This window comes from Hominibacterium faecale (assembly GCF_020734085.1).
Lineage (GTDB): Bacteria > Bacillota > Clostridia > Peptostreptococcales > Anaerovoracaceae > Hominibacterium > Hominibacterium faecale.
Genome location: NZ_JAJAGH010000006.1, coordinates 1 through 115,343 on the forward strand (window position 1 = coordinate 1; position 115,343 = coordinate 115,343).

General features: G+C 45.3%; 118 protein-coding genes and 1 pseudogene (1 of these 119 running past the window's edge). 88 read left to right on the plus strand and 31 right to left on the minus strand.

Features of this window, described 5'->3' with window-relative positions; all coding sequences use genetic code 11:
• The first annotated feature begins 83 nt into the window (after positions 1-83).
• From LG211_RS07810 to cas5, 9 genes are all read left to right on the plus strand, one after another.
• Entirely contained in the window at positions 84-458 is a 375-nt protein-coding gene (locus tag LG211_RS07810) for a hypothetical protein (protein WP_269477298.1), read from the plus strand.
• Between the two features lie 22 nt (positions 459-480).
• Complete coding sequence (locus LG211_RS07815) at positions 481-867, plus strand: hypothetical protein (protein ID WP_269477299.1); 387 nt, start codon at positions 481-483, stop codon at positions 865-867.
• A 58-nt stretch (positions 868-925) separates the two neighbouring features.
• Positions 926-1,093, plus strand: coding sequence for a hypothetical protein (locus LG211_RS07820; protein WP_241360376.1), 168 nt, complete (start codon positions 926-928; stop codon positions 1,091-1,093).
• Positions 1,093-1,872 (plus strand): peptidoglycan recognition protein family protein, encoded by a 780-nt coding sequence (locus LG211_RS07825; protein ID WP_269477300.1) that lies wholly within the window; start codon positions 1,093-1,095, stop codon positions 1,870-1,872. Before LG211_RS07820 ends, LG211_RS07825 begins: the two co-directional genes overlap by 1 nt.
• 12 nt (positions 1,873-1,884) lie before the next feature.
• Positions 1,885-2,130 (plus strand): hypothetical protein, encoded by a 246-nt coding sequence (locus LG211_RS07830; protein WP_269477301.1) that lies wholly within the window; start codon positions 1,885-1,887, stop codon positions 2,128-2,130.
• Position 2,131: 1 nt separating this feature from the next.
• Positions 2,132-2,398 (plus strand): holin, encoded by a 267-nt coding sequence (locus LG211_RS07835; protein WP_336246046.1) that lies wholly within the window; start codon positions 2,132-2,134, stop codon positions 2,396-2,398.
• A 147-nt stretch (positions 2,399-2,545) separates the two neighbouring features.
• A complete protein-coding gene (locus LG211_RS07840; protein WP_269477302.1) occupies positions 2,546-2,734 on the plus strand; it encodes a hypothetical protein in 189 nt (62 codons plus the stop codon).
• A gap of 9 nt (positions 2,735-2,743) precedes the next feature.
• On the plus strand, positions 2,744-3,241 hold the full coding sequence (locus LG211_RS07845) for a helix-turn-helix domain-containing protein (RefSeq protein ID WP_269477303.1): 498 nt from the start codon (positions 2,744-2,746) through the stop codon (positions 3,239-3,241).
• Between the two features lie 4 nt (positions 3,242-3,245).
• A complete protein-coding gene (gene cas5, locus LG211_RS07850) occupies positions 3,246-4,247 on the plus strand; it encodes a CRISPR-associated protein Cas5 (RefSeq protein ID WP_269477304.1) in 1,002 nt (333 codons plus the stop codon).
• Positions 4,248-4,424: 177 nt separating this feature from the next.
• On the opposite strand, the gene LG211_RS07855 is transcribed toward cas5, so the two are convergent.
• The 6 genes from LG211_RS07855 to LG211_RS07880 all read right to left on the minus strand — a co-directional run bounded on the left by LG211_RS07855 (position 4,425) and on the right by LG211_RS07880 (position 7,016).
• The gene (locus LG211_RS07855; protein ID WP_269477305.1) at positions 4,425-5,048 is read right to left on the minus strand and encodes an AP2 domain-containing protein; all 624 of its coding nucleotides are present in this window, start codon (positions 5,046-5,048) and stop codon (positions 4,425-4,427) included.
• Complete coding sequence (locus LG211_RS07860; protein WP_269477306.1) at positions 5,035-5,460, minus strand: ribbon-helix-helix protein, CopG family; 426 nt, start codon at positions 5,458-5,460, stop codon at positions 5,035-5,037. The genes LG211_RS07855 and LG211_RS07860 overlap by 14 nt, the downstream gene beginning before the upstream one ends.
• 13 nt (positions 5,461-5,473) lie before the next feature.
• Entirely contained in the window at positions 5,474-5,641 is a 168-nt protein-coding gene (locus LG211_RS07865) for a hypothetical protein (RefSeq protein WP_269477307.1), read from the minus strand.
• Positions 5,642-6,050: 409 nt separating this feature from the next.
• Positions 6,051-6,422: a hypothetical protein gene (locus LG211_RS07870; RefSeq protein WP_269477308.1), complete on the minus strand. Its 372-nt coding sequence runs from the start codon at positions 6,420-6,422 to the stop codon at positions 6,051-6,053.
• Positions 6,423-6,466: 44 nt separating this feature from the next.
• Entirely contained in the window at positions 6,467-6,649 is a 183-nt protein-coding gene (locus tag LG211_RS07875; protein ID WP_241359007.1) for a hypothetical protein, read from the minus strand.
• Between the two features lie 22 nt (positions 6,650-6,671).
• Positions 6,672-7,016, minus strand: a complete 345-nt coding sequence (locus LG211_RS07880; protein ID WP_269477309.1) for a hypothetical protein — start codon at positions 7,014-7,016, stop codon at positions 6,672-6,674.
• 159 nt (positions 7,017-7,175) lie between these two features.
• Here LG211_RS07880 and LG211_RS07885 point away from each other — a divergent pair, with 159 nt between their 5' ends.
• Positions 7,176-7,391: a helix-turn-helix domain-containing protein gene (locus LG211_RS07885; protein WP_269477310.1), complete on the plus strand. Its 216-nt coding sequence runs from the start codon at positions 7,176-7,178 to the stop codon at positions 7,389-7,391.
• A 7-nt stretch (positions 7,392-7,398) separates the two neighbouring features.
• Here LG211_RS07885 and LG211_RS07890 read toward each other — a convergent pair whose 3' ends face one another.
• Entirely contained in the window at positions 7,399-7,653 is a 255-nt protein-coding gene (locus LG211_RS07890) for a hypothetical protein (RefSeq protein WP_269477311.1), read from the minus strand.
• 119 nt (positions 7,654-7,772) lie between these two features.
• On the opposite strand from LG211_RS07890, the gene LG211_RS07895 reads away from it, so the two are divergent.
• From LG211_RS07895 to LG211_RS07995, 21 genes are all read left to right on the plus strand, one after another.
• On the plus strand, positions 7,773-8,036 hold the full coding sequence (locus LG211_RS07895; protein WP_269477312.1) for a hypothetical protein: 264 nt from the start codon (positions 7,773-7,775) through the stop codon (positions 8,034-8,036).
• A complete protein-coding gene (locus tag LG211_RS07900) occupies positions 8,026-8,772 on the plus strand; it encodes a type II secretion system F family protein (RefSeq protein WP_253019764.1) in 747 nt (248 codons plus the stop codon). Before LG211_RS07895 ends, LG211_RS07900 begins: the two co-directional genes overlap by 11 nt.
• Before the next feature lies 1 nt (position 8,773).
• Positions 8,774-9,832: a type II secretion system F family protein gene (locus LG211_RS07905; RefSeq protein ID WP_148398894.1), complete on the plus strand. Its 1,059-nt coding sequence runs from the start codon at positions 8,774-8,776 to the stop codon at positions 9,830-9,832.
• 56 nt (positions 9,833-9,888) lie between these two features.
• Complete coding sequence (locus LG211_RS20110) at positions 9,889-10,002, plus strand: hypothetical protein (protein WP_253021271.1); 114 nt, start codon at positions 9,889-9,891, stop codon at positions 10,000-10,002.
• A 32-nt stretch (positions 10,003-10,034) separates the two neighbouring features.
• Entirely contained in the window at positions 10,035-10,391 is a 357-nt protein-coding gene (locus tag LG211_RS07915) for a hypothetical protein (protein WP_148398893.1), read from the plus strand.
• A complete protein-coding gene (locus tag LG211_RS07920) occupies positions 10,381-11,589 on the plus strand; it encodes a DUF5702 domain-containing protein (protein ID WP_269477313.1) in 1,209 nt (402 codons plus the stop codon). The genes LG211_RS07915 and LG211_RS07920 overlap by 11 nt, the downstream gene beginning before the upstream one ends.
• The gene (locus LG211_RS07925) at positions 11,573-12,331 is read left to right on the plus strand and encodes a hypothetical protein (RefSeq protein WP_148398889.1); all 759 of its coding nucleotides are present in this window, start codon (positions 11,573-11,575) and stop codon (positions 12,329-12,331) included. The genes LG211_RS07920 and LG211_RS07925 overlap by 17 nt, the downstream gene beginning before the upstream one ends.
• A 1-nt stretch (position 12,332) precedes the next feature.
• The gene (locus LG211_RS07930) at positions 12,333-12,857 is read left to right on the plus strand and encodes a DUF6382 domain-containing protein (protein ID WP_148398887.1); all 525 of its coding nucleotides are present in this window, start codon (positions 12,333-12,335) and stop codon (positions 12,855-12,857) included.
• A gap of 169 nt (positions 12,858-13,026) precedes the next feature.
• Positions 13,027-14,310: a M28 family metallopeptidase gene (locus LG211_RS07935; protein ID WP_269477314.1), complete on the plus strand. Its 1,284-nt coding sequence runs from the start codon at positions 13,027-13,029 to the stop codon at positions 14,308-14,310.
• 262 nt (positions 14,311-14,572) lie between these two features.
• Complete coding sequence (locus LG211_RS07940) at positions 14,573-15,316, plus strand: helix-turn-helix transcriptional regulator (protein ID WP_269477315.1); 744 nt, start codon at positions 14,573-14,575, stop codon at positions 15,314-15,316.
• A 251-nt stretch (positions 15,317-15,567) separates the two neighbouring features.
• A complete protein-coding gene (locus LG211_RS07945) occupies positions 15,568-16,554 on the plus strand; it encodes a thiamine pyrophosphate-dependent dehydrogenase E1 component subunit alpha (RefSeq protein ID WP_465250789.1) in 987 nt (328 codons plus the stop codon).
• Positions 16,551-17,552 carry an alpha-ketoacid dehydrogenase subunit beta gene (locus LG211_RS07950; protein ID WP_148398881.1) on the plus strand — a complete coding sequence of 334 codons (1,002 nt, stop codon included), beginning with the start codon at positions 16,551-16,553 and terminating at the stop codon, positions 17,550-17,552. Before LG211_RS07945 ends, LG211_RS07950 begins: the two co-directional genes overlap by 4 nt.
• A complete protein-coding gene (locus tag LG211_RS07955) occupies positions 17,540-17,821 on the plus strand; it encodes a lipoyl domain-containing protein (protein WP_269477316.1) in 282 nt (93 codons plus the stop codon). The genes LG211_RS07950 and LG211_RS07955 overlap by 13 nt, the downstream gene beginning before the upstream one ends.
• 1 nt (position 17,822) lies before the next feature.
• Positions 17,823-18,509 (plus strand): 2-oxo acid dehydrogenase subunit E2, encoded by a 687-nt coding sequence (locus tag LG211_RS07960; protein ID WP_253019759.1) that lies wholly within the window; start codon positions 17,823-17,825, stop codon positions 18,507-18,509.
• Positions 18,510-18,519: 10 nt separating this feature from the next.
• Positions 18,520-19,908 (plus strand): dihydrolipoyl dehydrogenase, encoded by a 1,389-nt coding sequence (gene lpdA / locus LG211_RS07965; RefSeq protein ID WP_148398875.1) that lies wholly within the window; start codon positions 18,520-18,522, stop codon positions 19,906-19,908.
• Between the two features lie 27 nt (positions 19,909-19,935).
• Positions 19,936-20,754, plus strand: a complete 819-nt coding sequence (locus LG211_RS07970; RefSeq protein ID WP_148398873.1) for an SDR family NAD(P)-dependent oxidoreductase — start codon at positions 19,936-19,938, stop codon at positions 20,752-20,754.
• Positions 20,755-20,764: 10 nt separating this feature from the next.
• Positions 20,765-21,208 (plus strand): VOC family protein, encoded by a 444-nt coding sequence (locus LG211_RS07975; protein WP_269477317.1) that lies wholly within the window; start codon positions 20,765-20,767, stop codon positions 21,206-21,208.
• A 37-nt stretch (positions 21,209-21,245) separates the two neighbouring features.
• Positions 21,246-21,458, plus strand: a complete 213-nt coding sequence (locus LG211_RS07980; protein ID WP_148398869.1) for a hypothetical protein — start codon at positions 21,246-21,248, stop codon at positions 21,456-21,458.
• Between the two features lie 12 nt (positions 21,459-21,470).
• On the plus strand, positions 21,471-22,907 hold the full coding sequence (locus tag LG211_RS07985; RefSeq protein ID WP_148398867.1) for a purine-cytosine permease family protein: 1,437 nt from the start codon (positions 21,471-21,473) through the stop codon (positions 22,905-22,907).
• A complete protein-coding gene (locus LG211_RS07990; protein ID WP_269477318.1) occupies positions 22,888-23,868 on the plus strand; it encodes a lipoate--protein ligase in 981 nt (326 codons plus the stop codon). Before LG211_RS07985 ends, LG211_RS07990 begins: the two co-directional genes overlap by 20 nt.
• A gap of 76 nt (positions 23,869-23,944) precedes the next feature.
• Positions 23,945-24,985: a zinc-dependent alcohol dehydrogenase gene (locus LG211_RS07995; RefSeq protein WP_269477319.1), complete on the plus strand. Its 1,041-nt coding sequence runs from the start codon at positions 23,945-23,947 to the stop codon at positions 24,983-24,985.
• Between the two features lie 4 nt (positions 24,986-24,989).
• Here the strand turns inward: LG211_RS07995 and LG211_RS08000 are convergent, their stop codons facing one another.
• From LG211_RS08000 to LG211_RS08010, 3 genes are all read right to left on the minus strand, one after another.
• Positions 24,990-26,081 (minus strand): response regulator transcription factor, encoded by a 1,092-nt coding sequence (locus LG211_RS08000; protein WP_148398861.1) that lies wholly within the window; start codon positions 26,079-26,081, stop codon positions 24,990-24,992.
• 328 nt (positions 26,082-26,409) lie between these two features.
• Entirely contained in the window at positions 26,410-26,634 is a 225-nt protein-coding gene (locus LG211_RS08005; protein WP_269477320.1) for a nitrilase-related carbon-nitrogen hydrolase, read from the minus strand.
• Positions 26,635-26,810: 176 nt separating this feature from the next.
• Positions 26,811-27,890, minus strand: a complete 1,080-nt coding sequence (locus LG211_RS08010; RefSeq protein WP_269477321.1) for a sigma-54 interaction domain-containing protein — start codon at positions 27,888-27,890, stop codon at positions 26,811-26,813.
• Positions 27,891-28,482: 592 nt separating this feature from the next.
• Here LG211_RS08010 and LG211_RS08015 point away from each other — a divergent pair.
• From LG211_RS08015 to LG211_RS08055, 9 genes are all read left to right on the plus strand, one after another.
• The gene (locus LG211_RS08015) at positions 28,483-29,793 is read left to right on the plus strand and encodes a saccharopine dehydrogenase family protein (RefSeq protein ID WP_253019750.1); all 1,311 of its coding nucleotides are present in this window, start codon (positions 28,483-28,485) and stop codon (positions 29,791-29,793) included.
• 63 nt (positions 29,794-29,856) lie between these two features.
• Positions 29,857-31,542 carry an APC family permease gene (locus LG211_RS08020; protein WP_269477322.1) on the plus strand — a complete coding sequence of 562 codons (1,686 nt, stop codon included), beginning with the start codon at positions 29,857-29,859 and terminating at the stop codon, positions 31,540-31,542.
• 1,061 nt (positions 31,543-32,603) lie between these two features.
• Complete coding sequence (locus tag LG211_RS08025) at positions 32,604-33,137, plus strand: DUF308 domain-containing protein (protein ID WP_269477323.1); 534 nt, start codon at positions 32,604-32,606, stop codon at positions 33,135-33,137.
• A 150-nt stretch (positions 33,138-33,287) separates the two neighbouring features.
• A complete protein-coding gene (locus tag LG211_RS08030; RefSeq protein WP_253019747.1) occupies positions 33,288-33,833 on the plus strand; it encodes an SPOR domain-containing protein in 546 nt (181 codons plus the stop codon).
• A 29-nt stretch (positions 33,834-33,862) separates the two neighbouring features.
• Entirely contained in the window at positions 33,863-35,155 is a 1,293-nt protein-coding gene (locus LG211_RS08035) for a replication-associated recombination protein A (protein ID WP_253019746.1), read from the plus strand.
• Positions 35,133-37,145 (plus strand): bifunctional 4-hydroxy-3-methylbut-2-enyl diphosphate reductase/30S ribosomal protein S1, encoded by a 2,013-nt coding sequence (locus tag LG211_RS08040; protein ID WP_269477324.1) that lies wholly within the window; start codon positions 35,133-35,135, stop codon positions 37,143-37,145. The genes LG211_RS08035 and LG211_RS08040 overlap by 23 nt, the downstream gene beginning before the upstream one ends.
• Positions 37,146-37,248: 103 nt before the next feature.
• The gene (locus tag LG211_RS08045) at positions 37,249-37,932 is read left to right on the plus strand and encodes a 5'-methylthioadenosine/adenosylhomocysteine nucleosidase (protein ID WP_148398841.1); all 684 of its coding nucleotides are present in this window, start codon (positions 37,249-37,251) and stop codon (positions 37,930-37,932) included.
• Between the two features lie 13 nt (positions 37,933-37,945).
• Positions 37,946-38,437, plus strand: coding sequence for a shikimate kinase (locus LG211_RS08050; protein WP_269477325.1), 492 nt, complete (start codon positions 37,946-37,948; stop codon positions 38,435-38,437).
• Between the two features lie 55 nt (positions 38,438-38,492).
• A complete protein-coding gene (locus LG211_RS08055; RefSeq protein WP_269477326.1) occupies positions 38,493-39,122 on the plus strand; it encodes a hypothetical protein in 630 nt (209 codons plus the stop codon).
• A gap of 62 nt (positions 39,123-39,184) precedes the next feature.
• On the opposite strand, the gene recN is transcribed toward LG211_RS08055, so the two are convergent.
• Both recN and LG211_RS08065 read right to left on the minus strand, forming a co-directional pair.
• Positions 39,185-40,804: a DNA repair protein RecN gene (recN, locus tag LG211_RS08060; RefSeq protein WP_269477327.1), complete on the minus strand. Its 1,620-nt coding sequence runs from the start codon at positions 40,802-40,804 to the stop codon at positions 39,185-39,187.
• Positions 40,805-40,814: 10 nt separating this feature from the next.
• A complete protein-coding gene (locus LG211_RS08065) occupies positions 40,815-41,264 on the minus strand; it encodes an arginine repressor (protein ID WP_148395332.1) in 450 nt (149 codons plus the stop codon).
• Positions 41,265-41,437: 173 nt separating this feature from the next.
• Here LG211_RS08065 and ruvC point away from each other — a divergent pair, with 173 nt between their 5' ends.
• The 10 genes from ruvC (at position 41,438) to LG211_RS08110 (ending at position 51,734) form a co-directional block, all read left to right on the plus strand.
• Entirely contained in the window at positions 41,438-41,950 is a 513-nt protein-coding gene (ruvC, locus tag LG211_RS08070) for a crossover junction endodeoxyribonuclease RuvC (protein WP_148395331.1), read from the plus strand.
• Positions 41,951-41,953: 3 nt separating this feature from the next.
• Positions 41,954-42,559 (plus strand): Holliday junction branch migration protein RuvA, encoded by a 606-nt coding sequence (ruvA, locus tag LG211_RS08075; RefSeq protein ID WP_148395330.1) that lies wholly within the window; start codon positions 41,954-41,956, stop codon positions 42,557-42,559.
• Between the two features lie 16 nt (positions 42,560-42,575).
• On the plus strand, positions 42,576-43,607 hold the full coding sequence (gene ruvB, locus LG211_RS08080; RefSeq protein ID WP_148395329.1) for a Holliday junction branch migration DNA helicase RuvB: 1,032 nt from the start codon (positions 42,576-42,578) through the stop codon (positions 43,605-43,607).
• A gap of 4 nt (positions 43,608-43,611) precedes the next feature.
• Positions 43,612-44,649 carry a tRNA preQ1(34) S-adenosylmethionine ribosyltransferase-isomerase QueA gene (gene queA, locus LG211_RS08085; protein WP_148395328.1) on the plus strand — a complete coding sequence of 346 codons (1,038 nt, stop codon included), beginning with the start codon at positions 43,612-43,614 and terminating at the stop codon, positions 44,647-44,649.
• Between the two features lie 139 nt (positions 44,650-44,788).
• Positions 44,789-45,097 carry a helix-turn-helix domain-containing protein gene (locus tag LG211_RS08090; protein WP_148395327.1) on the plus strand — a complete coding sequence of 103 codons (309 nt, stop codon included), beginning with the start codon at positions 44,789-44,791 and terminating at the stop codon, positions 45,095-45,097.
• 225 nt (positions 45,098-45,322) lie between these two features.
• On the plus strand, positions 45,323-45,676 hold the full coding sequence (locus tag LG211_RS08095; protein ID WP_148395326.1) for a hypothetical protein: 354 nt from the start codon (positions 45,323-45,325) through the stop codon (positions 45,674-45,676).
• Positions 45,676-46,035, plus strand: coding sequence for a PD-(D/E)XK nuclease domain-containing protein (locus LG211_RS20115; protein ID WP_417448596.1), 360 nt, complete (start codon positions 45,676-45,678; stop codon positions 46,033-46,035). The genes LG211_RS08095 and LG211_RS20115 overlap by 1 nt, the downstream gene beginning before the upstream one ends.
• A 17-nt stretch (positions 46,036-46,052) precedes the next feature.
• A complete protein-coding gene (locus LG211_RS08100; protein ID WP_269477328.1) occupies positions 46,053-47,315 on the plus strand; it encodes an ABC transporter substrate-binding protein in 1,263 nt (420 codons plus the stop codon).
• Positions 47,312-50,623, plus strand: a complete 3,312-nt coding sequence (locus tag LG211_RS08105) for a response regulator (RefSeq protein ID WP_269477329.1) — start codon at positions 47,312-47,314, stop codon at positions 50,621-50,623. The genes LG211_RS08100 and LG211_RS08105 overlap by 4 nt, the downstream gene beginning before the upstream one ends.
• Positions 50,624-50,762: 139 nt before the next feature.
• Positions 50,763-51,734: a YARHG domain-containing protein gene (locus LG211_RS08110; protein ID WP_227755097.1), complete on the plus strand. Its 972-nt coding sequence runs from the start codon at positions 50,763-50,765 to the stop codon at positions 51,732-51,734.
• 113 nt (positions 51,735-51,847) lie between these two features.
• Here the strand turns inward: LG211_RS08110 and LG211_RS08115 are convergent, their stop codons facing one another.
• Positions 51,848-52,675 carry an alpha/beta fold hydrolase gene (locus tag LG211_RS08115; RefSeq protein ID WP_253019731.1) on the minus strand — a complete coding sequence of 276 codons (828 nt, stop codon included), beginning with the start codon at positions 52,673-52,675 and terminating at the stop codon, positions 51,848-51,850.
• A gap of 141 nt (positions 52,676-52,816) precedes the next feature.
• Here LG211_RS08115 and tgt point away from each other — a divergent pair, with 141 nt between their 5' ends.
• Positions 52,817-53,935, plus strand: a complete 1,119-nt coding sequence (gene tgt / locus LG211_RS08120) for a tRNA guanosine(34) transglycosylase Tgt (protein ID WP_148395320.1) — start codon at positions 52,817-52,819, stop codon at positions 53,933-53,935.
• Positions 53,936-54,158: 223 nt separating this feature from the next.
• Here tgt and LG211_RS08125 read toward each other — a convergent pair whose 3' ends face one another.
• Together LG211_RS08125 and LG211_RS08130 are read right to left on the minus strand one after the other, a co-directional pair.
• A complete protein-coding gene (locus LG211_RS08125; RefSeq protein ID WP_148395319.1) occupies positions 54,159-55,508 on the minus strand; it encodes an MATE family efflux transporter in 1,350 nt (449 codons plus the stop codon).
• Positions 55,508-57,133, minus strand: coding sequence for an amidohydrolase (locus tag LG211_RS08130; RefSeq protein WP_227755100.1), 1,626 nt, complete (start codon positions 57,131-57,133; stop codon positions 55,508-55,510). Before LG211_RS08130 ends, LG211_RS08125 begins: the two co-directional genes overlap by 1 nt.
• 414 nt (positions 57,134-57,547) lie before the next feature.
• Between LG211_RS08130 and LG211_RS08135 the strand changes: the two genes are divergently transcribed.
• The 4 genes and pseudogenes from LG211_RS08135 to LG211_RS08150 all read left to right on the plus strand — a co-directional run bounded on the left by LG211_RS08135 (position 57,548) and on the right by LG211_RS08150 (position 61,446).
• Entirely contained in the window at positions 57,548-58,318 is a 771-nt protein-coding gene (locus tag LG211_RS08135; RefSeq protein ID WP_148395317.1) for a helix-turn-helix transcriptional regulator, read from the plus strand.
• A gap of 298 nt (positions 58,319-58,616) precedes the next feature.
• Positions 58,617-59,163, plus strand: a pseudogene (locus tag LG211_RS08140) (tRNA guanosine(34) transglycosylase Tgt); the annotation flags it as partial.
• A 93-nt stretch (positions 59,164-59,256) separates the two neighbouring features.
• Positions 59,257-60,414, plus strand: a complete 1,158-nt coding sequence (rlmD, locus tag LG211_RS08145) for a 23S rRNA (uracil(1939)-C(5))-methyltransferase RlmD (RefSeq protein ID WP_269477330.1) — start codon at positions 59,257-59,259, stop codon at positions 60,412-60,414.
• A 186-nt stretch (positions 60,415-60,600) separates the two neighbouring features.
• Positions 60,601-61,446, plus strand: a complete 846-nt coding sequence (locus LG211_RS08150; RefSeq protein WP_269477331.1) for a hypothetical protein — start codon at positions 60,601-60,603, stop codon at positions 61,444-61,446.
• A 255-nt stretch (positions 61,447-61,701) separates the two neighbouring features.
• On the opposite strand, the gene LG211_RS08155 is transcribed toward LG211_RS08150, so the two are convergent.
• Together LG211_RS08155 and LG211_RS08160 are read right to left on the minus strand one after the other, a co-directional pair.
• Positions 61,702-63,753 (minus strand): oxidoreductase, encoded by a 2,052-nt coding sequence (locus LG211_RS08155; protein ID WP_269477332.1) that lies wholly within the window; start codon positions 63,751-63,753, stop codon positions 61,702-61,704.
• A gap of 231 nt (positions 63,754-63,984) precedes the next feature.
• Positions 63,985-65,643, minus strand: a complete 1,659-nt coding sequence (locus LG211_RS08160; protein WP_148395313.1) for an APC family permease — start codon at positions 65,641-65,643, stop codon at positions 63,985-63,987.
• A gap of 337 nt (positions 65,644-65,980) precedes the next feature.
• Between LG211_RS08160 and LG211_RS20215 the strand changes: the two genes are divergently transcribed.
• The 6 genes from LG211_RS20215 (at position 65,981) to LG211_RS08185 (ending at position 68,943) form a co-directional block, all read left to right on the plus strand.
• The gene (locus tag LG211_RS20215; RefSeq protein WP_465250790.1) at positions 65,981-66,106 is read left to right on the plus strand and encodes a hypothetical protein; all 126 of its coding nucleotides are present in this window, start codon (positions 65,981-65,983) and stop codon (positions 66,104-66,106) included.
• Between the two features lie 17 nt (positions 66,107-66,123).
• Positions 66,124-66,402, plus strand: coding sequence for a RhuM family protein (gene rhuM / locus LG211_RS20220; RefSeq protein WP_465250791.1), 279 nt, complete (start codon positions 66,124-66,126; stop codon positions 66,400-66,402).
• Complete coding sequence (locus tag LG211_RS08170) at positions 66,402-66,893, plus strand: GNAT family N-acetyltransferase (RefSeq protein WP_269477392.1); 492 nt, start codon at positions 66,402-66,404, stop codon at positions 66,891-66,893. Before rhuM ends, LG211_RS08170 begins: the two co-directional genes overlap by 1 nt.
• A 5-nt stretch (positions 66,894-66,898) precedes the next feature.
• Positions 66,899-67,372 (plus strand): GNAT family N-acetyltransferase, encoded by a 474-nt coding sequence (locus tag LG211_RS08175; RefSeq protein ID WP_227755105.1) that lies wholly within the window; start codon positions 66,899-66,901, stop codon positions 67,370-67,372.
• A 272-nt stretch (positions 67,373-67,644) separates the two neighbouring features.
• Positions 67,645-68,307, plus strand: coding sequence for an SIMPL domain-containing protein (locus LG211_RS08180; RefSeq protein WP_148395311.1), 663 nt, complete (start codon positions 67,645-67,647; stop codon positions 68,305-68,307).
• 63 nt (positions 68,308-68,370) lie between these two features.
• On the plus strand, positions 68,371-68,943 hold the full coding sequence (locus tag LG211_RS08185) for a YdeI/OmpD-associated family protein (protein ID WP_148395310.1): 573 nt from the start codon (positions 68,371-68,373) through the stop codon (positions 68,941-68,943).
• A 444-nt stretch (positions 68,944-69,387) separates the two neighbouring features.
• Here LG211_RS08185 and LG211_RS08190 read toward each other — a convergent pair whose 3' ends face one another.
• The gene (locus LG211_RS08190) at positions 69,388-70,734 is read right to left on the minus strand and encodes an MATE family efflux transporter (RefSeq protein WP_269477333.1); all 1,347 of its coding nucleotides are present in this window, start codon (positions 70,732-70,734) and stop codon (positions 69,388-69,390) included.
• 123 nt (positions 70,735-70,857) lie between these two features.
• Between LG211_RS08190 and LG211_RS08195 the strand changes: the two genes are divergently transcribed.
• The 13 genes from LG211_RS08195 to LG211_RS08250 all read left to right on the plus strand — a co-directional run bounded on the left by LG211_RS08195 (position 70,858) and on the right by LG211_RS08250 (position 87,779).
• Positions 70,858-71,439: a PadR family transcriptional regulator gene (locus tag LG211_RS08195; RefSeq protein ID WP_269477334.1), complete on the plus strand. Its 582-nt coding sequence runs from the start codon at positions 70,858-70,860 to the stop codon at positions 71,437-71,439.
• Positions 71,432-71,608, plus strand: coding sequence for a hypothetical protein (locus LG211_RS08200; RefSeq protein ID WP_227755107.1), 177 nt, complete (start codon positions 71,432-71,434; stop codon positions 71,606-71,608). Before LG211_RS08195 ends, LG211_RS08200 begins: the two co-directional genes overlap by 8 nt.
• Positions 71,609-71,804: 196 nt before the next feature.
• Positions 71,805-74,345, plus strand: coding sequence for a hybrid sensor histidine kinase/response regulator (locus LG211_RS08205; RefSeq protein ID WP_269477335.1), 2,541 nt, complete (start codon positions 71,805-71,807; stop codon positions 74,343-74,345).
• On the plus strand, positions 74,332-76,209 hold the full coding sequence (locus tag LG211_RS08210; protein WP_269477336.1) for an extracellular solute-binding protein: 1,878 nt from the start codon (positions 74,332-74,334) through the stop codon (positions 76,207-76,209). The genes LG211_RS08205 and LG211_RS08210 overlap by 14 nt, the downstream gene beginning before the upstream one ends.
• A gap of 132 nt (positions 76,210-76,341) precedes the next feature.
• Positions 76,342-78,288, plus strand: coding sequence for a sensor domain-containing diguanylate cyclase (locus LG211_RS08215; RefSeq protein ID WP_269477337.1), 1,947 nt, complete (start codon positions 76,342-76,344; stop codon positions 78,286-78,288).
• Positions 78,275-78,607 carry a GNAT family N-acetyltransferase gene (locus LG211_RS08220; protein WP_227755109.1) on the plus strand — a complete coding sequence of 111 codons (333 nt, stop codon included), beginning with the start codon at positions 78,275-78,277 and terminating at the stop codon, positions 78,605-78,607. Before LG211_RS08215 ends, LG211_RS08220 begins: the two co-directional genes overlap by 14 nt.
• Positions 78,608-78,656: 49 nt before the next feature.
• Complete coding sequence (locus LG211_RS08225; protein ID WP_227755110.1) at positions 78,657-79,205, plus strand: GNAT family N-acetyltransferase; 549 nt, start codon at positions 78,657-78,659, stop codon at positions 79,203-79,205.
• A gap of 162 nt (positions 79,206-79,367) precedes the next feature.
• Positions 79,368-79,586 carry a histidine phosphatase family protein gene (locus tag LG211_RS20120; RefSeq protein ID WP_417448594.1) on the plus strand — a complete coding sequence of 73 codons (219 nt, stop codon included), beginning with the start codon at positions 79,368-79,370 and terminating at the stop codon, positions 79,584-79,586.
• A gap of 87 nt (positions 79,587-79,673) precedes the next feature.
• Positions 79,674-80,234: a YdeI/OmpD-associated family protein gene (locus tag LG211_RS08230; RefSeq protein WP_269477338.1), complete on the plus strand. Its 561-nt coding sequence runs from the start codon at positions 79,674-79,676 to the stop codon at positions 80,232-80,234.
• Between the two features lie 87 nt (positions 80,235-80,321).
• Positions 80,322-86,099: a DUF3320 domain-containing protein gene (locus LG211_RS08235; protein WP_269477339.1), complete on the plus strand. Its 5,778-nt coding sequence runs from the start codon at positions 80,322-80,324 to the stop codon at positions 86,097-86,099.
• 107 nt (positions 86,100-86,206) lie between these two features.
• Entirely contained in the window at positions 86,207-86,698 is a 492-nt protein-coding gene (locus tag LG211_RS08240; protein ID WP_269477340.1) for a hypothetical protein, read from the plus strand.
• Positions 86,699-86,737: 39 nt separating this feature from the next.
• Positions 86,738-87,379 carry a CatA-like O-acetyltransferase gene (locus LG211_RS08245; RefSeq protein ID WP_227755112.1) on the plus strand — a complete coding sequence of 214 codons (642 nt, stop codon included), beginning with the start codon at positions 86,738-86,740 and terminating at the stop codon, positions 87,377-87,379.
• Between the two features lie 139 nt (positions 87,380-87,518).
• On the plus strand, positions 87,519-87,779 hold the full coding sequence (locus LG211_RS08250; RefSeq protein ID WP_148395300.1) for a DUF3795 domain-containing protein: 261 nt from the start codon (positions 87,519-87,521) through the stop codon (positions 87,777-87,779).
• A gap of 129 nt (positions 87,780-87,908) precedes the next feature.
• On the opposite strand, the gene LG211_RS08255 is transcribed toward LG211_RS08250, so the two are convergent.
• Positions 87,909-88,349, minus strand: a complete 441-nt coding sequence (locus LG211_RS08255) for a MerR family transcriptional regulator (RefSeq protein ID WP_148395299.1) — start codon at positions 88,347-88,349, stop codon at positions 87,909-87,911.
• Between the two features lie 124 nt (positions 88,350-88,473).
• Here LG211_RS08255 and LG211_RS08260 point away from each other — a divergent pair, with 124 nt between their 5' ends.
• The 9 genes from LG211_RS08260 to LG211_RS08300 all read left to right on the plus strand — a co-directional run bounded on the left by LG211_RS08260 (position 88,474) and on the right by LG211_RS08300 (position 96,383).
• Positions 88,474-89,016, plus strand: coding sequence for a flavodoxin family protein (locus tag LG211_RS08260; RefSeq protein ID WP_227755113.1), 543 nt, complete (start codon positions 88,474-88,476; stop codon positions 89,014-89,016).
• 15 nt (positions 89,017-89,031) lie between these two features.
• The gene (locus LG211_RS08265) at positions 89,032-90,006 is read left to right on the plus strand and encodes an alpha/beta hydrolase (RefSeq protein ID WP_269477341.1); all 975 of its coding nucleotides are present in this window, start codon (positions 89,032-89,034) and stop codon (positions 90,004-90,006) included.
• A gap of 14 nt (positions 90,007-90,020) precedes the next feature.
• Positions 90,021-90,506 carry a cupin domain-containing protein gene (locus tag LG211_RS08270; protein WP_253019717.1) on the plus strand — a complete coding sequence of 162 codons (486 nt, stop codon included), beginning with the start codon at positions 90,021-90,023 and terminating at the stop codon, positions 90,504-90,506.
• Positions 90,507-90,510: 4 nt separating this feature from the next.
• Positions 90,511-90,993 (plus strand): flavodoxin, encoded by a 483-nt coding sequence (locus tag LG211_RS08275; protein ID WP_148395295.1) that lies wholly within the window; start codon positions 90,511-90,513, stop codon positions 90,991-90,993.
• A gap of 106 nt (positions 90,994-91,099) precedes the next feature.
• Entirely contained in the window at positions 91,100-91,888 is a 789-nt protein-coding gene (locus LG211_RS08280; RefSeq protein ID WP_227755115.1) for a helix-turn-helix transcriptional regulator, read from the plus strand.
• A gap of 247 nt (positions 91,889-92,135) precedes the next feature.
• Positions 92,136-92,546, plus strand: a complete 411-nt coding sequence (locus LG211_RS08285; RefSeq protein WP_148395293.1) for a nuclear transport factor 2 family protein — start codon at positions 92,136-92,138, stop codon at positions 92,544-92,546.
• A 46-nt stretch (positions 92,547-92,592) separates the two neighbouring features.
• Positions 92,593-93,720 (plus strand): alpha/beta hydrolase family protein, encoded by a 1,128-nt coding sequence (locus LG211_RS08290; RefSeq protein ID WP_148395292.1) that lies wholly within the window; start codon positions 92,593-92,595, stop codon positions 93,718-93,720.
• 24 nt (positions 93,721-93,744) lie between these two features.
• The gene (locus tag LG211_RS08295) at positions 93,745-94,989 is read left to right on the plus strand and encodes an MFS transporter (protein WP_148395291.1); all 1,245 of its coding nucleotides are present in this window, start codon (positions 93,745-93,747) and stop codon (positions 94,987-94,989) included.
• 518 nt (positions 94,990-95,507) lie between these two features.
• The gene (locus LG211_RS08300) at positions 95,508-96,383 is read left to right on the plus strand and encodes a helix-turn-helix domain-containing protein (protein ID WP_269477342.1); all 876 of its coding nucleotides are present in this window, start codon (positions 95,508-95,510) and stop codon (positions 96,381-96,383) included.
• Between the two features lie 355 nt (positions 96,384-96,738).
• On the opposite strand, the gene LG211_RS08305 is transcribed toward LG211_RS08300, so the two are convergent.
• From LG211_RS08305 to LG211_RS08335, 7 genes are all read right to left on the minus strand, one after another.
• Positions 96,739-97,044: a hypothetical protein gene (locus LG211_RS08305; RefSeq protein ID WP_002304425.1), complete on the minus strand. Its 306-nt coding sequence runs from the start codon at positions 97,042-97,044 to the stop codon at positions 96,739-96,741.
• 85 nt (positions 97,045-97,129) lie between these two features.
• Positions 97,130-98,503, minus strand: coding sequence for a site-specific integrase (locus LG211_RS08310; RefSeq protein WP_002304423.1), 1,374 nt, complete (start codon positions 98,501-98,503; stop codon positions 97,130-97,132).
• 4 nt (positions 98,504-98,507) lie between these two features.
• The gene (locus LG211_RS08315; RefSeq protein ID WP_002304420.1) at positions 98,508-99,131 is read right to left on the minus strand and encodes a helix-turn-helix domain-containing protein; all 624 of its coding nucleotides are present in this window, start codon (positions 99,129-99,131) and stop codon (positions 98,508-98,510) included.
• Positions 99,132-99,248: 117 nt separating this feature from the next.
• Positions 99,249-99,485 (minus strand): helix-turn-helix domain-containing protein, encoded by a 237-nt coding sequence (locus LG211_RS08320; protein ID WP_002304418.1) that lies wholly within the window; start codon positions 99,483-99,485, stop codon positions 99,249-99,251.
• 6 nt (positions 99,486-99,491) lie between these two features.
• Positions 99,492-99,899 (minus strand): type II toxin-antitoxin system PemK/MazF family toxin, encoded by a 408-nt coding sequence (locus LG211_RS08325; RefSeq protein WP_002578938.1) that lies wholly within the window; start codon positions 99,897-99,899, stop codon positions 99,492-99,494.
• A 514-nt stretch (positions 99,900-100,413) separates the two neighbouring features.
• A complete protein-coding gene (locus LG211_RS08330; protein ID WP_002304413.1) occupies positions 100,414-100,719 on the minus strand; it encodes a helix-turn-helix transcriptional regulator in 306 nt (101 codons plus the stop codon).
• Between the two features lie 262 nt (positions 100,720-100,981).
• On the minus strand, positions 100,982-101,545 hold the full coding sequence (locus tag LG211_RS08335; protein ID WP_002304412.1) for a hypothetical protein: 564 nt from the start codon (positions 101,543-101,545) through the stop codon (positions 100,982-100,984).
• Between the two features lie 286 nt (positions 101,546-101,831).
• On the opposite strand from LG211_RS08335, the gene LG211_RS08340 reads away from it, so the two are divergent.
• Together LG211_RS08340 and LG211_RS08345 are read left to right on the plus strand one after the other, a co-directional pair.
• Positions 101,832-102,281: a helix-turn-helix domain-containing protein gene (locus LG211_RS08340; protein WP_002304411.1), complete on the plus strand. Its 450-nt coding sequence runs from the start codon at positions 101,832-101,834 to the stop codon at positions 102,279-102,281.
• A gap of 51 nt (positions 102,282-102,332) precedes the next feature.
• Entirely contained in the window at positions 102,333-102,887 is a 555-nt protein-coding gene (locus tag LG211_RS08345; RefSeq protein ID WP_002304410.1) for an ImmA/IrrE family metallo-endopeptidase, read from the plus strand.
• A gap of 162 nt (positions 102,888-103,049) precedes the next feature.
• Here the strand turns inward: LG211_RS08345 and LG211_RS08350 are convergent, their stop codons facing one another.
• Complete coding sequence (locus LG211_RS08350; protein ID WP_002578940.1) at positions 103,050-103,427, minus strand: helix-turn-helix domain-containing protein; 378 nt, start codon at positions 103,425-103,427, stop codon at positions 103,050-103,052.
• Between the two features lie 382 nt (positions 103,428-103,809).
• Here LG211_RS08350 and LG211_RS08355 point away from each other — a divergent pair, with 382 nt between their 5' ends.
• From LG211_RS08355 to LG211_RS08365, 3 genes are all read left to right on the plus strand, one after another.
• Entirely contained in the window at positions 103,810-104,442 is a 633-nt protein-coding gene (locus tag LG211_RS08355) for an N-terminal phage integrase SAM-like domain-containing protein (RefSeq protein ID WP_235844072.1), read from the plus strand.
• Between the two features lie 18 nt (positions 104,443-104,460).
• Entirely contained in the window at positions 104,461-105,198 is a 738-nt protein-coding gene (gene erm(B) / locus LG211_RS08360; RefSeq protein ID WP_118219131.1) for a 23S rRNA (adenine(2058)-N(6))-methyltransferase Erm(B), read from the plus strand.
• Between the two features lie 145 nt (positions 105,199-105,343).
• Positions 105,344-105,607 carry a topoisomerase DNA-binding C4 zinc finger domain-containing protein gene (locus LG211_RS08365; RefSeq protein ID WP_118219135.1) on the plus strand — a complete coding sequence of 88 codons (264 nt, stop codon included), beginning with the start codon at positions 105,344-105,346 and terminating at the stop codon, positions 105,605-105,607.
• Between the two features lie 301 nt (positions 105,608-105,908).
• Here LG211_RS08365 and LG211_RS08370 read toward each other — a convergent pair whose 3' ends face one another.
• The 4 genes from LG211_RS08370 to LG211_RS08385 form a co-directional block, all read right to left on the minus strand.
• A complete protein-coding gene (locus tag LG211_RS08370; RefSeq protein ID WP_002578945.1) occupies positions 105,909-107,321 on the minus strand; it encodes a relaxase/mobilization nuclease domain-containing protein in 1,413 nt (470 codons plus the stop codon).
• Positions 107,322-107,383: 62 nt separating this feature from the next.
• Positions 107,384-107,668, minus strand: coding sequence for a hypothetical protein (locus tag LG211_RS08375; RefSeq protein WP_002578946.1), 285 nt, complete (start codon positions 107,666-107,668; stop codon positions 107,384-107,386).
• Positions 107,669-107,784: 116 nt separating this feature from the next.
• Positions 107,785-108,117, minus strand: coding sequence for a plasmid mobilization protein (locus tag LG211_RS08380; RefSeq protein WP_002578947.1), 333 nt, complete (start codon positions 108,115-108,117; stop codon positions 107,785-107,787).
• On the minus strand, positions 108,117-115,343 hold the 3' portion of the coding sequence (locus LG211_RS08385) for an LPD11 domain-containing protein (protein WP_002304391.1). The gene runs 1,104 nt beyond the window's last position; only the last 7,227 of its 8,331 coding nucleotides appear in the window; the start codon falls outside the window, past its right edge; its stop codon occupies positions 108,117-108,119. The genes LG211_RS08380 and LG211_RS08385 overlap by 1 nt, the downstream gene beginning before the upstream one ends.

Consider the following 115,343-nt stretch of genomic DNA (forward strand, 5'->3'; position numbering starts at 1 on the left):
AACCAATCCCGGCCAAAATTTTGTCGGGGGGCGCTTAAAAGCAGTATTTTTAGGCGCTTTGTCCAGGTTAGGGGGTGCGTGGCATGAATGGAATCGATTATGCGAACAACGCACTACAAGCCTTATTTGCTGGCTTAGAGGTAAAAACAGAAGGTATCTGGAATTATGTCAAACTACCGAATGGGCTGGCGATTGCCTGGGGCGGCGAACAGAAAATAACAATGGCTTTAGGCGGAACGTCAGGCGCATGCTGGTATGCAGTAGATCGGGCTGTGAATATTCCGGCGGGACTGTTTATAGACGATATAAAAGTGATCGGATCAGCAACGGCCAATCATTATGCTGCGGCCCTGTTTGCGATAAGTGGCGGGAAAGTCTATGTGCAAATGAGCTCATCTTACAGCTTTTCGGACTTGTTAGTAACTTGGGACGCTGTTTTAATCGGCAAGTGGAAATAACCCTCGAAAGGGGGTGTGCGGCGTGAGTTATACACAAGATCAAATGATCGCAATGTTTAATCAGTTGCAGCAATCCCTGATTGACCGAGTTGCGGATACCGGATGGCTAACGTTTCCACTTGAGCCAGGCTGTACAATATATACGACACCAAAGTGTCGCATCATAGGAAAAAACGGGTCAATGTTTGGCTCGATCACGCTGAACAAAGACTTGCCAGCGACATATGTCAAAATTGGAAAACTACCCTGTACATTATTGGAAAATCAGTATATGACACCAACTTGCAACGCCGGAGTGATGATTGTTGGGTATATAAATAAATCGGGGGAAATCTTTATAGCGACGAATGGAAATACGCTACCGCCAGGCGTTTTGATACCGTTCGCCGGATCATTTATAGTAGATTAACCAAGACCTCAAGGGGTCTATTTTTATACCTCTGAAATGGAGGAGAAAGGAAAGAATTATGTGTGAACAATTATTAGACATCCAAGTAGAAGCCTTTGATGAAGAGGCTGCTGCAGCGGAGCTGATCGGCACGGAAGATCAGTTTGCGGACAAAATGACCGATGGAATCGGAGAGGATATCGGAGAAGTAACCCCGGATCCCTATGAAGAAGAGGAGGAACTGTAATGGCTTTGAAAGTAAAAAAGAAATTATGCCCGCAGAAGAAATATAGCCGTAAGTGTCCATACAAGATGACGCCAAGCTACATAACGATCCACAACACCTCAAATGACGCATCTGCGGCCAATGAGGTTGCTTATATGCTGAGCAACAACAACCAGACCTCTTACCACTACGCTGTAGACGATAAAGAGGCCGTTCAGGCGATCCCTCTCAACCGCAACGCATGGCACGCCGGTGATGGCGGTAGCGGGACGGGAAATCGAAAATCGATTGGAATTGAAATCTGCTATAGCAAGTCCGGAGGAAGCCGCTTTGATAAGGCTGAAAAAAATGCCGCATATCTGACCGCCGTACTCCTTAAAAAACGTGGCTGGGGGATTAGCCGAGTGAAGAGACACAAGGACTGGTCCGGAAAGAACTGCCCGCACAGAACGATCTCGAAAGGCTGGAACAGGTTTTTAAAGATGGTACAAGCAGAGCTGGACAAGCTGAATAAAAAGAAAAAATTAGGCAAGCCATCCGTGCCATCTAAGACACTTGTGAAAGGGAACACCGACGCCGCAGTAGAGACACTGCAAGAATTAATGAACTGGTTTATCAGCAAAGGGCTGATCAAGGCTGTAAAGCTAGCATTAGATCGATCTTTCGGTCCCGCAACGAAGAAAGTCGTAAAGATTTGGCAGAAGGCGGCGAAGAAGAAAGGCTATTATACCGGAAGGGTAGATGGAGACTTTGGCCCGAAATCACGTAAAGCAGCGAAGGCATGGATCGCTGATCTATAAGGAGGACAATCCATGATGCAATATATCATTCCTGCTGCCGCACTGATCATCGTACAAATTATTATCAGCTATAAGCAGCAGAGGGTCCAGGACGTTAAAAATGAGTATCTGATCAAAGAGGTGCAGGAGGATATAAAACGTCTGGAGACAAAGCAGGATAAACACAACTCCTTAATTGAGCGGATGGCCGTCGTGGAGAGAGATCAAAAGACGGCCTTCCGGCTGATAGACGAACTAAAAGAAAGAGAGGGAAAATAACATGAAAGCATGGATTAAAAAAGCAGGAGTAAGAGCAATCAAAACCGTTGCCCAGGCAGCTGTTGCCATGATCGGCACGGCGGCGGTGATGCAGGAGGTTGATTGGTGCATGGTAGTCAGTGCGTCGGCGCTGGCCGGGGTGCTGTCGCTACTGACCAGCGTGGCCGGACTGCCGGAGCTGACAGAGGCAAAGCTGAATGACACATACAAGGGCAATCGCATGGATCCGGAAGATAGCGAGACGGAAGTCAGAGACACAGTAGAATAGCCCATATCTATGCCCCGGGGGAGTGATCCTGACCGGGGCTTTTTTAGTGCAAAAAACCACGCAATGCGTGAAAAAGTTCTTGACAATCCACGCAATGCGTGGTATTATATATACAAGATAAGAAATACAAAAACGGAGGGTAAGAAAATGAGAATCGAAACTACAAAAGATTGGAAAGACGTTATTGGAAATGCAGAAGTAAAGGTATTCTTTGACGATGGAACTGGAATGCTGGAACTAGAAGATAAAGACGGAGAACTCATAGAAGCTATCTATGATGATGGCAACTATAGAAAATTACAAGATAAAGTAAAGGCAGCCATCGAAGTGCTGTAGGAGGTCAAAATGGGTAAGGACAATAAGATATTCCAGGCTCGCCGGGCGGCGGGCCTGAGCCGAGCGGATATGGCAAGAGAATTGAAAATACCGGCTCGCACGATTGAGGACTGGGAGTCGGGGAAACGGACCCCGCCTGAATATGTGGAAACGTTAGTAATAGAAAAATTACGGCGCATGGAAATAAAAAACGATTTAAAAAATGGGGCTAGAAATGAAGCCCATAGGATGTATCTAGAAAAAATGGATTATCTTGACGGTGTTGCTTATTTGCTGTCATGCGGATATAAGCGCATGGACAGCGTGACCGAAAAGGTCGGGAAAACTCTCTTTATAAGCGAATGTTACAAAATCACTTTCCAACCTGGAGATTTTGAATATAAGGAGGGCAAAGACAATTCACACGTGGTTACCTGGGAATACAAGGTACCGGACGATGTGGAAGAAACGACGGCCCTTAAATGGGATAATGGCTACTGGCATGTAGCCAGAGCGATGGGAGAATAACAACATGAAAACGTTAAGACTAATTTTAACGCAGTCACAGGCTCATTATAGGCGGCCTGAGACGGTAGACAATTGCATGACCTATCCATTACCACCCTTCTCTACGGTTATTGGCGCTATCCATAAAGCCTGCGGATACAGGGAATACCATCCTATGGACCTCAGCGTCCAAGGCGATTATGGCGCAATGAAGCAAGAAATGTTTCGATCTATGACCGTCCTAAATCGAGTTGAAATGGACCGCGGAACATTAGTTTGGATGCCAGAAAGCGCAATATCAAATGCGCATATTAAGATTGGAAAAACAGTCGCTAGGGGTGCGGACTTTAGGACCCGAAAAAACGTAAAAATCTATAACGAAGAAGAATACCGCAAATGGCTTGCCCTCCGTGAAAACATAGGTCAAACCACTGCGGATCGTAAGGTTGTAGAAGAAACCTTGAAATCATTCAGAAAAGAACAAGAAGCCGCCGGGAAAAAGCGGAAAGACTATAAAGACTCTGATCGATATTTAGAATTGGAAAGGGTTATTAAGGAGGCAAAGCAAAAAAAGGCCGCACTGCAAGCGCAAATGGAGCAGTATCATACGATCGAGTATATTCCGACCTATCAGGAGATTTTATTCGACGTAACATTAATTATTCATATCCGGGCAGATGACGCAGTTTTACAAGACCTATACGAACATCGCTATGACATTAAGGCGATTGGCCGAAGTGAAGATTTTATTAGTCTTGAAAGCGCGGACTTGATAGAACTTGACCAGCTGGATAAAAGCACGGTCGGTCAGCATCATGCGTATATAAAAGACATTGACGATTTTAAGTTTGAGGATGGACGGCCGCTGATGGGTACAAGATATTTGTTGCCTAAAAACTATACAATAATTGACGGAAAACGCAACTTCAAAGATGTTGGGGCAATGTGGGTATCCAATTATAAAATTAAAAAATTTTCAGACTCGATCTGGCACGACCCGGATGGATATATTGTAAATTTTGTATAGTTGATTTTTTAGAGGAAAAAGAATATAATTATAAAAAGCCATAGTGGAATGTAAAAGTATTACAAAGAATATGTATTTACAAATTACACCCAAATTGGAATCTAAATGAATCTCAGATTATGTATTTATGAATCTCTCCATATTGGAAAAAGGCCGCAGGAATAAACCTGCGGCTGTTTATTTAGGAAATACCGGTTCTCCAGTAATTCCGTTCTCAATATGAGCCTTCACGATCTCTTCGGCTTTTGCCCGAACTTTAGTTGCATCTTCCAAGCGATCATATCGGCCTAAGTTATATTTTTTGCCTTTATATCGGATTGACGCTTGCCACTTTTGCCTTGATTTATCCCAATTTACGCCGACGATCCCGCTTTTGTTGGATGCGGTCATAGCGCCAATTTTGATCGGCTGAGAGCCATCAACAAACGTTTCCAGCATTTTTTGCGGAATGTCACGGTCTTTGTTGACACATCCGCAAGATGTTGTCTGGCCGGATATGACGGAATCCTTACGGACTTCGATCACGCTACCACATTCGCATTTACAGACCAGGAAAGTTCTTTTCACTCCTGCGATAGTTTTTGTTTTTTCTGACAGAACGGTTAATTTACCAAACCGCCTATCAATGATGTTTGTATGCTTTAGACATCCGCATGATTTTGTATGGCCGCTCCTTAAATTTCCTGCAAATACCTCACAGGTGTTGCCGCATTCGCACTGACATAGATATTTGTTTCCGCCGATGTATTTTTCGACATACAACAAATCAAAAGTTCGGCCAGTTAAATCATTTCTTTTCATTTAACAATTCCTCGACGATTTCTCCGATTGATTTCCCTGTCTCTTTACGCAAAGAATCAAGTCTTTCTTTTGCAGATACGGAGATATCAGCAGTAATTTTGACTTTATCCTCTTCAAGCCGTCCGAAAATTTGTTCAACCTCATCACCGGACAGATTGCTTTCGGACCACTCTATCGCCGCTTCTGGCTCCATCGGCATGATCTTTTCACCGGCTCCACCGCTGTTTCCATGCCATTCGCCATATCGGGAATTTCCGCCGCCCCAGCCATACAGAAAGAAATTGCCGCTCTTTGTCCGATATAAGACTTCTTCCCAATACTCAAAATCTGAAGGGGAGTGCCCGCTATCAATGCGGGCAAGCTCCTTTGCGGTTTCCGTATTGTACAATTTTCCTTTGATTCTTTTATTCATATCCTTCCTCCGATTATCCCTTAATTTGCACCCATTCGCCGATAGCGTCATCTTCCGCAATCCATCTGCCATCTTCGGCAATATAGACTTCACAGCCGGTTGCCTCGTCAATAAATGTTTCCTGCCCCATATCAACCATAACTTCCTCATCGATTCCGTATACATAAATTTTTTCTAACATTTCTTCGTTCCTCCTTTATCTGATGATACTAGTATACAGGAAAATATTACTTTTGTCAACTGTTTCACAGTAAAATATTACAAAAGTACAAAACTTTTGGGTCTTGACGGATAAAGAGGTTATGATATAATAAGCATAGAAAAACGTTGATTAAGTAATTATATGACCGTGTAGGCATACAGCCATAGTTTGTATGTTGATTGTCGCCCAACCATCAGGGCGTGGATTGAGGTATATAATTATCTAGCGTTTGAGCAACAACTTAATTAGTCGCTTCCCACCCGGGGAGCGTGGATTGCAGTAAATTTATAAGTTATTGCTTAACACAAAAAAGACAAGGCCGCTTTCGAGTTGGTCTTGTCTTTTTTAAATATTGTATTTATTGATACTTACTCTCTGTTGTGTTTCTTTAGGAGTCATGCATCATCATAATTTTTCCAAGTTCGTCTGAATATGATCTAATTTCTAAGGCTTCATCTTTAGCTAGTAACAAGAGTTGTCTGTGAGTTATTTCGCTGAGGTGGGCGTTTTCCTTGACTGCTTTATTTCGTTTTCTTAAGCTATCAAATATTATGATTTGCCTAATGCCAGGAGCGCCGAAATAGGCATAATGATTTATTTTCATGTAGTGTTTTAAGGTGTAAGGTAAATATCTTATTTCGAAAAACAATCGAATTAAACGATTATCTGAATATTTTAACCCATGTAAGAATTGACCTGTATTATATCTCGTTTTGAGATACAACCTGTTTAAATCATATTTTATATATTTTATTTTCATTTTTAAAATCCTTTCTGCCCTCGTAACCTCCGGGGCGGGTCACTTTAAACTAAATCGCATAAATCCTTGTAATCCAGCACTCCTCCGATTGAATCAATAAACACTCCTGTATCCGCAAACCCTTCCAGCCAGTCATAAAATTTTTTAGGACCTGAAAAACTCCACATTTTTGCATGTAAAAATCGTTGTAATGCCGATGTGTTGGCAAAATGAAATTCTATATTCATTGTTTCTCTCCCTTCCGGGGGCCTATGCCCCAAAGTCCATATTCAGAATCATTTCAGCGATTTGTTCCTGATATACAAGCGTGCCATTCAGGTGAGCTCTGCCCGTATTCAGCTCGACGTATCCGTCACCCTTCCTGGAGCCGCCGTTAATGTAAACTCGATCTCTGTCGTATTTGGTCCATCTATTCAGGATGCGTGTAAATCCGTTTGGGCTTGTTATTTCCATGCCATCTACAAATTTTATGGATTTCATTGCTTTAATCTTTGCTTCTGCCCACGCCTCTTTGAGCGCTCTTGACATTGAGCATTTAATTTTTCTTACCATTTCCCATGCGCTTTTCATGATTTCTGATTTATTGTACTTCATTTTTTTGTTCCTCCTAATCTCTTGTTGTTGATACTATTGTACACTTTAAAATGTCACTTGTCAATACAAAATGTACATTATTTTTAAACTTTTGCAAAATATTATTACCGTTTGACACTTTTGCGTTTATAATGTAAAATGTATGCGGAGGTAAAAACGATGTTAACAACGAGTGAAAAAATCATAGTCCTGCTGGAGCGCAGGAAAATGAATAAATCCGATCTGGCTGCGGCAATCGGAACCACACGGCAAAACCTTGGCAATAAGCTGAGTCGCAACAATTTTAGTGAAAACGATCTGCGCAAAATTGCCAGCGCCTTGGGTACAGATTTGCGGGTTGATTTTATTGACCGTGAGACAGGAGAGTCAATATAGTGTACATTTAGCAATTAAGCCGCTCAGACCCCATGATGCGTATTATCGTGTTCTCAGGGTCTTTTTCGTTTTCTGAGATAATTTTAAATTTCAAGACATCGATAGTGAGTCCCATGTCAAAGGTATATCCAATATATTTTTTCTCGATTACACGACTCAGATCGCTGACATATTGCAGCTCACTTTCATAGCCTTGCCTTACCATCAAATCATCCAATTCCTTAAAGGTTAATTCCGCTCCGACTAAATTTTGCTTCTTCATTTTCGTAACTCCTTTCATTTCAACATATTTGAGACTATAGTAAGTAAATAGATCATGACGGCAGTTTGTCCACCGGACACGGCAACTCCATTTCCGGGATGCTCAGGAGGCTGGAGTCCATGTTCCTGCAGGCGGCCGACTTCCCTGTTGACGCCATTCGATCTCAGATCGCGGAGGGCATAGACATTATCATTCATCTTGGCCGCTTGTCCGATGGCAGCCGAAAGGTTTTAGAGATCGCAGAAGTAAAAGGAATATCGAAAGGCGAGATCGAAACCAGTCTGCTTTTTAAATACAAGCCGTCGATCGGTCTGGTGAAAAGCGGCAATGGACTCATCCACGGAGAAAAGCTTGAGTTGAGGGGGATAACACTTGAAAGTTGATTATTCACAGTACGAATTATCCGTAAAGGAAAAGGCCAAATTTCTAGCGGCAGGGTATGTCGTATCCTTTGCAGTGCTCTTTCTGTTTTATCATAGTATCCCTTTTTCCCTGGCAGGAGGATTTCTTCCCTATTTTTTAATAGATCGCTATGAGAACTATCTGGCGGGAAAAAGAAGGGCTTTGCTTACAACACAATTTAAGGACCTGCTGTATTCCTTGTCGGCATCTGCGGCGGTAAATCAGCAAATTGGAGAGGCGCTGAAAAGCAGCCTGGATAATTTAAGCCTGATCTATAGCCCCAAGACGCCTTTGATCGAGGAATTAAAGCACATGGTCAAAGCCATATCAGAGAATAGAGAAAGTGACATTCGACTTCTTATGGATTTTGCGGAAAGAAGCCATTGCGAAGATATCGATAATTTCGTTCAGGTTTATATGACCTGCAGAACGATGGGCGGGGATTTAGAAAAAATGCTGAAAAGTACGACGGAGATTCTAGTGGATAAAATCAATATTGAACGGGAGATCAAAACCATGACTGCTCAGAAAAAGTTTGAAGGAAAGATTATCAGCGTCATGCCTTTAATCGTGATCCTTTTTCTCAATGTTTTTTCTCCGGATTATCTGGAGCCGTTATATACCACTTTGGCGGGACGAATGATTATGACCATCGCTATCGCAGGTCTGGGCGCAGCCTTTTATTTGACAGAAAGACTGACGGATATTGAGGTGTAACTTGAAAGTCTATCAGGAATTTGAAAAGAGACTGGAGGAACGATACCGCAAGCTCTACGGGGGAAAAGCGTGCGCTGCGAAAATCGAAAAAGCCCGCAGGAACCTGCTGATCAAATGCGCGGCTTTCGTAATGTTGATCTGCGCGGCCGCAGCCTACGATCTGTTATTGGGAGCTGAACCCGCAGGGAACCTGAAATTGGGAAGCGGTGGTCAGATTTTGGAGATACAGCGGCCTGATCCAAAAACGGGATCCGTTTCTTTCAGCACGGAGGTGGTGATCCAAGGACCCGATGGAAAGGAAACAAAAGAATACTATATTACCATCGATCCCATTGGAAAAAAGGAGGAACAGCAGCCTGCGGACTCTCTGGAAAAAACAGAAGCAGAAAAAAATGAACAGCAGATGCGGCAAGTCATTGCGCAGCTCAATGCGGATACCGCATCGGAGCGGGTGCGCCTTCCGGATCATCTGGAAACAGGGGAACGCCTTATCTGGAAACAAGTCCAGGATACCAACCTGCCGTTATATTTCATAATGGCACTGGCAGCAGCGGCGCTCATTTACAAAATGCGGTTTTATGAAATTGAAAAAGAAGAAAAGCAAGCGGCCGAATCCATTGTCCGGGAACTTCCGGAATTTATCAATAAACTGGTCCTTCTGCTGAATGCCGGAGTTGTTTTGAATACGGCATTTCTGAAAGCAGTCGACGATCGGATGAAACGAGGGCGTGCGCCGGACTATTTTTATACCCAATTGGAGCGGGTTTGCCGTTCGGTTCAGGAGGTCAACGGATCGCTTCATCAGGAGCTGCGCCGTTTCGCCAAGAGAAGCGGTGTCAAAGAGCTGATGCGGATTTCAAACATCATCAGCGATAATGTGAGCAAGGGCGCGGATTTGGCTGAAAAATTAAAAAAAGAAAACGATTTGCTGTGGTTTTCAAGAAAGCAGCAGTCTGAGGAAAAGGGAAGGCTGGCGGAAACCAAACTGACCCTTCCCTTAGTCATTCTGCTGTCCGTTTTGATTCTGATCACCATAGCGCCGGCATTAATGGGAATGTAAGGGGGATAAAAATGAAGAAATGGAGATTTATAAGCAACAACAAAAAGGGGATGGAAATGGTGCAAGTAGCAATTCTGGTGGCGATTGCCATTGTTCTGGGGCTGATTTTCAAAAGCGAAATAACCAGTTTTGTCAACAAAACCTTCGAAAGCCTCAACAGCGGCTTTTAAACACTGCTTGGAAAGAGAAAAAGGGGACGACCATGGTGGAAGCCGCGTTGGTCTTTCCGTTGATTATTCTTACGGTCGTAGCTTTAATTCATATGCTGGTGTTTCTTTATCAGCAGACGGAATTGCGGGCCCGGATGCATATCGCATTGAGGGCGGAAAGCGGACAAGTCACTCAGACCGTTGAATATATAACAAAAGCGAACGCCAGTTACCCGATTGACCACCGGGGCGGGCAGGTATTTTATGCCTCCAGCGTGGAGTTCTCAAAAAAGGGAATTTTAAATCGGAGGACAAAGGAGCTTTCAGCACACAAATACGCCGATGATGAAGCAATGTTTGTACGTATGGTGGATTTGGCTCAAATCAAGGAGCAAGCAGATGAGAAATAAGAAAGGCAGCGCTTCCGTGTTCTTAGTATTTATTCTGACTGCAATGGTCGCGTTGACTGCGGTTTTCATCTATGCCGCAAAACGAGCGGCGGTCATAAGCTATGGGGACGGTATTTTAAACCTTGCGTGCAGGAGCGCTTTATCGGAATTCAATTTGGAGTTGAAAGACCGCTATGGTCTGTTTGCTTTTGAAAAAACAGGAGAGGAGGTGGAAGCACAGATTAAGGAAGATCTGGATTACGCGCTGCAAGATCGTCAAGAGGCGCACGCCAGCAGAATCAATGTCAGTTTTGGTCAATTTTCATTGGCAGATCCGGAAAATATGAAACAACAAATTTTGGATTATATGAAATTCGCCATTGCTGAAGAATTGCTGAATCGGGGAAAGCGTGAGGAGAGCGGTGAGAAAAAGGAAGACAGGACTCTGCGAAATCGCAGGATCATCGACAGTCTTCCGTCCAAGCCTCTGAGAGAAAGCAGCCCCGGATTTGCGGAACGAATTGCTGAAATCAAGGATCAATTTAAGAATATGGATCAAATCTTTGATCAAAGCAAGGATACATACTTGCTGGATCGATATATTACGCTTAAATTCAAAAACGCGCTCAATGATCAGGTGGACCAGGCTACCTTTTTTGAAAATGAAGTCGAGTACATTCTGCAGGGAGAATACAGTAATAAAAAGAATCAAGCGGAAGTGAGACGAGGTTTGGTATTATTTCGGAGCAGCTTTAACGCAGCGTATCTTTATCTGGATGAAGAAAAAAGGGCCCAGACTCTGGCGGCAGCTGAATTAATGACGCCAGGGCCTCCGGCGGTCCTGACGCAGGCAATTTTGATCGGTACCTGGGCTTTGGCAGAAGCGGAAAACGATGCCAGACTCTTGGAAAAGGGGAAGCCGGTCATGCTTTTAAAAAATAAGGCGTCCTGGGCAACAGATTTGGATTCTGTACTGAAAAATCTTGATCAGGGATGCATTGACACAGGGAGCAAAAAAGGTTTGTCTTATGAAGACTATCTGATGATTTTTCTTCATTTTGAGAGCGAGCCGTTGAAAATAGCCCGTATGATGGATTTAATGCAGATCAACATGAAAGGAACGTTCAGCAAAGACTTTTTGCTGAAAAACTATCATTGCGGCTTCCGGTTAAAGGCAGAGCTAGGCGGAGGAGAACGGGGGTATGATGCTAGGTACTAAAAAGGGGTATTTTACATTAGAAGCAGCGATCTTCCTTCCGATCTTTATCATTGCCATTGCTGCCCTGGGCTATTTCATAAAGATTTTCAGCACAGCGGAAAACATAACCTTTTCCGCTGTGGATGAAACGGCTCATCTGGCCGCACAGGCCTATGGGGTTAAAGCAGCGCCGGTTTTTCCCGCGGCAGTGGAGAGACGGCTGAGAATAGAAAATGAACAGGCAGATAATATCAAGGTCAGCCGGTTTCGATATCTGTATGAAGAAGGCGGCAGGGACGGCTTGATATTACTGAAACTGAACTACCATATTAAGATTAAGCTGCCGCTGGATTTATACGATGGAGTTGATTTGGAAAGCCGCATAAAGTGCAGAGGGTTTATCGGCAAAGCGGCTTTGGCCAATCCCATGGCATTTTCAGAAATGGAAACCAACGGCGATTCAAGAATTGTCTGGATTTTCCCCATGTGGGGAAAGAAATATCATCAGGAAGAATGTACCTATATAAAGGCCAACGCCAAACAGCTTGTTTTGACCGGACCGATCCGAAAAAATTACCAGCCATGTCTACTATGCAAGCCGGACCGGCTGCCGCTGGGAAGTTTGGTATACTGCTTTGCAAGCACAGGCAAAGCCTATCATCAAGGCAGCTGTAAAACCATCGACAAATATGCCATCGAGATTGAGAAAGAGGACGCACTGGCAAAAGGGTATCAGCCGTGCAGCAAGTGCGGAGGGGGATAAAATGGAGATTCGAAACAATGATTTTAAATTACAGCTTAAAGAAGGAGCCGTAAAGGAATTTGAGAAGGTCGTACTTTCGTCCGGGCTCTGTGAATTGTTTATGCCAATGGGTTTTGTCAGCTGTGAAGACGGAGAACTGGTGTCCTACCACTGCAGCGGGTACACGGCTCTGCGGCAGTGCAATGTCAAAGAGATTAAAGAAGCTCTGGATATTCTGGAAAAGACCTTTCTACTGGTGAGCAAAGCCGGCGAATACCTGATCACGCCCAGCAGGATCACACTGAATCTGGATACCATCTTTTACAACCGAAAATCCGGGCAAGTGCGAATTGCTTATGTACCGGCGGACCGGCCTGTCACTTTGCGGGAAAACATGGTAAATTTTATTACGGAAGTGGAAAGGCGCGTTCCAGGATACAACCGTGTTTATCTGGAAAAGGTGAAGCAGCATTTGGAAGAAAACAATTATTATATCACGGACATTATTGATTTGATCGGGGAGCTGAAGCGGGATATTTACAGATAATTCTCAAGATGAGTAGAACCTGAGTTCCATGCTGAATAGGCGCAGTTCTATTTATCAGATCATTTTAAACATTCAGGACAATGGCGGGAAGCTCTGCAGCTTGCTATACTTTTCTCATAGAAACGTCGTGGACAGTGTCTGTAACAGGCGTAAGGAAAGGAGAAAGTAAATGTATAAAGACGCTTACGAACATACCCGTTATTTCGCGGAGGAATGCGGCAAACGAATTGCCGGAGAAACAGAGGTCATAAAGGCTTCCGATTATATTGTCAAAGAATTTGAAAGCTATGGGGTGGATGTGGAGTTGCATCATTTTAAGCTGCCCATCTGCAAGATCACCCATTCCCAATTCAAAGCAAAGGTGGACGGTGATTGGAAAGTCTTAAAGCATACGCCGGTGCTGTTTGCAAAGGAAACGCCTGCTGAAGGGATCACCTATCCGCTGGTATACTGTGAAGGCGGTTCAATCGCCAATATAGAAGCAAAGGACGTGGAGGGAAAAGCAGTACTGATCTGCAGGGATTCTTATGTAGAATACCCGGATTTGGACATGTATAAACGGTTATATCAATATGGTGTAAAAGCCGTTTTCTACACTTCTTCCGACGGTCATCGGGATATTCCATACGTGTATGCCAATTATTCTTATATGGACGAGCCCTTTACCATACCGACTGCTATTCTCAAGTACGACGATGCCATGGAGCTGGCCAAACGAGAAGACGTGGAAATTTTCTACAACTGCCAATTCACCCTGGAAGAAACGGAAACAAGGAATACCATAGGTATGATTGAGGGAACCAATCCGGAGCTGGGAAACATTCTGGTCTGCGCTCATTTAGATTCTGCGGAAAGCAGCGTTGGCGCTGCGGATGATGCAGGGGGCGTGGGCTGCGTTATGGAAATGGCAAGATACTTCGGAAATCTGAAAAAACAGGGAATCCTGCCCAAGCGAACCATCCGCTTTATTGCTTGGTCGGGACATGAATGTGGACTGTACGGCAGCCGCAATTTTATCCTGGATTATCCAGAGGTAATTGATAATATGAAATTTGTATTTAACTATGATATCATTGGCAATGCCTTAAGCTCTCCGCTGATCTGGGCCGGATGCAACGAAAAAGTCGAAAAGGAAATTAATCAGGTTGTCGAGGATTGCGGCTTTGATTGGAACGTTGATATCGGTCCCTGGATTGTGGACACCATTAGCTTTGCATTCAAAGGTATTCCCCATCTGACGCTGACATCAGGGTTCTATGCCATCAATCATACGCCGTATGACAATATGCACTTTATCTCCGAGCAGAGCTTTATCACGCCGCTGCAGTTTTCGGAAGCGATGCTGAATTGGCTTGTCAACACAGATGATATTTCGCAGGGCTACCCGGAGGATTTGTACGAAGATATGAAGAAATACGGAAAAATGTACGGCTGGGGATTTTTTGAAGATTAATCAACGGCCCTGAGTGCGAAAAGCGTGGGGCTGCCGCCGAAAAGGCCATCCACATCATACAGACGTCCTGAGGCGACTGCTTACTAAATCTATACGGCATATCCCATTTGGTGAAAACGAATGGGATGTGCCGTTTTTTTGATTTGTAAATCACGGTTCCATTTTCCCATTGCCCCTTATAAGGTGGAAGAAAATTTATCGTACTTGCAATTCATAGAACCTTTTGATAGTATGAAAAACAACAGCGAGGTACAAAAACAAGATGATGAATTTAAAAGATAAAGAGGTACAGATCATCAATGAAATCCTGCTGGAGCTGTATCGCATGGACGATCTGCAAGCCTTGGAAAAATGTTTTTTGACTGGAATCGGCGCCTTGATTCCTTACCATCAGAGCAATTTTTATGGGATTGACCCAAAGAGCAGCGAACCATTGATCAGGGATGCCTGCTTTATCGATACCGATGAAAGGCTGATTCCTGCATTTTTTGATTCTTACCGGCCTGAGAATAATTATCTGATCAACTTGTTCAACTATAGTCAATCGATCGTCTTTGTGGAATCCGATGTTCTGGACGAACATGCGCGCAGAAATACAGATTTTTATAAACAGTTTCTAGCCCCGCAGGGATTGCTGTGCAGCTGCGGCATTATTCTCATCGAAAACGGCTGTAAAATCGGTGCAGTCAGCATTTTCCGAAAAGAAGCATGGAACGACTTTACAGAAAAAGAAGTTTTCATCTTGGAACTCTTCAAACCCCATCTTACAGAGCTGGTGATGAAATTCGTCTCCCGGCAGGAAGAGCGGATCACCCGTTATTCTGACAGACTTACTTCCCGGGAAAAAGAAATCCTTGAACTGATTGTCCAGGGATACTCCAACGAGGAAATCGCAGAAAAACTTTTCATCACCGTTTCGACGACGAAAAAGCACGTCTATAATATATTCAGCAAATACGACGTCAATAACCGAATGTCGCTGATCAAACTGCTGCATCTCACCTAAATGCAAAAGAATGCAAAAAGATCATGGGATGGCCCCATGAAAAATACGTTGTGCCAGATTGCACTAGAAAAATTAGTGCAATTTTTTTTATGCTTTCAAAAGTCAGATTATATCAAAACTGCTGCCAAAGACCGGCATTATAGAAAAATAACTCGAAAGGGTTATGGAAATACCATGAAGGAAGAATTTCGAATAAGTCTGAAATTTGCGATACTTTAATTGCAAGAAATAAACAAAAGGAGGCGGACACATTGTTAGAAAAAGCAAAAATACAAAAACTGTATGAAACAATGGTAAGAATACGGTGCTTTGAAACACGGGTATCAAAGTGCTTTGCAAAGGGCCAGGTACAGGGATTTGTCCATCTTTGCATCGGACAAGAAGCAACGGCGGCAGGCGTATGCGCCAATTTAAAAGAAGGCGACTTCATATCCAGCACTCACCGGGGACATGGCCACATTATCGCAAAAGGGGCTGATATAAAAACCATGATGGCAGAACTATTCGGAAAAGAGACCGGTTATTGCCACGGAAAAGGCGGCTCCATGCACATTTCAGATACATCCATCGGTGTGCTGGGAGCAAACGGCATCGTAGGAGGCGGATTCAACCTGGCCGCAGGAGCGGCCCTGGCCTGTCAAATGAAGAAAAGCGACAGCATTGTTGTATGTTTTTTCGGAGACGGATCCTCCAACGAAGGGAGCTGGCACGAAGCGATGAATATTGCCAGCGTATGGAAACTGCCCATCTTGTTTGTCTGCGAAAACAACCTCTATGGCATTTCCTCGCGGGTCGACCGGTCAATGGCCGTAGAAAATGTAGCTGACCGTGCAGCCGCATATGGAATGGAGCAGACAATCGCCTACGGCAACGACGTCGCCATCGTTTATGAAACTGCCAAAGAAGCGGTGGATTATGTGCGAAGTGGCAAAGGGCCTATGCTGGTGGAATACAAAACTTACAGACAGCACGGCCACTTTGAAGGAGAACCGGATGTTTACCGGCCTGCGGAGGAAATCAAGGAGTGGCTAGACCAGGACCCCATCAAAAACTGCAAAGCCTTCATGAAAGAAAACAACATTTTGAACGAAGAAGAGCAGGCGGTCATCGATCAAGAAATGGAACATGAAATCGACGAAGCCGTAAAATTTGCGGAAAACAGTCCCTTCCCGCCGGTGACGACGGCAGTAAGAGATGTTTATACCGATATCGTTGAAGAAGGGAGGGACTATCGATGAAACTGACCTACGCAAAAGCAATTAACCAAGCGCTCAGACACGAAATGAAGCATAATCCAAAGGTTTTTATCATGGGCGAAGACGTGGGAATTGTGGGAGGAACCTTCGGGCTGACAGAAGGACTGCAAAGGGAGTTCGGGCCGGAGCGAGTAAGAGACACGCCCATCACTGAACAGCAGATTGTCGGTATGTCCGTAGGAGCCGCATCGCTGGGCATGGTTCCCGTATCCGAGCTGATGTTCAATGATTTTATGGGCTGCGCCTTTGACCAGCTGCTCAATCAGGCGGCCAAGTTCCGATATATGTACGGAGGCAATATGAAAATTCCCATGACGCTGCGTCTGCCCTGCGGAGGAGGGCTGCAGGCCGCTGCCCAGCACTCTCAGTGTTTGGAGGCATTTCTCACCCATATACCGGGATTAAAAGTTGTGTATCCTTCCACTCCCCAGGACGCGTACGGCCTGCTGATCAGTGCGGTGCGGGATGAAAATCCGGTCATGTATTTCGAACATCTGTCTCTTTATTTCCAAGAAGATGAGGTCGAGCTGGATGGAGAGCCCATCCCTTTGGGCAGCGCCGACATCAAATTGCATGGAGATGATGTTACGGTCATCGCAACAGGTCTGTGCGTGCATAAAGCGCTGGAAGCGGCTGGAATCCTTGAAAAAGACGGGATTCACGTAGAAGTGGTTGATCCAAGGACGCTGTATCCCCTGGATAAGAAAACCATTTACAACTCCATAAAAAAGACCAAAAAAGTTGTCATTGTCACAGAAGAAGTAAAGCGAGGGGCATGGTCAGCGGAGATGGCCGCCTGCATCGCAGAAGACATCTACGAATCATTGGAAAAACGAATTGTCAGAATCGGAGAGCTGAACACGCCGATTCCGTATACGGTAGATTTGGAAAGCTACGTGATTCCCCAAGTGCAAGATATCGTGAGGGGAATCCGATCCATTACAGACGAAACAAGGAGGACAAAAAAATGGCCAATCTGATTACAATGCCAAAATTAGGACTGACGATGAAAGACGGTGTAGTAGCCAAGTGGTGCAAAAACGAAGGTGACGCAGTCAAAGCCGGGGAAAGGATTTTGGAGATCACAACCGATAAACTGACCAATTCCCTGGAGTCCGAATATGAGGGGACCATCAGAAAAATACTGGTACAAGAAGGCGAGAAGGTTCCCTGTCAGACACCGCTGTGCATCATCGGACAAAAGGACGAGGATATCAGCCAATGTTTGGCAGAGATCAAGGAGCAATAACATGAGCAAAGGAATCAAAATAGCGGGAATGACTGAAATTATGGGAAGGCGCATGAAAGAAAGCTGGCAAACCTCGCCCCGTGTCACTTATTCCATGTCCGTGGAAATCAGCGCAGCGGAGGCGTTTATCCGAACGTTTAACGGCGCCCATGAACAAGAAAATTTAAAAATCAACTACAACCATCTTCTGATGAAAGCATGCGCCCTGGCTTCAAAAAAGTACGAGCTGTTCAATTCCAGCGTGGAAGGCGATGAGATCATCCTTCACCATGAAATCAACATTGGCCTTGCGGTGGCAACGGAAAAGGGACTGATGGTCCCCAATGTGAAAAGTGTGGATCAGCTCACGTTCAAGGAATTGTGTCAGGAAACGAGACGAATTATCCAAGGCGCTCGGGAAATGAAATTGAATTACGATGATATCTGCGGCGGCACTTTTACCATTACCAATTTGGGCATGTATGGCATCGAAGGCTTTACGCCGATTATCAACCAGCCGGAGGTGGCGATTCTGGGGGTCAATCAGATTTGCACCAGATTGATGATGGAAGGCGAGACAATTCTGACAAAACGCTTTATGCCGCTCAATTTGGTAGCAGACCACAGGATCATCGATGGGGCCATGGCGGCAGAATATCTCAATCAAGTGAAGGGTTCCCTTGAGGCTCCTGAAATGATGGAAGCGTAAGGAGGAAGATATGAAAACATACGATGTAGTAGTTCTGGGCGGAGGCCCAGGAGGATATGTGGCAGCCATCCGATCCGCCCAGCTGGGGCAGAAGACAGCCCTGGTAGAGCGGGAGCAGATCGGCGGAACCTGCCTGAATACGGGGTGTATTCCGACCAAGACGCTGGTCAAAAACGCGGAAATCATCCGGCAGGCAAAGAACAGCGATTACAGAGGCATTCATATAAAAGAGCTTACCATTGATCTTGAGCAGACGATTGCCATGAAAAACCAGGTTGTGGGCCAGCTGCGGCAAGGAGTGGAAGGCTTGCTGGCAGCCAATGGAGTGACGGTTTTCCATGCCGCCGCAAAGGTACTGGACCAATCAAGCCTCCGGCTCGACCAGGATGGAGAAATCATCCGCTTTAAAAATTTGATCATTGCCACAGGATCCAGGCCGGCTGCCATCCCCGTTCCAGGGGCGGCTGATTATGCGCAGACCAGTACGCAAATGCTGGAATTGGACCAGATCCCCCAGAGGGTTGTCATCATCGGCGGGGGCGTGATCGGATGTGAGTTTGCCCATGTACTGCAGAGCTTCGGCAGCCAGGTTACCATTCTCGAGGCCATGCCCCGCATCATCAGCAGCGCGGACGAAGAACTATCCCTGGCGCTGGAACAGAGTATGAAAAGTGCCGGAATTACCATCAAAACAGGATGCATGGTGAAGGAGATTCGGGCAGCTGGAGAAGAAAAAGAGGTTCTGGTCCAGATGGATGGTCAGGGAAGAAATTTTCGCGGCGATCAGGTGATGATTTCCATTGGAAGAACACCCAATACCGACTCCGTAGCCGGGCTGGGGCTGGAAATGAAAGGAGACTACATCAAAGTAGACCAATGCACCAGAACCAGCCTGCCTCATATCTATGCCATCGGCGACGTGACAGGGATCCGGCCGTTAGCTCACACAGCATCCCATATGGGAAAGGCAGCGGCAGAAACCATAGCAGGAATGGATAGTAAATATGACGATTCCATCGTACCCAGCTGTATTTTCACATCCCCTGAATTGGCCTTTGCGGGCATGACAGAGGCAGAAGCCCGCAAACAATACCAAGATATAAACGTGGGCAGATTTCCCCTTATTGCCAGCGGAAAAGCGCTTGCTATGGGGGAGCCGGAGGGAATCTTCAAAGTGATCTGCGACGGAGCGGACGGCAAGCTGCTCGGCGTTCATTTGCTGGGGGCCAATGCGACAGAAGTCATTGGCGAAGCAGCAGCTTTTCTGAAAATGGGAGCGGGTCTGAAGGATCTTGAAGAAACGATCCACGCCCATCCAACTATAGCTGAGGCTTTGCAGGAGGCGGCGCTGGATGCAGGCGGCAGGTGCATCCATATGCCGCCCAAAGAAAGGCAGTAAAATCTAATTAAAAACCAGAGGTGGAGCATGAATATAAAATTTGACTACAATGGCAAAAATGTAATCGTAACTGGCAGCGCCAAAGGCATCGGAAAAGAAATCGCCATGGCGTATGCCAAAGCAGGCGCGCAGGTGGTTGTGGCCGATGTCTGCGAAAAAGAGGGAAGGCAGACAGTAGAAGAAATTCGCGTAAAAGGAGGCACTGCTGACTTTGTACGGACGGATGTCACAGAAGAGCAGTCCGTTATTAAACTGGTCGATGAGGCCCTGCGGCTTTTGGGCCGGATCGATATCATGGTCAACAACGCCGGCGTGGTGGGCAGAATCAAGGGCGACCCGCTGACAGCACTGGATACGGCCGATTGGGACCGCAGCTATCAAATCAATCTGCGCGGCGTGTTCTATTGCTGCAAGGCCATCTATCCCATCTTTGTGAACCAGGGATTCGGAAATATTCTGACCACAGCTTCTGTCGCAGGCAAGACGGGAGCACCGGAAATTATCGAATATTCGGCAATAAAAGCCGGTGTGATCAATTTTACCCAGACCTTGTCCAGAGAGCTGGGACCAAAAAACATCAATGTGAACTGCATTTGTCCCGGATTTGTCTATACGCCTCTTTATGAAGCAGCAGCTCCGACTTACAAAGAAAAGTATCCGCAGATGTTCAAAAACGCCAAAGACGGCAAGGGCGTGGTGGACGAGTTCTCCAGACAGCTCTGCGCTTTAAAGCGGGCCCAGACACCTGCCGATGTGGCCAATGCCGCGCTTTTCCTCACATCCGGGGAAGCCGGAAACATTACCGGTCAGGCTTTGAACATTTGTGGAGGATGCGAGTTCAGATAGGAGGCAGAGAATGGCTGTGATTGAAAAAATACTTCAGCTGAATATTGTCGTCGAAGATCTTGAACAGGCGATAAAAAACTTTGAGGCTTATGGAGTAGGTCCATGGACCAGGGACGACGGCACTTCCCAGGTCCTGAGCAGGCGCAGGGTTAATGGAAAAGCGCGGGAATATGAGTTCTATGCCGCTTTCTCCGTCATCGGAGATGTGGAAATCGAACTGATCCAGCCCGCAGATGAGATGAGCGATTACGCCAGATTTCTCAAAGAACATGGGCCGGGCGTTCATCATATCGCTGTTCAGGCAAGTCAGGATGGACTAAGCCAGGTCCTGGAAGAGCGGGGCGTTCCGGTCATACAAAGCGGCTATTGGGCTGGATTCGGAGGCTATACCTATTACGACACCCAGGAGGATTTAGGACTTATTTTGGAAACCTATGATCTGGAAAAAGAATAGAAGTCATTGTTATTGTTGTGCAGGGAAGGAGCAAATCATGTCGATTTATGAAACCATTGAAAGACGCATAAAAGGGAAGACAGAAATGCCTGAAGAACTTGAACAGGAGCTGATCAGGCGCATTGCTGTAATCGAAGAAGAGGGCGGCGTCTGCGAGGACTTACCCAAACTTGATTGGGCATTGACCGTTATCATTGCGGCGCTATTGGGCATTTTGCCGGTTATCTTAGTGGCCTGCGGTATTTTCTAAGGAGGACAAATCATGGGAAAAAATGAACATGGCGGTAAGAACGAATTTTTGACAGGAAACTTACCTTTGCTGAAACAAGACAGGATTTATAGTTTTTTCGATAACGTCAACGTAGACGTTGCCCTGGCAATCGCCACATGGTGCTTTATGACAGGCGGCACTGTGGCGCTGTTCGTCGGTCTTTGGGAAGCCATCATAGCAACCATCGCTGGGAATGTGATCGGCGTCTTTATCGGAATTGTCGCTACATCCATCACATCGGCCAAATATGGGGTGGAGCATTGGACGCTGGGCAGAAGCTGGCTGGGCGGCAATGGGATGAAGCTGATGCTCCTGGTCATTTTGCTGACGCAGGTTGGCTGGGCGGTAACCTTGAGCGTTATGTGCGGACGTGCCTTTGAAAATATTTTAGCCGCAACCACCGGATTCGTATCTGAGAGCGGATATTTGATCAATGTTCTGGGGCTGGTTGCTGCTGTCGCAGCCTGGCTCATCGCCTGGAAGGGGCCTGTGGCCATGCGTAAAATGAGCGGTATTGTGGCGCCGCTGATGTGCATCGTCATGATCGGCATGGCCATCCTCATCGCCAGAGCGCCCGGAGGCTGGGGCGCAGTCTTTGACTACGAAGCCATCGCGCCGGTATCCGGCGGCAAGATGGTAAACTTTATGATCGCTTTTGAAATCAACATCGGCGCCGGTGTTTCCTGGTGGGCATCAAGGGGAACCGCCGCCAGATTATGCAAAACCGTAAGGGCCGCTTATTGGCCCAGTATGCTCGGCGTATGTCTGGCTTCATCTTTGGGAACCATTTTAGGCGTAGCGACTTCTTTGGCCTTCAACTCCATCGATCCGACTGAATGGATGGTGCCTCTGGGCGGTATGGTGATGGGAATCATTGCCCTCTTATTCATCGCTTTCGCCAACTTGAGCTCCACCCCGGTCACCATCTATGTGTCCAGTCTGGGGCTGCGTCAATTCAAAATTTTCGAAAACATGAATTGGGGCAAAGTTACATTCTTCTTCATGCTCCCGACCTTCCTGGTGATGATTTTCTGTCCGCTGTACATTTACGATCATTTCTATATTCTGATGGGAATTATCTGTGTCGTTTATGTGCCACTTGTGGCGATCCAGATGGTGGACTACTTCATCCTGAGAAAACAAAAGCTGGATCTGGTGGATATGTTTGATAAGACGGAAGGTAGCCGGTATCGTTTCTGGGGCGGCTTCAACTGGGTTGCCATCGTTGTTTTCGCATTGTCCTGCATCGTATATGTGGCCCTCTTCGATCCGATCCTGCTGGCAGCAAAGCCCCTGTTCGTCTACATGTCGGCCACAGGAGCCACCTTTGTGTTCGCGGTGCTTTCTTATACGATACTTGGTAAATTATTCCTGGTGAAGAATAAAAAAGGAATCGGCGGTTATTCAAATGATTTATCTCAGAAATAATGGGACAGACCCTCATTACAATTTAGCGTTTGAGGAATATGTTTTTCAAAATCTCTGTAAGGATGATTCTGTGCTGCTGCTCTGGCAGAATGAGCCGTCGGTTATCATCGGGCGGCATCAGAACACCATTGAAGAGATTAACCGGGATTTTGTATCGGCCCGCAGCATTCATGTTGTCCGCAGAATTACAGGCGGGGGAGCGGTTTATCACGATTGGGGAAATTTGAATTATTCCTTTCTGATTCCTGAGGCAAAAGCGGATCTGGACTTCACAACCTTTACCGAGCCTTTAGTCAAGGCGCTGGGAGCATTGGGCGTGGAAGCAGAGCAGACAGGGAGAAACGATGTTACGGTGGATGGTAAGAAAATCTCCGGCAATGCCCAGCATTACCAGAACGGGATTCTGCTCCACCATGGAACCATTCTCTTTGATTCCGACCTGGAGTGTGTAAAAAAAACACTCCAGGTGAAACCGGAAAAAATTCAGTCAAAAGGTATCAAATCGGTTCGCAGCAGAGTGACCAACATTCGCCCGTATTTGAAAGAGGACATGACCCTTTCCGCATTCAAGGCTTATTTGCTGAAAGCGTTTTCCCAGAAGGAAGGGCTGCGGGAGCATGTGCTGAGCGGCTTGATGGAACGGGAAGTCCGCAGGCTGGCGGATGAAAAATACCGGAGCCATGACTGGAACTACGGATATTCGCCTAAGTGCAGCTTGACGCGGAGCGGCTATTTTGAGGGCGGCTTTGTGGAAGTCAGACTCAATGTGGAGGCGTGTAAAATCACAGAGCTGAAAATCTTCGGTGATTATTTCAGCCTTCGCGATACCCGGGAATTGGAACAGATGCTCATCGGCTTGGAATACAGCCGATCGGCGGTATCAGAGCTTTTGAACACGGTGAATGTATCGGAATATTTTAAGGGGATTTCCCCGGAGCAAGTTGGAGCATTAATTGTTTAAGACTTCCTAATATAAATCTGAAGAGATCCGAGCAGGCGAAAGCAGGCTTGGGTCTCTTCAAAAGCAGGAGGATGCTATGAAATACGCAATGATTACAGGAGCACGGAGAATTGAAATCAGGGAAACGGAGCCGATGCCGGCTGCTGCAGGTAAAGCACGGATTAGAATTAAGCGCTGCGGCATATGCGGCACGGATTTTCATATGTGGGAGGATGGCGAGACCTATAAGGGTTTGATCCCAGGCCACGAAGCCGCCGGTGTGATCGAAGAAATTTCCAGCGGGTATGACGGACCCTTAAAAGAAGGGGATCGAGTTGCCGTTTTTCCTGCTGAGCCATGCGGTGACTGCCAACTATGCAGAACAGGTTTGCGAAATCTTTGTCTGCCTCCGGGCAGTATGGGGCTTGGCTGCGGCCTCCATGAGCCGGGGGCCTTTTCTGAGTGTCTGGATTTTTCCATCCGCTTTTTATCAAAACTGCCAGATAACGTTACTTACAGCCAGGGAAGTTTAGCTGAACCAGCCTCCGTAGCTTATCGGGCTATTCAGCATGCTGATTTGAATGTGGGGGATGGTGTACTCATCTCAGGAGCTGGGATCATTGGCTTGCTTTGTGCCCAATTTGCCAAACTCTCTGGCGCTGCATACATAGCGGTATTTGATATAGAGCATGAAAGATTAAAGCTCGCTTATGATCTTGGGGATGTGACCGAGAGCTTTGATGTGTCCTCCAATCAACATCCAGAGAAAACATTATGGACAGCCAGTAACGGAGGGTTTGACTGTTTTATTGATTGTACCGGCCATCAGAATGCTATAAACCTGGGAATATCCGTCTTAAAAAAAGGGAAAAAAATGGTCTGCGTAGGCATCAACTTTGAGAAACAACTGCTGGATCACGTTCGAATCGTCCAAAATGAGTTGGAAGTAAAAGGGAGTTTCGGGCAAGTTGAAAAGGACTTTGATGAATGTATTAAAATGATCGGGGCTGGTATCCTGGATGTGGACAAATATATTTCCAAAACCATTGGCTTTTCCGAATTGCAAAGCTGTTTTGAGCAAAAAGACCGGCAAAAAGGAACCGACCTTAAAGTCCTGCTGGATCCGGAAAAAGACTAGGCTTTTAACGAAGAAATTCGTTATATCTCGCAATCATGGCCTTTTGATTATTCACATTCAGCTTGCAAAAGATGTTCTTGATGTGCACCTTGACTGTGTAGATGCTGATGCAAAGCTCTTCCGCGATCTCTTGCGTTTTCAGTCCCTTGGCGGCACAGTCGATGATCTCTTTTTCCCGATTGGTGATCCCGTATTTGGCCATAAAGGCGGAAGCATCTTTTTTCGCGGCCTGTTTGGATATGATAATCAAATAATTTTTTTCGAAATTTTCGTAAATGTTTTTATTGATCAAGATGTTGATTTCAATTTTATATCCGAGAATATAATAAGAAATCTTCTGTTCCGCGCTCATGGTAAAGTTGGTCGTATCTTCCAGGTTGGAAATGAAGATGCTGATTACTCGCTGAGTGTTGATTTCTCCGGTGATGGCTTTGCAGAACTCCACAGCCGTGGTATTGTAATCCACGATTTCTTTCTTTTCATTGATCAGAATATTGCCCAGAGGAAAAATGTTGCGGGTATCCTTTAGAAGTTGGATGTCCTGATTCATTTTTCCTATTTTTTTATAAATTTGGTATCCCTGTCTGACGATCTTGCCGATGAACGAAATCAGACAGCGTTCTTCCTCTGTGAAATTTTCATCCTCTTTTGATTTGTATAAGCTAAGCGCGGAAAGAGAGCTATCCAGCAAAATAATGGCTTCATAAAAAAGATTCCGCTGTTTGAAAAAGTTATTATAAAACTCGGTTTGCTCATAGTCGACAAAGGATATAATGTCCTCCAGATAGAGGATTTCGGAAGAGTCATCATTCCTGTCTGAGAAAGTGAACGCGTTTTTATGATCGAAAATGTATTCGTTTTTCACATCTTTATCGATGTATTCATTGGAATAGATTTTTTTTAAATTGACATTATCATAGATACCGATGAACTTATCTTCCTCGAAAATGGTGACGGAGCTTTTATAGCTCCAAATGCGTGAGATCAGGGACGTGGCCGTATCTCCAAAATCAGCGCCTTGCAAAAGCTCATCGTTCATTTGTAAATAAAAATTAAAAATCTGTTCATAGGTATGCGCTTGAAGTGAGTTTGCCATATTGAAAAGTCCCCGCTTATTTGAAATAGATAATTATATCAATTATATCATATGAAAACCGCCTCATAATTAGGAAAAACATGGAGATAAGTAGTATTTCTGATGGGAAATGGAAGGATGCAAATGCATACTGGCTGAGCAGGACATAAAGAAAGATGCCCCGGCGTAGAAATGTGCAGGGGCATCTTGAAAGATAAACTTCGGATTTTAATAAGGCTTTACTAAATCTCCATAAGCATCGGGCCGTCTGTCTTTAAAAAACGTATAGTACTTTGATCTTTTTTCATCTGTTAACCCTAAATCGATTCTTGCAGAGAGGATGCCTTCTTTACGTTGGTTGAGGGAAGCGATTTCCTGACCTCTGGGGCCGATGATTTTCAAAGACGGGCAAATCGCAGCCTGCGCGGCACCATGTCTTTTCAGAAGCAAAGGGATGCACCTTTCTGTAAGTGCCTGCGGCTTTCCCGCAGCGGTCGATTAGAACAGCCGCATTGTATAATACGTCTGTAAGCACAGGGTCCCGTTCCGGTAAACCGTATATATAGTTACCCATAAAACGGACCTCCTTAAAATCTGTTTAATAAAGGATTGCAGCGGTTGGGTCTGCGCATAACCAACTTACTTACAGATAACTATAAGCACAAATCATGCCAAACTTGAAAGGCTTGAAAAATGCTGAATTCTTAAATCATGGATAAAATTCGGCCTGACATGCATGTAAGAAATTCTTTACAGTGTCAAGATACCCTTACAAAAGCTTGTATTTTTTAATTTATCATAGAGAGCAGTTCGTGAAATTTTCAGCATATTAGCGGTTTTGCTACGATTTTGATTGTTGAGCTCCAACACTTTTTTTATGGTATCCGCTTCCGCGCGCATGCGCACTTGCTCCAAAAGATTATTCAGCTCACGGACATTTCCCGGCCAATCATAGCTTAGAAACAATTCCATCACCTCATTGGAAATACTGTCTACGTTTTTTACCATTTGTTTATTCAATTTGTCCAGCCGGTAATTGGCAAGTAGAGGAATATCCTCTTTTCTTTCGGAAAGGGGCGGAATATTTATCTCTATTACATTCAATCGGTAGTAAAGATCTTCACGAAAAGTTTCATCTTCTACCATATGCCAAAGATCTTTGTTTGTGGCGGCGATAACGCGAATATCGATCGGGATGGTCTTTCCGCCTATGCGTGTGACTTCCTTTTCTTGCAGCACACGCAGCAGCTTAGGCTGGATGTGATAGGGGAGTTGATCCACCTCATCTAAAAAAATTGTTCCCTTGTGAGCCATTTCGAAGAATCCCCGCTTGCCGCCGTGCTGGGCTCCGGTAAACGAGCCTTCTTCATATCCAAAAAGTTCTGATTGTACCAGCGCTTCAGGGATGGCAGCGCAGTTGACGGAAATAATCGGGCACTGACATCTTCGAGACGTATTATGGATGGAATGGGCCACTTCTTCCTTGCCGCATCCGGTTTTTCCAGTTATGAGGACCGTGGAATTGGACTCGCTTAAATCTGCGATTTGCATGCGGATTTCTTTTGCGGCGTGACTGTTGCCAATGAAATCATTGATACTATATTTAATCGTATTTGATTTTTTGCTTGCATCGTACATAGAATGGAAGGTACTTTGATAATTGAGAAGCCCTTTTGAGGAGAATTCTTCCAGTTTGTTGAGAAACTCCTTTAAATCCCGTCCATTGGTGAAAAGATCGTAATCAATGGCACCGACCAGTTTCTCCCCCTTATATAAGGGCTCGATTCTGGCGATATTAGTAACATCGGAGGAAAAATAAAAACAGTTCATATCCCCTTGGCCGGTTTTTAGAGCATTGGTAATCTTTGAAACAGGATGTATTTTATTGATGTGTTTCCCTACCACCGTACCTTGCATTTCTTTCAAGTATACCACAGTTAGGAGTCCATACAACAGACCGGATTTGTAATATGCATTTCGTTAATAATTTAATTATTAAAAACAACTTGAATATTCTGAAAAAGAATGGTAAAATGGTTTCAAATCATACAACTAGATACTTCGGATGAAAATAGCCTTAGACGTCCTGATTTCGTCAGGAGGCCGAAGAAGCAAAGCGGGGTAGTGGCAGTTACCTTGTGGAAACTGACAGGCAAAAGGAAGGTTATTGGACGAAACTTTGGAGAGATCACTTTAATGTGGCGCCTACGAGGAGATAACCAACTGGCAAAGGGACAGAGGAGTATGCAGCATTATTTATATGCGTGTATTTCTCTTTTTTTATGCATGATTTGAAAAGGGCCTGTTAGCAGGAAATGTATGGAAAAAGAGAAATAATGTCAGCATCGAGTATCTGGTTTGTACCAACTGCTGAGTAAGAGAATGGGCAAAAAGCCCACCCAAAAGCAAGGAGGAAATTATTATGAAAATGTTATTGGTAGGAGCAGGAGCCGTAGGAGAATCGATTTTAAGAATTCTGCAGGTAAGAGATCCGGAAGGAAAATGGCTGGAAAAAGTCGTAGTCGGAGATTATGATTTTGACCGGGCCAAAGAAGTTTGCGACCACTTGAAAGGTGATGCGCGCTTTACGCCGCAGCAGCTGAACGCAAAGAATAAGGACGAATTGGTGGACATTATTAAGAAGCAGGGATGCGACTTTGTAATGGATGCTGCCGCCCCGTTCGTTTCCAACAATATCTTTGACGCCGCCTATGAAGCAGGTGCCAACTATGTAAGCATGGGCACATGGTCCGTACCGTACGATCCCCCCAAGTATGGAACCCTGGAGGGAAGTTTCTCGGAACCAATGGCCAAATACAACTTCGACCAGCATGAAAAGTGGAAAGAAAAAGGAAACATGGCCTGCATCTGCCTGGGCATCGACCCTGGTGTTGTAGATGTATTTGCTAAGTTCGCTGCTGAATATCTCTTTGACGAGTTGAAGGAAATCCATGTAAAAGACGGCGGAAATCTGGATATCCCCAATGCGGGAGAAGACGACATCACATTTGGATTCAACGTATGGACCGTACTCGACGAGTGCGTGAACCCCAACGTTGAATGGAGCAAAGAAAAAGGCTATGTGACCGATGTTCCGTTCGCAGGAGAAGAGACCTTTGAAATGCCGGCTGGCGTTGGTCTGAACACGCTGGTAAAAGTAGAGCACGAAGAAACCGTTCTCATGCCGAGATTCTTGGAAAAATACGGACTTGAAAAAGTCACCTTCAAAATTGCATTGGACGATAACCTAATTCAGGCATTGAAAGTCATCACTTCCCTGGGACTGAGAAGTCTGGAACCAGTAGAAGTAAACGGCGTGAAAGTTGTACCTCGTGATATCGTAGCTGCATGCGCGCCTCAGCCGAAGGACATCGGCGACGAGATGGTGGGCAAGATGTGCGTAGGTATCCACTGTAAGGGTATCAAAGACGGTAAAGAAAGAGAAATCTTTATGTATCAGCCGTTCGACAACCAGGATTCCATGGAAAAATGGAACATGCAGGCTGTCGTCGCCCAGACCGGATTTGGCGCAGCCGTGGGTATCGAGCTGATTGGCAGAGGAATTTGGAAAGATGCCGGCGTTTATGCGCCTGAATATTTCGATCCGATCCCATATCTGCAGATTATGGATGAAGCAGGCTTTGAATACGGAATCGTAGAAATGGATTCTGCGTATAAGACTGCCAAGGATAAGGAAATGATGGCCGAAATCTTTGAAAGCGCAAAGAAGTAAGCGTATACATAATGCTATGGAGCCCACTCCGGCTCCATAGCTATCTTTTAAGGAGGTACAAGAATGAGCCAACCACAAGTTGACGGCGTTGCCGGCCTGAAAAAACATGACATAAAAGTTTCAGGCATTGTATTTATGCTTTACTGCCTCGTTGCGGCAGGTGCGTTCGGTATAGAAGAAATGATTCCGGAGGCTGGCCCTGGAATGACGATCATCCTCTTGGTTGCATTCCCGATCGTATGGGCGTATCCCATCAGTAATCTGGTGGCGGAATGCGGTTCCGTGCTTCCGTCGGAAGGCGGCGTGTACGTTTGGGTAAAAGAAGCCTTCGGCGAATTCTGGGGATTCCAGGCAGGCTGGTGGGGTACGGTTTCCACGTACATTACCAATGGTGTATATGTGGCTTTAGTAGCCGGATATGTTCATCAGATGATTCCAATGTCAGATATTGCAAATCAGGCATTAAAAATCGGAATGATTCTAATTTTTACTATTATTAACCTGATGGGATTAAAAGAGGTGGGAAAAGTAAGTACCGTTCTCTCAATCCTGATCGTTTTAGCTTTTGCCCTGGTAGCTATCGTTGGTTTTTTGAACTGGAACAGCAATCCGATTGAACCGGTACTTCCTCCGGAATATACGGTTGTAGACGGCATTGGCGGCGGAATCTGTATCTGCGTATGGATGTACTGCGGATATGAATGTATTTCCAATATGGCCGGCGAAGTAAAAAATCCTCAGGTTATTCCAAAAGGCCTGATGATCGCTATGCCGCTGGTGGCACTGACCTATGTACTGCCGACGCTGGCTGGTCTGGCTACTCTTCCGGCAGGAAGCTGGGAAAACTGGTCCACTGACGGCGGATTCACAGGTGAAACCGTCGGCTATGCCACTGTTTTGACTCAGAATCTGGGCACTGCGTGGGGATATGTATTCCTGGTGATTGCCATTATTTCTCAATGCGCAATCTTCAATACCTACCTTGCGTCCGGTTCGAGAGGGTTCTTTGTTCTTGCGGATGATAACCTTTGCCCCCAGTTCCTGGTCAAGGTAAGCAGAAAGAGAGGCGTGCCTTATGTGGGTATTTTGTCTCTGGCAGTCGTTACGCTGATTTTAGCACAGTCCGACTTTACAACGCTGGTCAGCGCGGAAGTCGTATTCATGCTGGCGCTTTATATCATTCTGCCTCTGGCTGTGATCAAACTGCGCAAAAAGATTCCAATCGAAGAACGGAAAGCCAAAGGGCTGTACGTTATGCCGGGTGGAAAATTAGGGTTAGTCTTTTACGCAGGATTCCCGATGGCCATTGCGCTGATCGCGCTGCTGGTTAACGGCACGGACTATTTGGTCATGGGGTTGATCGCCACCAGTACAGGGCCTATTGCCTATATCATCTTTAAAAAGCTGTACGGCGGCATGGCCAAGAACGATCCGATCAATTATCCATTAAATAAAAAGACAAAGCTGGCTTTTGGCGATACCATTCGTATCGGCGTGTTCCTGATCGTTGCAGGAGCGCTGTCTTTCTTCGGTCAGTTTTGGCTTCACTGGTATGAAATTGATTATGGTGAATGGGGACCGGATGATTATGACATGATGGGCAACATCATTCCTCAGGTACTGGAAATCCTCAAATGGGCAGGATTGGCAGCAATCATAATCGGTTTGATCCTGGCTGTTTTCGGCAGAAAGAATCTTGAAAAAGATGAAAATAAGATGATCGCAAAGGACGACCAAGACGTGTCATAAATAGAAATGAACAAGCATCGCTAACTGTAAAGTTTGGTTAGCGATGTTTTTTTGTCCAGCGGTCGTCATTTTATAACAATATGTATTGAATATTCTGAAAAAAGTGCTAGAATAAAAATCGAAGTAACTGTACGGACCAGGCATTAGAACCGCCTGGTCCGATTTTTATTACGTAGGAAATATCGTCAGCGATATTTCCGGAGTATCAACAAGGTCCACTTCTTAAAAAAACGGCGAAGCCGACTTTGTTGTTGAAGTACAGATTGAAAGGAGGACACCATGCAAGGCTTTTTCAGCGATTTCTGGGGAATGATCAACTGGTGCAGAATTGCCGGAATCATTATGCTGGTCGTTGGCTTAGTCATCTTCTTTATGGCAGGAAGAAAGACCCCGCCTTGCCCATTAAGGAACAGCCCATTCCTACAGAAGGTTTGGGGGTCAGCCTGAAGAAAGAATTTCAGGATAAAGCTTAACCGCAAAATGGTTTAAATTTGAAAGACGGGCAAAAAAGCCGAGAAAAACCGGGTATCCAGACGATGCCCGGTTTTTTGGACATTTTTATGGAGGATAGCGCAAAAGAAAGAGCAAATTAATACATAATAAAAACAAATAAATATATCAATAAAGCAAAATAGTACAGGAAAAAGTTTGACAACTAGCAAACTAAGCGCTATAATAAAGTCGTAAAGAAAAGTAAGGTAGCAAAACAGAAAAGAGGGATATTATGAGTACTGCTACGAAAAACGCTATTGTAAAGAGGTTTCACGCATTAAAAGAAGGGTTTCTTACATGTTCAGAAATGATCGATGAATGCGTTCAGAAGGGACTTCTTAAATAGTTTCCTTACAAAACAAATATATACATTTGTATATTTTTTTCCGGTGAGAGTGCTCGCCGGTTTTTTGTTTTTTGGCTCGGTATAGCTTTTATTTTTACCATTGAAAGCCGCCTCGCAAAGAGGTAAAATATAGTAAAGTTCACTCGGTGCGCATTGTAGGTGGCAAGCGTATATACTACGGACGCACATCGTTAAATTGCAGATACAGAAATGGAGAACTGGAATGGATGGAATTAAAAAAATTAAATCGCTGGGAATTTTTCTGGGAATTTTGTTGATCCTGCTTGGGGTGGTATTCATTGTATTCCGCAGAGATATTGTGGAAGCGCTGGCGATGATTGTAGGAATTGGCATTATTGTAATTGGCGCCTTTAAGCTTGCCCAGGCGTTTTTAAGTAAAAATGAGGTCCAAAATAAGTCTTTGGGAATTTCGGTTGGAATCGTGCTACTGGCTCTAGGTATTTTCATTTTGGTGAATACTAATATTTCCATCATGATGCTTGGGGTTGTGATCGGAATTTTTGCCTTTGCTTCGGCTTTCGATCGATTTGCTGTTGCCAGAGAAAGAAAAAAACGGGGCTTAAAATGTGGAAATACGATACTCTTCGGACTGATTCATGTTGTCTTTGGCGTAATCATGGTTTATTGCTCTTTCGCGGTAATGTCTTTTATTGTCGTACTGACGGGCATCTACCTGCTTGCGGCCGGGATCATGGTAGTCTTGTCGACCGGGTACTTTTTCGACTATCGATCATAAACGAGCGTGATGGAAAGACGGCTTTGGAGGCCGTTTTTTGTTTTGGAAAAAGGATTTGCATCTCTGTTGATTTTGTCCAATCCTTTGGTCTATTTTGTCCAGAAAATTAATATGATGTACAAAGCGATATTGATGAAAAGAGGAGAGACAATGAACCGAAGGAGAAAAATCAGAAGACGGCCGAGAGCCTATGGGGGCAAAAAAATACAGGTGAATTTTGCTCCTGTTATTGTTATAATATGCTTATCTGTCTGCGCCGGATATTTGACGGCCAAATATGTTGTTTATCCGATTCTCGGATACGAGCCTACAGGACTCAACATACTACAGAATAAATCCACCCAAGAAAAAAAGGATGAGACAAAGGCTAAGGAAGAATCCACCACTGCTGCGCCTACAGAAACGACGGCCGCACCTACAGAAACGACAGCTGCGCCGACGACCGTAGTGCAGGATAAGGTTGATGTCAAACAAACCGCCGGCTATGCGCTCCAATTCGGCAGCTACTCAACGAAGGCAGCTGCCCAAAAGAGCGTAAAACAGCTAAAAAGCTCAGGGATCAACGCGCGCGTCCTGGAAAAGGACGGCGCATATAAAGTAGTAGGAGACTTGTTCGATACAAAAGAAAAAGCCAAAGCAGCCCTGGAAAAAATGGACGAATCTGTAGGAGCATTTGTAACAACCGTCGATCAATAACACAAAAGGATTCATAGCAAGGAGAAAACATGATACCTTTATCCACCAAAATGAGACCTGATAATTTGGACGAATTTGTGGGACAGACCCACTTTATGTATCAAGGCTCGCTTTTATACAATGCCATCAAGAACAAAACCTTTGACTCAGCAATCTTCTTTGGTCCCTCGGGAACTGGCAAAACCACGCTGGCCCGAATTGTGGCTAAGGAGATGGACGCTGATTTTATTGAGATTAATGCATCAACCACAGGGACGAAAGAGCTGAAAGAGATTATTGAAAATGCAAAGACGCGTTTTTTCGGTCTTCAAAAAGAGACAACCTATGTCTATGTGGATGAGTTCCATCGCTGGAATAAGCTGCAGCAGGACTCTCTTTTGAAAGCCCTGGAGGAAGGGGTGATCCGTTTTATTGGGAGCACCACGGAAAATCCTTATTTTGCAGTCAATAACGCAGTAATCAGCAGAGTAAGAAATATCTATGAGTTTCGCCGGCTGACCACCGATGAGATCCTGGGCCTTTTAAAACGGACGCTGGAAGATTCCCTCAAAGGGTTCGGCGGCCTCAATGTTTCTTATGACAAAGAAGCTCTGCGCATTCTGGCGGATATGAGCTCGGGCGATGCCCGCGTTGCACTGGATACGCTGGGCTTCATTGTGGATAATTTAAGCGAGGGAACCAAGCTGGATGAAAAGATCGTAGGGGAGGCCATGCAGAGGCAGACCACGTTTTACGATCGAAGCGAGGATAAATATAATTTGCTGTCCGCTCTTCAAAAATCAGTAAGGGGAAGCGATCCTGACGCTGCCGTACATTATTTGGCACGTCTGCTGGAAGGGGGCGGAGACATTCAGATGATTGGAAGACGCCTGCTGGTTATGGCCAGCGAGGACGTGGGAATGGCTTACCCAAGCGCCATCACCATTGTCAATGCCTGCGTTCAGGCAGCGCTCATGGTCGGACTGCCAGAGGCCCAGATCAACCTGGCTCAAGCTGTGGTGCTCATGGCATCCTGCCCAAAATCCAACGCGTCCAATATGGCTCTGGCCAAAGCGCAGGCCGATCTACAGACCAAAAAAATCGATGATGTTCCGCCCCATCTGAAGGACGCCCACTACAGCGGAGCATCCAAGCGGGGCCATGGAATCGGCTATAAATTTCCCCACGCCTACGGCGGTTATGTGCCCCAGCAGTACCTGCCCGACAACTTGTACAAGGAGGGGGTGCGGTACTATGAACCTACGGAAAATGGAAGCGAGTCTTCCTTTAAAAAATATTTGGAGGAATTAAAACGAATCGATGAAAGAAATCATAAGGGCTGATCATTCCGGATTTTGTTTCGGTGTGAGAGAAGCTATTGAAAAAGCGGAAAAAGCGGCGGATCCGTGTCGGGGGAGCATCTACTCCTGCGGTTCGCTGATTCATAATAAGCTGGTGACCGAGAAGCTGGCGCGAAAAGGAATTCAAGTGATCCAAAGCCCTCTGGAAGCAGAGGCCGGCTCCACGGTCATCGTCCGTTCCCATGGAGAAGGAAAGAATTTTTATGAGATCGCAGAGAAGAGGCGGCTCAAGCTGGTCGATGCCACCTGTCCCTTTGTGGCCAGAATTCATGATTTGGTACGGACTGCAAAGGAAAAAGGCAAGCAGGTTGTGATCGTCGGCGATGAGAACCATCCTGAGGTGCAGGGCATCAACGGCTGGTGCGGCGACTCGGCTATTATCGTAAGCACCCCGCAGGAAGCGGAGCGGATCACAGAAGATGATCTCTTTGTTGTCGCTCAGACGACTATCCGCAGTTCAGTATTCGATCAGGTCCTCAGAGCCCTCGAGGAAACAGGGAAAACCTTTTCCCTGACCAATACGATCTGTCATGCCACGTCCAATCGCCAGAAGAGCTGTATGGAAACAGCAAAAAAAGTAGAACTGATGCTTGTACTGGGGGATACTCAGAGTTCCAATACCAAAAAATTGTATGATATTTCTAAAAAATATTGTACAAATACTCATTTTGTTGAAAATATAAAAGATTTACCATTGAAAGAAGTTGAAAAATGTAATAGAATAGGTGTAGCAGCGGGCGCTTCGACGCCTGAATGCTTAATTAAGGAGGTTATTGCCAACATGAGTGAAAACACACTTGAAAACAACAACGAAATGAACTCAATGGACGCCTTAATGGACGAAATCGAAAAGTCCTTAAGACTGCCGCGCAGCGGAGAGATCGTAACAGGTAAAGTGCATCAGGTTACGAATCGGGAAATTATCGTCAATCTCGGCTGCAAAAAAGATGGAATTATTCCACTCGACGAAATTACACTGGAAGGAGATCAAAAGCTAACTGACTTATATCAAGAAGGCGATGAAATTCAGGCCAAAGTTGTAAAGACAGACGATGGCGACGGCAGTATTCTGCTGTCAAAGAAAAAGCTGGAAGTTGGCGAACACTGGGACGAAATCAACCAGGCGCTTGAAGATAAATCAATCATTGAAGTAAAAGTTGTTAGACCCGTCAATGGCGGTGTGATCGCAACGTACAAAGAAGTCTCCGGATTTATTCCACTGTCTCAGCTTTCCGACAGATACGTGGAAAACGCGGAAGAATTTGTAGGACAGACTCTTCCGGTCAGAGTTTCCAGAGTGGATCAGAGAAGGGGCAAAGCCGTATTCTCCCACAAAATGCATCTGAATGACGAAAAGAACAAGAGAATCGCAGAGATTTGGGAAGGCCTCTCTGTGGACGACGTAGTAGAAGGTACCGTAATGCGGTTCACCGATTACGGCGCATTCGTAGATATCGGCGGCATCGATGGTCTGCTACATATCTCAGAGATTTCCTGGGGTAAGCTGAAGCATCCGCAGGAAGTACTGAATATCGGCGACAAGATCAAAGTAAAAGTTCTTTCCATGAATTCGGAAAAAGGCAAGATTTCCCTGGGTCTGAAGCAGAACCAGCCGGAACCTTGGAGCGTGATTAACGATAAATATGAAGTGGGACAAGTCGTTAGAGGCAAGGTTGTACAGATTAAGGAATACGGCGCGTTTGTAGAACTGGAGCCGGGTCTGGACGGACTTGTACACATTTCTGAAGTAGCTCATAAGCGGGTTGGAAACATTGCCGACGAACTGAACGTAGGCCAGGATGTTTCCGCTAAGATTCTGGAGATCGATCAGGATAGAAGAAGAATCAGCCTGAGCATCAAAGAAACGTTGGATGAGGAAGATCAGCCGATGGAAGGCGAATCGACCGAAGAAGAAGTTCCCGTTGAGCAAGCAGCAGAAGAAACTGCTCCCGAAGCTGAAACAGAAGAATAAAAGAACAATTACAAGGGCGGGGCTTAATTGCGACCTCGCTCTTTTTCGTTAGCAAACGGATTGATTATGAAAAAGAATTTTGGGCTTAAGGAAGGAGCAGCAAGTGAAGATAGGCATTTTATGTGCTGGCGATACAGAAGTAGTTCCCTTTCTTAGAATGATGAAAAACTGTAAAGCTACAAAAAAATCGATGCTGACTTTTTACCAAGGGCAGCTGGAAGATATAGAAGTTGTAGCATTATTTTCAGGAGTATGCAAGGTTAATGCGGCCATAGCAGCGCAAATTTTAATCGATACATATGGGTGTACTGTGATTATCAACGCTGGGACTGCCGGAGGAATAGATGAAAAACTAGAAATTTTCGATACTGTTATTTCTACAGAAACAGCTTATCATGATGTAGCAGATGATATTTTGACCGAATTTCATCCCTGGAAAGATTCTATTTATTTCAAAGCAGATGAAAAGCTGCTTGAAGCCGTAAAAACAGTGATTGCCAAAGGCAACCTAAACAATCGAGTGTTTTTAGGAAGAATGATAACCGGCGAACAATTTATTGAAAACAATAAGCGCGAATACATTGCTGCCAAATATTCACCTTTGAGCGTGGATATGGAAACAGCTAGTATTGCGCATGTATGTTATGTTAATGGGATACCGTTTATTTCGATTCGGACGATCACCGATACACCGGACCGAAGCGGAATATCAGAATTTGAAAAGAATTGTAAAAAAGCTTCTCAAATATCGGCCAACCTTGTTAAATCCATGTTGAAAGAGCTATAAAAGGAGAATTGGAATGGAAAACATCATATTGGTCGGTATGCCGGCCTGCGGCAAGAGTATTACGGGGGTTGTTCTTGCCAAAACCATGCGCATGAATTTTGTAGATACGGATCTGCTGATCCAGGAACGGGAGCAGAAGCCGCTGCAGCAAATCATCGATGAACATGGCATCGAGTACTTCAAACAAGCAGAAGAAGCTGTTTTGCTGGAGCTGAATGTTGAAAACACGGTCATTTCCACAGGGGGAAGTGCTATCTATTACCCCAAAGCCATCGGGCATCTAAAAATGAACGGCCGAATCGTCTATCTGCAAGTACGGCTTCAAACCGTATTAAACCGGCTTAACAACATAAAAACAAGAGGGGTGGCCATGGAAAAGGGGGACACCATAGCGGATCTCTATCAAAGGCGAGTACCGCTGTATGAGAAATATGCGGATATTATCGTTAAAGCCGACGGGTTGGCTGTTGAGCAGACCGTGGAGCAGATTGTAGCTTATTACTAAGGCGGTGCTCCGGGGAGCATATCCAAATGAAAAATTAGGAAAGGAACTTGTTGAGATGGAAAAGAAATCGAATGGATTTAAAGTTGCAATTATATGCATCCTGGGCGTTCTTGTTTTGACCGTGTGCGTCTGTCTGATCTACCAGACCTTTTTTAAAGACAGCGGAAAAAGCGAGCCTGCAGAAACATCTCTTGCGACATCCGCTGCCCAAGCACAGACAGAGGGCAAATCTGAAGCGTATGAAGAATTTTCATGGTCTGCGAAAAAGAACCGCGGTTATACGATTCCAATGAACTCCGATCAGCTTAAAACTTTCAACTTTGGCGGGATTGAATCTGTGGAACTCACGTCGGACGGCAGAGCTATTTTACATTGCACTGCGGAATTGGGAGAAGTCTACGGTCTGACCCATGAAGTGGAGTCGGGCGTTCTGCGTGTATGCGCCTGCCCGTATGGAAACGGCGGGTATGGAGCTGTTTTTTTCATCATGGAAAATGGGTCTGTGGAAGCGCTGCTGCCTTCTGCCATCATTAACGAGTACAAAATAGAGAAAATCACTGATTTAGGCGGGGCGAAAGAGGTTGTCAACGTGGAGCGCATGACGGAAGGCGAACATGCCGGACTCGTCTGTGCCTCCGATATTAACGGCAACGTTACTGTACTGGATACCTACTTGCAAAAATAAGGATGAGATATAAAAGAGCTTGCGGTTTTTCAGAGTATATCTGAGACTGCAAGCTCTTTTGTTTATTTGGATGCTTCAATCAGCTCTTTCGCTGACTGGAGGGTGATGTCGGTAATGTTGATTCCGCCCAGAAGCCTGGCGATTTCCTGGACTTTTTCGTCAGGGCGCAAGTGGATGACCGTAGTATAGGTGCTGCTGTCATCGGATTCTTTCTCGATCTTATAGTTGTGAGCGCCATAGGCCGCGATCTGCGGCAAATGGGTGATGCAGATAATCTGGTGGTTTTCTGCGATCTGCTGCAGTTTTTTTCCCACAATGCTGGCAGTGATGCCGCTGATGCCTGCATCGATTTCATCGAAGATCATGGTGGGGATTTCGTCATAATCGCCGACGATCTTTTTGAAAGCCAGCATGATTCTGGACATTTCACCGCCGGAAGCGATCTTGGAAAGGGGCTTTAATTTTTCACCCTTGTTGGTGCTGATCATAAACTCGACTACATCTGTGCCGTTGTCTGTGAACTCGGTGCTTTCCTGAAACTCGATGGATAATTGAGCGTCTTTAAAATTCAGTTCTCCCAGCTCAACGAGGATCTTTTCTTCCAGCTCGGCAGCGGCTTCTTTCCGCAGGGCGGACAATTCCTGACAGGCGGCTTTCAGATCAGCTTCGCATTTTTCCTTCAGTTCGGTCAGCTCCGTTTTCAAGCTGTCGATGTTTTCCACCTGCGTCAGCTTTTCTTCCAGCTCTTCGCCGTAAGCGATGATTTCTTCCAGAGAAGCATTATGCTTTCGCTTGAGGCTATTCAAGGTTTCCATACGGGAAATACATCGATCCAGATCCTCGGGGGAAAATACGGTCCTGTCCCGGCACTCGCGGATCTGGGAACACAGTTCTTCCATAATATAGTAGGATTCTGACATCTGTTGGTGGATGTCCGTCAGTTCCTTGGAATATTCTCCGATCTCTCCGATCATGTCCAGCGCCTTTTTCATGCTGCCAAGGGCAGGGAACTCTTCGCCGTTGGCCAGCTCATAGGCTCCGGCAAGATTTTCGTAGATTTTTTCACTGTTTTGCAGCACACTGATTTCTTCTTCCAGCGCCTCATCTTCACCTGGCGCCAGACCGGCCTTGTGAATTTCCTCCAGCTCAAAGGCCATGAAGTCCCGCTTTCTCTGATTTTCTGCCGCATCGGCGAGAAGCTGCTTTAGTTTGTTTGAAATATCCCGGTATTGGGAATAAAGAGACGCTACTTTTTGTTTGGCCGGTCCGATGGTATCTTTTCTGTACATATCCACCAGTTTAATGTGATAATCCGGATTGAGCAGGGATTGGTGGTCGTATTGGCCGTGGATATCGGCCAGCTTCTTGCAGAGCAGATTCAAATGGCCCAAAGTGACGATCTCGCCGTTGATCTTGCACAGATTCTTTCCTGCGGCCGATACCTCCCTGGTGATGACGTATTCTTCCCCCTTGTGGGTTCCGGCCAGCTGAACGATAGCCTTTTCCTTTCCGGAACGAACGAAAGCAGTATCCGCCCGGCTGCCCAGAGCCAGACTTACTGCTTCGATTACAATTGACTTACCGGCTCCCGTTTCGCCGGTGATGATGTTGAGTCCTTCGTGAAAGTCAATTTCCACGTTTTCAATAATGGCAAAATCTCTGATACTGATATGCGATATCATATGCTACCTCTTATCCAAGCATTTCATTGAATTCTTTTAAAAACTTTGGTGTGTTGTCCGCATCGTCGATGACGATCATCAGCGTGTTGTCTCCGGCTACGGAACCGATCACATGGGGAAATCCCAGTGAATCGATGGCTTCACCGGCGGCGTTGGCGCATCCGGACAAAGTTTTTACAACAACGATATTGCCGGAAGAATCGACGGATTTAATGGTTTCTCTGAATATATTTACAAAACGATCGGAAACCGGTCCTTCCATATTCATGGCAGCTGCATATTTATATTTTCCAGTGGAGGAGAGGGTCTTAATTAAATGAAGCTCTTTGATATCCCTGGATATGGTAGCCTGCGTCACGTCATAACCGTATTCTTTCAAGAGGGAAGCCAGCTTATCCTGTGTTTCCACCTCATATTCTTCGATCAGCTCTAAAATTTTATTTTGTCTTGAATAACGCATTGTATTCTCCTTCAATATACATTTTAAATTAATTTTATACATTTATAATTATACCATACTTTTGGGAAAATACCACATAAAAAAACCTTAATTGAGAATTGCGGAACGTATGTTTGTGTGCTATACTGAATTGAATGTGCGGATTGAAATCCGTGCTGTTTTGAGGAGGCTCTATGCGAATACTTGGAATAGACCCGGGATATGCGATCCTGGGCTATGGCGTCGTCGAAATGACCGGCAATCGCTTTAAGGTGATCGATTATGGCGCCGTGACTACGGATGCCGGCATGGAGATGCCGGACAGGCTGAAGATTTTGTATAATTCTTTGATGGAAATCATTATGCGCCATGAACCGGAGGTGGCCTCCGTAGAAGAATTATTTTTTAATACCAATGCCAAAACAGCGATTCTGGTGGGGCAGGCTCGGGGAGTGGCCGTGCTGGCTTGCGCGAACTCAGGGCTGGAGATTGCAGAATACACTCCGCTCCAGATCAAACAGGCTCTGGTGGGCTATGGCCGCGCAGAGAAAAAGCAAGTACAGACTATGGTCAAAACCATATTGAATCTAAAAGAAGTTCCAAAGCCCGATGATACGGCAGATGCTCTGGCGGCAGCCGTGTGCCACGGACATTCGGCAGGCAGCAGAAACCGGCTGAAAAGCTTGAACATGAAAAGCAGGAGGTAGGAAATGCTACATTACATAAAAGGTACGTTGGCTATAAAAACAGAGAGCGGCATTGTGGTCGATGCGGGAGGCCTGGGATACGAAATAACCGTTCCTGCCAATTCCAGCGTTTATCTGGCGAAGGAAGGGGAGTCCATCACTGTTTTCACGGCTATGATCGTAAGGGAAGATGATATTCGTTTGTTCGGTTTCGGCGAAAAAGCCGCCCTGGATACGTTTCACAAGCTGATTACGGTCAGCGGCGTAGGGGCGAAAGCGGCCATCGCGATTTTATCAGCCATGCCCCTATCAGAAGTCCATCAGGCCATTGTGCTGGAGGATGCCAAATCTTTGACCAGGGCCAACGGCATCGGCAAAAAGACGGCTGAGCGGATCGTGTTGGAGCTGAAAGATAAGTTCGGCCAGCTGGAACAGGCAGCTCTTCCCGAAGGCATGGAAAGCAGCGCTTCCGCAGACGGAGCCGCCGGGGACAGCAGGACGGAAGCAGTGAGCGCGCTGGTGGCGCTGGGTTATACAAAAGGAGAAGCCGTCAACGCTCTGACAGCGGTGAAAGAAAAGGATTTGACTGTGGAAGAATACATTAAGCAGGCTCTGAAAAGACTGTTTTAACGATAAGGGATGAGTTATGGAAAACGAAGAAAGAATAACTGCGGCAAGCGCAGGCGAAAATGAAGAAGCCTCTGAGTTCACCTTGCGGCCTCAGACGCTGGAGGATTACATCGGGCAGAAAAAGGCAACTGAGAATTTGAAGATCTTTATTGAAGCGGCAAAGCTGAGGAGAGAACCCCTGGATCACGTTCTTTTTTACGGACCTCCGGGCCTGGGAAAGACGACTCTGGCCGGGATTATTGCCAATGAGCTGGGGGTGGATATTCGGATCACCTCCGGGCCTGCCATTGAGCGGGCCGGCGATCTGGCGGCGATTCTGACTAATCTCAATGAAAATGACGTCCTGTTTATCGATGAAATCCACCGGCTCAACCGCTCTGTAGAAGAAGTGCTCTACTCGGCCATGGAGGATTTTGCGCTGGATATCATCATCGGGAAGGGCCCCTCGGCCCGATCCATCCGCTTGGATATTGCCCGTTTTACTCTGATCGGTGCCACCACCAGGGCCGGAAGCCTCTCGGCACCGCTGCGGGACCGGTTCGGCGTCAGCAGCAAATTTGAAATGTATACCACTGGAGAACTGAAAAAGATCATCCGCCGTACAGCGGGTCTGCTCAATGTGGAGGTGGATGAGGAATCCCTCAATGAAATGGCAAAGCGTTCCCGGGGAACGCCTCGGGTCGCCAACCGTATTTTAAAGCGGGTTCGGGATTTTTCCCAGGTCAAGGGTACCGGAAAGATCGACCTGGCCATTACCCAGGAGGCCATGACCGCCCTGGGGGTGGATCCTATGGGCCTGGAAAGTCTGGATCGGGAAATCCTGCGTATGATCATTGAACGCTTTAAAGGCGGCCCCGTCGGCATCGATACCATCGCCGCTTCCATCGGTGAGGAACGGGTTACCATTGAAGATGTCTATGAGCCTTATTTGATACAAGCCGGTTTTCTCCACAGAACCCAAAAGGGCAGGGTGGTTTCGGAGCAAGCTTACCGGCATTTGGGCATTGCCTGCGATGACCAGCAGGTGGAATTAAAGATAAAGGAATAGGAACATGCATATAAACGAATTCGATTATCATCTGCCGCAGGAGCTGATTGCGCAAAAGCCTGCGGATAAACGGGACTGCTCCCGTCTCATGGTTCTCAACAGAGAGAACGATACCATTGAACATCGTCATTTTTACGACATTTTGGAGTATCTTTTGCCAGGGGACTGTCTGGTGCTGAATAATTCCAAGGTGCTCCCGGCCCGGCTTTTCGGAACCAAAGAAGAGACCGGCGCCAAGGTGGAATTCCTTCTAACCAAGCGGATCGAAGGCGACCGTTGGGAAACCATGGTAAGACCGGGAAAACGGCTTAAACCGGGAGATACGGTGGCTTTTTCTCCCGACTTTAAGGCGGAAATTCTCGATTATGGAAAAGACGGTACCAGGATCGTAGAGTTTCATTATCAGGGAATCTTTATGGAACGTCTGGAAGAACTGGGAAAAATGCCGCTTCCTCCATATATCGAACGGGACAGTGACCAGGAAGATAAGGAACGCTATCAAACGGTTTACTGCAAAGAAGAGGGTTCGGTGGCAGCGCCTACGGCCGGTCTTCACTTTACGGAAGAACTGTTGAGAAAGGCTGAAGAAAAGGGCGTTAAGATCGCTTATGTGACCCTTCATGTGGGAATCGGTACCTTCCGTCCGGTGAAGTGCGAAACCATCGAAGAGCATGAGATGCATTTTGAAGAATATGAGGTTTCCCAGGAAAGCGCCAGGCTGGTAAACGAGACCAAAGCAGCCGGCGGCCGGATCCTGTCCGTGGGCACGACCTCCACCAGAACCTTGGAGAGCGCGGCGGTTTTTGAAAACGGTCAGTACCGGCTCAAAGCGGGGGCAGGAAGCACGGGAATTTTCATCTATCCGGGCTACGAATTCAAACTGGTGGATGGGCTGATCACCAATTTCCACCTGCCAAAATCCACGCTGCTGATGCTGATTTCCGCTCTCTACGACAGAGAGAAAATCCTCAGCGCTTATGAAGTTGCGGTAAAAGAGCGGTATCGGTTTTTCAGTTATGGAGATGCGATGTTGATTGTATGAAACCCAATAGAATGTTGGCAGCAACATTCCGTTAAAGATCGGTGACCTTTTGCAGAACATTCAAAAGAACAAAGTGAAATGTATTGGCTTTATTCCGAAAACAAGGTACAATATCTTTATAAAATTGGGGGTGCCAGATATGGCAGAGACAATGACTGTAAAGGAAGCGGCTAAACGGTGGGGAATAACGGAACGCAGAGTAACGGTTCTTTGCGCAGAGGGAAGAATAGAGGGGGTTCATAAAAAAGGACGCAGCTGGAGGATTCCCGTGGACGCAAAAAAACCTGCGGACAGCCGCGTGAAAACCGGCGCATATAGAAAAAGTGAAATTCAGCTGGATTTGCCGCTTTTGAAAAGACGGATGAAGATACTTCTGTTTATTTCAGAGACAAAAAGATTTGGTCCTGCGGTAAAAAATATCGGAACTATCAGGGGAAATACCCGGTGATTTTCATCACCTTTAAGGATGTAAAACGTGATACCTGGGAGGAGACCTATGATCAAATTTTAAGCATTTTAAGGCAGGAATTTGAACGCCACAGTGAACTTTTGGAAAGTGAGCATTGTAACATTTATGAGAAAGCATATTTTAAAACTGTGGTGGAAGAGAAGGCGGACGATACGGACATGATGATGTCCCTGCAGAGGCTTTCACAAATGCTGGATGAGCATTATGGGATTCTATTGGCGTCATTTAAAGCAGATTCGAAACAACCCTTCTTCCGTATACAGTTTTCTGCTGGTTGCCGGATATCTGAAGGTTGTGAGAATGGATCCATCTTTTAGCGGGGATTATATGTGCGAGGTGGCGCTGCCCAATCAGGAGATCGCGTTTGTATATAACAAGGAAATCCTGCAAAAATTGACCGATATCATTCCCCAGGCTGCCGCGATCTCGATACAGGAGGCATTGTATTCCAATGATGCAAAAAGAGATGCACAAGCTGCTTCTCCAATCGGCAAGCTGCTACGGATATGGCCGGGGAAAACTTTTACCACGGTTTTGTTTTGGGGCTTTGCGCTATGATGGACAACCGCTACTACATTAGTTCGAATGGAGAGCCCGGGGAAGGCCGATATGATATCCAGTTATCGCCCAAGTCGGCGAATATGCCGGGTATTCTGATTGAGCTGAAGGCGGCCAGGAAGCTTTCCGGAGACAAACTAAAACAGCTCTTGGAGACAGCTTTGGCACAGATTGAGGATCGTAAGTACGATACCGATATGCTTCCAAGGGTGTTAAAACAATCTTTAAGTACGGAGTTGCTTTCAGCGGGAAACAGGTGGAGATTACGACAGATTCCTTATGCGTGTCACTGCGCAAAACGAGGAAGAAGATCGACAAAACATCGCGAGAAAACTAAACTTCAACGTGAACACAAGTGACAAACGGAGATTTAGATATGAAAAAAAGAGTGTTATTGGCATTTTTTTGCATGGTTCTGTTGGCCGGCCTTTTGGCTGGATGCGGCAGCAAAAACGTAGTAGTCAGCAATCAGGATGAAAATCAGGTAAAGTTTAATCTGACCTTTTTTGGCAATAAGAACGAACCGGAGAACGTTACAGTTATTGAAGAGATTATAACCGGCTTCATGGATGAAAACCCTGATACCCGTTTGTCTTATGAAAGCCTGAAAGGAACGGATTATTTTGAAGCCCTGGAAAAGCGAATGGCGGCGGGGAAAGGCGACGATATTTTTATGGTCAATCACGATACCGCTTTATCGCTGGGAGAGAACGGACAGCTGGCGGATCTGTCCCAATTAAATTGCATTTCCTCCTACTCAGACAGCATGATCAGCCAGATGGAGGAAAATGGAAAAATCCTGTGGGTTCCTACTACGGTTTCCGCCTTTGGATTATACTGCAATGAAGAACTGCTCAAGGAATATGGACAAGAAATTCCGGACAATTTAGCAGAATGGGAACAGGTCTGTCAATTTTTTAAGGAGCAGGGAATCACACCGATCATCGCCAATAACGACATTTCCATAAAAACCCTGGCTATTGCCGTAGGGTTTGATTTGGTTTATCATGAAGACAGACAGAAAGAGCTGTTCGCAAAGATTAACAAGAATGAAGAACTGCTCAGTACTTACCTGAGACCGGGTTTTCTTCTGGCAAAGCGTTTTATCGACCGGGGATATGTTGATGCTGAGAAAGCGCTAAAAACCGAAAAGACTTCTGATGATCTGGAAGAATTCGTAAAAGGAGAATCCCCATTTATGCTGACCGGAGGCTGGGCTGCCGGCCGGGCCAAAAACATGAATTCGAAATTGAACTTTACCGTTGTACCGTATCCGGCAAGGAAGGATGGTTCGGTCCTGGTGGTCAATGCCGATACCCGGTTGAGCGTCAACGAAGGCAGCGCCAATAAAGAACAAGCCCTGAAATTTGTTGAATATTTTACAAGGGAAGATTCCATACAGAAGTTTGCCGATAATCAGTCATCGTTCAGTCCTTTGAAACAAGGCCAGCCATCCTCAACCGAAGAAATTCAGCCGCTGGTTGAATGTTATCAGTCGGGACGGACTGTGATTGGATCAGACAGCCTTTTAGAACTTCCCATTTGGGAAATAACCGCTGAAGCAGCGCAAAAACTGCTCTCTGGAGAAACCGTTGATACAATTATGACGTGGATGGATGAACAGCAGAGGATGAAATGATGATTTCTAATATATGGAAAAAAACGGCATTGGCGGCGGTGCTCATTGCATCTTTGCTGTGCTCGGTCACGGTTCTTTATATCAAAGACGTAAAGAATCAGTTGTGGCAGGAATCAATCAATACGATTACTGAGAGTACGAAGCAGGGGACCAATGGATTGGGTCTTTTGCTGAGCAAAGATTTTCAGTCCTTGGAAACGATAAGCTCCTATCTCAGTAAAATCACTTCTAATGATTCGAAAACGCTGAACAACCTTTTGAGGACGCAGACCGAAGGCGGAATCCGCCTTTACCTTTCAAACGGTCAATGGATTCCCAGCGGTCTTGCCGATGCCCAGGCAGCTGACAGTCTGGAAAAAAACCAGAACACAGAAGGCGTCGTGGATCCGCATATCAGCAGCACTTCCGGCGTTAACGTGATTGATCTCTACAGAAAAGTGACCTTTTCCGACGGTCGAAACGGGTATCTAATTAAAGAATATGAAGTACGAAATATTGCTGATCGTTTTTCCCTTTCTTTTTATAATAATGAAGGATTTTCTTATATTGCCGATCATGATGGTGAGATTCTAATCCGTTCTTCTCACCCTAATAGTAACAAGACGGTAAAGAATTTATTTGATATGCTGCCTGAGGATGAAAACGATCTGCAAACTATAAACCAATTCCAGAAATCCCTTCAGAAAAAGGAAAACGGATGGGCTTTATTCAACTATAATCAAGAAGCGACTGTTTTCTGCTATGTTCCTCTGAAGCACGCTACGGATTGGTATCTGATTTCCATCATTCCCGAAGATATCATCAGTGAACAGAGCAACAAAATTCTTGCCAGGACCATGGTTCTGATGATTGCAGTCATCCTGGGTATTGCGGCGCTGGTTCTGTTTTATCTATGGCATGGCCGCAAGGCTAACCGCAAATTGAAAAGCCAGGCCAATTATATCAGCCATCTATATAATTCCATTCCAGAGGGAATTGCCGTGGTGACAATCGATGCACCCCATCAGTTTATTCAACTCAATAAAGAAGGGCTGCGAATGGTTCATTATCGTCAAGATGACGTTGACACAAAAGGAATGCTGCTCTCAACCATCATTCATCCGGATGACATGGAGGAAACAGAGCGAATTTTTAAGAATGCCGTTGAAAGAGGAACAAAGCAAACATTCCTGAATCGGATATTCAGAACGGACGGCTCTTATTTTTGGTCGTCGGGGATTGTTGAGAAAACCATGGATGAAAATGGTAAGCCGGTGCTGGTGGCTACCTTCCACGATGTAACCAAAGAAAAGCTGGCTGAGGAGGAAGAGGAAAAGGAAAAGCTTTTGGAACGCAGAACCCTGCTCAGCGCCATTTCCAACGCCTATCCGGTGATTATCAGCATTAATCTTTCTGCGGACCAAATCGATGTTTTGTATTTTGAACAAGAGCTGAAAATCGATATGGGCAATCCCAGGTCCTACACGGCCTTATACGATGCCTTCGGCCGGATTTTGGAATCAGATGCCAAAGAGGAATATGAAAAGCGGTTTTCCATCGATCGTTTGAAAGAAATTTTAGGGAAAAAGAAAAAAGAAGTATTTATAGAAGCAAGGGCACTTTTGACGGATGGGAAGCAGCATTGGATTTCGGCCCAGATCATCCATGTGGATAATCCTTATTCCGAGGAACAGATGGCGATTTTGTTGTCCAGACGCGTGGATGAGCAAAAATATGAAGAAGAGCAAAACCGCAAAATGATGCAGAGCGCGCTGGAAAACGCCAATGCGGCAAATGAAGCAAAGAGCCGGTTCCTTTCCAATATGAGCCATGATATTCGAACGCCGATGAACGCAATTGTAGGGATGACGACAATCGCCAAGGCGCATCTGGATGATAGAGAACGAATCAAAGATTGCCTGGATAAGATTGATCTTTCCAGTACCCATCTGCTAAATTTGATTAATGATGTCCTGGATATGTCAAAAATAGAAAGCGGCAAACTGATTATGAGGGAAGAACCTTTTAATTTGGCGGAGCTACTGATCGAGACGGTAAATTTGGTTCGCCCGCAGGCAAAATCTCATGATCTGGAGATTGACGTCCGGCTGGCGCCTCTAAGAAATGAACAAATCATCGGCGATCCGCTGCGGCTTCGGCAGATATGTCTCAATATTTTCAGCAATGCGGTTAAATATACCCTTGCCGGCGGCAGAATCCTCATAGAGGCAGAGCAGCTTTCCAGCACGCGCAAAGGATATGGAATGTATCAAATTCGCTGCACGGATACCGGTATCGGAATGTCTAAAGAGTTTCAAGAAAAATTGTTCCTGCCGTTTGAACGGGTACAGGATTCTTCGACCAGCTGGATTGCGGGGACTGGCCTGGGCATGGCAATTACAAAGAATATTATTGATATGATGAACGGTCATATTGATGTCAAAAGCCAGACCGGCAAGGGATCCGTCTTCACGGTAACCCTGTCGCTTAAATTAGAGGAAGCAAGGCAGGAAATGGTACCCGAATTTTGGATCGGCGCCAGAGCCCTGATCATTGATGACGATAGGCAGGCTTGCAGCGCAGCGATCGAAATCCTTCGTGATATGGGTATTGAAGCGCACTGTACAGATAGCGGCAAGACCGCTCTGGAGATGATCCGCAGGGCCCAGGAAGACGATCAAGCTTATAAGGTGATCCTGCTGGACTGGAAGATGCCGGAAATGGATGGAGCGGAAACGGCTGTGCAAATTCGCAAAATTGTTGGGTCGGAAGTTCCAATTATATTCCTCACCGCATATGACTGGTCAGAGATTGAAGAAGATGTAAAGGAAAAAGGTGTAACCGGATTCCTTTCCAAGCCATTTTATCGTTCGAATTTCTGCTATCTGCTCAATGAGTTGAATGATCGGGGAGAAGAAGGGCCGGTTATCGATTGGGCGGATCAATACAGCAATAAACGGATTCTACTGGTGGAAGATAATATGCTCAATATGGAAATTGCCAGTGAACTGCTCAAGGAAGCAGATATCCAAATCGAAGAAGCTTTTAACGGCGATGAGGCTGTAAACAAATTCGAGGATTCTTCGGAAGGGTATTATGATCTCATTTTAATGGATATTCAGATGCCGGTTATGGATGGATATCAGGCTGCCAGCTATATTCGGGGACTAAAGCGGTCCGATGCGCAGGATATCCCGATTGTAGCAATGACAGCCAATGCTTTCGCAGAAGATGTACAGGAAGCGCTGCGGGCGGGAATGAATGATCATATTGCCAAGCCGATCGATATTGAGGTTTTGAATCGTACCTTGCAGAAATGGCTGCTGTAAATGGATGATGTTGATTTTGTGATATTCAATTCTGAAAAATTGACTTCCCCTTTCTGTTCATGTATAATCGAACCGTAGAAATTTTCATGCATCGCAGCTTTTGCAGCGATGCAGTCTTTATATAAACCAGGAGTAAGTCATGTTTTGTAAAAATTGTTTTAAGAAGATTAGTAATCGCAGTCATTTCTGTAAATATTGCGGCGCTCCGGTCAAACAGAAAAAGCTGGTAAAAGAAGAAGCCGTGAAGGAAGAGCCGCCCATGCAGGGGCCGCCGCCAGCACCGACGCCTCAGGAAAAAGAATATGATTTTAAGCTGAGGTCGGAGCGGGAAAAGGAATTCCCCATTCCGACCAAGTATCTCAAAATCGGCTTTGCAGTAGTATTGGTAATCGTAGTAGTCGTTGTACTCCTACAGAGTTCGGTCTTTCAAGATCCGGATTCCATTAAGTATAATGATTATATTGGTGTCTGGCAGGAGCGTGGGACCGACGATATTGAAAGCTCTGGCGGCGTTCGACTGGAAATTACTGACGTCAATGGAGGAACGATGCGGATTTCCCTGAGCTTTTATGACGGAGGAGCCGCTTACAACAGCATCGTAGTCAAAGATATCGGCGCAACTATAAAAGACGGGGAAGCCTATTATACCTTTTCCAACGATGGAGCCGGCAACAGCGGAAACGGGGTACTCACTTTCAAAGGCAGGGATATTGAATGGAAGAGTATCATAAATGAGGCAGAAACCCGCCATTATGAAGTGGTCAAGGTGAAAAACAGCATCACAGACGAGGAAACGCTGGCTACTGAAGAATCGACCCAGGCCACGGAAGAAACCACCAAGCAGGCCAATGAAGATTACATAATTCCCAATAGCTCAGAAGAGCTTTTGACAGAAGAAGATCTGCAGGGGCTGACATCCGAGGAGCTGCGGATCGCGAGAAATGAAATCATGGCAAGGCATGGACGGATTTTCAATGACTCTCAGCTGGCGGCTTATTTTGAAGGTAAAGACTGGTATGAGGGAACAGTGGATCCTCAGACCTTTGATCAAGGCGGCTATCTGAGCGACATTGAGATTAAAAATGTGGAGCTGATTAAAAGCAAAGAATAAAACAAATGAAAAAGTGTCACTGCGGCTATGAATGTGCATCCGCTTTCCAATGCGGATACTGCCGGGGCGACACTTTTTCTGTGTTCGTTTTTTTATGGGCGAAACTTATCAAATCAGTCTTCCAGGAAGTCCTTCAGTTCACTGTTGAATTTTTGCGGATCCTCGAGGAAAAGACCGTGTCCGCAGCCGGGGAAGATGACCAGTTTGCTGTCTGTGCCCAGATGCTCTTTCATATATTCGCCATGGGACGGGCCGTAAATCAGACCGTCTCCGCTGTAAGCTAAAAGTACCGGCACTTTGATGGTCGGCAGGACCGGGCGGAAATCCTCAATCGCCATGGCGATCCACATGTTCATCATGCAGTGGGGCGTATTGTCCAGCGCTTCTTTAAAGACCCACTGGAACTCTTCCGATTCCTGGTCATAGTCTTTTGCGAAAACATTGGGAATGAACAGCTTTGCGGCGAATTCCCAGCTGACCGCAATGGCGGCCATGAATTGGAGATTTTGCACAATGTCAAAGGTGCAGCTCTGACCCAGCTTCCATTGGGGGTCATTCAAAAGTTTTGGTGTCATGTCGATAAAGCACATCTTTTTTATGTACTGACACTTGAATTCTCTCGCATAGGCCAGCAAGGTACTGGTTCCCATAGACCAGCCGACGACAGACACTTGATCCAGGCCCAGATGTTCGATCAGCTCGTGAAGATCGGAAGCGAAACGGTTGAGATTCATACCCCGCTCTGTAATCTGGGAACGATCGGACTGACCATGGCCTCGAAGATCATACAAGATGACCCGGTAGTTTTTTGCGAATTCATCCACTTGATATTTGAAAAATTTGTGGTTGCAGGACCAGCCATGGATAAAAATCAAAGGTTCGCCGCTTCCATGTTCTTCATAGTACAGTTTGCACTGATCGCTCGTGGTAAAATAAGCCATTCTCATTCCTCCTTTTTGGGTATCATTTGCAGCAGCTCTTTCCAATAATTATATACCTGGCGGTTTAAAAAGTAAATTGGGTGTGGTATGATAATATGGCTGATAAAGCAGAGAAAAACACGAAGGATAAAAGGAGAACCTATGACAGCAGTAACCTATGAACTAATAAAGACCGACCCTCGATCCAAGGCAAGACGGGGGAGGGTGACAGCGCCCCACGGAACCATTGAAACTCCGGTTTTCATGCCGGTGGGAACGGCGGCTACGGTAAAAGCCATGCGCCCGGAAGAAGTGAAAGAACTGGGTGCGGAGATCATCTTGTCCAACACCTATCATTTATATCTGCGTCCGGGACACGATATTGTGCGGGAGGCGGGAGGCCTTCATAAATTTATGAATTGGGACAGGCCGATCCTTACGGACAGCGGCGGCTTTCAGGTGTTCAGCCTGGGCGATTTGCGCAAGATTACCGAGGAAGGCGTGGAGTTCCGCTCACACATCGACGGTTCCAAACACATGCTTTCGCCTGAGAAATCCATCGAGGTGCAGACGGCGCTGGGATCGGACATTATGATGGCTTTTGACGAGTGCGCGCCTTATCCGGCTGACCGCAGCTATGTGAAGGATTCGCTGGAGCGAACCACCAGGTGGCTCAAGCGCTGCAAGGCGGCTTGGAAGGATACGGAACACCAAGCGCTCTTTGGCATCATGCAGGGCGGCATGTATAAGGACCTGCGCAAACAGTCCGCCGAAGAGATTGTAGAGCTGGATTTGCCCGGCTATGCCATCGGCGGCCTCAGCGTGGGAGAACCCAAGGATTTGATGTGCGAGGTTTTGGACGATTGTGTCGATCATCTGCCGGCGGACAAGCCCCGGTATTTAATGGGAGTCGGTACGCCGGACTACCTGTTTGAAGGGGTGGAGCGGGGCGTCGATATGTTTGACTGCGTGCTGCCGACCAGAATCGCCCGCCATGGAATGGCCATGACTTCGGCCGGAAAGGTGAATATTAAAAACGCCCAATATGAACGGGATTTCAGCCCGCTGGATCATCAGTGCGATTGCTACACCTGCCGGAATTATTCCCGGGCCTATCTGCGCCATCTGTTCAAGTGCAATGAGATGCTGTCTTCCATGCTGCTTTCCAACCACAACCTGCATTTCCTGGTCAATTTGATGAAAAACATTCGCAAAGCCATTGAGGAAGATCGTTTTCTGGAATATAAAAAAGAGTTTTATGATAAGTATGGGACATTTTAATTAATTTTAGTTAAAGGAGAGGTATTTGATGGAGATCTTAAAGAAGAAATTTATCTGAAAAATAATGAGGCTTGGCGTAGTTTTAAATAATTAGCCAGGCCCCATTATATTGCCATAATAACATATGGAATTTGAAGGATAGAATGCGATACGGGAACATTTAACAGTGTCTAACCGCAGGTATTTTTTTGCGCTGCATCAGGTCGCATTTTTCGAAGAACATCTACTGCTGTTTCAAGAGGTGATATTCTCTTAGGATCAGCATAGTCGACAGTGCAAATGCGAGAATATCTGCACTTGGCTGTGCTATCCAAATCCCTTGGATCCCCCAAAAGTGCGGCAAAATGAAGAGAAGCGGCACTGCAAATAGAATGATCCTTGAAACAGCAGTCAGAATAGACAGGCCTACTTTTTCAACAGCTACGTAATATCCAGATACAAGCATGGACATGGTTCCAAAGGCGTACATAAGCAAGAAGATTTTGGAAATATCCATGCAGGTGCGGGCCAACTCTTGGTCAGTTCCTGCAAAGATACCGGAGATAGGCTCAATAAACAACAGCACCAAAGCTACCACTGTCACGATCGCAAGACCGCCCTGCAATATGGCGGTTTTAATTGTTTTTGCTACACGCTGCATGTAGCCTGCGCCCCTGTTAAAGCTTACGATAGGCTGCAGACCGGAGACAAAGGAGTTGCATACCAGCATAACTAAAAAGGCAATATATCCATTGATAATGCCGAAAGCGCCTATTTCCAATTCGCCACCGCCGAATGCAACGATCTGGTTATTGATAATAATGGTAGCAATTGTTGTACAGATCTGGATTACAAAGGTGGCAAAGCCTATTTTTAAGCTTTTTCCAAGCAGCTTAAAGTCCAGCTTGAAATCAGACGCTTTGATTCGGAATACCTTTCCTTTTGCCTGAAGATAAAGAAGTAAGACGGAGGAGAACCCTACAGAAATAATCCACGGGAGCGCCGCTCCGGCCATTCCAATTTTTAACTTAAAAATCAGAAAGAATTCCAATGGAATCGTCAGTATAATTGGAAGCATATATCCCAGTGCGGCGATTCCCGGCTTTTCTTCAATACGGGTAAACGCGTACGCCAGGCCGCCCAGCATACAGAAGGGGAATCCAATCAGCCAGATCAGCAGATATTCTTTTGCGAAAGGCAATATGCTTTCTGTCGCGCCAAATGCAGTGAGCAATGGCTCTCTAAAAATAATTGCCATTACGGAGAAAAGTACAGAGAAGAGAATGACAGCCGCAACCGTTGTTCCGTAAACCTGACGGGCGCCTTCTTTATCGCCTGAGCCAAGCTGTGTGGCGGCCATTGTGGCGGCACCGGTTGTAAACAGCCCCGACATTGCGGCAAAGAAGGTCAGGAAGGGAGCAATAATGCCAAATGCGGCAAGCCCTATCCCGCCAATGCCATTGCCGATAAAAATTCCGTCTGCAATCAATGAACAGGATTGAAAAAGTTGACCTGCTAAGGCCAGAAGAGAGTATTTCCAGAATAAAGGGGTGATTTTTTTTGTGCCAAATTCGTTTTCAATAATAGGGTTCATTATTCGACCTCCTTTTGATTTACATGATAGACGATTCGCCCATTCATAATCGTCATGAGCGGGGAAGTATCTAATATCTGTGCAGTATTTATAGAAAACAGATTTTTATCTAAAACAACGATGTCGGCCAGTTTTCCAGATTCGATGGTTCCAAGCTCCTGCTCTCTGCCCAAGGAATAAGCGCCCCCTTTCGTAAAACTGTCGATTGCTTCTTTAAGCGTTATTCTTTCTTCCGGACACGTGGTTGCAGGGGCACCATCGGGAAGGGCGCGGGTTACGGCTGCATAGATGCCCTCAAGCGGATTACAGTCTGCCACAGGAAAGTCGGAGCCAAACGCAAGAACTGTCCCATAATCGAGCAGTTTCCGGAATGGCCATACTGTTTTTGCGCGTTCAACGCCCAGCCGCACCAGCTTTTCCATACGATCCAGAGATAAATGGAAGGGCTGCATAGAGGCGATCACGCCATTTTTCGAAAAGCGACACAGATCAGACGGAAGCGCGTTTTCGATGTGCTCGATGCAATTTCGTATAGCAGGGGGGCTGCTTGCCTCCCTTGCGTATTGGTAAGCGTCCAAAGCGATGCCAACGGCGCGGTCACCGATGGCATGGAGCTTTACACCAAAGCCCTGTTGATTTGCCGCCCGTACCAGTTCCTTGTAGAACTGCGGGGGATAATTCACACAGCCGAATTCGCCTGGTTTATCTGTATATTCCTCCGTTAATGCAGCCGAATATGCGCTGGTGGTACCATCGATAAACTGCTTCAGCCCTGAGATTTGTAGGTCATCGTAGCAGTATTTTTTCAAAAGCTGCTTCGCTATGGAAAAGTCACCGTCGTCTCCCAAACTTGGATATAAATGAAGGCGGGCTGTCAGCTTGGATTCTTTCTTCAGCTGCAGCAAAGGCGCGTATTCCACAGGTTCTTCTTCAAGGATCGGATTTGCAGAAACATCTGCTATGGAAGTGACGCCTTTGCTTGAAAAATATTGTAAGTTTCTTTGAATTGCGTCAGGTGAAGGTCTGGCCGTTTCTTTTGAAATCAGTGAAATCGCCGCAATATCGCATAAAATACCGGTGGGCTCGCCATTTTCATCCTTTTGTACTTCGCCGAATTTTACTGTAGTATTCCTTGTAATCCCGCATAGTTCCAAAGCTTTTCCGTTGAGCCAACTGGTGTGGCCGTCCGAGGAAGAAAGATAAACGGGAATATCAGGGAAATACAAATCCAGCATTTTTCGATCCGGCAGGGCTTCGATATCCCAGCCGCTGACAAACCAACCGCCACCTACGACACAGGAAAGCCCTGGGTTTTTTTGTAGATGCTCTTGGATCAGTTGGATACAGTTTTGCTCAGAGGTTGCGTTAGATAGATCTACCCGCATAACCCCCTCTGAAGCGGCCGTTGCCAGTATATGGGTATGAGCATCGATAAAACCTGGAAGCACCATCCCTTCGTTAAAAACAAATACGTGGTCGGGAGAACATTGGTATTGGTCGCCCTCTGATATAGTGCAGACGTCGATAATGATGCCATCCCTGATTACAATACAGGCCTCTTGCGGTGTTGCCGCCGTACCTGTATATACTGCCTTACTTTTAATGATTAAGTCAACTGTTTTCATTGAGTCTCTCATCTCCTTTTTTGAGATGTTCCGGAACATTTATTTAATTTTCTGATAATTATCTAACCTAAATATACCTTTCGAAAACTTGAGATTCAATTAGCGGCAGGGGTTATTTTTTTACCCTATTCCCAGAAGAACTACTACCAGGCAGTATTTTTATTCCACCTGATACCTTTAGATTTCCTTTCGTACTCCACTCTTCTGTGATAAAATAGGGATAGTATTTTTACCATGTGTACGGCGTTGCCGCAGGGTAAAAAATACTGAAACTTACTCGACACGGCTCGCAAGTTATACGATATTCTCCATTGAGTACGGCGTTGCCGCAAAGTTGAATATCGTGAAATTTTTTCGTCGTTGCGAAAAAATGATAGGAAGCTTCCGTTAAATGGAACCCATGTGAGGGCGCTTATGGAATACATCGAAAAAAATGAATTGGGAATCATCAGTCGGATTATCTATATGATCCATACGATGGAGGATTTAGATGAAATGCGATTGGCTTTTTTAAAGCTGCTGCAAGTTCTGATTCCATATGGAATCGCAACCTTTGTTCTTTCTTCAAATACGGGGGAGTATAAATTAGAACGTCCGGTTACCGTAAACGGCGGAGATGTGGAGATACTATCTAATTATCTGGAACGGTTTAAGCATGATGATTACAGCCGGTGGATTTTCTTTGCAAAGGAAAGTATGACATATCGTGAGACGGATCTGCTTTCAGAAGAAACCCGAACCAATACAAAATTTTTTAAAGAGGTTTACAGCGGTGCGAATATTCATTACTCCGCACAGATAAGTCTTGCTCATAGAGAAGAATTTTTAGGAGTGGTGTCCATTTACAGAATGAAAGGAACCCCTGATTTTTCGGACAAAGAAATGTACATGCTGGATCAATTAAAAAACCACCTGTCTTTTAGGCTGTATAAGGAGATAGAAAAAAATTACGGGGAAGGCATGGCTGCTTCTGTGGAAATGCTTGCGGCAGAATATGGGTTGACTCATCGGGAGAATGAAATTTTAAAACTTCTTCTGGCGGAAGTGCCGACGGAAGAAATCATAGAGAAACTGTGTATCAGTTTGCATACTTTAAAAAAGCATAAAAGCAATCTGTATAAAAAGCTGCATATTTCCGGTAAATGGGAACTTTATAAGCTTCTGCATTCGTGTAAATTCTTCTGATCCAAAATGCAAAGAACGATTGTATTAGAGATATTTCACTATGTAAACATGTATCTTCATGGAATGCGGCCTACATATACCATGGAAGCGGTGCAGGTCACTAAAGTGTCGATGAAGATGGGCAGGTGTAATTCCAGCTCGTCCATTTTGGCGGCGACTCAGTTTCCCTTTGTGTATTTTACTGCGGACAGCGGTAACCTATGAATTAACAAAAAACCACCCTCGATTCAAGGCAAGGAGGGGGAAAAGCGCCCCACGGAACTATTGAAACTCCTGTTTTTATGCCGGTGGGAACGACGGATTCCAGGTACTCAGCCTGGGCGATCTGCGCAAGATCACCAAAGAAGGCGTGGAGTTCCGCTCCCACATCGACGGTTCCAAACACATGCTTTCGCCGGAAAAATCCATCGAAGTACAGACGGCGCTGGGATCGGACATTATGATGGCTTTTGATGAATGCGCTCCTTATCCGGCTGACCGCAGCTATGTAAAGGATTCGCTGGAGCGAACCACCAGGTGGCTCAAGTGCTGTAAGGCGGCTTGGAAGGATACGGAAGCTCAGGCGCTCTTTGGCATCATGCAGGGAGGCATGAATAAGGACCTGTGCAAACAGTCTGCCGAAGAGGTTGTCGAATTGAATTTGCTGGGTATGCCGTCGGCGGTCTCAGTGTGGGAGAGCTAAAGGAGTTGATGTGCAAGGTTTTGGATGACTGCGTCGACCATCTGCCGGCGGACAAGCCCCGATATTTGATGAGAGTCGGGAACCTGATTACTTGTTTGAAGGAGTGAAGCGGGGCGTCGATATGTTTGACTGCGTACAGCCGACCAGAATTGCCAGCCATGGACATTCGCAAAGCCATTGAGGAAGACCGTTTTCTAGAATATAAAAAAGAGTTTTATGATAAGTACAGAGCATTTTAACTAAGGAGAGGTATTTTATGGAAGTATGTAAACACGATGAGTTCTGCGGCGGATGCATTTATCAGGGGACGCCTTATGCGGAACAGTTGAAAATCAAGGAACAGGAGGTCCTCAACCTTCTTGAAAAAAAGGGCATTGCCTGCGGGGAAATCCTTCCCATCGAGCCTGCGCCCAGCCAGTACCGCTATCGCAATAAGATGGAATATACCTTCGGCGATATGGAGAAAGGCGGCGATATGACCCTGGGCATGCATCGCAAAAAGCATTTTATGTCCATCGTTACTGTGGATCAGTGTCAGCTGGTTCACGAAGATTTTAATCGGGTTTTGCGGGCCACCTTGGACTTTTGCCAGGAGAAAGGCTATTCATTTTACCATAAAAAATCCCACAAGGGCCTGCTGCGCCATCTGATTGTGCGCAGGGGCGTGCATACCGGCGAGCTGCTGGTCAACCTGGTCACTTCTACGGAGCCTGGCTTTGACGAGGAAGGGTATGTGAAAGCTTTGCAGCAGCTTCCGCTGGAGCATACTTTAGTTGGAATTCTGCGGACCTTTAACGATAGCCTGGCCGATGCGGTTAAGTGCGATGAGCTGAAAACGTTGTGGGGCCGTGATTATTATATGGAACGGATCATGGACCTGGATTTCAAGGTCAGCGCCTTTTCCTTTTTCCAGACCAACGTGGAAGCGGTGGAGAATCTCTATTCCTATGCCATCAATCTGATCGACGATTTCAGCGGCAAAGTGGCTTTTGACCTGTTCTGCGGCACGGGAACCATTACCCAGACCCTGGCGAAAAAGGCCAGGAAGGCTGTGGGCGTGGAACTGGTGGAGGAAGCGGTGGCGGCGGCTAAAAGCAACGCCGCTCTCAATGGCCTGGACAACTGCCAGTTTATCGCGGGCGATGTTTTCGAGGTGTTGGAAACGGTAACGGAAAAGCCCGATGTGATCGTGGTGGATCCGCCGCGCATGGGGATTTCGCCCAAAGCGCTGGATAAGATTATCAGCTATGGGGTTGAGCAGATGGTTTATGTTTCCTGCAATCCGAAGACGCTGGTGGAGAATCTTTATTATTTGCAGTATTATGGGTATGAGGTTAGGAGTTTGAAACCGTTTGATAATTTTGCTGGGACGCGGCATACAGAATGTGTGGCGTTGGTGGTGCGGGGAGGTTGATTTTACGGATGTCTAGAGGAATAGAAATGGATAAGTTTCCATATGGGTGGGGCCGGGGATGACGCCGGGTGAGTATAGGGAAGCAGTTTTATCTCGTGAAAAGAAACTATGGAGCAAAACCGAACTTTTTTCGATGGTCAAGTCATATCTCAATCACTGATACTAATAGATGGAGAGAAAAATAATATGGAGAAAAATCAATACGGAATAAGACTAAAGGAATTAAATGAACTTTACGATATCGGAAAAAAAGTAAGTTTAGTTTCCGGAAGTAAAAGGGCAACAACTATAAAATCTGCACAAGCTGAAAAGGTAGTAGAAAAGGTATTGTTGCATTGTAATAGTATTATCAAATTATTTAATATTGGTCAAAATGAGTATTCAGAATTAGATATTGCTTTAATTGCTTCAGCGACCCGAAATATAATGGATGCTGCTAATGTATACTTTTATATCTCAGAAAGAGGTATTTCTGATGAAGAGGTTAACTTCAGATACAACCTACAACTCCTTAATTATAATAAAAATATTAAAGACATTTATAAAAAAATAAATATTCCAATGGATAGTTATAGAATGAGACTTATGGATATAAGTTTTGTAATAGAAGAAATCAAAAAAAGTAGTATATATTCAACGGCTAGCAATAAAGAAAAGAGTATGATTCTTTCGGGGAAACAGTTTTATAACAGGAAAAGAGTTGGAATTTTTAGTCAAGACTTAGAATCAGCTATTTTTAATATATTGTCAAATAGTACACATAGCTTTTACATTGGATTAAGCAATAATTCTGTTAAAAAATCTATAGTTTTCTCGAGTTATATTGATTCTTTAATGTTGAGTATTATATCTGTAGAGACAGCAATTATATATGTAGCAAATATAATAAATGACTATTTATTATTAAGAAGACAATTGAGTAAGATAATAACACGACCAGAAAGAATCCGTATAAAAGATTTAATGAAAATCGATTACATTAGTAACTATTTGGAATTTAAGAAAATCGAATTTGCTAAAGATATATTTTAAGAAATAAAAATACCTCGCATTGTTTATAAGATTTGCTTTGAAATTGAGAACGACCTCCAATGTACTGCCTCCAACCACTGAAAAAGGATATAAAAAATCGCAAAACCAATTTTTATATCCTTTTACCACATTCCTACTTTGACGAGCCTTTTCGCCCCGCCTTAATTAGCCAGCTCTAGGCTCCTGCCAATAACGCCCACATTGCCCGCACCGCAGGCGGCTCCGCCAAAATCGCCAGCAACCGACCCAGCCTAATTACAATTTCATCCCAATATCCCAGGCTCTCCATATTACGGTCCTCAGATTGCCCACATTGTCGCAGTCTCCAACCAGGTGAATGTTTTTCGCTTTTTCATGGAGCGGCGTTGGGGTGTAACCAACGGAATAAATCACGGAATCCGCCTGGATTTCGTTCAGCTTTCCATCGCTGTTTTCGATGATGACGGAATGCTCCTTGATTTCGCAGACCGTCGAGTTGAGATGCACAGGGGCTTTTTTGTAAGCGATCATTTCTCTCAAAAACGACGAATTTGCAAGGCATACGCCTTTTGCGCAGATCAGGTCATTGAGGCTCTCAATGATACACGGTTTTTTGCCTTTTAAGATCAGGTCGTATGCGATTTCGCAGCCGGTCAGCCCGCCGCCGATGATCACTACGTTTTCGCCCACATTAGCCCCCGACAGATAGTCCGTTGCTTTGATCGCCTTTTCGATGCCCTGGATCGGCGGTACCTTGGCGGTGGAGCCGGTTGCGATGATTACTTCATCTGCGTTCAAACCGCTGACATCGTTCACCTCGGTATGAAATTTCACTTCTATGCCTTCTTTTGCGACCGCTCGTTTATACCATTCAATTAAAGCGCGATCCTTTTCCTTGAACGATGGCGCTGCAGCCTGAATAAAGATGCCGCCCAGTTCACCGCTCTTTTCGTAAATCGTAACATGATGGCCTCTGGCCTTTAACACGAGCGCCGATTCCATGCCGCCGATCCCTCCGCCGATAATGGCGATGTTTTTCGGGTGGGATGTTTTTTCAATCTTGTACTTTTTCGACTGCATGGTCCTTGGATTCAAGGCGCAGCGCGCCATTCCCCGCGTATCGTCCATGTCCTGAACGTTCGGCGCTCCCTCATAGGAGGCCATGGTAAAGCACGCATTATGGCAGTTGATACAAGGTTTGATATCCTCTTCCCGGTCCTCCATCAGTTTTGTGATCCAGTTAGGATCAACGAGGAACTGGCGCGCGACCCCCATACCATCGATACTGCCTTCTTCGATGGCTTTGGCGGCGGCCTCGGGTGTCATTTTTCCGGCGCAAACGACAGGAATATCGACGAACTCTTTGATGTGCTTGACATATTCCAGGTTGCAGTTTTCCGGCATGTAACCAGGCGGATGCGCCCAGTACCAAGCGTCATATGTACCGTTGTCACAGTTGAGCATATCATAACCCGCATCCTGCAGATACTTTGCCGCCCGCTCCGACTCTTCCATATCGCGCCCAACCTCATCATATTCTTCACCGGGAAGGGCCCCTTTCCGAAAACCTTTTGTTTTCGAAACCACAGAATATCTAAGCGACACTGGAAAATCGCTGCCGCATTCGGCTTTGATGGCTTTTACGATCTCCACCGGGAAACGATATCGGTTTTCAAAGGAACCTCCATATTGGTCTGTTCTCTGGTTGGAATACTTCATCGTAAACTGGTCCAGCAGGTAGCCTTCATGTACCGCGTGGACTTCGATGCCATCCACGCCGGCTTCTTTACAGAGCTTGGCTGTTTTGGCGAAGGCCTCGACCATTTCATGAATCTCTTCCACCGTAAGCGCTCTTGACGGAACCTTATCGCTCCATCTGTTCGGGTTCGGGGAAGCGCTGGCACAAAGATATTCAACGTTCATAATCGGTTTTCCGATTGTTCTTAGAAACTTATTGCAATAGATCGTTTCCATCAATTCGTTTACAGCCATGGAGCGTCCAAAACCGGCTGTCAGCTGCACAAAGAGTTTGCAGCCGGTTTTATGGAACTCATCCATAAACGCTTTTAACTCCTTGAATTTCCCTTTTCCCTGGTAGAGCCATTTGCCAAAGAAAGTATCGCGAATCGGCGCGATTCCCGGCAGAATGAGGCCCGCGTCGCCTTTGGCCCGCTCCAGCAGAAAATTGGCTGCTTCTTTATCAAAATGATTGGGCTCCATCCATCCGAAGATGGAAGTTCCGCCCATGGAGCATTGGACGATTCTGTTTTTTATTTCACAATCGCCGATGCGCCACGGGGTAAATAAAGCTTCATAGTCCTTTTTCATGATTGCCCTCCTTTAATAGGACGTTACAACGACTAGTCAATATTAACATAGAGCTGCTGCTTATATGATATATTCTATCAAATTTATTCGGATTCAGAAAGTAGTTTGTTACTTTTCGCAGCGATATAAAATGGTATAAAAGAAAAAAGTTCCATAATGAGAACCAACAAGACCGAGCAGATAAACACTATCTGGCGGTACTCATTATGGAACAATCCCGAAAGGATCAGACTATGCTACTCGGCATTCTTCATCATCCGGGATCGGGTCAGCCTTCTTGCCGACGAGGTGAAGAACAATACTCAAGGCCAGCATGATAACACCCAGCCATGTCAATATGGTCATCATCAGCTCCCAGTTGCTGATCAGGCCCGATCCGTACAGATCCAGGTAATAATCGTGACCCCAGTCTCCTTCATACCATCTCAGGAAGAAGGAACCGCCGAGAGCCAAAACCCCGAAGATCAGGAAGAATCTTCCGACTCTTACGGTATCGCCCTTGCCAAGGCCGGTCTTCGGATTCAGTGGGTACTGCAGAGGATTTTCCACGGAAAGCCCTCCATATACCTTCTTGCAGATGATATACATCAGCAGAGCGAACAGGATAAGAACATATCCCAGCAGGAAGTATTCCGTTCCGTTCATCAGGATACCTACGATGCCGATGATCAACATCGCAATCACAATATAATAGGGCGAAAGCTTGCCTTTAACATAGTACAGGTCGCCTCTTTTTTCCACTGGATACAGCTTCCTCAGCTTGAGGAACGCCACAGCGAAGCCTGTATAGCATACGAAAAGCAGCGGTGACAGTATGATTACCAGAATTTCAAAATCCAGATTTACCAGTACCGCGTTAAGAACAGCAAGGATAATGATGGGCCAGATAGGAACCTTACGGTTCTTGGAAACCGTCGACAGGAACTTGGGACACAGATGATCTTTACCGAGGATCATAAAGGATCTGGCCGCAGTCGCCGTTGTGGCGTTAACAAGGGCCAGCTGTGAAATGACGGCTACAATCATAAATGCCACTCCGGCCCACTTTCCTACATGGGTAAGAAGCACGGTTGAATAGTCGATGGTGGTGCCCCATTCAGACCACGGGCCTGTGGATACGATTCCGCCCAATGTCGGCAGGATATAGCTGATTACCATAACTAGAATACACAGCTTCATACCCTTAGGAATGATCCGGGGATTTTCGATCTCACCGCCCAGATTGGCGATAGCAGTGTATCCGCAGAACATCCATACGCCGATGGCAATACCCACGCCAAGGCTGGAGAACGCGCCCGATTCAACGTTCATGAACGGGTCGAATGGATTGTTTTCCCAGTTGGCCAAGCCCACGATGCCTACTGCCAGGAAGGCGGCCAGAATAATAAAGGTGAAGATCGTGTTTACAACATTCACTTCCTCAAGGCCCAGCAGATTGACAACTGTAAATACGAGAATAATTGCGAATTTTACTATCAGCGCCACCGTAGGACTCATGTCCACATACATACCTATGTAATCCGTCGCCAGAACGATGTATGACGCCCCCGTCAGATACCAGGCAACGGCCATCCACAGACCGAAAACAAAGCCCCAGAACTCACCAAAGGCCATTTTCATCCATACATACGGACCGGAATCCACCGGCGCCAGATTTGTCAGTTCCGATACGTAAAGTCCCATGGGCAGCGCCCACATAAGCGGGATCACGATTAACAGAACAAGCGTCAGCCCGGGACCGGAAGCCGGAATGATCGATTCGATACCGAAAGCTCCGCCGCTTACTGCGCAGAAAATAAAGAAGACAATACCTGCGAGCGAGAATTTCGTTTTTTTCAGATCAGGCATGGCGTCGGTCAACACCTGACCTCCTTCATACTTAACTTTCATAATAATTCCTCCTTAAAAATTAGCTTTTCCTTACGACCAGTTCATGCCCCCCTTTCTAAGTGTTTTCGAACTTTTCGCTATAGTTTATTAATATCGATAATAGAATCTATTTGGGCCTGTGTCAATACATTTTGAGACATTTTCTTAATCTCGAAGGCCAGGCTTTAAAGTCGTTTCTTTGTGGGACCAGGCAGGGCCATCCGATCGAATTGATCTTATTTCGATAAGATGGTATATTATTGACAGATTGGAGTGAAAAATGGTGCCATTTTATCATAGTTCCTGCTAAAAGAGCATCTGCTAATATTAAGAAACGTTTATAGACTGGAGGATTACCATGTCAATGAAGAAAGATGAAATAACGATACACAGCTCGGCGGCTGAATATCTGACTTATGCTGCGGCAGTTGGAGATCGTGCTGACGTAGGGAAGTGCGCTACGAAGATGAAAATATATGGCTGACGCAGAAGATGATGGCCGTGCTGTATGATGTAAATGTGAGGACTATCAATGAACATATCAAAAAAATATATTCGGATGGTGAACTTACTGAAGAGGCAACTATCCGGAAATTCCGGATAGTTCAAACCGAAGGTTCAAGGCAGGTAAATCGTGAAGTTATCCATTACAGCCTTCAGATGATTATTGCTGTCGGCTTTAAAGTCAACAATGACCGCGCTGTCCGTTTCCGCAAATGGTCAGGAAAAATCGGTTGCAAAGAACTATCTGAATGGCAATTTACGGAGGTGAGAGCATAGTGGAAATTCGATACATTACGCCTGCAGATGACAGAATGGCAATCAGCAGGGTATATGAAGAAAGCTGGAAACATGCGTATAAAGGCATAATACCGCAGGATTATCTTGATTCAATCCCGGAGGGAAGCTGGGCAACGGTTTTAGAAAACCCGGATTGGAACACACTGGTTTGTGTCGATCATGGAAGCATCGTGGGGACAAGCAGTTTTTGTAAATCCCGTTTTAACCAGTTTGATGGACAGGGAGAAATCATTTCCATTTATTTATTGCCGGATTATATGGGAAAAGGTTTCGGGAAGGCTCTTTTGGAATCTGCTCTTGCTGAATTGAAAAAACAGGGCTACAAAGATGTTTTTTTGTGGGTTCTGGAAGAAAACCTGGGGGCAAGACATTTTTACGAAAAAGAAGGGTTTTCAGCAACCGATGACGATTTGAACGATAACATCGGCGGAAAAGATTTGCGCGAAATCCGATATATTTATGGGGGATAGTAATTATGGAGTACATAATCAGAGAAATCTTAAAAGAAGAATATTGTTTGCTTGAAATTTTTTTGTACGAAGCTATCTTTGTGCCGGAGGGAGTGCCCGCACCGCCCAAATCAATTATCAATCAGCCGGAATTGCAGGTTTATGTAGCCGACTTTGGGAAGAAAAAAGACGATATAGGTTTGGTTGCGGAGGTTGGCCCCAAAATGGTAGGTGCTGTTTGGGTCCGTATTATGGATGATTATGGGCATATTGATGATGCGACACCTTCCTTTGCGATTTCCCTATATAAAGAATATCGAGGATTGGGCATTGGAGCTGCTTTGATGCAAGAAATGCTCCGTATTTTGAAAGACAGAGGGTACAAACAAGCGTCACTTGCCGTACAGAAAGCAAATTATGCGGTAAACATGTATCGAAAAATAGGATTTGAAATTGTAGATGAAAATGAGGAAGAATATATCATGCTTTGCCGTTTGTGATCATACAGTCGGCTTGTGATTTGAGCTCATGCAGGCTCAGTGGATTTGGTGGACCTATACTAATAGTTCGAAGCTGGTTTATAACATTGTTTCGCTCATAAATGAAGGTGCGATCACCTATGAGGAACTTGAAGAATTTAGTGAGCAATTGAAGGAAACGGTGAGATTCGTTATCGAACGATAACTATGATAAAGTAGATTGAAAAATTTGATTGAAAATACTAGAGAAGGAATCATGTATAGAGAGTGGAATGATAATGGAAGGAGCGAATATGTTAAGAACAATTACAGTAAAAGGAGTCGGTAAAATATTAACAAAACCTGACTTTGTAGTACTTTCCATGAAACTGAAAGCCAAGGATGAGGAATACGATAAAGCAATGGATAAGGCAGCAGAGCAGTTAATACAGCTAAATGATAGTCTTGTTTCCATTGGTTTGGAGAAAGATGCTGTGAAGACTACGAATTTTCATGTGGATACAGATTACGACAGTTACAAAGATAAGCAGGGAAACTACCAAAAAGTATTTAACGGCTTCGTATGCAGCCACCAGTTGAAGCTCTCGTTTGATTTTGATATGAAGAAATTGTCACGGGCATTGGCAACTATCGCAAAATGTCTGGCACACCCAGAGTTGAGTATTTCCTTTACCGTAAAGGATGCTACGGCAGTAAAGGAGAATCTCCTGCGTGAGGCGGCTTCCAATGCAAAGCGAAAGGCAGAACTGCTCTGTGAAGCATCCGGCGTAAAACTGGGGCAGCTCCTTTCGATTGATTATAACTGGAGTGAGCTGAACATCTACTCCAATACCAGATATAGTTTGGCAGAAGAGTATTTGTATGATGCAGCACCTGTGATGGAAAATTCAATCGAGATTGAGCCAGATGACATTCATGTGAGTGACACGGCCACCTTCGTATGGGAGATTGAGTGAGCATATGAAGTTTTGAGTTAAACTTCAGAGCAATTTGGACAAATAAGAATTTGGAGAACTGGTATGGAATTGAAGAATTTGCTTACAGCTAAAAATCGCGATGAATTGCGAGAGTGGCTAAAAGATAATCATGACAAGGAAAAAGAATGCTGGGTGGCAGTGAAACGTGGAAGGCCGGTTGATAATGGCACTTTCTGGTATATAGACGCAGTTGAGGAAGCCATGTGTTTTGGCTGGATCGATAGCACAACAAAAAAGATGGATAGCGGAATAACTGTACAGAGACTGGCCCCACGAAGAAAGGGCAGCATATGGTCAGAGCTGAATAAAGAACGATGCAGAAGATTGGAACGCAAAGGAAAAATGACAGATGCAGGTAGAGCGGTATTGCCTGACATGTCACCAAATGGGTTTGTGATTGATGAAGAGCTTTTGCAAGCTTTGAAAAGTGATTCTGTAGTTTGGGAAAACTTCAATAAATTTCCGCAGTTATATCAACGAGTACGAATCGATACAATCCAAATCAAAAAGAAACAGCCAGAGCTGTTTCAGAGTAGATTAAAAAAATTGATTGAAAATACTAGAAAAGGAATCATGTATGGAGAGTGGAATGATAATGGAAGGCTGCTAGAATAATCCGGGTTTTAACCCCTTCGAATTCGAGGGGGTTAAAAATTCTGGATGCAATTAAGGATAATTTGATTCCACCGGAATAACGCCTGCTTCCACGTCCTCCGCTTCGTTAAGATCCGTCTCGGAGATGCCGAGTTTTGCCATGGCTTCTTTGAAAGAAACCGTGTTTTCCATCTATCAAAGCTGCGGGAGCGGTCTGCCATACCTGGCGCAGTGCGGCGCAGACTTTCAGCAAAAGCCGAAATCCGGTAAACTTCAAAAAAATCCGAGATTTTTTACGCAAAGATGCGGGGCTGCGAGGCCTCATCTTGGAAAAATGAGTGCCAGGCATGTAAAAAGCGGATTCAAATCAGATTAAGGGGGCGCAACCGTTGAAAAAAAGGTAAATTTCCAAAAAATCTAAGGCTTTTTTCCCGAAACCAATCCGGAAAAAAATCACAATCCACGTCAACACACCTCCAGCCGTCTGTGCAGATGAACCGCCATAAACACAGCAATCACAGCTGATAAGACATCTGCAATGGGCTGGGCATATAAAATTCCGTTGATGCCCCAAAAAAGCGGCAGGATGAGGACAACCGGAATGAAGCAGAGCCCCTGCCTGCAGGCGCCGAGGATAAAGCCTTCCTTTCCCTTGCCTAAGGCCAGGAAGAGAGAAGAATACACCGTATAAAACCCGAAAAGCATAAATGTGATCCCATTTGCCCGCAGGGCCTTAGCCCCTACAGCAACCATTTCGACATTACCAGTTGTGAATTGGGTGAGAATTGAGGTAGAAAACAGTATTAAGACCAAGCCCAAAACAACACAGAAAATCGTTGACCACAGTATGGAAGTGCGGATCGATTTATGCAGGCGGTCAAACTTTCTTGCCCCGTAGCTGTAGCCGGCGATCGGCTGAAACCCTTTGATAAAGCCAAAGACCGTCAGGCTGCCTATGGACACAAGGCGGGTCACCACGCCCATTGCCGCGATCACAGCGTCGCTGTAATTCCCCGCGGCGTTGTTGATGAAAGAGATGGAAAGGCTCGTCAATACTTGGAAAACGAGAGTAGGGATTCCGATCTTAAAGATTTGGGACATGATTTCTTTTGAATAAGTACAATCCTTGATTTTGAATAGAAAAACGCTTTTCTTTCTGAACATGTACAGCAGGTACACCGATGTAGACAGGATTTGGGAGATTGCGGTAGCAATTGCCGCTCCGGCAATGCCCAGGTCCAACGTGTAAATAAACAGGGGATCCAATCCGATGTTGAGGACCGCGCCCAATAATAAAGCGCACATGGTGATTTTCGCAGCGCCTTCACTGGTGACGATATTGTTCATCGTCACGTTGAATACATTGAAGATGCAGGAAATGAGATAAATACCGGCATAGGTCGCCGCATAGGGCAGGATGCCCGGGGTCGCGCCCAGCAGTTTTAAAATCGGATGCAGGAAAACAACGGACAAGGCGATGACCAATGCTCCTGCGAAAAGACTGCTGTATAATGCGGTGCTTGCAATTTTATTGGCTTTTTCTAAGTTTCCCGACCCCAAAAGCCTGGAAATATAAGAGGCAGCTCCGTTTCCGAACAGCAGCCCCAATCCTACGATCACCTGCCCCAGAGGATATACGACAGAAATAGCCCCCATCTGACTTTCCCCCAGGCCGCTGACAAAATAAGCATCTACAAGATTATAGAGGGCGTTGACCAGCATACCGATCATGGTAGGGATCCCCATAGCCAGGAGCGCTTTGGGAATCGGAGCAGTCCCCAAGAGCTCCATTTTTTTGTTTGGACCATTCATAATGTGTCTCCTTTCACAAAACAAAAGTATAATTTCAACTACTATAAATTATACTAGTTGAAATGCAAACAGAATACTACTATAATTTATAGTAGTTGTCAAGAGCGCAAGGAGGAAAATTTTATGGCGACCATTGATTTAATTGTATTAGGAATGTTAAAGAAAGAACCGTTAAGCGCATATGACCTTCAGAAGCAAGTGGAATATCGCAATATTTCAAAATGGGTCAAGATCAGCACGCCTTCCATTTATAAAAAAGTCATACAACTGGAGGAAAACGGGTACATCAAAAGCCGCATAGAAAAGGAAGGGCGGATGCCGGAGAAATCCATTTATTCGTTGACCGAAAAAGGGAATGAGCAATTTCAACGGCTGATGAAGGAAATTTCCTGCAAGCCTATCCATTTGTTTCTGGATTTCAATGCCGTGATTGTCAACTTGGAAAGTCTGCCAAAAGAAAAACAGGCGGAATGTCTGCAAGAGATCGGAAGCAACATCAAAGTGTTAAAAGGATATCTGGAAGAAAACCTTGCCGCAAAAGAAAACGATCCGGAAATTCCAGCGACCGGCATGGCCGTTTTGCATCAGCAATATACCCTGGCACAGGCGATTGAAACGTGGATTGACACATTGAAAATCGAACAGCCGGGTCAGAGCCGAAAGACGGACGTTTTAACAAAAAAGGAAAGCTTTGCAAATGAATAAGATTTTATTGGTAGGAGACGACATGGAAATCAGCACCATACTGAAAAATTTTTTAACAAGCCAATGTGGGCGATTTCACAATGGTAAACAGCTTGATATTCCCAGCCGTTTTCCCTTTGGGTTTGCAGCACTGTCCGTATACCGCGCGGAACGCAAGGATTTGATTTAGTTAAAATATGCTGCAAGAGGGTCCGCCGGATAAAAACGGCAGGCTCATTTTGCTTGCGATCAAAAGAGAAAAGGGCAGCGTCCCAATAGGAAATTGCAGTTGATTTTCCGGTCCTGATCCATTACAATAGTTCTGTATGGGTACCAAGGCTGCAAAAGATCAAAAGAAGATCGTATAAAAGATGGGACACGGATCAATGAAAAACTATTTTATGAAGTTTTGGAAAAAAATACTTGTGATAGGTTTCGGCTTAATTGTAGCCGTCACGCTTATCTTTAATTCTATGCTGATTCGCCAGACGACATATGAGGAAGGTTCTCAGTATTTGGATGAATTGTCGGGGCAGATTGCTTCATCCATCGAAAAGCAGTCTCGCGACCACTGGAATATGCTCGATATGTTTTACCGGTATTTTTTGGACTCGCCCGGCGATAATTGGACGGCCTTGGGCAGCTATATTCAGGAAAAGAAAGCGGATTTTGGATTTGATTCCTTATGCCTGGTGGATGAGAACGCAATGTATTACGACAGGAAACAATCCTTTTCGCTGCTATCAAGCAAAGAAGTTACTGCAAAACTGCTTACGGACAGGCAGCCAATTATCCTCGACAACATGCTTTCTACAGAAGGCAGTTTGATATTTTTTATACCGATCGATAAACAAAACATTAACGGCAAAAACATTTGCGCATTGGGCGTGTCCTACAACAGCAAAAACCTCTTCGATATGCTCAATATCCAGGCTTATAACGGAGAAGTCATGATGTACATTATCCACCAGGATGGTGTCGCCCTTTTCCGCTCCGGCCAGGAAGAAGTCATCCCCGGCTATAATATGATAAACAGCCTGGAAGAGGCTGAATTCAAGCGCGGCTCCCTTGATGATCTCCGAAGTCATATACGGAGCGGCGAGCAGGAACTGATGACGGTTGATTTAAGAGATACGGAATATTACATAAACCATACGCCGGTGGGCGTGGACGACTGGCAGCTGGTTACCATGGTGCCTGTCGATGTGGTCAGCGGACGTTTGATGCACTCTTCGATGATTACTTTTCTGTGTATGTTTCTGATCGGCGCCCTGATTGTGGTCGCCTTTGTCCTGCTGTATTCGGATTCGGCCAGAAAAGTGCTGAGAGCAGAAGAGGCTGCGCGCAAGGCCGCCGAAAGCGCCAATCGATCCAAAAGCCAGTTCCTTTCCAATATGTCCCATGACATACGGACACCGATGAATGCCATCATCGGGATGACAAAGATCGCGCAGGACCATATCGGGGAATCGGATAAAGTGGAGGACTGCCTGAAAAAGATAGATTTGTCCGGCCGTCTGCTGGTGGGGCTGATCAATGATATTCTGGACATGTCCAAGATTGAGAGCGGTAAAATGGTTCTCAATAACGATACGGCCTCGCTGGTGGATCTGATGCAGAATCTGGTAAGCATTACTCAGCCGACCGTTCACCGTAAAAAGCAGGTATTTAATATCCGATTACATAGTATCCGCCATGAGAATTTGATTTTCGATTCTCTGCGCATGAACCAGGTGATGATCAATTTATTGGGAAACGCCGTAAAATTCACACCGGAGGGAGGCAGCATCAGTCTGGATGTGATAGAAGAGCCTGCAAAGGATGAAACCTTTGCCCACTTTATTTTTAAAGTGGCGGATACAGGAATCGGAATGTCCGGCGAATTCCAGAAGAATCTGTTCACGCTATTTACCAGAGAACGGGACAGCAGGGTCGATAAAATCGAGGGCAGCGGCCTGGGGCTTGCCATTACAAAGATGATCGTGACCATGATGGGCGGTTTTATTACCGTCCATAGTGAACCGGGCAAGGGGAGCGTATTTACTGTGGAGGTGGATATTCCCATTGACGGTGCGCCGGAGGAGATGAAGCTGCCGGCTATCCGCGTATTGGTGGCCGATGATGATCCGGAAACCTGCCGCTCCGCGGCCGGCTATCTGGAGGAGCTGGGAGCGAAGGCGGATATTGCTTATGGGGGCAGGGATGCAGTCAACATGACTGCGGAGGCTGCTGAGAACGGAAACGATTATCAAATGATTTTTTTGGATTGGCGTATGCCGGATCTGGAAGGAACCAATACGGCAAAGGCAATTCGGGAGATTGTGGGAGAAGAGGTCCCAATTCTGATTATCAGCGCCTATGACTGGTCCGGCATAGAAGTGGAGGCTGGTGAAACGGGAATTAACGGGTTTATCCAAAAACCCTTCTTTAAATCAACGCTCTACCATAATATCCAAAAATATTACCTCCATTGCGACTGGGAGCAGCCGATGCAAATCCTGGATCAGGAGGTTTTATCGGGTAAAAAACTGTTGCTGGTCGATGATAATGATATAAACCTAGAGATTGCCCAGGAGATTTTGTCAAGCGCAGGCGCGGCGGTGGATGCGGCCCATGACGGACAGGAAGCTGTGGAGCGCTTTGAACATTCGCCGTTCGGTTTTTATGATATGATTTTCATGGACATACAAATGCCTGTCATGAACGGGTATGAGGCAACAAAATCCATCCGGCAGATGGAACGGGCAGATGCAGGCCAAGTGCTGATTTTCGCAATGACAGCCGATGCATTCTCTGATGATATCGCGCTGGCGAAAAAGGTGGGAATGAACGCCCATTTTGCCAAACCATTGGATTTAACCGTTATGATGAAAGAGATCCGGAAATTGGTCTCAGAAAACGAGGTGAGGCAGAATGAAGAAGTTTAAAAAAGGGCTTGCCGTAGTTTCGTGCCTGGCGGCCATACTGGGAATACTGGTGGGATGTTCGTCCCAGGAGGCTGGGGCGGATGAAGCTTTGCTGGGGCTCTCAAAGTCCGATGAAGATAAGCTGACCATAACCATAACATGCAATTCCAAGCTGGACCATTTTGCAGCGTCCGTGGAGGAGCGGTTTGATGATATCAGGCTGGTACAGGACTGTTATACGGGACAGTATCGGATCAGCGAACATATTGCCCGCATGGAGAATAATGATTTTGGAGACATCGTAATGGTGAAAGCAGGCCATATTCCCAAAATTGATATGTCCGATCAGTTGATCGATTTGTCCACTCAGAAATTCCCTATTAAAATTAACAGCAATGCCTTCCAAGCGGATGAAGACGGCCATATATACCTGATTCCGGGGCCGCTAAGCTTTAATTGCAATATATATAACAAGACGCTGTTTGAAAAGAACAACTGGGAAGTCCCCACAAACTATGAAGAGCTGTTAGCTTTAAGCAGGAAGATCGATAAGACCGGGATTCGGGGATTTCGAAACAGTTATTTTGATTCTGCTTCGCAGAGCTACACGCTTTACCAATACTGTGTATTTTCCGCACTGGATACCCTGACGCAGGTAAGCGGGCAAATATGGCATAATCAGCTCATGGCGGGGGAAAAAGTTTCGCTGGCGCCAATGGAAACTGCTTTTGAGGATATGCAGCGTATGATGGATATTGGGGCCGTCCGGGCGGAGGACATAGAGGTTCCGTTCAGCGCCAATCTGGAGGCGCTGGTCCGCCGGCAGGTGGCCATCGGCAGCGGGGAGATCGACCACATAAAGATACTCAATGAAAGCAGCAAGGATGAATTCTGCTTTATGCCCCATTTCAGCATGACGGATGGCCAGGGCTGGCTTCTGAACTTGGGTTTCTATTTTGGAGCGAACAAAGAACTGAAGCAGCCGGGAAACGAAAAAAAATTCAAGGCTGTGATGAAAATTATGGATTTTATCGCCTCTGAGGAGGGACAGAAGCTCCTAGTCGAGGATGGGCTGGGTATGATGCCCGCCACCATTAACGGTGAGATCCCTGACGATCCGGTATTTGAGCAGATACGCACGCAGATCGAAAGCGGACGCTATATCATGCGGCCCACCTATGATATGTTTTCGTCTGTATTGGAAAACGATATTGGGGCCTTCATCCGAGGAGAGGTGGACAGCAAAGAAATTTTGGATAAATGCAGTTCGATTTTAGAGCAGGGAGCCCCGTCCGTTCCGGCATTAGGCGAGGCGGAGGCGGATTTTTCTGTCTTGCAGACCGGCTGTTTGAAAGCAGATGCTTTGCGTACTGCCACAGATGCGGATGTTGCCCTGATCGGTGTATCGGAGGTGAACGGTTATGACCCGGTAGGGGGGACGGGCACAAAGCTATACAAAGGAGCTGTCACGGAAGATGACATAACCCGTGTCGCCAAACCTCGGACGGATACACCGCTAAAGGGTATGAGCATTTCTGTGACAGGGAACGAACTTTTGTCGCTGCTGGAATATGGAGCAACGTCGGAAAAAGAACAGCAGGATGGCCAAGTCAGCCGGTTTCATCCCTTTGCCGTATCTGGCCTGAAGGTTACTTATCATTTGGATAATGAGGAGGGGGGCAGGGTTGCTGATGTGACCATGGAGGACGGCAGCAAATTGCAGTCGGACGCCCTGTATAGCATCTCCTATATCAAGGGAACATTCCCAGAAAGAAAATTTGATGGGAAAGAAAGCGGTGTTACGATGACAGACGCTTTGAGGAATTATATCGTAACAAAAAAGAAAGTTTCTCCAGATAAAAATCGAATTTGGTTAAAATCTTGAGAAGGGGAAGCTCGACCTATGAGGCTGTCGCTGCATGCGGCAGCTTTCTTCTTGTGCTCTTTCGTTATATTCTATAGCCATAGGCTAAGGTCCATGATACAATAAACTTATATTGCTCTGGGGAGGCTCACCATGAAAAAAGCCATTACGCTTCGACTATGCATCGTTATCGTGGTCAGCATGGCCGCGACGGCGGTTTTAAGCTATTATATCCAAATCAAATCTGCAAGAGAAGCGATGGAAACCAACGCGGAACTCAGGATCAACCAGGTTAAGGAGATTTTGGAGAAGAACAGTGCGGAGATTGAGAAATTGAAGCAAAATTTAGAAGAGGATTATTTTGTTCGGGCAAAAGCTGCGGCCTATATCATACAGAATCAGCCGGAAGTAATCGATGATCTAAAGGAGCTTAGAAAAATCGCATCTTTGTTGCAGGTGGATGAACTGCATCTTTTTGATACAAAGGGAAAGCTGTTTTCCGGCTCAGTTCCCAAGTATTATAACTATACCTTTGAATCCGGGGAGCAAATGAAATTCTTTCTCCCCATGCTGAAAGATAAATCCATGCAGCTTTGCCAGGAAGTGACGCCCAATACTGCTGAAAACAAACTGATGCAGTATATCGCCGTGTGGCGTGAGGACCAGAAAGGGATCGTTCAGATTGGAATGGAACCGATCCGCCTTCTGGAGGCCATGAAAAAGAATGAATTATCCCATATCTTTGATTTGATGACAACAGAGGACGGCATCACGATTTTTGCTGTGGATTTAGATACAGGCAAAATTTCAGGTTCTACTGATAAGCAGCTGCTGAATAAAAAGGCAGCAGACCTCGGCCTGGATGTGAGCGCTCCTGAATTGGGAAAAGAGCGGCAGAGCGGGAAGATCACCTTTGGCGGAAAGGATAATTACTGTGTCATGGAAGCAACGGACAACGTCTTAGTTTGTGTAAGCGGCACGCATGAAAAAATCTATGAAAATGTCCCGTCCAATATGGCGCTGATTATTTTCAGCCTGGCTCTCCTTGCCATCGTGGTGATTTTTTTGCTCCTTAGGATATTGGATAATATGATTATTAACGGAATCTACGGTATCATTGCCGGAACGAAAAAAATCGCGGCCGGAGATTTGGATTACCGGGTGGAGATCGATCATTCTCCTGAATTTGCCATGTTAAGCAGTAATTTAAACCATATGGTCGAGAGCCTTCTTGAGACTACCAGCAAGCTTTCTTTGGTATTCCAGAGTGTCGATATTCCGGTTGCTGTCTACGAATATAATCAGGACATGGAACGGGTTTTGGCCACGAGCAAAATCGGGGAGATCCTGCTGATGCCAGAAGAGGAGCTTCGCCAAATCCTGTCCAGCAGGAAACGCTTTGCTGAAAAAATTGCCGAGATCTGCACCCATCCCTATGAACTGGAGAAAGATGTTTATCTCATTGACCAGGACGAAGGGCGCAAACATTATGTAAAAATAAAGTTTTACCAAGAGGAAAGAAAAACGCTGGGAATCGTTGTGGATATGACAGCAGAAATCATAGAAAAACGGAAGATCGAGCGAGAACGGGATGTGGATTTGCTCACCGGGTTGTATACCCGCAGGGCTTTCTTCAGCAAGTTTGACGCATTGCTGCAGGAACCGGAAGAACTGAAAACAGCAATGGTTTTGATGGCGGATTTGGATAACTTAAAATATACCAACGATCATTGGGGGCATGATTACGGCGACAAGATGCTAAAGGCCGCTGCGGATCTGCTCCAGGGCTGCGATTGCCCCCATAATTTGGCGGCCAGATTAAGCGGGGATGAGTTTGTGCTGGTAATCTACGGCGCCAAATCCCAGCAGGAGATAGAGGACTGCCTGGACTGCCTATACAGCCATATGAAAAAGTCAGATCTTGTGATGCCTGATGGAGAGCATGTGGCAGTGAGTCTCTCCGGCGGATATTTGTATTATCCCGAGCATACCGGCACCAGTCAGGAACTGTTAAAGCTGGCAGACAAAGCGATGTATAAGGTAAAGAAAAGTACGAAAGGGAAGTTTGGCAGATATCGGGCTGAGGATGATAAAATATAATCGGATTTTTACGGAAATCCCAATCTGTAAGAACATTAGACTTTTTTTCAATGATGACGAAAGACATTGGGATATTTCTTATAATCTTGGCAAGAACTTTTGGGGAAATGGGTATGTGACTGAAGCTATGCGTGCAGTAATTAAATATGCGGCTGAAGTAATGAAAATAAAAGAGATCAGTACGGCGTATGCTGTAGAAAATCAGGCTTCTGGCCGTGTTCTTCAAAAACTAGGGTTTCGATTTGTAAAAGAAATACCTTATGAATGTAATGGGGGAGATATCATTACGACAGGAAGATACTGCAGATATAAGATGTAGATTTCATATTACGATTATGTAAATCCCGGCTTGCTAAGGAGAATTTGATATGCAAGGTACAGTTAAGTTGGAAACGGAAAGGCTAATATTGCGGAAGCATGTGTTTGAGGATGCGCAGATGCTGTATCGGTGTTTTGGCAGTGACGAAAAAATGTATGAATATTCCGGTTGGAACCCATATGCGACAGAAGAAACGGCCCAGGAAACAATACAGCATTTTTTAGATGGTTACAGCAATGCATATTTTTATGGATGGGCGATCGAATATGAAGGCCGGCTGGTCGGAACAATCGGCGCTTATGACTATGATCAGAAAGAAAATAGCATTGAAATTGGTATGAGCATCGTCCGCAGCCGCTGGGGCAAAGGATTTGCAACTGAGGCGTTACGACGGGTCCTTGCTTATTTGACAGAAGATGAGGGAATATCCACGGTCACAGCCTGGTGTGCAGAAAACAATATTGGTTCAACACGGGCAATGGAGAAAGTGGGTATGGTTCAGACAAGCCTTGAAAACGACGCACTGACGATAAATGGGAAACGATTTGGAAAGCTAAATTATTCTTATATGAATCATGGACTGCCACCGAGAATTTGATATGCAAGTAGTTATCGAAGCAGGGAAACTGCAAATCAATTATTTGGCGAAAGAAATTTTATTTCGACCCAACTGATCGATGAAGTACCATTATGTGCAAGCGTTGTTTCAAGTAAAAAGCTGCCGTTGCTATTTTGGAATGTTACGGGGCGGTTACAATGGTTGTTTAATATTCATTGCCAAAAGGAAAGCCGGAAAGAAACCCTTGATCGTGCGGAGAAATTTGTAGAAATGATAGTTGAAAAAGAGGAAGATTGTGTGATTGTTACACATGGCTTTTTTATGCACACGCTCATCGATTGTATGAAGAAGCAGGATTTTCAAATCAGCCATACACGGTCCGGTTATTCAAATGGTGAATGTGTGATTGGGAAACGGTAAATGTGGTTTCACGAAGTAGGATCTTAGGGAAGGTTCATTGGACGGATATGGTGGACCGGCAAGATGAACAGAGTCAGGAGAAGTAAGATGAATGAGATAATGGAGTTTTCCACAAGAGAGGAGTTTCGGGAGTGGCTGGTTGAGAACTGTCTGTCCAAGTCCGGTGTCTGGCTGCTTTTCGGCAAGGCGGGCGGGCCGAAAACGATCAAGGCGGGCGAAGCGCTGGAAGAAGCACTCTGCTTTGGCTGGATCGACGGGCAGATGCAGCGCATTGACGAGAAAGCTTACAAAAAGTATTTTTCTATGCGCAGAAAAAACAGTAAATGGTCGGAGAAAAACAAAGCTCTGGTTGAAAAGTTGGAGCAACAAGGGATTATGACGGATTATGGACGGGCTAAGATAGAAGAAGCTAAGAAAAACGGCCAGTGGGATGCTCCCCAAAAGCAGGAAGTGACCGAAGATATGATCGATTCTGTAGCTGTGCTGCTGAAACAATATGATCCCGCTTATACCAATTTCCTGTCCATGTCCTTGTCGGTAAAGAAAACCTATACGCGGGCATATTTTGATGCAAAGACAGATGCGGGGCGCGAAAAGCGTCTTGCCTGGATGGTGGACCGGCTGATCAAGAATTTAAAGCCAATGTAAATCGATGGGTGCGGCATTGCCGCAAAGTTAGATATCGTGAATTTTTTACTGAAATGATTTAAGAAATATGCAAGATTGGAGCGACGTATGGAGAACAAAGTAAGTGTAGGCGGAGAACTGACAAAATCTATAAACTTTGCAATGCAGCAAAATTATGTGCCAATAATCCGGAATCTAGTTGTTCATAATGAGGCAGAACAATCCCTGTCAGATTTGGAGCTTCGAATTACCTTTAATCCGGAATTTGCAAAGGAATACATTTATCCGATTGATGAGATACAACCGGGACAGTCTGTCGAGATATCTCCGGTGAGAATACAGCTAAAGACCGAATTCCTCTTTTCCTTGACAGAAAAGATGCTGGGAAGCATTATGATGGAAGTGTTTCAGGGAGAAGAAACGTTATATTCTTACGATGGAGAGATTGAACTGCTAGCATTTGACCAGTGGAGCGGTCTTTTGTTTATGCCGGAAATCATTACGGCATTTGTTACCCCAAATCATCCACTGATTGCGGAAATCATTCATGACGCATCCGATATTTTAAAAAAATGGGATGGCAATCCAGCATTTACTGGCTACCAAACCAGAAATCCCCAGAATGTGCAGCTTCAGGCTGCGGCGATCTTTTATGCCTTGAAACAGAGAGCAATTGTATATAATAATCCGCCGGCTAACTATGAAATTATAGGTCAGCGAGTTAGATTACCGCATATGGTACTGGAACAGAAGCAAGGGACCTGCCTCGATTTGGCCGTATTGTATGCGGCATGTTTAGAGGCTGCCGGTTTATTTCCCCTGCTTTTTTTCATACATGGACATGCCTTTGGCGGTTGTTGGCTGGAAGAAACCACCTTTGCGGATTGTATGGTGGATGACGTATCCGCAATAGAGAAGAGAACGGCAATCGGTGCGGAGGAATTGCTTCTCGTGGAATGTACTGATTTTGTTGCAGGAAAAAATGAAAATTTTGAGAGAGCATTAAAACATGGAAGAAACTATTTGCTGTATTTGGATGAATTTGAATGTGTGGTCGATGTGCAGCGATCCAGAGGCAGCGGCATTCGCCCCATTCCGTTGCGCTTGGAGCATAGCTCATTTTCAAACGATGGGCCGGAAGCAGCAGATCAGGCCGAAGGCAACGACTATCGTAAACCAACAGAATTAGACACATCAATGCTTGGAAAAGTTGCCGATGCCAAGACCCCCATTACCAAACAAAAGGTGTGGGAAAGAAAACTTCTGGATTTGAGCCTGCGAAACACTCTTTTGAATTTCAGAGCGACAAAGAGTACGTTTCAGCTCATGACAGCAAACCTGGGAGAATTGGAGGATCGGCTGTCAGATGGCAAGGACTTCCGCATCATGGAAATCCCATCTGAATGGACAATATCCCTGCGCGATACAAAGATGTTCGAAATCGAAAATGAAAGAGATCTGATAGAAAGCATTGCTGCCGAGGAGTTCAAAAGCTATCGTATCCGTACATTTTTGACTGCGGAAGAATTGGATAAAAATTTAAAAACTTTATACCGCCGCGCGAAGATGAGCATGGAAGAGAATGGTACAAACACATTATTTCTGGCCTTAGGCTTTCTCCGTTGGTTTGAAAGTGACCTGTCTGAAAAAGCGAGATATGCGCCGCTTATCTTGATACCAGTTGATATCGTAAGAAACGTGCGGAATAAAGGCTATGTTATTCGCAGCAGACAGGAAGAACCACAGATAAATGTAACTTTATTGGAATACTTGAAGCAGGATCATGAAGTCAGCATAACTGGCCTGGATCCGCTGCCGCAGGATGAACATGGAATTGATTTGCCGCTTGTTTTCAACACAATCAGACGAGCGATTCTGGGAAAATCCAGATGGAACATTGAAGAAATGGCATTTGTCGGTCTGTTTTCCTTTGGTCAGTTTGTTATGTGGAATGACATTCGAAACAGGTCAAAAGAATTGGAGCAAAACAAAGTTGTTTCCAGTTTGATTCATGGATTTTTGACTTGGGAGCCGGAGGAGCAAAACATTACTGCGGATAATCTGGATGCGAAAATCTTACTGAAAGATATGGCAATACCAGTGAGTGCCGATTCGTCGCAGATGGTAGCCATTGCCTCTGCTGCCGCAGGGAAAAGCTTTGTTTTACACGGCCCGCCAGGTACTGGTAAATCACAATCCATAACCAACATGATCGCCAATGCTCTGTATCAGGGGCAAACGGTTCTATTTGTAGCAGAAAAGATCGCAGCTCTTAACGTAGTACAAAAGAGGCTGGCGGATATTGGACTGGATCCTTTTTGCCTGGAGCTTCATTCCAATAAGACCAACAAAACTGCGGTTCTGGCGGAGCTGAATAAGGCCCTGGAGGTAGGCAGGATTAAATCGCCGCAGGAATATGAAGAGACTAGCGCGAAAGTACATGAGATCCGTAACAGATTAAACGATATCATTGAGGCATTACACAGCAAACGAGAATATGGTGTTTCATTGTACGAAGCGATTGAGATTTTCGAACAAAACCAGGAGCAAAAGGGAAAAATTGCTTTTCATCGGGAAGACTTATACCATGTAAGCAAAGAAACGATTGCCAAGTGGGACGAATTAATCAGACAATATATCGTTGAAATTCAGGAACTGGGGGCGTATGCAAGACATCCCTTCCTTGGATATGAAGGATTAACGTATTCAATTGAATTGCGTGAGCAGTTTGCAGCTGACCTAAACGCTCTCATTTCAAGCTACAATGAAGTGGGTCAACATTTGAAGGGGCTGTTCCAATGTGTTGGCTATAAAGAAAATAGAAGCAAGCCGGCAATTTTGATGATGCTGCAAATTTCCGAAGCCGCTTTGATGCCGGCATTGACGCTGACAAGCCTGATTCGCTCACAGAATTATGAAAGTTTGGAAACGCAGATAAAACAATTGATACAGCTTGGGAAAGAATACAATCAAATCTACGATAAGATCAAAGAACAGTTTGAAGAATCCATACTTGAATACCCGGCGGAAGCGGCAACGAAAAAATGGAAACAGGCCGAAGTATCATGGTTTCTGCCAAAGCTCTTAAATCAGAACAAATTATTAAAAGAGCTGAAATCCTATGCTAAAGAGCCGGAGACTGTAAATAAAGAAAATATCCTGTCAATTTTAGAACAGCTGAATCATTTGCTTGTAAAGAGAACCGAAATCCTCAAGACACCGAAAGAAATGACTGATCAATTCGCAGGCCTATTTTCAGATGTTGCTACTGACTGGGCAGCTATGGAAGCCGCACTGCGGAAGGCAGACAAGATCAGAACGATTTGTGGTAATATGAAGGCCGAAGCAATGACTCGTTTCTTGGATAGTTTTGAAAGGGTCGACAAAAATCCCGCATTAGAAACATACAGGAATTTTGTGAGCACATATATTGATGAATTACAGGAGTTTAAAGAAAAATACGGAATCTGTTTCGATGCACAGGAAAAGAGTGGTGATTGGTTTGGCAGTATCACACAGCAGCTGCTGCAATACCGAAATCATATTGGTGAATTGAAGAACAAAGTCACTTTCAACCAAATCGATGAAAAACTGAGAGAAAGCGGGTTATCGGGAGTAAGCGCCGCATATAAGGAAGGCAGAGTCTGCAGCTCTGACCTGGCGGCAGCATATGAATGCGGCCTTTACTATGAACTCATCTTACTAACAACTGCTCAGGATGACCGATTGTCCGATTTCCATGGAAGTCAGTATAACGATTTGGTCGCAAAATACAAAGAGGTGATCGATAAATACCAACAGCTGACCATACAGGAACTGGCAGCCAGACTCTCAGCAAAGATTCCGTCTGCAGGAACCATAAGTGCGGCAACTTCGGAAATGGGAATCTTAAAAAAAGCAATTAAAAGCAATGGGCGGATGATGTCCCTTCGAGGTCTGTTTAATCAGATACCTACTCTTTTAAGAAAACTGTGCCCATGCATGCTCATGAGCCCGATTTCAGTAGCCCAGTATATTGATCCATCCTTTCCTAAATTTGATCTGGTCATTTTTGATGAGGCCTCACAGATTCCGACCAGCGAAGCGGTGGGAACCATAGCGAGGGGTGAAAATGTCGTTGTTGTTGGGGATCCCAAACAGCTGCCGCCGACCAATTTCTTTTCTTCCAATCGAATCGATGAAGAAAACAGCGATAAGGAAGATTTGGAAAGTCTGTTGGATGATTGCCTAGCCATTTCAATGCCGCAGGAATCGTTGAAATGGCATTACCGTTCTCGCCATGAAAGTTTGATCGCGTTCAGCAATATGAGGTACTATGACAACAAACTATATACTTTCCCGTCGCCTAGCGACCTGGTATCGCAGGTGAAATTGGTTCATGTGGACGGGTTTTACGACAAAGGAAAGACAAAGCAAAATAAAGCAGAGGCAGCGGCCATTGTGAATGAGATTATCCGCAGACTGAAGGATGGGAAACTGAGAACTGACAGCATTGGCGTTGTTACATTCAGTTCCATACAGCAAAATTTGATTGATGATATGCTCTTTGAAGCATTTAAAAAGTATCCGCAGCTTGAGGAATTTGACAGAACCTCAAAAGAGCCGATTTTCATTAAAAATTTGGAAAATGTTCAGGGTGATGAACGAGACGTAATTTTGTTTTCCGTTGGATATGGTCCTGACAAAGACGGAAAAGTCTCTATGAATTTTGGCCCGATTAACCGGGTCGGAGGCTGGAGGCGGCTAAATGTTGCAATTTCACGGGCAAGAAAGGCCATGATTGTGTATTCTGTTTTAAAACCGGATCAGATCGATTTATCCAGAACCAGGTCGGAAGGGGTTGCCGGATTGAAAGGATTCCTTGAGTTTGCAGATCGCGGGAAAAATGTTCTGGCTCAGCGTGCGGGAAGCAGGAATAAAGAAGATTACATAGTAAAGGAAGTGGGTGCGGCCATTAAACAAATGGGCTATGATGTAAAATGCAATATCGGTTCTTCAGAATTTAAAGTGGATATCGGAGTGGTTAATCCAGAGGCTTCGGATACCTATTTGCTTGGAATTCTTCTTGATGGAGAAAATTGCAGAGAGGCGTCTACTGCGCGAGATCGGTTTGTGTTGCAGCCTGGCGTGTTAAGCGGGCTGGGTTGGTCACTTTTGAGAGTATGGACACTGGATTGGCTGGATAATGCCGAGCGGGTAAAACATGAAATCAAATCTGCCATCGATGCCGCAAGCACCAAAAAAGAAGAATTCGTTGCTGCAGCAAAACCTGCATATGCAAAGGTGGAGTTTGAAAAAGCAGAACCTATACAAGCAATAAATCCGTCCGCTAAGGAGTATTGTTCAGTCATTACACCAGCGCAGGGGCTGACAGAAGACTATTATCTTCCTCAAACCCTGGAAAAAATAAGCGGGGCCGCGAGAACAATTCTTGATGAAGAAGCGCCGATCAGCAAGAAATTGCTCATGCGCAAGGTGCTGGCTTTATGGGGAATTTCACGAGGAGGCTCAAGAGTTGAGCGTATCTTCTCCGATGCCATGACCAGAGTCGATAAAACAATTTCAGATGATGAGGGACGAATCTTCTATTGGAAGAAAGATCAGAACCCGGAAGAATATTCGATTTACCGTGTGGAGGATCAAGAAGGAAACAAACGAAGTATGGACGATATTGCTTCACAAGAAATATTGAACGCAATTGTGGAAGTGTTAAATGAACAGATTGGTCTGTCTGAAGTGGATCTGATTAGAGAAACTGCAAGAAAATTTGGTTTTTCCAGATTGGGAAATGTTATTGAAACTTCGGTTAAATACGCAGTTTCTGTAGGAATAGACAAAAAAATACTTCGCCAGTTAGACGGCGGTAATCTTGTCTTGAATGAGTAATGACAGGGCTGCCCAATGGGACAAGCCTGCCGAGTCAAGACACATTAAAATCTCGAAAAGCTGTTAAAGGCTTTTTTGAAAATTGAAGAATACGGAGACATGGAAATATGGCTTTTTTTGCGAATACTGAAGGAAGTATCATAAGTGAGCGCTTTAAACTATTAAAAGAAGCAGGAGAGCTAACGCCCGGACATATTTGCGATGTTGCGCTTTATGAAGATCATTTAATCATCACTGATTGTATTTCAAAAAATACTGCACAGTTAGACTACAAACAAATTATAAATGTTCTTTACGAAGACATAAAATATACGGTCCCTAAAAAGGCTCCGGGCCTTGGCGGACTGATTGTCGGGAGTTTCTTTGGAGGAATGGGCGCCATAATTGGAGGACTGGCAGGCGCCAGTAAAGAAACGAAAACTGTATATATGAAATGCTTGACGATCATTTATAATACTGCTACCAGAGACACTAAGCGGATATATTTTGAAGATACAAGCTGTTTCACGGGGAAAAAACTGGTTGCCAAGTTAAAAGAACTTTGCGGTATTGAAGATAATACGAAAAGAGAAAACGAGATCAAGCACAGCCATTTGTAAATGTATGTTTCCAATAACAGAATGCAAAGGGGAATAGATATGGAAAGTAAATATACAAAAGTTGATTTGAATGAATGGAGCAGGGGGAGCCTGTTTAAAAGCTATATTGATCATATGCGTATTGTCATGAGCTTAACGGTTGATATCGATGTATCCAATTTAATCGGATTTTCGAAGAAAAACAGCTTGAAGTTTTACCCCTCAATGATTTGGGTCGTTTCAAAAATTGTCAACGGGCATGATGAATTTAAGTATGGCTGGGACAGGGACGGTGATTTGATCAAGTGGGAATCTATTTCTCCATCCTACGTTGATTTTCACAAAGAAGATGAGAATTTCACAAAATTTATTACGGAGTTTTCGGATGATTTATTTGAATTTCATTCACAATGCATGGCCGATATGGAGCAGCATAAACACCAGCGTTCTTTTGTAGAAAATCAGCCTTTAAACTTTTTCGACGTATCCTGTCTGCCATGGGTAAAATACAGACATTTCGATGTCCATGTTTTTGACGAAGGCAAATTTCTTGCGCCAGTAATAACATGGGGTAAATATGAAATAGAACACGGCAGCTATATGATGCCGGTCACTATGAATATTCATCACGCGGTTGCAGACGGTTTTCATTTGTCTCGATTTTTTATCGAAGTGCAGGAACTGATCGATTCTTTAAACTAATAATGAGGCAAAGAGCATTTATGCTATATCATTCGCACCAGAAAAAAACACCCGGGCGTCGCATTAGTTATAAGGAACATGACACACAGTTGTCGTGTTCCTTATACTATGATTGAGACAAAAACGGAGGATTATATTTATGGTTGAATCAAGATGCGGCATCCTGTGCAGTGAGTGTAGTTATAAAGAGCAGATGGGATGTGAAGGCTGCGTACATATCGACAAACCGTTCTGGGGCGACAAGTGTCCTGTCAAAGGCTGCTGCGAGGCTAGGGATTACCATCACTGCGGGCAGTGCGGCGAGTTCCCCTGCGCTTTGCTGAATCAGTTTGCCTATGACGAAAAGCAAGGTGACGATGGCAAGCGCATCCAGCAATGCAAGCGCTGGGCAGGGAAATGATTTTCATATGGGGGATGGTGTGAAAGAAGCCCAATGGGGCCAGCGTTCGATACGATTTTACGATTTGGATGGCCTATGATCGAAGTTGAGTTCATAACTTTTATGGCTGCGTGACGCTGGGCAGCCGCATCACTCCTCATGGGCATGATAATAGGCATCCCGTATTTCCTCCGGCATCTGCTCCGGTGTCATTTCATGGAGGCGGTCTTCATTGCCGTCCTTAATGGCCTCTTCATAATACCAGCACTTAAAACGAATCATATCCAACACCTTTTCCATTCGGTGGATCTCCTGCTCCACAGCCTCTTTTTGTTTCAGAAAAAGATCGCGCCTCTGGGCATAGGTGCTACTTCCCTCCGAACACCACTCCATAAACTGCTTAATATCCTTGATTTCCATCCCGGATTTTTTCAAACATTCGATGACCCGAAGAGCTTCGATTTCCCGTTCATCAAATTGGCGGATACCGGAAGCTCTTTTCATTTGGGGAAACAGCCCTTCTTTGTCATAATAGCGCAGGGTGGAGATTGGCAGCTGAAACATTTCGGACACTTTGCCAATGGAATACATAAAAAATTTCCTTCCTTTCAAAAAAAGTTCAAAAAACATCTTGACCTAAAGTCAGGTTTAGGTATTACCATAAGCATAACACATTACCATAAAAAGATCAATCTGATTGTAAGGAGGTTTTTCTATGATCAAGAACATTCTCGTTATCAGCACCAGCCTGAGGAATCAAAGCAATTCGGAACTGCTGGCGGATTCCTTTATAGAAGGTGCGAAGGAAGCTGGCCATGCTGTAGAAAAAATATCACTGAAGGATAAAAACATCGGTTTCTGCAAAGGCTGCCTGGCCTGCCAGGAGCAGGGCAAGTGCGTGATTGAGGACGATGCCATTGAAATTGCGGAGAAAATGAAGCGGGCGGATGTGATCGTTTACGCGACACCGATTTACTATTATGAAATGAGTGGGCAGATGAAGACGCTGCTCGACCGGGCCAACTCGCTCTATCCATCGGACTATGCTTTCCGCGACATTTACCTCCTTTCTTCCGCAGCCGAAGAGGAAGAGGGGGTAGATGAGAGAGCGATCCACGGACTGGAGGGCTGGATTGCATGCTATGAAAAGGCTAATCTGGCGGGTACGGTGTTCGCTGGAGGCGTGGATGATGCCGGTTCAATAGAAGGACATTCGTCACTGAGAAAAGCTTATGCTATGGGCAAATCGATCAAATAGAGGAGGATTTAAAAAATGGAAGAAAAATTAAATTTAGTAGAAGTTTGGGATAAGACATTTACAAAAAGCGACAAGGTGAACCACCGAAAAGTCACCTTTCATAACCGTTATGGCATTACTTTGGCGGCTGATTTCTATGAGCCGGCCGGGGCCGAAGGAAAGCTGCCTGCAATCGCAGTAAGCGGGCCCTTTGGAGCAGTAAAAGAGCAGGCCTCCGGACTCTACGCGCAGACGATGGCAGAAAGAGGATTTATAACGATTGCGTTTGATCCGTCCTTTACCGGGGAGAGCGGCGGAAGTCCAAGATATGTGGCTTCGCCGGATATCAACACGGAGGATTTTCAGGCGGCGGTGGATTTTCTGTCCGTGCAGGACAATGTGGATCCTGAAAAAATCGGCATCATCGGTATCTGCGGATGGGGAGGCATGGCGTTAAACGCCGCAGCCATTGATACCAGAATCAAAGCGACGGTTGCTTCCACCATGTACGATATGAGCCGGGTAAATGCAAAGGGTTACTTTGATTCGGAAGACAGTGAGGAAGAACGGCACGAAAAACGAAAAGCCCTGAACGCCCAGAGAACCATCGATTACAAGAAAAACAGCTATGAGCGGGCAGGCGGCGTTGTAGATCCATTACCGGAAGATGCGCCGTTCTTTGTCAAAGACTACCACGCCTATTACAAGACCAGCCGGGGTTATCACCAGCGGTCGCTGAATTCCAATGACGGGTGGAACACAACCTCAGCCTTGTCCTTTTTAAACATGCCGATCCTCCAGTATAGCAGTGAGATTCGCAGCGCCGTATTGCTGGTTCACGGAGAAAAAGCCCATTCCTGCTACTTTAGTAAGGATGTCTTTGAGCAATTAAAGGGTGATCATAAAGAATTGTTGATCATTCCGGGTGCAGTTCATACGGATTTATATGATCAGGTCGATATCATACCTTTTGATAAGCTGGCGGAATTCTTTCGGGAAAACTTGAAATAGGGGGGATGAAGAAAATGGAAAAACAGACAGCAGGCAGCGATGCCTTTCGCGCGGGTAAAGGCGTGCATGCTGAAGTCTCAGGTACAGAGGAACACGGCGGTTTCTTCGGCCAGGGGGAACCCAATACGGCATTCGCCCAGTACTTTATCGGAAACAGCTATCTGAAACCCTTGACCGATCCCAAGGAGACGGTTTTTGTCGCCAATGTGACTTTTGAGCCGGGCTGCCGGAACAATTGGCATATCCATCATGCCAAAGCAGGCGGCGGGCAGCTGCTCATCTGTGTGGACGGCGAAGGCTGGTACCAGGAGGAAGGCAAAGCGGCGCAGAGCTTAAAGCCGGGTGACGTTGTGACCATACCGGCGGGAGTGAAACACTGGCATGGAGCTAAAGCTGATAGCTGGTTCAGCCATTTGGCAGTGGAATGTCCCGGAGAAGAGACTTCAAATGAGTGGCTGGAACCAGTAACAGATGAATATTACAGGAAATTGGAGGAATAAGAAAATGAAAAACGTTTTAGTTGCATATTTTTCTGCAAGCGGTGTGACCGCAAAGGCCGCAGAGACCTTGGCTGCGGCAGCAGGCGCGGATCTGCATGAAATCAAGCCAACAGTTCCATATACCCAGGCCGATTTGGACTGGATGGATAAGAAAAGCCGCAGCACCATGGAAATGAAAGAACCGGCATCACGCCCGGAAATATCAAACCGGGTAGAGAACATGGATGCCTACGATGTTGTTTTCCTGGGATTTCCCATCTGGTGGTACGTGGCTCCCAAGATCATTAATACCTTTCTCGAAACCTACGATTTTTCAGGCAAAACGATTGTTTTGTTCGCCACATCAGGCGGCAGCGGCTTTGGAAAGACTATGCAAAAGCTAAAAGACAGCGTGTCAAAAGATACCGTGATCAAGGAAGGCCGGCTTCTCAATGGAAGGGTGCGGGAGGAAGACTTGAAGGCGTGGATTGACGGACTAAACTTATAAGAAAAAACTCCATAAGGTCAGGAACTCATGATATAATCAAATGATAAGACGGATAAGCCTCAGCTGGGTGCTTGAATCTTAAACTTCTATATTAGGAGGGCAAGTCATGATTCCTGATCATATCTGGATGAAACTAAATGAAATATCGGTACAAATTTCAAAGCTTTCCGCTTCTGAAGGGGATCGAAAGACGATCCTGCGATTAATCAGAAGTGTGATTCCTTATGATATTGGAGTCTTTACATTGGTTTGCCACCAAAAGGATGGTGAAAAGTGTTTTGTAAACCGAGTGATAGAATCAGACTTTTCACGTGAAAAAGCTTCTCGCATGCTGGATATTATCAATGCACAAGGAAGATCGGACTATCTCAGCTGGATGGCCTATGAAAAGGAGCCCTGCTGTATAGATGAAAAAGAGATGCTTAGTACGGCTATAAAAACGACCAACACATATTATAGCAACGTAATGAAGAAATATGATGTTACGGAAGCATATAATTTTTCTATATGCGGTAATGAAATGTGTTTGGGGATTATCTCATTGCTTAGAACAGGAGCAGCGACCACATTTTCCGAAGAGGAAGTACGGATGATAAAGGTGTTTCAGCCGCATATGGGGAGCATGCTGCTGAAATCATATGTGGAGGAGGCTCATTATTTTGCCACAAAACGACAAGAGCGCTTCAAAACAAAATATGATTTTACAGAACGTGAAATGATCTTACTGGATCATGTGAAGGAAGGGAAAGAAAATAAAGAAATTGCGCAGATTTTGCACGTATCTGAAAATACAGTAAAGCGACATTTCAATAGCATATTAAGTAAAACAGACACAAAAAACAAATATCAGCTTTTAAAGCTTATGATTGATGAAAAGATGATTGATGAAGAATAAACAGTTATAAAAAGAATTTGAGGAGCCGTCGCACCAATGATCGGAGAAACAGGCCGGTCTGGTGCGATGGCTCTTTTTGTTATTGCTGAAAACGGCAAGATAATACCAGAGTGTTATACCTTTGAAATAAAGATACTGCAGCATAAAGATATATAAACTGTGGTTTCTTGTTTAGCATGCGGTTTAACAATAAAATAAACACGAAAGAGAGGATATCGGTAATGATAAATTTTGGAAAGGAGAAGAAATGAACAGGGCAATCGAAAAGGAGAAACAGATCATCAATGATGTTGTCGAAAAAGCGTATGATGTGTTGGCTTTTCCTCCGGGAGGCATGCCCAAATGGGATGTGTTTATGAGTTTGTTCTATGAATCCGCACAGCTGTCGCTGCGCGTGTTTCCGCAGGACAAAGAGATTTCGCTGTTGACATTGGTGGAATATACAAAGGCGCAGATGGGCAATCATTTGCAGGAAGAAGGCTATTCAGAAAGCCCGGTTTCCAACGATATTGAAGTCATCGGCGACATCGCCTGGGTGAGACAACACTTTATCATGAATTTCTCCAATGGAAGAAAAACACATGCAATGGATATTTTTCTTCTAGTAAAAAAAGAGGATCGATGGAAAATTATCTCCGTTGCCAGCGATATGCTGTAGAAATGATTTATTAAAAGTCAATTTATAAAAATGAAGAGGTGAAAAAATGTTAAAGAAGTATAATCCATTTGTAAGGGGAAGCTATCCGGTAGGAGTAAAGTCAGATTGTTATACAGATGAAACAAGGGGCGTTGTGCTGAACGTTGAAATCTGGTACCCCGCGGCAGAAAAATACGCGGGCATGGATCTTGATCCAAAGACGAAGGACGTTTATCAGGAAGTATGGCTTGTGGAAGGGATGGACGAAGAATCAACAGCTTCGCAAGATGCGGTTCGTGATGCGGACGCAGCGCAGGGCAAGTATCCACTCGTTATTCTGGCCCACGGATGGGCTGGCCACAGAAGAGAGTCCACCTTTATCGGAACACACTTGGCAAGCTATGGATATGTTGTTATCTCCGCGGATTTTCCTGTAGGTACATTTGGTGAAGTGGATGCATTCTTTACTAAGCAGGAAACCATTCATGATTATAACGCGCTTGAAAAACATGTAACTGCAATTGGCGAAAGCAGATTCAGGGATATTCCTTTCTTAATCGATACGGTTATTGAAAAGGAAAGGAATATAGATATAGAAGCCGGTATTGGCATAACAGGCGCAAGCTATGGGGGATGGACATCCTTTATGGCGCCATCCATTGATCAAAGAGTAATCGCATCCGTACCAATGTGTCCGGGCATTCGCAGTGATTTTAAGTATGAGTCCGGCCCGCTGAACGTAATGCCGGAGATCGATTTTAGTAAGTATTCCGAAGATACAAAGACCTTGATTCTTTGTGCTGACAGAGACTGCATTATTCCATTACAGGTACAGCTGGAAAATCTAAAGCGTTTGGAGAATGAATATAGGATGGTTATCATGTTCAGAGCTGATCATAATCATTTTGTTGATGACATTGATGATGTCGGACAAGTCTGGTTGAAGGATTTCCTTGTAAGACTTGCAAACATTTTCCCTGACCCTGAAATGAATCTGAAATTGATGGCGGAAAGATGCTGCAGACCGGGCCAGCTGGTTGACGGAAACACTGCAAAAGAAGTGTGGCGAGGTCTGATTCTCGCACATATGGATCGAGTTTTGAAGAGAAATGCAGACGCGTCAGATTTCATCAGAGGCGATATTGATGCTGCCACTGAAACAATAGGAGCACATACATATACAATCAGTAAGTGAGCCGAAAGGAGTGTGAATCTCAAAATGTCTATCGATAAAAAAAGGTGGATCGTTTTACTGCTGCATATCATAATATTGCAGGCAATTCAGTTCCCATATTTTATTTCTGTACTCGCGGGACCTCTGAATGAAACGAGGAACTGGCCTGTTGTAACGTTGATGCTTGTTTTTACCGTTGCGATCTGGTGCTATTCGCCCGCCATGATTATTTGCAGCAAAATCAGCGAAAAAATTGGAGAAAGAAAACTCCTGATGGCCGTCGGCACATTATATGCGGGCTCTATTGTCGTCAGCGCTTTTGTAAAAAGCGCTGCGGCATTCATCGCCTTTGGCGGTGTTTTTGCGGGGTTCGGAATGATGGGGCTGATGATGGCGCAGTTATCCTCGATCGGAAAGTATTTCCCAGATAAAAGAGGACTTGCAATGGGCCTGTATTTTGGACCGGGAATCGCATTGTTTTCCTTTCTGATGATACCGGTTGCAAAGTGTATTAATTTGACGTCTGTAACGACGACGATCATAGGAATGGGAATTATCTTTGGCATTGTAATAGTAGGCGTGTCCTTTTTTACGAAAGACCCACCGAAAGGATATATCCCGGAGAAATGGGAGGAAGAAGGAAACCCTGTGGAATCCCTTTTGGCGGGTCCGGAATACAACTGGATCGAAATGATAAAGACGCCTGCATTTTATATGTTATTTGTAGCATTGCTTGGTCTGCAAGTTGGAGGGTACAGCATGACCGGCAATGTGTCTCTGATGGCGCAATCAGCATTGGGGGTTTCTGATACGCAGGGAGCTTTCTTTAGCATGTTGATCTTTATCGGAACTGGGATTGGCGGTCTGATATCCGGAATTCTCGTGGATAAAATTGGAGGCGGATCGACACTGCTGGCAATAAGCGCAGTATCGGCATTGGTACTGATCGTGTATCTGGTAATGGCGCAAGGCGTATACAGTATGTTCGCGGCCGTAACGTTGGTTCTGGGAGTTGGGCAGGGGGGATACGCAACCGTTCAGGCATCCGTCGTTATGAATGTCTTTGGGGTAAAGCATTATGGTACAAATCTGGGGATATTTGGAATAGCCATGATTATTTCAGCATTGATTGGCCCGACTTTGGCAGGCAGCGCAGTTGTAAATACCGTATTCATCGTAAGCATGCTTGTGAATATGATAGGCGCGGCAGCATCCCTGGCTTACATCAAATTTGAAAAACGTATTTTCCGAAAATTTGAATCTCAACGGAAACAGATTGAAAATGTTTGAGATGGAATAAAGTAAGACAGAAAGGATTTCAGAGTATATAATGTGCAGGTTATCAAAGAAGGCCGGCTTCTCAATGGAAGGGTGGGAGAGGAAGACTTGAAGGCGTGGATTGAGGCTATATAATTCTGATCAGCGGGTAAGTTTATGCGTAAAAAACAAAAAATATATGCGGAATTTACGCATTTTTCAACGATTGAACCTCATTGAATCAGTCTCGGAGCAGGAAGCTCTCCATTTTTTCAATTTGAGACCCCGCTAACCCACAACTTTGCGTAAAAAATCAATATGATTTTAAAATTTTCCGCAATCCGGTTCCAGCAATTTTGGAACCGGATTGCTGCGTTTTAGACAAACATGCCGATAAGGCCCAATTTCGAATAGAAATTGAAAAAAAAATGAAAATACACTGCAAGAAATGATATACTATCCTATATGCTTCGGCAAAAGGAGCATATTTTACAAGAATTTGCTGTGTCTCCATGATACAATCCGGTTATCTAAAAAGAGGAGGTAACGGCATGCTATGTCATCAGGAACAACGTTTTGTATATTACGATAAAGATTTGAAGATAGAAGCATACAGGCTCAGCGGCATCGTTCAAAAATTCCCCAACCATTTTCACGATTATTATGTAATCGGATTTATCGAGGGAGGCCGGAGAAAACTGTGGTGCAAGGGAAACGAATACTTGCTGGCGGCCGGTGATCTGGTTTTGTTCAATCCAAAGGACAGCCACCACTGCGCGCCGATTAACGAGGAATGCCTGGAATACCGAGCGCTTAATATCCCGGAAGAACGGATGAGGCAGGCTGCAATGGACATTACCGGCCGGAATCTGACGCCGCGTTTTGAACCAACCGCAGTCGTTCAATGCGAATTGAGCGGACAGGTTGACGCCCTTTACCAGGCCATTGTGGACGACCTGCCGAAAATGGAAAAGGAAGAACTGTTTTATCTCTTGATCGAGCAGATGTTAAAAGACTTTCTTTCCTGTCAGGCAGACAGAATACCGGAAGGCCCAAGTGAAGAAATTCAAAAGCTATGCGATTATATGGAGAAAAATTACAGCACCGCCATTACCCTGGATGAATTGGCGGATGTGGCCAAAATCAGCAAGTCCTATCTGGTGCGGTCCTTTACCCGGCAAGCCGGTGTATCGCCATACCGATATTTGCAATCGATCCGTATTCAGGAGGCGAAGAGGATGTTGGAAAGAGGCACATCACCGATTGAGGCAGCCGGACTTGCCGGATTTTCAGATCAAAGCCATTTTACCAACGCCTTTAAAGGCTTCATCGGGCTGACACCCAAACAATATCAAAATATATTCACCGAAAACAGGCAAGCAGGAGTAGACCCGATACGACATCGGGAAGTGGCATCTAATGCTTAAAAATGCTTGGAAATACAAGGTTTTTCAGCATTTCAAATCCCATCTGATACTACGCTGTGATAGCTAATTCAGAGGGATTTTACACCGTCCGATTGGCTCGAAATTAGCAAGTCTTTCGATTTTTGGTGGACGTTGCAAGTGCAAGTAAATGTCACTATGTAACTTCTCGTGATGCGAAATGATAGGAAATCCTATTCATTCTCGTGTGAGGGTGCGGGTGTCCTTAGACACAGATTTCAGTCTGTTTTATATATCATTTCAAAATGAATTTTTCAACCAGAATTATTAAGAATTTCAAAGGTTTTTCAGACTCAATGATTCTATGTAATTTAGACCCGCCGAAGCAGGTCTTTTTTTATTTCAGCATAATCTCTCTATCCTCAGCGCCGAGCATATAAGCACCCTTGGCAAAAGCATCCCTTGCAAGAAGCTCTGCTACATCAACCCTATCGAACAGCATCCATATTTCTTTCTCTTTCGGAGTCAGTTCATGGCTATGGTCAAACAAATGCTCAAGTCCCAATCCTTCAAGCAATGCCGACTTTGCTGCTTTGTATTCCTCAGCTCTGCCAACATATTCGTCGTTCCTTTCCTTGGAAAATGCCTCGATATTGTCAGCTCTCAGATGCTCGTAATACTCGTCCATAAAGATTCTATCCATACTCGTTGACCTCCATAACAAAAAAATAAGGGCAGACCCTTTTACAGCTATTGTAGCTATGTAAAAGGATCTGCCCTTGCAGTTACTATAATGTTTTTGCCAGCGACTTCAGGAGTGCTGCCATTTCCGGATTTTGCAGAAGCTTCAGAAGAAGTTCTTTATCATCAGCGGAGCTTTCCGTTGCGGCTGGTTGAACCGGCTCAGGCGTTGCCTGTCTGCCTGAGTAGAACGCAGCTTCCATTCTTTCAGCGTTCAGTCTGCGGTCATCGTCGATGATATGGGAGTAAACATCCGCTACCATCTTGACCTGTGCATGACCGGAATCGCCTTGAACGGATTTCATATCGCCGCCGTTCAGCTTCAGCTTGTAAGTGATACTGGAATGTCGGAGACTATGGAAAACCACTTTCGGCAGTCCCTTCTCCTCAATCAGCTTATTGAAAGCACGGTTGATAACCTGCCCCTCAATCGGCTTGCCATTGGAAGAACAGAAAACCAGATTGAAGTCTACGAACTCGTCACCGAAAAGGTCTTTCAGTTCTTCGATGTCAGCCTTTCGCTGTACCAACATTTCCGCTACGGTTTTCGGTAAGAACACCTTGCGGACACTTGTTTTGGTCTTAGGAGTTTTGAGAACCAATGCGGTATGCGTACTGGCGAAGGTCGGTGGGAACTTGAACATGATGTCCTTACCGTCCAGATCTGCCATCGCTTCACGATTTACTCTCTGCAACTCCTTTTCAACGAAGATGCTTGCCTGACCAAGTTCAATACTGGTGGGGGAAATGTCAATACAGTCCCAGGTAAGCCCCAGAAGCTCGCCCATTCGCAGGGAACAGGAGAAGGCAAGGTTAATAGCCAGACGAAGAATATCATCGTCACAGGCTTCCAGAGCCTTCTGGAGCACTTCTGCTGTCCAGATATCCCTGGTCTTGTGTTCTTCTTTCGGCAGCGTAGCGTGCTCCACAGGGTTTCTGGTCATCAATTCCCACTTGACCGCTTGATTGAAAGCATTTCGCAATGTCTTGTGAACCTCTCGGACAGTATGCGGAGTCAGATATTCTGTACGGGCTTTTACATACTTAGAAGAAACCGCTTTGACAGAAAGCAAATCTCGGTAATACTTGTCCATGATTCTCGGCGTGACATCCTCCAGCTTCATATCACCGATGAGGGGACGAATATAGTTTGCAATCAGGCTCTTTCTGCTTTCATAGGTAGACATCGCCCAGGTGTTCACACCATAGATTGACATATACTCATCCAAAAGATCATTGACGGTTTTAGCAGAAGGGGGAATAAAGGTTCCGGACTCCTGCTCATATTCAACCTGCAACTTCCTTTTCTTTGCTTCGGCATTCGTTTCAAAGGTTTCCCACTTCTGACGCTTGTTGCCGTTCTCATCGGTGTATGTATAAACCACAGAATACTTCTTTTTTCTCTTAACGATAGATGCCATGTAATCAGCTCCTTTCCTGTCTATCTTCCGCTAACTGGTAGCGGGTCTGATTGTGATACCATTTTTCAAAGCTCTCTTTGGTAGCTCGCTTATACCTGCCAACCTTGATAAGCTCAAAATCTTCATTGGCAACGATATAGTAAATGGTCTGACGATGTACCCCAAGCATTCTTGCCATTTCCGGCAGACCGTAGGTGGATGCCATAATATCTGCATCCAGTTCCTGATCCTCTACCGTGCGGTAATCGGTTTGAGAAGCATACCATCTTTCAAAGCTCTCCTTTGTCACTCTGCGCTTGCCCAGGACATCGACCACATCAAAATGCCCTTTGGCAACCAGTTCGTAAGCAGTCGCTTCTTTCAGCCCAAGGCGCTGTCCAAGCTCCTCCATTGAATATGTAGTTTTCTTCAATTCCTCGCCGGGAGGGGTTCCATCGACCTTCTGGTATTTGAACTGATTGGCATACCATTCTTCAAAGCTGTCGATCATCACCCTCATGGTGTTGCCGACAAGAATGGTTTTGAAGTAATTCTTCTTAATGAGCCAGTATGACTCCGTTTTACCAAGACCGAGCATCCTGCCCATTTCCAGAACAGACATACTCGTGCGTTTTCTCATTTCCGCCATCGTACAACCTCCTATGTAAAAAATGTAGCCATGTGTTTCTTGTCATGGCTACATTTTATCGAACTCTCAATATGTTTTGAAGTTTGTCGCCGGGTTGTACGACGCCCTTGACAAATCTTACATTTGATGATCCAACCACTCATCAAAACTCTTTTTGGAGATTCTGATACTGCCACCGATGCGGACGCTATGGAAAACTTTCTTTTTCACAAGGTTGTATGCGCTGGTTCTGCTGATGCCCAGAATATCCTGAATCTCATCAACCGTATAGGTTCTCTTATCAAACTGAACTGCGTTAGCAGCCATCGCTTCTTCGGTGCGCTGATTCATGGCAGCGATTCTTTCTTCAAACATTTATGTTCACTCCTTCGCTCTCTTTGCTTTATGTTTTGGGGAACGCTTTTTCAGCTGTTCCATTGCCAGGCTGACAGATAAGGCTTTCTCAATCGCTACCATTTCACGGGGCGTTACCTTACCTAAGTAATTATCAATCCTGCTTTTATCAATGGTACGAATCTGTTCCAGCTGAACAACGGACGCTTCTTTGAATGCAGGATTGTCGTAAATAACAAAGTGCGTCGGCATATTCGCTTTCTTATGGATTCTGGTGGTGACCGTTGCCACAATCAATGTGGGAGCGTGTTTATTACCGGTATCGTTCTGAATGACGATAACCGGACGGATGCCGCCTTGTTCCGACCCAACTACCGGGTCCAGCTTGGCGCAATAAATATCACCACGGCAATATACCCAATTTTCTTTCATCATGTGCCATGACCTCCTTTCGTTGGCTATGTAATAACTGACTGCCAGAAAGGAATCAGGCAGTCAGTCCAAAAGTCTATGTGTCCCATATTTGCCACGCACCCCTGGGAAAGAGGGCTTACGCCCTCAGGGAATCACCGAACGACTGATTGCGAATCAGTTCCATAGGAATCTAACCTCTGCCGGGTTCTCCGCCAGCTCCGTAGAGAAGTATCTTTAATCCTGTTGCTTTCATGGCCGTATTGGGAGCAACCCAATATTTACAAGCCAGTATTGATCGCTGGCATCGGGAGAGAGACAAGCGCTTAATTTATAGAAGAAAGTCGTTCTGTTTCTCTATCCGATACGTCTCGGCGTACCGCTGATGTGGCTGATGCTCTCGCACCGGCAACAGGAACGTATTCGATGACTGTGTATTCAGTTTTCAAGGATCAAGCAGCCGATTTTCTTTGGCTGTATCTAAATTGTACCTGTTCCTCATGCAAGTTTTTATTGCCTCGTAGGTATAGTTTTGAGGTTATTCACGACCTAAAAATATGTAATCAAGGGTTGTCTCAAAGCGCACAACCAGTTCGATTGCCAAATCAATAGAGATACCTCTGTTGCCGGTTTCAATTCGTGCAATGGTGTTTGCGGCAACACCTAACTGCTCCGCAAGCTGTTCCTGTGTAAGCCCATGTTCCTTTCTCAAGGCTTTAATTCTTTTTCCGCTTTCAACCAAGTCGTAATACATTTTCGTTCCTCCGTGTTTTTGAATTTGTGAAGTTGCAAAATCAAAAACAGCGGGAGGAGATCGTGCCCGATTCTCAATACCCTTTGCCATCTGCCTGTCCTCCTTGCAGGCATAAAAAAAGAGCCGGAGTAAATTACTCCAAGCTCTCGTTCATGCCTTTGTGTTAATTATGGGGGAAAATAGGCAGGTATAAAAAAAGCCCCGTACCCATTACAGGCACGAGGCGTAACTCTCTCTATTCAATTTTATGCCGCTATCTCCCAGCATAGCCATTTTAACACTGGACAAGTCGGACTTTCAGTAGGGGAACCGTCGTATTTTCATCGGATTTTAGTCGGACTAAAATCCTGTCTTAGCATTCACAATAACACAATGCTTCTTCCTCCCGGGCACTTTCCAGGAAATCTTTCAATTTAGGAATGGCTGTTCCCCAAAGTGACAGACCAAATAACAGTATCGCTTCTTTCTTTCGGTCATAGTAGGTGCTGCGTTCCATATTCAAAACCTCCAGCATTTCTGATTCCCTGTACTTGAAGCGGTTGAGATATGCCTTTGAGATAATCTCACAGTACAGAGCGCCTTTATCTGGATATTCTCTGATTTTCAACATAGCCATATCTACCAGTTCAATGATCCACTTTGTCTCAAATAAGCTGCGAATGCGTTCTTCAAATCGTTCTCTCGCTTCATCCGGAGCAAAGTTCTCCAGATAAATCAATGCACCATCTAAGCTGTCACCGTAAGTACAAATAAGGGTATCACATACATCATTCGCACGATCAATGGTAGACCAGCACACCTCTCGATATATGGATAAAATCAGCTTTGCTCTTTCATACAGAACCTTCTCGTCAATGTTCTGCATCCGGCAAAGCATTCGAATACTGCTTAATACCTGTGTATTATATCTGCTCATTCAGAATCTCCTTTCAGCCTAATCCATAAAATAAGAATTCCTTTCTAACTCCTGTCACTTGGCTAAAGGGAAACAAATACCATGGGACAAGAATGACTATAACTTCCGATATTTGATTAAAATAACAGAAGTGAAATCGGAAGTTCTTGACTTTATAAAAGTTCCGATATATAATTAAGTGGAATTAAAACTTCTGTTATGATTCTTATTATAGCATTTTCCAGAAGTTTGTCAACAAATAATCGGAAGTTACGAATAAATATTTTTTGAAAGGAAGGATACTACCATGACATTTGGAGAAAAAATTAAAGAAGCTCGTTTGGCTATGAACCTATCTCAAACGGAGCTTGCCCAGATGACCGGCATTTCCGAAAGATCCCTTTACACCTATGAGCAGCTCGGAACACTCCCCAGAAAAAGCAACATCAGAAAACTTGCTGAAGCACTGCATATCTCTGTGTCCTATCTTTTGGACGAATCTGAAACGGATAGCCAGAGCCATATAGATCAGGATATGTTTATTTTAGAGGCAAAGGAAAACTTCGGTTCAAAAGGAGCAAAAGAAGCTCAGGAAGTGTTGGGTCGTGTAAATTCTCTGTTTGCCGGTGGAGAATTGGACGAGGACGCAAAAGATGTATTCTTCCAGGCGATTATGTCAGTTTATATGGACTCTAAGAAAACAGCACGGGAAAAGTACACTCCGAAGAAATACAGAAAGCATAAAGATAAAGAGTAAAATCCTCAAGCACAGAATATGTTTTCTGTGTGCGATTCGGAGGTGAAGCAAATGAAAACGGCAGAGCATATCATTGAAACTGTCGATAAGCTTGTGCGAAAATATCACACCAGAGACCCTTACGAGCTATGTCAGCTGTTAGGTATCAAAATCCACTATTACGATTTACAGAAGAAATTGAAGGGCTTCTTCTATTACCAGTCCAGACAAAAGAATATCGTGATAGATCACAATGTGAACGGTATCCTGGAGCGTATATTAGTCGCACATGAATTAGGACACGCTGTCCTGCATACAAAAATCGCTATGATGCACGGCTTTCAAGAAATGGAAGTTTTTGATGATAGATCAATCGAAGAAAATGAAGCAAACTTCTTTGCGGCGGAGCTTCTGTTAGAAGATGGGAAAGTCCTGGAATGCCTTTCGGAACACACATTTTTTGAAACGGCTAAAATGCTCTATGTACCGGCAGCATTATTAGACTACAAATTCAGCCTGCTCCACGAAAAAGGAGAGCTGGTAAATTCGATGTATATTCGTAAAGCAGATTTCCTGAAAGAAGATCTTCATGCCTACGATAACGACATTGGTTATGGCGATATATGAATATCTATTTTTATATCTTTACAGAAAAAGTCCACCAGTACGATGCGTAGTGCATCATGACTGGTGGACTTTTTGCTTCTTAAAGAATCAGTATATTGTGCTGCAAAAAAGAACCCCATAGCAGTTCACTCTGTACCGTCAATGGGCTTCTTTTTCATTATATCAATCAAGCTCCGCTTTTTTTATCATCTCTTGCTGGTCAATCAAGACATCAATCAACTTTCCTACGGTTATCAATGTTGTTACATTACACTTTTTCAGTTTTGCAGCAATCTCATTATCAATGATGCTGTCGCATTTTGCATATGGGGTATCCAGTAAAAAATAGTCAAAGTTCTTTTCCAAGACGAATGCCAGTTTTAGAAGCATTGCCAAAGAAACTTTCGTCTGTCCAACTTCAACATGGCTCATATGATTGTTCGAGCAACCAACCAACGCACCCAAATCAGCCTGACTATAACCCTTTTCCAGTCGGGCAGCTCTAATGCGCTGACCAATCTTAACGTAATCAATTTCCGGTTGCGTTTCAATCACCTCCATGCTGTGTATGATTCTGCTATACATTATAAAATGTACCAAAAATCTCAACAACCAACATCGGGTGCAAGTTGCATTTATAAATGCAATATGATAAAATTTTATAGGCAGATTGCATTAAATGATAGAATGAAAAGAACCCCAAGACGACAATATGAGCTATCTTGAGGTTCTTTAAAATAAAAAATTCGTAGAGTACATTACTCCACGAATCGCATTCTTCTCTGTTTTTTTTAGTTTATATCTTTATTTTACAAATTGTCGCACTGTTTGTCAATATGTTAGGGACATAAAACACGAGGTTTTGCACAAAAATCCATCTTAGAAAGTTCCAAAGTCACAATTTGCCGTCAGAATTATAGTCATATTGAAGGAGGTGTACCTTATGGCACGAAAAGGAGAAAATATTTACAAAAGGAAAGACGGCAGATGGGAAGGAAGATACATTAAGTCCCGATCTTCTACAGGCAAAGCCAATTACGGTTATGTTTATGCAAAGTCATATCGAGAAGTCAAGGCAAAACTTATCAGTCAAAGTTCGTGCACGAGTAATTCTGTCACTGTCGATCCAGAAATTAGCTCAGATCAATTTGAACAGGTTGCTATGGAATGGTTTCAAGCTATATGTCCTAAAGTGAAGGAATCTACAAGCAACAAATATAGGAATCTTCTCAGCTCGTATATACTTCCTGTGTTCGGAAGCAAACAATTGCGTGATATAACACACGAGTTTATTGAAACGCAGTGTAATTTTTTCCTTGTTTCTGGTGGATTAAAGGAGAATGGACTTTCCTCTAAAACTGTTTCAGATATTTTATCTCTAATTCGAAATGTCTTACAATTTGCCACCCGAAACGGGAAAGCCATTTCTTGTGACGCACGATCTATACAGATAAAACGTCAAACGAAGGAAATGAGAGTTTTGAGTCGTGCTGAACAGGAAAAATTATGCCAATACTTGTATTCTAATCTTGATTCCTGCAATATTGGTATATTAGTAGATGCTAAAAATTTGTAATTAAGAAGGAGTGATTACATGAACAAAAATATAAAATATTCTCAAAACTTTTTAACGAGTGAAAAAGTACTCAACCAAATAATAAAACAATTGAATTTAAAAGAAACCGATACCGTTTACGAAATTGGAACAGGTAAAGGGCATTTAACGACGAAACTGGCTAAAATAAGTAAACAGGTAACGTCTATTGAATTAGACAGTCATCTATTCAACTTATCGTCAGAAAAATTAAAACTGAATACTCGTGTCACTTTAATTCACCAAGATATTCTACAGTTTCAATTCCCTAACAAACAGAGGTATAAAATTGTTGGGAGTATTCCTTACCATTTAAGCACACAAATTATTAAAAAAGTGGTTTTTGAAAGCCATGCGTCTGACATCTATCTGATTGTTGAAGAAGGATTCTACAAGCGTACCTTGGATATTCACCGAACACTAGGGTTGCTCTTGCACACTCAAGTCTCGATTCAGCAATTGCTTAAGCTGCCAGCGGAATGCTTTCATCCTAAACCAAAAGTAAACAGTGTCTTAATAAAACTTACCCGCCATACCACAGATGTTCCAGATAAATATTGGAAGCTATATACGTACTTTGTTTCAAAATGGGTCAATCGAGAATATCGTCAACTGTTTACTAAAAATCAGTTTCATCAAGCAATGAAACACGCCAAAGTAAACAATTTAAGTACCGTTACTTATGAGCAAGTATTGTCTATTTTTAATAGTTATCTATCATTTAACGGGAGGAAATAATTCTATGAGTCGCTTTTGTAAATTTGGAAAGTTACACGTTACTAAAGGGAATGTAGATAAATTATTAGGTATACTACTGACAGCTTCCAAGGAGCTAAAGAGGTCCCTAGCGCCTACGGGGAATTTGTATCGATAAGGGGTACAAATTCCCACTAAGCGCTCGGGACCCCTTGTAGGAAAATGTCCTAAGTGTGGCAACAATATTGTATTAAAAAAATCGTTTTATGGTTGTTCAAATTATCCTGAATGTACCTTCACTTTAGCTGAACATTTTAGAAAGAAAAAACTCACCAAAACAAATGTAAAAGAATTACTAGAGGGAAAAGAAACCCTGGTAAAAGGAATCAAAACGAAAGATACTCAACTCATCCATGCAACGATGATAGGGTTGCAGCATTGCAAAATTTAGGTGTACCCTATTCTCGATACTAAATTCATAATCTCACAAATTGGCAAGCAGTGTAAACCTGTACAGGTTCACTCATTTTCTCGATTTTCCCTTCGGTGCAATCTTCGCAAATTTGCTTGTTGGGGAAGCATCCCCAATCCCCTTTGAACATCATCTGCCGATGATGGCTACACGATTTTCAATCGTTTCTCAAAGAACAGTAGAATAAAAATTTGCCCATGGTTGAAAGCACCGAAATCGAAAAGCAAAAAAGCAGCCACGATCCGCACCCTTTGGGGAGTGCAGACCGTGGCTTTTTGCTTTAACGGAAGTTCTTCTTTTCCTCTTTCTCTTTCTCTTTTTCCTGCTCTTTCTGCCTGTCGATATTCAAAATCGTTTCAACCGTCCGTTTGGCAATCAGCAGTTCTTCTTTCTCTTTTCTGATCTGACGGTACTCAGCGTAGTCCTGCTTTTTCTGGACTGCCAGCTGATGAAACTCCTCATACAATGATTGCATGGACGGGAGCTTTGTAATCTGCAATTCATCAAAGGCTTGCTTCGCCGCTTTATGAATTGTGATTTCCTGACGGTGTTCTTCAAAGAATTTTTTGCTATATCCAGACTTGCGGTACTCGATATAAATTTGCCTTGTGTTGCGATAATTTTTGATGTGCTGCTGCAACGCCTGAACCTCAACCATACGTTTCTCTGCGACCTTGATAGAATCAGAAAGCGCATCGAACCGGGCAGACAGATTTTCAATATGAGCAGTCAGATCGTCGTAGTTGCCCAAGCCTTTTTCTTTCAGTAGGATTACCGTTCGGGCAGCTTCTTTTCGGTTGAACTTCTTCGCCCACTTTTCATAACCGACCGTCTTGCCCTCGGCCATCTTTGCCTGAATATCAATCAGCATCTGGAACTGCTTCGGGGCAGGAGCCTTGGCAGAGCCGCCTTTTGATTTGTGCAGGTTCTTGCCGGAGATAACCGCTTGAATTTCCTCTTTGCTATATCCTTCGCCCAGGGAACGCAGCCGAATGAAACGCTTCTGATTCTCGCCCTTGAACGCAGGCTGCTTTCCATCCTTGAACTCAAATCCCATGTCAGCCAGAGCCTGAACAAAGCCATCAAAGCTCTTTGGTTTCTGCTTCAGCACCGCATCAATCGCATCACATAATTCGTCACGCTGGGTACGCTTCTTGGGATAAACAGTTCTTTTCTGGCGCTCCCGATACGGCTTCGGTGTAATAATGGACAGCCCGTGTTCCAGGCAAACCATATCACTGAGTCTTTGCACCGCCAGACCGGAAAGAAAGAAGTTTTTGAATTTCCGTGTGGCATCCAGCGAGGTCGAATTATAAATGATATGATTGTGAATGTGGGATTTGTCGATGTGGGTCGCAACGATGAAAGCGTGTTTTCCCTTTGTCCATCGCATCGCTGTTTCATAGCCGACTTGGTTCGCTTCTTCCGGGGTGATTTCTCCCGGCTTAAAGGACTGGCGTATCTGGTATGCGATGATATTGTTCTTCTGCTGTCTGCCGGTAATATGCTGATACTGCCGTTTGGAAAGCAGAAATTCCTCATCTGCTGTCTTTGGATCACACTCATAGGAACTGATAAATTCGCCATCATTGGTTTTTGCGGCATTTTGTGAGTAGTCGGTTCTGTCTGCCAAACATTGAGCGACCGTCTTTCCCTTATTCACATGGAGTGCAATCAATCTTGTCGCTGCCATTCCCATCACTTCCTTCCCAAAAAGAAAAAGCCACCGGTCGGTGACTTTTCTCTGATATTATCTTATGACCTGATAAATGCTCCCAGACTTTCTCCAATATTCTCGACTTTCATAACAGCCCAGACGAGCAAGAACACCGCTGCTATTGTCGCAATTCCAAGAACCACAAGAATAAGCAGGGACTGCCACAAAGCCTTTACAATGCAGTAAATCGCAGATCCGCCAATGACCAAGAGCAATAAACCAATTACATAGGACACAACATTTGTAAGCAGATTTCCAAGAATGCAAATCACTTTTACAACGAACAGCACCGGCAGTGCCAATATCTTCAATACCAGCTTCATAGGCTCAACCCCTTTCTTTTAATTATATTGTACAAGGGTATCTGCCATAACGCAATGATGTCAACCCTTATGTAAAAGCCGCAGCCGAAACTGCGACTTCCCAACAAGTTGTCGGATTACTGGATTGAGGACAGGCGAACAAGAACTTCTCTCATGTCCGTCCAGATCTCCTCCAGCCGTTTTTGCAAATCCTCAATGTCAGCACGATAGATGCTGCCTGTTTCGTTCGCTCGCTTTGCGTACTGGTTCAGGTTGTTGGAGCAGATTCGCAGGAGCGAAACCAGGGCTTTCACATCCTGCAAATCCAGTCTGATACAGTAACCATCCAGAGCCATTTTCCGCAGATAGGCTCCCATGCTGCGGATGCCAAGCTCGTCCATCTTCTCATGGATTCGCTCGACCTCCTCCTTGGATGCAAGGAAATGAACATCCTGATCTCGCTTTGCCATTACAACACCTCCTCACGGGTTTCAGAGTATTTTGCAGGCGGGATATGCTCCGCTTTGGATTTCAGATCAGCCAACACAGAAGGACGCTCTGACTCGCTTCTTTCGTCACGATTTTCCACAGAGTCCTCCATATTCAGGGCTGCATCCAGTTCTGCCAGTCGCTGACTTTTGGCTGTCAGCTCTGCTTCCTGCGGGAACGGTTTTCCAACCTCCGCCTTGGCTGCTTCCTGCTGATTGTAGAGATTATTCAACTGCTCATTGGCTCGTTCTAAGCGCTCAAGGATGCCTGCAAGGGCATTGTCCAGTCGGGTGATATTTCCTCGTGCGTCCGTTCCAAGGGCTACTCTGTGGCTCACAGCGCCCTTCAGGGTCACATCGAACTCGTTCCGGAAACTGTCAAACGAAAGCTCCATCTGAAAGCCACGGTAACTGCCAAGAGGAACCGGATCGGCACTTTTCGTGTCCTTACAAGCCGCAAGGAGGATTTCACCGGCATCTGCCTTTTCGGTGTAGGCTTTGCCCATGATTTCCATGCCGCAAAAGCCATCGGCAATCTGCGGGTGTGCTTCCACGGTTTTAATATCAGCTTCAAAGCCATGAATATAGCCTGTCTGCTTTTCAATCTCAGCCGGGAAGTATTTCAGAAGCTTATCTTCCATACGGTACTGCTGGCTCTGGTGGTCAGCTTTCAGCACCTTCAGCCTTGCCACATCAATGTCCAAGTCCATCTTTTCCTTGATAAGCGGATTGCCGGCACACAGCGCCTTGATCTCCGCATAGGACAGCGCCTGCTCATCCACATCGTCACAGGAGCGAACCGGTGATTTGGAGGTCATAATCTGAGAAATAAACTTCTGCTTGTTTTCCAAGGTCTGATACAGGTAGGCATCGAAGGTTCCCTCGGTCACATACTGATACACCTGAACCTCTTTGTTCCGGTTGCCCTGACGGATGATACGACCGTTTCTCTGGGTCATATCAGACGGACGCCAACCCACATCCAAGTGGTGAACTGCCACCAATTTGTCCTGGACGTTGGTTCCTGCACCCATCTTTTGCGTACTGCCAAGAAGCACTCGCACCTGCCCGGTACGAACCTTGGCAAAGAGGTCTTTTTTCTTTGCCTCGGTATCTGCATCATGGATAAAGGCAACTTCTTCCGCAGGCACACCGTTTGCAATCAGCTTGGTTTTGACATCATCATAGACATTGAAGGTTCCATCATTTTTCGGTGTGCTAAGGTCGCAGAACACCAACTGGGTCAATTTGTCAGCCTGACCGTCCTGCCAGATACGCAGGATATTTCCCACGCAGGCATTGAGCTTGCTGTCAGGGTCATCGGGTAACAGGGTGTTCATTAGCCGCTGATCCAGTCCCAATTTTCGTCCGTCGCTGGTAATCTTGAGCATATTATCGACGGACGGGTCTACAATACCGGCATGAACATCTGCTGCTCTCTCTGAAAGGGAAGCCACCATATCCTTCTGGTACTCAGAGGGCTGAACCACAACCGTTTCAAACTTTGCTTCGGGAACAGGGAGATGCAACTGGTCAGAGGTCTTGATGTCGGCAACCTCCTTGAACATATTCATCAGTTCAGGCAGGTTGAAGAACTTCGCAAATCGGGTTCTGGCACGATAGCCGGTTCCCTCCGGTGCAAGCTCAATCGCAGTTGTTGTTTCTCCGAAGGTCGATGCCCAGGAATCAAAATGGGTCAGGTTCTTTTGCTGGAGCGTACTGTACTGGAGATAGCGCATGACCGTATAAAGCTCGGTCATCGAGTTACTTACTGGAGTACCGGTTGCAAAGATCACACCACGCCCGCCGGTCAGCTCATCCATATAGCGGCACTTCATAAACATATCCGAAGATTTCTGGGCTTCGGAGGTGGACAGACCTGCCACATTTCGCATTTTTGTGTAGAGGAACAAATTCTTGAACGCATGGCTTTCGTCCACAAACAGCCGGTCTACACCCAACTGCTCAAAGGTAATGACATCATCTTTCTTGTCAGCGGCAAGGAGCTTGTCCAGTCTGGCTTCCAATGATTTTCGTGTTTTCTCCATCTGCTTGATCGTGAAGTTTTCGCCACGCTGCCATTTCAGCTCCGCAATCGCACCCTCGATCTCATCAATCTGCTCCCGCAGCTGCCGTTCCTGTCGTTCGGCAGAAAGCGGGATTTTTTCAAACTGGCTGTGACCGATGATGACTGCATCATAGTCACCCGTTGCGATACGAGCGCAGAACTTCTTACGGTTTGCTGTTTCAAAATCCTTCTTGGTGGCAACAAGGAGCTTGGCACTCGGATAGAGGTGCAGGAACTCGTTTGCCCACTGTAAGGTCAAGTGATTCGGCACAACGAACAGGGATTTCTGGCTCAATCCAAGCCGTTTACTCTCCATAGCCGATGCAGCCATCTCGAAGGTCTTGCCCGCACCAACTTCGTGTGCAAGCAGCGTATTTCCACCATATAGCACATGAGCGATAGCATTTCTCTGGTGTTCACGGAGGGTAATATCCGGGTTCATGCCGCCGAAACGGATATGAGAGCCATCATACTCACGAGGTCTGGTGGAGTTAAAAAGTTCGTTGTACTTGGTGGAAAGGGTTTCTCGTCTGTGCGGATCTCTCCAAATCCAATCTCGGAACGCATCCTTGATTGCCTGCTGTTTCTGCTGTGCCAGGGTAGTTTCTTTTTTATTGAGGACACGCTTCTGCTTACCATCTGCATCTTCAATCGTATCATAGATACGAATATCCTTCAGATTCAGCGTTTCCTCCAGAATCCGATATGCGTTGGCTCGCTCTGTACCGTAGGTGACATACGCCGCCACATCGTTGTAGTTGGGAGAACTCTTACCGTTGATGCGCCACTCTGCGGTCAGCTCGGAGAACTTGACCTCAATGGAACGGCGCAAGTAATACGGCGTTTCAAAGGTTTCCTCCATGAACTGCTGAATATAATCGGCATCAATCCATGTTGCACCCAAACGCACATCAATCTCGGACGCATCCAAGTCCTTCGGCTGTGCTTTCTGCAAGGCTTCCACATTGATGTGGAAGGAAGAATCCCTGTCTGCCGCCATCTGTGCGACACGCAGCTTGCTTCTTACATCACCGGAAAGGTAATCATCGGCAGTCTGCCATCCAACTTCCACAGCATCGGGAGCCATCGGGTCTTTGAAGATCACCCCTCGAAGCTCTGCCTGAATCGCATCGTATTCTCCAGGTGTTCCAAGCAGCTGTGCCATAAACGGCAAATCCACCTTGCCACGCTCACCGATAGAGATTGCCAGAGCTTCGGACGGCGTATCCACGCTCGTCACTCTGCGTTCCGGCTTGATGGTTCGCTTGGTGAACATATCCGCCTTGCTTTTCAGATTGCCGTCCTCATCCACATTTTCCAGAGAACACAGGAGATAGTAGGAGGAATCGTCAGCAAATGCCTGACCATTGGCTCGATTATTGATAAGCCCGTTCTTTGCGGCAAACGCATCGTAGGCATCATTCAGTTCTGCCTGTTTCTGAGTAATCATTTCATCCGGGTAATCCTCAAGCTGATATTCGATCAGCTCGTTGACGATACCACGAAGTTCCACCATGCCCATCACACGGTCTTTTGCTTTCTCATTCAGGTCTACACGGCGCATCAGGGAGTTTTCACGGAAGTACACATTGCCATCCACCACGGTATAAGAGAAATTCTTTACATCCGGGGTTGCAGGAATGGTTTCGATTTCCTTACCCTTGTCAGCTTCGGGAAGCTCCACAGCCTGATAGGTTCCTTGGATGTGGGAAACTGCTTCTTTCAGAAGTTCGGACAGTTCCATGCCCTCAATGGGACGCACTGTAATGTCCATGCCGTAGGCGGTACTTTCTTCCACCGTATCGCCCAGAACCATTTCAGGATGAGCGACAAAGTAGCTGTTCATGGTGTGTCCTTCTTCGGTGCGGTCAAGGTTTACCCATTCCGGTACAATGTCAATCGGATGGTCACGCTTTTGCAGGAACAGGATGTCGGACACGACTTCCGTGCCTGCGTTTTTCTTAAAGGCATCGTTTGGCAGACGGATTGCACCAAGCAGTTCCGCCCTCTGCGCCATATATCGCCTTGCGTCAGAGTTCTTGGAATCCATGGTGTAACGGCTTGTCACAAAAGCGACCACACCACCGGGACGAACCTGATCCAAAGCCTTGGCAAAGAAATAGTTGTGAATGGAGAATCCCAGCTTGTCATACGGCTTGTCGGACACTTTGTAGTTGCCGAAAGGGACATTACCCACAGCCAGATCGTAAAAGTCTCGGCGGTCTGTCGTTTCAAAACCGGCTACTTTGATTTCTGCGTTGGGATAGAGCTTCTGAGCAATTCTGCCGGTGATGGAATCCAGTTCCACACCATACAAACGGCTGCTCTGCATTTCAGGAGGGAGCATACCAAAGAAGTTGCCGATACCCATAGCAGGCTCCAGAATATTTCCTGTTTCAAAGCCCATCTGTCCGACCGCATCGTAGATGGAGCGAATGACCGTAGGGCTGGTGTAATGTGCGTTCAGGGTGGAAGCTCTTGCCGCAGCATATTCATCTTCGGAAAGCAGGTTTTTCAGTGTCTGATACTCCTTCGCCCAATTTCCCTTGTCCGGGTCAAAGGCATCTGCCAGACCGCCCCAACCGACATAATTCGACAAAATCTCCTGTTCTTCGGTAGTGGCGTTCCTGTTCTCGCTTTCCAGTTTGAACAGAGTTTCAATGGCTGCGATGTTTCTTGCGAATTTCTGCTTCGGTCCACCTTCACCGATGTTGTCATCCGTGATGTGGAAGTTCACCGCAGGAACAGGTGGGATTTCTCTGGTGGTGATGGACTGCTCAAGCTGAGCGATAATGTCCATGACTTCGGCATTCTGCCATCCGTCCACCTGGGCATAATCCTGAATGATGGTGTCCTTTCCATCTACGCACTGTACGAAGTCCAGACTACCCGGCAGATCTCTGGTATTCATTGCACCCAGGGCTTTTCTCTGCGTGTCAGGAAGTGCATAGTAGGCTCGCAGGGCATCATCAAAGGAACTGTATTCCTTGATGTCCAGCGCACCCCGCTTCTGAATGTCCTCGGCAACATAAAAATGATCGATGAAGTGTTCCGGTTCCTGCTGTTCGGGTTCCGCACTGGCTCTGACCTGTGCGTGTGCCTTTTCGTCAGGGTAGTCCCCATAGATACGGATGCACTTATGCTCCTGCTGATCGTAAACGGCAGCACCATCGTACTTGAATCCGTCATCCTCCATGGTTCCGTCCACATAGCCCTGGGCAGCTTTTTCCGCTTCTTCCAGAGTGTAGTAGTCCAGTTTATCATCGAAGCCGTTTTCAAAGTGATGGTAGGCGGCAACCAGATAGCGGGGAGCCATGCGCTCCTCGTAGCTGTTAATCATCTCAGGTGTCAGCCATTCTGGTTTGTCGGGAATCATTTCATACAGCTCACGCATCTTGGCAATCTGTGCATGGCGGTTGCCTGCCCACAGATGCTTTTCGCTGTGCTGTCCTGCACCAAGGAAGTATTCGCAGTCCATACGCAGACGGTCTAACAGCTGATACTCAGGGGTGTAGTCCCTCGGTTCGGTTTTGCCCAGAAAATCCTCTGTAACGGGCTTTTCTTCGGTTTGGGCATCAACCCTTACCGCATGGTTTCTTTCGTCCTGAGAGAGCATACGCTCGAAATTCTCACGATTCTCGGCACGGAAGATGGGATAAGCAAGCGTAGGGTCACGCAGCTGAACTTCTCTGTCCGTGATCTGCTCCACACGGAAAGCTGTATCGTCCAGATATACCGTGTCACCGACCTGATAATTCCATTTCGGTTCCTCGGAAGCAGATGCTTCCACAACTTCGGCAGGCTCTGCCACAGGCGCTTCTGGCTGAACCGACTCCATCGCAGCTACGGACTGACGAACTTCCTCCAAATAGTCATTGGCAAGCCATTCGTCCGTGAAGTATTCCGTAACGCCTTCCGGGTCTACATAGTAGTCATCGGTCTGATTATCCCAGATCGCATACTCGCCATCCTCGGTATCAATCACTGCGAAACGGTCATAAACATCTTCCAACGGATCAGTTTTAGCTTCTTCGATAGCCTGTCGTTCCGCTTCTTCCTCCGGGCTGAGGTAGCGTCCCTTTCGTATCAGACCGTCGATTCTCTGCACCACCTGCGCCCAGGACATCTGCAATTTATCGCAACCGCTCTTGGTGTAAGCAACACCCTTGGCATCGTGATCCTGACCGCTGTGCGTTGCACCAGAGCAGGCATGGGAATGACCACCGGTTCCGTATTCATGCTTCAGGAAGTCCATCTTTTCCTTGGCAGAATGATTCTCCTGCCAGTAGTTATAAATACGGGCTTTACCACCGGAAAAGCCGCTTCCACGGGTCAAGTCTGCATTGACTTCATCATCCGTAATGAACTGGCGGACAAGGGGCATCTGCATCATATCGGTCTGATACTCACGCAAAGGCATATTCAACTCATACAGCTGTTTCTGAATGAGATTCAGCTTGTGATAGTGAAAACGAAGCAGATCGGGATTTTCCGCAAGGGTTTTTCTAAATTCCGAATACTGCTGTACCAAGGTTGCGTGGAAACGAGGGTCATCCAACTTTTCAGCCAAGTCTGCGGTTTCGTCAGGGAAACCACGAAACGGTTCCTGATGAAGAATTGCCAGATAGTTGCTGGAACGGGCTTCTTCACTCAAATCGTGATAAAGATGCCACAGGGATTCTGCCAACTTCTGACGCTCATATCCGGATGCTTCTACCAGTTCCACATTAGTTGCGAACCGACCATTTTCAAGCAGTTCTCCAATGCGCTCGGCAACCGTTTCCCAAGAAACGATCTGCGCTCTGGGGCTGTCAATGGCAGAGGAACCTTTGGCAAGGTGGATACCGTCCTCGGCATACCACGCACAGATATTCCCGCTATCTTCTTTCAGACCATAGCCGCCGTGATAGACCTGCTTTAAGGTCTGAACGATTTCTTCCAACGGCTTCTGCTTCATATATTCCAGCGCTACGACTTTTCGGGCTTCATCGGTATTGCTACCAAGCAGAAGGAAGTGGTCGATTTCTTCCTGGGCAAAAGAAAAAGCAGAGGGCGTAAAGCTCTCTGCTCGGTCGATAAAACTGATTTGTTCATTTTCGGAGAGGAAAAGGTTCAGACTCAGCTGTTGATAAGCTCCGTC

What these genes read in the sequence shown, in the direction of transcription:
- LG211_RS08375 (WP_002578946.1), bottom strand. Translation starts at nt 107,668, where the DNA reads ATGAAGCTGGTATTGAAGATATTGGCACTGCCGGTGCTGTTCGTTGTA.
- LG211_RS08240 (WP_269477340.1), top strand. Translation starts at nt 86,207, where the DNA reads ATGGCTTTTTTTGCGAATACTGAAGGAAGTATCATAAGTGAGCGCTTT.
- LG211_RS08010 (WP_269477321.1), bottom strand. Translation starts at nt 27,890, where the DNA reads ATGAACTGTTTTTATTTTTCCTCCGATGTTACTAATATCGCCAGAATC.
- LG211_RS08335 (WP_002304412.1), bottom strand. Translation starts at nt 101,545, where the DNA reads ATGAGCAGATATAATACACAGGTATTAAGCAGTATTCGAATGCTTTGC.
- LG211_RS08245 (WP_227755112.1), top strand. Translation starts at nt 86,738, where the DNA reads ATGGAAAGTAAATATACAAAAGTTGATTTGAATGAATGGAGCAGGGGG.
- LG211_RS07940 (WP_269477315.1), top strand. Translation starts at nt 14,573, where the DNA reads ATGATGAATTTAAAAGATAAAGAGGTACAGATCATCAATGAAATCCTG.
- LG211_RS08030 (WP_253019747.1), top strand. Translation starts at nt 33,288, where the DNA reads ATGAACCGAAGGAGAAAAATCAGAAGACGGCCGAGAGCCTATGGGGGC.
- LG211_RS08225 (WP_227755110.1), top strand. Translation starts at nt 78,657, where the DNA reads ATGCAAGGTACAGTTAAGTTGGAAACGGAAAGGCTAATATTGCGGAAG.
- LG211_RS20115 (WP_417448596.1), top strand. Translation starts at nt 45,676, where the DNA reads ATGGACAACCGCTACTACATTAGTTCGAATGGAGAGCCCGGGGAAGGC.
- LG211_RS08065 (WP_148395332.1), bottom strand. Translation starts at nt 41,264, where the DNA reads ATGCGTTATTCAAGACAAAATAAAATTTTAGAGCTGATCGAAGAATAT.
- LG211_RS08205 (WP_269477335.1), top strand. Translation starts at nt 71,805, where the DNA reads ATGAAAAACTATTTTATGAAGTTTTGGAAAAAAATACTTGTGATAGGT.
- LG211_RS08220 (WP_227755109.1), top strand. Translation starts at nt 78,275, where the DNA reads ATGATAAAATATAATCGGATTTTTACGGAAATCCCAATCTGTAAGAAC.
- cas5 (WP_269477304.1), top strand. Translation starts at nt 3,246, where the DNA reads ATGAAAACGTTAAGACTAATTTTAACGCAGTCACAGGCTCATTATAGG.
- LG211_RS07810 (WP_269477298.1), top strand. Translation starts at nt 84, where the DNA reads ATGAATGGAATCGATTATGCGAACAACGCACTACAAGCCTTATTTGCT.
- LG211_RS07890 (WP_269477311.1), bottom strand. Translation starts at nt 7,653, where the DNA reads ATGAAGAAGCAAAATTTAGTCGGAGCGGAATTAACCTTTAAGGAATTG.
- LG211_RS08050 (WP_269477325.1), top strand. Translation starts at nt 37,946, where the DNA reads ATGGAAAACATCATATTGGTCGGTATGCCGGCCTGCGGCAAGAGTATT.
- LG211_RS07915 (WP_148398893.1), top strand. Translation starts at nt 10,035, where the DNA reads ATGGTGGAAGCCGCGTTGGTCTTTCCGTTGATTATTCTTACGGTCGTA.
- LG211_RS08210 (WP_269477336.1), top strand. Translation starts at nt 74,332, where the DNA reads ATGAAGAAGTTTAAAAAAGGGCTTGCCGTAGTTTCGTGCCTGGCGGCC.
- LG211_RS07995 (WP_269477319.1), top strand. Translation starts at nt 23,945, where the DNA reads ATGAAATACGCAATGATTACAGGAGCACGGAGAATTGAAATCAGGGAA.
- LG211_RS07960 (WP_253019759.1), top strand. Translation starts at nt 17,823, where the DNA reads ATGAGCAAAGGAATCAAAATAGCGGGAATGACTGAAATTATGGGAAGG.
- LG211_RS08265 (WP_269477341.1), top strand. Translation starts at nt 89,032, where the DNA reads ATGGAAGAAAAATTAAATTTAGTAGAAGTTTGGGATAAGACATTTACA.
- LG211_RS08175 (WP_227755105.1), top strand. Translation starts at nt 66,899, where the DNA reads ATGGAGTACATAATCAGAGAAATCTTAAAAGAAGAATATTGTTTGCTT.
- LG211_RS20215 (WP_465250790.1), top strand. Translation starts at nt 65,981, where the DNA reads ATGTCAATGAAGAAAGATGAAATAACGATACACAGCTCGGCGGCTGAA.
- LG211_RS08340 (WP_002304411.1), top strand. Translation starts at nt 101,832, where the DNA reads ATGACATTTGGAGAAAAAATTAAAGAAGCTCGTTTGGCTATGAACCTA.
- LG211_RS07880 (WP_269477309.1), bottom strand. Translation starts at nt 7,016, where the DNA reads ATGAAGTACAATAAATCAGAAATCATGAAAAGCGCATGGGAAATGGTA.
- LG211_RS08300 (WP_269477342.1), top strand. Translation starts at nt 95,508, where the DNA reads ATGCTATGTCATCAGGAACAACGTTTTGTATATTACGATAAAGATTTG.
- LG211_RS08350 (WP_002578940.1), bottom strand. Translation starts at nt 103,427, where the DNA reads ATGGAGGTGATTGAAACGCAACCGGAAATTGATTACGTTAAGATTGGT.
- LG211_RS07875 (WP_241359007.1), bottom strand. Translation starts at nt 6,649, where the DNA reads ATGAATATAGAATTTCATTTTGCCAACACATCGGCATTACAACGATTT.
- LG211_RS08310 (WP_002304423.1), bottom strand. Translation starts at nt 98,503, where the DNA reads ATGGCATCTATCGTTAAGAGAAAAAAGAAGTATTCTGTGGTTTATACA.
- LG211_RS07975 (WP_269477317.1), top strand. Translation starts at nt 20,765, where the DNA reads ATGGCTGTGATTGAAAAAATACTTCAGCTGAATATTGTCGTCGAAGAT.
- lpdA (WP_148398875.1), top strand. Translation starts at nt 18,520, where the DNA reads ATGAAAACATACGATGTAGTAGTTCTGGGCGGAGGCCCAGGAGGATAT.
- LG211_RS07990 (WP_269477318.1), top strand. Translation starts at nt 22,888, where the DNA reads ATGATTTATCTCAGAAATAATGGGACAGACCCTCATTACAATTTAGCG.
- LG211_RS07870 (WP_269477308.1), bottom strand. Translation starts at nt 6,422, where the DNA reads ATGAAAATAAAATATATAAAATATGATTTAAACAGGTTGTATCTCAAA.
- LG211_RS07985 (WP_148398867.1), top strand. Translation starts at nt 21,471, where the DNA reads ATGGGAAAAAATGAACATGGCGGTAAGAACGAATTTTTGACAGGAAAC.
- LG211_RS07895 (WP_269477312.1), top strand. Translation starts at nt 7,773, where the DNA reads ATGTTCCTGCAGGCGGCCGACTTCCCTGTTGACGCCATTCGATCTCAG.
- LG211_RS08370 (WP_002578945.1), bottom strand. Translation starts at nt 107,321, where the DNA reads ATGGCAGCGACAAGATTGATTGCACTCCATGTGAATAAGGGAAAGACG.
- LG211_RS08040 (WP_269477324.1), top strand. Translation starts at nt 35,133, where the DNA reads ATGAAAGAAATCATAAGGGCTGATCATTCCGGATTTTGTTTCGGTGTG.
- LG211_RS07860 (WP_269477306.1), bottom strand. Translation starts at nt 5,460, where the DNA reads ATGAATAAAAGAATCAAAGGAAAATTGTACAATACGGAAACCGCAAAG.
- LG211_RS07830 (WP_269477301.1), top strand. Translation starts at nt 1,885, where the DNA reads ATGATGCAATATATCATTCCTGCTGCCGCACTGATCATCGTACAAATT.
- LG211_RS08130 (WP_227755100.1), bottom strand. Translation starts at nt 57,133, where the DNA reads ATGAAAACAGTTGACTTAATCATTAAAAGTAAGGCAGTATATACAGGT.
- LG211_RS08320 (WP_002304418.1), bottom strand. Translation starts at nt 99,485, where the DNA reads ATGTTTGAAGAAAGAATCGCTGCCATGAATCAGCGCACCGAAGAAGCG.
- LG211_RS08355 (WP_235844072.1), top strand. Translation starts at nt 103,810, where the DNA reads ATGGCACGAAAAGGAGAAAATATTTACAAAAGGAAAGACGGCAGATGG.
- recN (WP_269477327.1), bottom strand. Translation starts at nt 40,804, where the DNA reads ATGATATCGCATATCAGTATCAGAGATTTTGCCATTATTGAAAACGTG.
- LG211_RS08125 (WP_148395319.1), bottom strand. Translation starts at nt 55,508, where the DNA reads ATGAACCCTATTATTGAAAACGAATTTGGCACAAAAAAAATCACCCCT.
- LG211_RS08090 (WP_148395327.1), top strand. Translation starts at nt 44,789, where the DNA reads ATGGCAGAGACAATGACTGTAAAGGAAGCGGCTAAACGGTGGGGAATA.
- LG211_RS08185 (WP_148395310.1), top strand. Translation starts at nt 68,371, where the DNA reads ATGGAATTGAAGAATTTGCTTACAGCTAAAAATCGCGATGAATTGCGA.
- LG211_RS08005 (WP_269477320.1), bottom strand. Translation starts at nt 26,634, where the DNA reads ATGGGTAACTATATATACGGTTTACCGGAACGGGACCCTGTGCTTACA.
- LG211_RS08055 (WP_269477326.1), top strand. Translation starts at nt 38,493, where the DNA reads ATGGAAAAGAAATCGAATGGATTTAAAGTTGCAATTATATGCATCCTG.
- rlmD (WP_269477330.1), top strand. Translation starts at nt 59,257, where the DNA reads ATGGAAGTATGTAAACACGATGAGTTCTGCGGCGGATGCATTTATCAG.
- LG211_RS08015 (WP_253019750.1), top strand. Translation starts at nt 28,483, where the DNA reads ATGAAAATGTTATTGGTAGGAGCAGGAGCCGTAGGAGAATCGATTTTA.
- ruvC (WP_148395331.1), top strand. Translation starts at nt 41,438, where the DNA reads ATGCGAATACTTGGAATAGACCCGGGATATGCGATCCTGGGCTATGGC.
- LG211_RS07930 (WP_148398887.1), top strand. Translation starts at nt 12,333, where the DNA reads ATGGAGATTCGAAACAATGATTTTAAATTACAGCTTAAAGAAGGAGCC.
- LG211_RS07920 (WP_269477313.1), top strand. Translation starts at nt 10,381, where the DNA reads ATGAGAAATAAGAAAGGCAGCGCTTCCGTGTTCTTAGTATTTATTCTG.
- queA (WP_148395328.1), top strand. Translation starts at nt 43,612, where the DNA reads ATGCATATAAACGAATTCGATTATCATCTGCCGCAGGAGCTGATTGCG.
- LG211_RS08000 (WP_148398861.1), bottom strand. Translation starts at nt 26,081, where the DNA reads ATGGCAAACTCACTTCAAGCGCATACCTATGAACAGATTTTTAATTTT.
- LG211_RS08160 (WP_148395313.1), bottom strand. Translation starts at nt 65,643, where the DNA reads ATGAAAGTTAAGTATGAAGGAGGTCAGGTGTTGACCGACGCCATGCCT.
- LG211_RS07935 (WP_269477314.1), top strand. Translation starts at nt 13,027, where the DNA reads ATGTATAAAGACGCTTACGAACATACCCGTTATTTCGCGGAGGAATGC.
- LG211_RS08260 (WP_227755113.1), top strand. Translation starts at nt 88,474, where the DNA reads ATGATCAAGAACATTCTCGTTATCAGCACCAGCCTGAGGAATCAAAGC.
- LG211_RS08095 (WP_148395326.1), top strand. Translation starts at nt 45,323, where the DNA reads ATGGGATTCTATTGGCGTCATTTAAAGCAGATTCGAAACAACCCTTCT.
- LG211_RS07835 (WP_336246046.1), top strand. Translation starts at nt 2,132, where the DNA reads ATGAAAGCATGGATTAAAAAAGCAGGAGTAAGAGCAATCAAAACCGTT.
- LG211_RS08255 (WP_148395299.1), bottom strand. Translation starts at nt 88,349, where the DNA reads ATGTATTCCATTGGCAAAGTGTCCGAAATGTTTCAGCTGCCAATCTCC.
- LG211_RS08180 (WP_148395311.1), top strand. Translation starts at nt 67,645, where the DNA reads ATGTTAAGAACAATTACAGTAAAAGGAGTCGGTAAAATATTAACAAAA.
- LG211_RS08035 (WP_253019746.1), top strand. Translation starts at nt 33,863, where the DNA reads ATGATACCTTTATCCACCAAAATGAGACCTGATAATTTGGACGAATTT.
- LG211_RS08150 (WP_269477331.1), top strand. Translation starts at nt 60,601, where the DNA reads ATGGAGAAAAATCAATACGGAATAAGACTAAAGGAATTAAATGAACTT.
- LG211_RS07925 (WP_148398889.1), top strand. Translation starts at nt 11,573, where the DNA reads ATGATGCTAGGTACTAAAAAGGGGTATTTTACATTAGAAGCAGCGATC.
- LG211_RS07955 (WP_269477316.1), top strand. Translation starts at nt 17,540, where the DNA reads ATGGCCAATCTGATTACAATGCCAAAATTAGGACTGACGATGAAAGAC.
- LG211_RS20110 (WP_253021271.1), top strand. Translation starts at nt 9,889, where the DNA reads ATGGTGCAAGTAGCAATTCTGGTGGCGATTGCCATTGTTCTGGGGCTG.
- LG211_RS08110 (WP_227755097.1), top strand. Translation starts at nt 50,763, where the DNA reads ATGTTTTGTAAAAATTGTTTTAAGAAGATTAGTAATCGCAGTCATTTC.
- LG211_RS08270 (WP_253019717.1), top strand. Translation starts at nt 90,021, where the DNA reads ATGGAAAAACAGACAGCAGGCAGCGATGCCTTTCGCGCGGGTAAAGGC.
- LG211_RS07950 (WP_148398881.1), top strand. Translation starts at nt 16,551, where the DNA reads ATGAAACTGACCTACGCAAAAGCAATTAACCAAGCGCTCAGACACGAA.
- LG211_RS08305 (WP_002304425.1), bottom strand. Translation starts at nt 97,044, where the DNA reads ATGGATAGAATCTTTATGGACGAGTATTACGAGCATCTGAGAGCTGAC.
- LG211_RS07840 (WP_269477302.1), top strand. Translation starts at nt 2,546, where the DNA reads ATGAGAATCGAAACTACAAAAGATTGGAAAGACGTTATTGGAAATGCA.
- LG211_RS08290 (WP_148395292.1), top strand. Translation starts at nt 92,593, where the DNA reads ATGTTAAAGAAGTATAATCCATTTGTAAGGGGAAGCTATCCGGTAGGA.
- LG211_RS08105 (WP_269477329.1), top strand. Translation starts at nt 47,312, where the DNA reads ATGATGATTTCTAATATATGGAAAAAAACGGCATTGGCGGCGGTGCTC.
- LG211_RS08315 (WP_002304420.1), bottom strand. Translation starts at nt 99,131, where the DNA reads ATGGCGGAAATGAGAAAACGCACGAGTATGTCTGTTCTGGAAATGGGC.
- LG211_RS08275 (WP_148395295.1), top strand. Translation starts at nt 90,511, where the DNA reads ATGAAAAACGTTTTAGTTGCATATTTTTCTGCAAGCGGTGTGACCGCA.
- LG211_RS08295 (WP_148395291.1), top strand. Translation starts at nt 93,745, where the DNA reads ATGTCTATCGATAAAAAAAGGTGGATCGTTTTACTGCTGCATATCATA.
- LG211_RS08100 (WP_269477328.1), top strand. Translation starts at nt 46,053, where the DNA reads ATGAAAAAAAGAGTGTTATTGGCATTTTTTTGCATGGTTCTGTTGGCC.
- LG211_RS08235 (WP_269477339.1), top strand. Translation starts at nt 80,322, where the DNA reads ATGGAGAACAAAGTAAGTGTAGGCGGAGAACTGACAAAATCTATAAAC.
- LG211_RS08345 (WP_002304410.1), top strand. Translation starts at nt 102,333, where the DNA reads ATGAAAACGGCAGAGCATATCATTGAAACTGTCGATAAGCTTGTGCGA.
- LG211_RS08190 (WP_269477333.1), bottom strand. Translation starts at nt 70,734, where the DNA reads ATGAATGGTCCAAACAAAAAAATGGAGCTCTTGGGGACTGCTCCGATT.
- LG211_RS08115 (WP_253019731.1), bottom strand. Translation starts at nt 52,675, where the DNA reads ATGGCTTATTTTACCACGAGCGATCAGTGCAAACTGTACTATGAAGAA.
- LG211_RS08325 (WP_002578938.1), bottom strand. Translation starts at nt 99,899, where the DNA reads ATGATGAAAGAAAATTGGGTATATTGCCGTGGTGATATTTATTGCGCC.
- LG211_RS08200 (WP_227755107.1), top strand. Translation starts at nt 71,432, where the DNA reads ATGAATAAGATTTTATTGGTAGGAGACGACATGGAAATCAGCACCATA.
- LG211_RS07865 (WP_269477307.1), bottom strand. Translation starts at nt 5,641, where the DNA reads ATGTTAGAAAAAATTTATGTATACGGAATCGATGAGGAAGTTATGGTT.
- LG211_RS08330 (WP_002304413.1), bottom strand. Translation starts at nt 100,719, where the DNA reads ATGGCAAAGGGTATTGAGAATCGGGCACGATCTCCTCCCGCTGTTTTT.
- tgt (WP_148395320.1), top strand. Translation starts at nt 52,817, where the DNA reads ATGACAGCAGTAACCTATGAACTAATAAAGACCGACCCTCGATCCAAG.
- ruvB (WP_148395329.1), top strand. Translation starts at nt 42,576, where the DNA reads ATGGAAAACGAAGAAAGAATAACTGCGGCAAGCGCAGGCGAAAATGAA.
- LG211_RS07885 (WP_269477310.1), top strand. Translation starts at nt 7,176, where the DNA reads ATGTTAACAACGAGTGAAAAAATCATAGTCCTGCTGGAGCGCAGGAAA.
- LG211_RS08280 (WP_227755115.1), top strand. Translation starts at nt 91,100, where the DNA reads ATGATTCCTGATCATATCTGGATGAAACTAAATGAAATATCGGTACAA.
- LG211_RS08135 (WP_148395317.1), top strand. Translation starts at nt 57,548, where the DNA reads ATGGAATACATCGAAAAAAATGAATTGGGAATCATCAGTCGGATTATC.
- LG211_RS07855 (WP_269477305.1), bottom strand. Translation starts at nt 5,048, where the DNA reads ATGAAAAGAAATGATTTAACTGGCCGAACTTTTGATTTGTTGTATGTC.
- LG211_RS08230 (WP_269477338.1), top strand. Translation starts at nt 79,674, where the DNA reads ATGAATGAGATAATGGAGTTTTCCACAAGAGAGGAGTTTCGGGAGTGG.
- LG211_RS07980 (WP_148398869.1), top strand. Translation starts at nt 21,246, where the DNA reads ATGTCGATTTATGAAACCATTGAAAGACGCATAAAAGGGAAGACAGAA.
- LG211_RS08025 (WP_269477323.1), top strand. Translation starts at nt 32,604, where the DNA reads ATGGATGGAATTAAAAAAATTAAATCGCTGGGAATTTTTCTGGGAATT.
- LG211_RS07820 (WP_241360376.1), top strand. Translation starts at nt 926, where the DNA reads ATGTGTGAACAATTATTAGACATCCAAGTAGAAGCCTTTGATGAAGAG.
- LG211_RS08020 (WP_269477322.1), top strand. Translation starts at nt 29,857, where the DNA reads ATGAGCCAACCACAAGTTGACGGCGTTGCCGGCCTGAAAAAACATGAC.
- LG211_RS07845 (WP_269477303.1), top strand. Translation starts at nt 2,744, where the DNA reads ATGGGTAAGGACAATAAGATATTCCAGGCTCGCCGGGCGGCGGGCCTG.
- LG211_RS07970 (WP_148398873.1), top strand. Translation starts at nt 19,936, where the DNA reads ATGAATATAAAATTTGACTACAATGGCAAAAATGTAATCGTAACTGGC.
- LG211_RS08285 (WP_148395293.1), top strand. Translation starts at nt 92,136, where the DNA reads ATGAACAGGGCAATCGAAAAGGAGAAACAGATCATCAATGATGTTGTC.
- LG211_RS08195 (WP_269477334.1), top strand. Translation starts at nt 70,858, where the DNA reads ATGGCGACCATTGATTTAATTGTATTAGGAATGTTAAAGAAAGAACCG.
- LG211_RS08250 (WP_148395300.1), top strand. Translation starts at nt 87,519, where the DNA reads ATGGTTGAATCAAGATGCGGCATCCTGTGCAGTGAGTGTAGTTATAAA.
- LG211_RS08215 (WP_269477337.1), top strand. Translation starts at nt 76,342, where the DNA reads ATGAAAAAAGCCATTACGCTTCGACTATGCATCGTTATCGTGGTCAGC.
- ruvA (WP_148395330.1), top strand. Translation starts at nt 41,954, where the DNA reads ATGCTACATTACATAAAAGGTACGTTGGCTATAAAAACAGAGAGCGGC.
- LG211_RS08155 (WP_269477332.1), bottom strand. Translation starts at nt 63,753, where the DNA reads ATGAAAAAGGACTATGAAGCTTTATTTACCCCGTGGCGCATCGGCGAT.
- LG211_RS07825 (WP_269477300.1), top strand. Translation starts at nt 1,093, where the DNA reads ATGGCTTTGAAAGTAAAAAAGAAATTATGCCCGCAGAAGAAATATAGC.
- LG211_RS08380 (WP_002578947.1), bottom strand. Translation starts at nt 108,117, where the DNA reads ATGGCAAAGCGAGATCAGGATGTTCATTTCCTTGCATCCAAGGAGGAG.